Origin of the sequence: Streptomyces toyocaensis (genome assembly GCF_000725125.1) — a bacterium.
In the GTDB taxonomy this organism is placed as follows: domain Bacteria; phylum Actinomycetota; class Actinomycetes; order Streptomycetales; family Streptomycetaceae; genus Streptomyces; species Streptomyces toyocaensis.
On the sequence record NZ_JFCB01000017.1, the window covers coordinates 57,672 to 157,973 of the forward strand.

The 100,302-nt window shown below is 70.6% G+C and carries 91 protein-coding genes, 1 tRNA gene and 1 pseudogene (1 of these 93 cut by a window edge); 55 read left to right on the forward strand and 38 right to left on the reverse strand.

Features of this window, described 5'->3' with window-relative positions; genetic code table 11:
* From BU52_RS33775 to BU52_RS19105, 3 genes are all read left to right on the forward strand, one after another.
* On the forward strand, window positions 1-1,010 hold the 3' portion of the coding sequence (locus BU52_RS33775; protein ID WP_157847893.1) for a helicase-related protein. The gene continues 1,198 nt to the left of window position 1, outside the view; only the last 1,010 of its 2,208 coding nucleotides appear in the window; the start codon falls outside the window, past its left edge; it ends in the stop codon at window positions 1,008-1,010.
* Window positions 1,011-1,191: 181 nt separating this feature from the next.
* Window positions 1,192-3,321 (forward strand): AAA family ATPase, encoded by a 2,130-nt coding sequence (locus BU52_RS33780; RefSeq protein ID WP_078903326.1) that lies wholly within the window; start codon window positions 1,192-1,194, stop codon window positions 3,319-3,321.
* Window positions 3,322-3,331: 10 nt separating this feature from the next.
* On the forward strand, window positions 3,332-3,877 hold the full coding sequence (locus BU52_RS19105; RefSeq protein ID WP_157847894.1) for a hypothetical protein: 546 nt from the start codon (window positions 3,332-3,334) through the stop codon (window positions 3,875-3,877).
* A 110-nt stretch (window positions 3,878-3,987) separates the two neighbouring features.
* Here BU52_RS19105 and BU52_RS19110 read toward each other — a convergent pair.
* From BU52_RS19110 to BU52_RS19125, 3 genes and pseudogenes are all read right to left on the reverse strand, one after another.
* Window positions 3,988-5,162, reverse strand: a pseudogene (locus tag BU52_RS19110) (IS3 family transposase); the annotation flags it as partial.
* Between the two features lie 240 nt (window positions 5,163-5,402).
* Window positions 5,403-6,089, reverse strand: a complete 687-nt coding sequence (locus tag BU52_RS19120; protein ID WP_235216380.1) for a hypothetical protein — start codon at window positions 6,087-6,089, stop codon at window positions 5,403-5,405.
* 248 nt (window positions 6,090-6,337) lie between these two features.
* Window positions 6,338-6,409 (reverse strand) — tRNA-Arg (locus BU52_RS19125).
* Between the two features lie 125 nt (window positions 6,410-6,534).
* Here BU52_RS19125 and BU52_RS19130 point away from each other — a divergent pair.
* The 25 genes from BU52_RS19130 (at window position 6,535) to BU52_RS19250 (ending at window position 32,628) form a co-directional block, all read left to right on the forward strand.
* Window positions 6,535-7,017: a response regulator gene (locus BU52_RS19130; RefSeq protein WP_078903327.1), complete on the forward strand. Its 483-nt coding sequence runs from the start codon at window positions 6,535-6,537 to the stop codon at window positions 7,015-7,017.
* Between the two features lie 89 nt (window positions 7,018-7,106).
* Entirely contained in the window at window positions 7,107-8,165 is a 1,059-nt protein-coding gene (gene nrtL, locus BU52_RS19135; protein WP_037935929.1) for an ArgS-related anticodon-binding protein NrtL, read from the forward strand.
* 20 nt (window positions 8,166-8,185) lie between these two features.
* Window positions 8,186-9,577 carry a diaminopimelate decarboxylase gene (gene lysA / locus BU52_RS19140; protein WP_037935931.1) on the forward strand — a complete coding sequence of 464 codons (1,392 nt, stop codon included), beginning with the start codon at window positions 8,186-8,188 and terminating at the stop codon, window positions 9,575-9,577.
* Window positions 9,578-9,820: 243 nt separating this feature from the next.
* Entirely contained in the window at window positions 9,821-11,113 is a 1,293-nt protein-coding gene (locus BU52_RS19145; RefSeq protein WP_037935933.1) for a homoserine dehydrogenase, read from the forward strand.
* 6 nt (window positions 11,114-11,119) lie between these two features.
* Complete coding sequence (gene thrC / locus BU52_RS19150) at window positions 11,120-12,178, forward strand: threonine synthase (protein ID WP_037935934.1); 1,059 nt, start codon at window positions 11,120-11,122, stop codon at window positions 12,176-12,178.
* Window positions 12,179-12,577: 399 nt separating this feature from the next.
* A complete protein-coding gene (gene thrB, locus BU52_RS19155; protein WP_037935935.1) occupies window positions 12,578-13,495 on the forward strand; it encodes a homoserine kinase in 918 nt (305 codons plus the stop codon).
* Window positions 13,496-13,915: 420 nt separating this feature from the next.
* Window positions 13,916-15,994, forward strand: coding sequence for a transcription termination factor Rho (rho, locus tag BU52_RS19160; RefSeq protein ID WP_037935936.1), 2,079 nt, complete (start codon window positions 13,916-13,918; stop codon window positions 15,992-15,994).
* Between the two features lie 234 nt (window positions 15,995-16,228).
* On the forward strand, window positions 16,229-17,368 hold the full coding sequence (locus tag BU52_RS19165) for an LCP family protein (RefSeq protein WP_037935938.1): 1,140 nt from the start codon (window positions 16,229-16,231) through the stop codon (window positions 17,366-17,368).
* Window positions 17,369-17,506: 138 nt separating this feature from the next.
* Window positions 17,507-17,728, forward strand: coding sequence for a 50S ribosomal protein L31 (gene rpmE / locus BU52_RS19170; protein ID WP_037935939.1), 222 nt, complete (start codon window positions 17,507-17,509; stop codon window positions 17,726-17,728).
* A gap of 105 nt (window positions 17,729-17,833) precedes the next feature.
* The gene (gene prfA / locus BU52_RS19175) at window positions 17,834-18,901 is read left to right on the forward strand and encodes a peptide chain release factor 1 (protein ID WP_037935942.1); all 1,068 of its coding nucleotides are present in this window, start codon (window positions 17,834-17,836) and stop codon (window positions 18,899-18,901) included.
* A 27-nt stretch (window positions 18,902-18,928) separates the two neighbouring features.
* The gene (gene prmC / locus BU52_RS19180; protein WP_037935943.1) at window positions 18,929-19,774 is read left to right on the forward strand and encodes a peptide chain release factor N(5)-glutamine methyltransferase; all 846 of its coding nucleotides are present in this window, start codon (window positions 18,929-18,931) and stop codon (window positions 19,772-19,774) included.
* 53 nt (window positions 19,775-19,827) lie between these two features.
* The gene (locus BU52_RS19185; protein WP_037935945.1) at window positions 19,828-20,475 is read left to right on the forward strand and encodes an L-threonylcarbamoyladenylate synthase; all 648 of its coding nucleotides are present in this window, start codon (window positions 19,828-19,830) and stop codon (window positions 20,473-20,475) included.
* The gene (locus BU52_RS19190; protein WP_037935947.1) at window positions 20,472-21,149 is read left to right on the forward strand and encodes an arsenate reductase/protein-tyrosine-phosphatase family protein; all 678 of its coding nucleotides are present in this window, start codon (window positions 20,472-20,474) and stop codon (window positions 21,147-21,149) included. The genes BU52_RS19185 and BU52_RS19190 overlap by 4 nt, the downstream gene beginning before the upstream one ends.
* 118 nt (window positions 21,150-21,267) lie before the next feature.
* Window positions 21,268-22,506 (forward strand): serine hydroxymethyltransferase, encoded by a 1,239-nt coding sequence (locus tag BU52_RS19195; RefSeq protein WP_037935948.1) that lies wholly within the window; start codon window positions 21,268-21,270, stop codon window positions 22,504-22,506.
* A gap of 138 nt (window positions 22,507-22,644) precedes the next feature.
* Window positions 22,645-23,976 carry an MraY family glycosyltransferase gene (locus BU52_RS19200; RefSeq protein WP_037935950.1) on the forward strand — a complete coding sequence of 444 codons (1,332 nt, stop codon included), beginning with the start codon at window positions 22,645-22,647 and terminating at the stop codon, window positions 23,974-23,976.
* 311 nt (window positions 23,977-24,287) lie between these two features.
* A complete protein-coding gene (locus tag BU52_RS19205) occupies window positions 24,288-24,725 on the forward strand; it encodes a hypothetical protein (protein ID WP_037935951.1) in 438 nt (145 codons plus the stop codon).
* A 210-nt stretch (window positions 24,726-24,935) separates the two neighbouring features.
* Window positions 24,936-25,775 carry a F0F1 ATP synthase subunit A gene (gene atpB, locus BU52_RS19210; RefSeq protein ID WP_051858389.1) on the forward strand — a complete coding sequence of 280 codons (840 nt, stop codon included), beginning with the start codon at window positions 24,936-24,938 and terminating at the stop codon, window positions 25,773-25,775.
* A 72-nt stretch (window positions 25,776-25,847) separates the two neighbouring features.
* Entirely contained in the window at window positions 25,848-26,069 is a 222-nt protein-coding gene (gene atpE, locus BU52_RS19215; RefSeq protein WP_037935955.1) for an ATP synthase F0 subunit C, read from the forward strand.
* A 41-nt stretch (window positions 26,070-26,110) separates the two neighbouring features.
* Window positions 26,111-26,662 (forward strand): F0F1 ATP synthase subunit B, encoded by a 552-nt coding sequence (locus BU52_RS19220; protein WP_037935956.1) that lies wholly within the window; start codon window positions 26,111-26,113, stop codon window positions 26,660-26,662.
* Window positions 26,659-27,474, forward strand: a complete 816-nt coding sequence (locus BU52_RS19225; protein ID WP_037935958.1) for a F0F1 ATP synthase subunit delta — start codon at window positions 26,659-26,661, stop codon at window positions 27,472-27,474. Before BU52_RS19220 ends, BU52_RS19225 begins: the two co-directional genes overlap by 4 nt.
* Window positions 27,475-27,599: 125 nt before the next feature.
* Entirely contained in the window at window positions 27,600-29,189 is a 1,590-nt protein-coding gene (gene atpA, locus BU52_RS19230) for a F0F1 ATP synthase subunit alpha (protein ID WP_037935959.1), read from the forward strand.
* Between the two features lie 21 nt (window positions 29,190-29,210).
* On the forward strand, window positions 29,211-30,128 hold the full coding sequence (locus BU52_RS19235) for a F0F1 ATP synthase subunit gamma (RefSeq protein ID WP_037935961.1): 918 nt from the start codon (window positions 29,211-29,213) through the stop codon (window positions 30,126-30,128).
* Window positions 30,128-31,564 carry a F0F1 ATP synthase subunit beta gene (gene atpD, locus BU52_RS19240; protein ID WP_037935963.1) on the forward strand — a complete coding sequence of 479 codons (1,437 nt, stop codon included), beginning with the start codon at window positions 30,128-30,130 and terminating at the stop codon, window positions 31,562-31,564. Before BU52_RS19235 ends, atpD begins: the two co-directional genes overlap by 1 nt.
* 108 nt (window positions 31,565-31,672) lie before the next feature.
* Window positions 31,673-32,050, forward strand: a complete 378-nt coding sequence (locus BU52_RS19245; RefSeq protein ID WP_037935965.1) for a F0F1 ATP synthase subunit epsilon — start codon at window positions 31,673-31,675, stop codon at window positions 32,048-32,050.
* A gap of 128 nt (window positions 32,051-32,178) precedes the next feature.
* Window positions 32,179-32,628: a DUF2550 domain-containing protein gene (locus BU52_RS19250; protein ID WP_037935967.1), complete on the forward strand. Its 450-nt coding sequence runs from the start codon at window positions 32,179-32,181 to the stop codon at window positions 32,626-32,628.
* A gap of 13 nt (window positions 32,629-32,641) precedes the next feature.
* Here BU52_RS19250 and BU52_RS19255 read toward each other — a convergent pair whose 3' ends face one another.
* The 3 genes from BU52_RS19255 to BU52_RS19265 all read right to left on the reverse strand — a co-directional run bounded on the left by BU52_RS19255 (window position 32,642) and on the right by BU52_RS19265 (window position 36,437).
* Window positions 32,642-34,468: a glycoside hydrolase family 18 chitinase gene (locus tag BU52_RS19255; RefSeq protein WP_037935969.1), complete on the reverse strand. Its 1,827-nt coding sequence runs from the start codon at window positions 34,466-34,468 to the stop codon at window positions 32,642-32,644.
* A 137-nt stretch (window positions 34,469-34,605) separates the two neighbouring features.
* A complete protein-coding gene (locus BU52_RS19260; RefSeq protein WP_037935970.1) occupies window positions 34,606-35,247 on the reverse strand; it encodes a response regulator in 642 nt (213 codons plus the stop codon).
* Window positions 35,247-36,437, reverse strand: a complete 1,191-nt coding sequence (locus BU52_RS19265; RefSeq protein WP_037935972.1) for a sensor histidine kinase — start codon at window positions 36,435-36,437, stop codon at window positions 35,247-35,249. The genes BU52_RS19260 and BU52_RS19265 overlap by 1 nt, the downstream gene beginning before the upstream one ends.
* A 153-nt stretch (window positions 36,438-36,590) precedes the next feature.
* Here BU52_RS19265 and BU52_RS19270 point away from each other — a divergent pair, with 153 nt between their 5' ends.
* Both BU52_RS19270 and BU52_RS19275 read left to right on the forward strand, forming a co-directional pair.
* A complete protein-coding gene (locus BU52_RS19270) occupies window positions 36,591-37,172 on the forward strand; it encodes a hypothetical protein (protein WP_037935974.1) in 582 nt (193 codons plus the stop codon).
* Window positions 37,169-37,351 carry a DUF5708 family protein gene (locus BU52_RS19275; protein WP_037935976.1) on the forward strand — a complete coding sequence of 61 codons (183 nt, stop codon included), beginning with the start codon at window positions 37,169-37,171 and terminating at the stop codon, window positions 37,349-37,351. Before BU52_RS19270 ends, BU52_RS19275 begins: the two co-directional genes overlap by 4 nt.
* A gap of 3 nt (window positions 37,352-37,354) precedes the next feature.
* On the opposite strand, the gene BU52_RS19280 is transcribed toward BU52_RS19275, so the two are convergent.
* From BU52_RS19280 to BU52_RS19290, 3 genes are read right to left on the reverse strand one after another with little or no spacing between them, the layout of a single operon-like run.
* On the reverse strand, window positions 37,355-37,927 hold the full coding sequence (locus tag BU52_RS19280; protein ID WP_037935977.1) for a cob(I)yrinic acid a,c-diamide adenosyltransferase: 573 nt from the start codon (window positions 37,925-37,927) through the stop codon (window positions 37,355-37,357).
* A 13-nt stretch (window positions 37,928-37,940) separates the two neighbouring features.
* On the reverse strand, window positions 37,941-38,690 hold the full coding sequence (locus BU52_RS19285; RefSeq protein ID WP_037935979.1) for an ABC transporter permease: 750 nt from the start codon (window positions 38,688-38,690) through the stop codon (window positions 37,941-37,943).
* Window positions 38,691-38,703: 13 nt separating this feature from the next.
* Window positions 38,704-39,486 carry an ABC transporter ATP-binding protein gene (locus BU52_RS19290; RefSeq protein WP_037935980.1) on the reverse strand — a complete coding sequence of 261 codons (783 nt, stop codon included), beginning with the start codon at window positions 39,484-39,486 and terminating at the stop codon, window positions 38,704-38,706.
* A 90-nt stretch (window positions 39,487-39,576) separates the two neighbouring features.
* Here BU52_RS19290 and BU52_RS19295 point away from each other — a divergent pair, with 90 nt between their 5' ends.
* The 4 genes from BU52_RS19295 (at window position 39,577) to BU52_RS19310 (ending at window position 44,451) form a co-directional block, all read left to right on the forward strand.
* Complete coding sequence (locus tag BU52_RS19295; protein WP_037935982.1) at window positions 39,577-40,218, forward strand: TetR/AcrR family transcriptional regulator; 642 nt, start codon at window positions 39,577-39,579, stop codon at window positions 40,216-40,218.
* Between the two features lie 125 nt (window positions 40,219-40,343).
* Window positions 40,344-41,192, forward strand: coding sequence for a 3-hydroxyacyl-CoA dehydrogenase family protein (locus BU52_RS19300; protein ID WP_037935984.1), 849 nt, complete (start codon window positions 40,344-40,346; stop codon window positions 41,190-41,192).
* A gap of 156 nt (window positions 41,193-41,348) precedes the next feature.
* Complete coding sequence (locus BU52_RS19305) at window positions 41,349-41,672, forward strand: STAS domain-containing protein (RefSeq protein WP_024884536.1); 324 nt, start codon at window positions 41,349-41,351, stop codon at window positions 41,670-41,672.
* A gap of 259 nt (window positions 41,673-41,931) precedes the next feature.
* Complete coding sequence (locus BU52_RS19310; protein ID WP_037935986.1) at window positions 41,932-44,451, forward strand: ATPase AAA; 2,520 nt, start codon at window positions 41,932-41,934, stop codon at window positions 44,449-44,451.
* A 70-nt stretch (window positions 44,452-44,521) separates the two neighbouring features.
* On the opposite strand, the gene nucS is transcribed toward BU52_RS19310, so the two are convergent.
* Window positions 44,522-45,193 (reverse strand): endonuclease NucS, encoded by a 672-nt coding sequence (nucS, locus tag BU52_RS19315; RefSeq protein ID WP_037935987.1) that lies wholly within the window; start codon window positions 45,191-45,193, stop codon window positions 44,522-44,524.
* 288 nt (window positions 45,194-45,481) lie between these two features.
* Between nucS and BU52_RS19320 the strand changes: the two genes are divergently transcribed.
* A complete protein-coding gene (locus BU52_RS19320) occupies window positions 45,482-45,874 on the forward strand; it encodes an SCO5389 family protein (protein ID WP_037935988.1) in 393 nt (130 codons plus the stop codon).
* An 82-nt stretch (window positions 45,875-45,956) separates the two neighbouring features.
* Here the strand turns inward: BU52_RS19320 and BU52_RS19325 are convergent, their stop codons facing one another.
* Window positions 45,957-46,985 (reverse strand): LLM class flavin-dependent oxidoreductase, encoded by a 1,029-nt coding sequence (locus BU52_RS19325; RefSeq protein WP_037935989.1) that lies wholly within the window; start codon window positions 46,983-46,985, stop codon window positions 45,957-45,959.
* Between the two features lie 241 nt (window positions 46,986-47,226).
* Between BU52_RS19325 and BU52_RS19330 the strand changes: the two genes are divergently transcribed.
* Entirely contained in the window at window positions 47,227-47,559 is a 333-nt protein-coding gene (locus BU52_RS19330) for a hypothetical protein (protein ID WP_037935990.1), read from the forward strand.
* 7 nt (window positions 47,560-47,566) lie between these two features.
* Here BU52_RS19330 and BU52_RS19335 read toward each other — a convergent pair whose 3' ends face one another.
* The 7 genes from BU52_RS19335 to mce all read right to left on the reverse strand — a co-directional run bounded on the left by BU52_RS19335 (window position 47,567) and on the right by mce (window position 57,299).
* Complete coding sequence (locus BU52_RS19335) at window positions 47,567-48,460, reverse strand: ABC transporter permease subunit (RefSeq protein WP_037935991.1); 894 nt, start codon at window positions 48,458-48,460, stop codon at window positions 47,567-47,569.
* Complete coding sequence (locus BU52_RS19340; protein WP_037935992.1) at window positions 48,457-49,692, reverse strand: ABC transporter ATP-binding protein; 1,236 nt, start codon at window positions 49,690-49,692, stop codon at window positions 48,457-48,459. The genes BU52_RS19335 and BU52_RS19340 overlap by 4 nt, the downstream gene beginning before the upstream one ends.
* Window positions 49,693-49,812: 120 nt before the next feature.
* A complete protein-coding gene (locus BU52_RS19345; protein ID WP_037935993.1) occupies window positions 49,813-50,586 on the reverse strand; it encodes an ABC transporter permease in 774 nt (257 codons plus the stop codon).
* Between the two features lie 2 nt (window positions 50,587-50,588).
* On the reverse strand, window positions 50,589-51,542 hold the full coding sequence (locus BU52_RS19350) for an ABC transporter ATP-binding protein (protein ID WP_037935995.1): 954 nt from the start codon (window positions 51,540-51,542) through the stop codon (window positions 50,589-50,591).
* Window positions 51,543-51,625: 83 nt separating this feature from the next.
* On the reverse strand, window positions 51,626-52,564 hold the full coding sequence (locus tag BU52_RS19355; protein ID WP_037935996.1) for a coiled-coil domain-containing protein: 939 nt from the start codon (window positions 52,562-52,564) through the stop codon (window positions 51,626-51,628).
* Window positions 52,565-52,747: 183 nt separating this feature from the next.
* Complete coding sequence (scy, locus tag BU52_RS19360) at window positions 52,748-56,629, reverse strand: polarized growth protein Scy (protein WP_037935997.1); 3,882 nt, start codon at window positions 56,627-56,629, stop codon at window positions 52,748-52,750.
* A 229-nt stretch (window positions 56,630-56,858) separates the two neighbouring features.
* Window positions 56,859-57,299: a methylmalonyl-CoA epimerase gene (mce, locus tag BU52_RS19365; RefSeq protein WP_037935999.1), complete on the reverse strand. Its 441-nt coding sequence runs from the start codon at window positions 57,297-57,299 to the stop codon at window positions 56,859-56,861.
* A gap of 147 nt (window positions 57,300-57,446) precedes the next feature.
* On the opposite strand from mce, the gene BU52_RS19370 reads away from it, so the two are divergent.
* A complete protein-coding gene (locus tag BU52_RS19370) occupies window positions 57,447-58,670 on the forward strand; it encodes an acetyl-CoA C-acetyltransferase (RefSeq protein WP_078903329.1) in 1,224 nt (407 codons plus the stop codon).
* 52 nt (window positions 58,671-58,722) lie between these two features.
* The gene (gene meaB, locus BU52_RS19375) at window positions 58,723-59,679 is read left to right on the forward strand and encodes a methylmalonyl Co-A mutase-associated GTPase MeaB (RefSeq protein WP_037936003.1); all 957 of its coding nucleotides are present in this window, start codon (window positions 58,723-58,725) and stop codon (window positions 59,677-59,679) included.
* A 135-nt stretch (window positions 59,680-59,814) separates the two neighbouring features.
* Here the strand turns inward: meaB and BU52_RS19380 are convergent, their stop codons facing one another.
* On the reverse strand, window positions 59,815-60,414 hold the full coding sequence (locus BU52_RS19380) for a PepSY domain-containing protein (RefSeq protein ID WP_037936005.1): 600 nt from the start codon (window positions 60,412-60,414) through the stop codon (window positions 59,815-59,817).
* Window positions 60,415-60,534: 120 nt separating this feature from the next.
* Here BU52_RS19380 and BU52_RS19385 point away from each other — a divergent pair, with 120 nt between their 5' ends.
* Window positions 60,535-61,251 (forward strand): response regulator transcription factor, encoded by a 717-nt coding sequence (locus tag BU52_RS19385; RefSeq protein ID WP_051858391.1) that lies wholly within the window; start codon window positions 60,535-60,537, stop codon window positions 61,249-61,251.
* A complete protein-coding gene (locus tag BU52_RS19390) occupies window positions 61,248-62,708 on the forward strand; it encodes a sensor histidine kinase (protein ID WP_037936008.1) in 1,461 nt (486 codons plus the stop codon). Before BU52_RS19385 ends, BU52_RS19390 begins: the two co-directional genes overlap by 4 nt.
* A gap of 6 nt (window positions 62,709-62,714) precedes the next feature.
* Here the strand turns inward: BU52_RS19390 and BU52_RS19395 are convergent, their stop codons facing one another.
* From BU52_RS19395 to BU52_RS19410, 4 genes are all read right to left on the reverse strand, one after another.
* A complete protein-coding gene (locus tag BU52_RS19395) occupies window positions 62,715-63,191 on the reverse strand; it encodes a MarR family winged helix-turn-helix transcriptional regulator (RefSeq protein WP_037936009.1) in 477 nt (158 codons plus the stop codon).
* Between the two features lie 97 nt (window positions 63,192-63,288).
* Window positions 63,289-64,089, reverse strand: a complete 801-nt coding sequence (locus tag BU52_RS19400; RefSeq protein WP_037936010.1) for an AIM24 family protein — start codon at window positions 64,087-64,089, stop codon at window positions 63,289-63,291.
* Complete coding sequence (locus tag BU52_RS19405; RefSeq protein WP_037936012.1) at window positions 64,086-64,736, reverse strand: AIM24 family protein; 651 nt, start codon at window positions 64,734-64,736, stop codon at window positions 64,086-64,088. Before BU52_RS19405 ends, BU52_RS19400 begins: the two co-directional genes overlap by 4 nt.
* Window position 64,737: 1 nt before the next feature.
* Entirely contained in the window at window positions 64,738-65,370 is a 633-nt protein-coding gene (locus tag BU52_RS19410; RefSeq protein WP_037936013.1) for an AIM24 family protein, read from the reverse strand.
* 197 nt (window positions 65,371-65,567) lie between these two features.
* Between BU52_RS19410 and BU52_RS19415 the strand changes: the two genes are divergently transcribed.
* The 6 genes from BU52_RS19415 to BU52_RS19440 all read left to right on the forward strand — a co-directional run bounded on the left by BU52_RS19415 (window position 65,568) and on the right by BU52_RS19440 (window position 69,893).
* Window positions 65,568-65,912, forward strand: coding sequence for a DUF3817 domain-containing protein (locus tag BU52_RS19415; protein ID WP_037936015.1), 345 nt, complete (start codon window positions 65,568-65,570; stop codon window positions 65,910-65,912).
* Entirely contained in the window at window positions 65,909-66,211 is a 303-nt protein-coding gene (locus tag BU52_RS19420; protein WP_037936017.1) for an MTH1187 family thiamine-binding protein, read from the forward strand. The genes BU52_RS19415 and BU52_RS19420 overlap by 4 nt, the downstream gene beginning before the upstream one ends.
* Window positions 66,212-66,279: 68 nt before the next feature.
* On the forward strand, window positions 66,280-66,789 hold the full coding sequence (locus BU52_RS19425; RefSeq protein ID WP_037936018.1) for a MarR family winged helix-turn-helix transcriptional regulator: 510 nt from the start codon (window positions 66,280-66,282) through the stop codon (window positions 66,787-66,789).
* A gap of 134 nt (window positions 66,790-66,923) precedes the next feature.
* A complete protein-coding gene (locus tag BU52_RS19430) occupies window positions 66,924-67,658 on the forward strand; it encodes a hypothetical protein (protein ID WP_051858393.1) in 735 nt (244 codons plus the stop codon).
* 113 nt (window positions 67,659-67,771) lie between these two features.
* Window positions 67,772-68,110, forward strand: coding sequence for a DUF3817 domain-containing protein (locus BU52_RS19435; protein ID WP_037936020.1), 339 nt, complete (start codon window positions 67,772-67,774; stop codon window positions 68,108-68,110).
* A gap of 82 nt (window positions 68,111-68,192) precedes the next feature.
* Window positions 68,193-69,893, forward strand: coding sequence for an acyl-CoA mutase large subunit family protein (locus BU52_RS19440; RefSeq protein WP_037936022.1), 1,701 nt, complete (start codon window positions 68,193-68,195; stop codon window positions 69,891-69,893).
* 97 nt (window positions 69,894-69,990) lie between these two features.
* Here BU52_RS19440 and BU52_RS19445 read toward each other — a convergent pair whose 3' ends face one another.
* The 5 genes from BU52_RS19445 to BU52_RS19465 form a co-directional block, all read right to left on the reverse strand.
* Window positions 69,991-71,028: a YeiH family protein gene (locus BU52_RS19445; protein ID WP_037936024.1), complete on the reverse strand. Its 1,038-nt coding sequence runs from the start codon at window positions 71,026-71,028 to the stop codon at window positions 69,991-69,993.
* Window positions 71,028-71,618, reverse strand: coding sequence for a cysteine dioxygenase family protein (locus BU52_RS19450; RefSeq protein ID WP_037936025.1), 591 nt, complete (start codon window positions 71,616-71,618; stop codon window positions 71,028-71,030). The genes BU52_RS19445 and BU52_RS19450 overlap by 1 nt, the downstream gene beginning before the upstream one ends.
* Window positions 71,619-71,710: 92 nt before the next feature.
* On the reverse strand, window positions 71,711-72,616 hold the full coding sequence (locus BU52_RS19455) for a LysR family transcriptional regulator (RefSeq protein ID WP_037936027.1): 906 nt from the start codon (window positions 72,614-72,616) through the stop codon (window positions 71,711-71,713).
* Window positions 72,617-72,676: 60 nt separating this feature from the next.
* On the reverse strand, window positions 72,677-73,489 hold the full coding sequence (locus BU52_RS19460; protein WP_037936029.1) for an SAM-dependent methyltransferase: 813 nt from the start codon (window positions 73,487-73,489) through the stop codon (window positions 72,677-72,679).
* Window positions 73,490-73,635: 146 nt separating this feature from the next.
* Window positions 73,636-74,262: a TetR/AcrR family transcriptional regulator gene (locus BU52_RS19465; RefSeq protein WP_037936031.1), complete on the reverse strand. Its 627-nt coding sequence runs from the start codon at window positions 74,260-74,262 to the stop codon at window positions 73,636-73,638.
* A 239-nt stretch (window positions 74,263-74,501) separates the two neighbouring features.
* On the opposite strand from BU52_RS19465, the gene BU52_RS19470 reads away from it, so the two are divergent.
* The 4 genes from BU52_RS19470 (at window position 74,502) to BU52_RS19485 (ending at window position 78,808) form a co-directional block, all read left to right on the forward strand.
* Window positions 74,502-75,479 carry a tetratricopeptide repeat protein gene (locus BU52_RS19470; RefSeq protein ID WP_037936033.1) on the forward strand — a complete coding sequence of 326 codons (978 nt, stop codon included), beginning with the start codon at window positions 74,502-74,504 and terminating at the stop codon, window positions 75,477-75,479.
* A 652-nt stretch (window positions 75,480-76,131) separates the two neighbouring features.
* Entirely contained in the window at window positions 76,132-76,764 is a 633-nt protein-coding gene (locus tag BU52_RS19475) for a DUF6230 family protein (RefSeq protein WP_037936037.1), read from the forward strand.
* 117 nt (window positions 76,765-76,881) lie between these two features.
* On the forward strand, window positions 76,882-77,484 hold the full coding sequence (locus BU52_RS19480; RefSeq protein WP_037936039.1) for a DUF6114 domain-containing protein: 603 nt from the start codon (window positions 76,882-76,884) through the stop codon (window positions 77,482-77,484).
* On the forward strand, window positions 77,474-78,808 hold the full coding sequence (locus tag BU52_RS19485) for a hypothetical protein (protein WP_037936040.1): 1,335 nt from the start codon (window positions 77,474-77,476) through the stop codon (window positions 78,806-78,808). Before BU52_RS19480 ends, BU52_RS19485 begins: the two co-directional genes overlap by 11 nt.
* A 90-nt stretch (window positions 78,809-78,898) precedes the next feature.
* On the opposite strand, the gene pyk is transcribed toward BU52_RS19485, so the two are convergent.
* The 3 genes from pyk to pta all read right to left on the reverse strand — a co-directional run bounded on the left by pyk (window position 78,899) and on the right by pta (window position 83,716).
* Window positions 78,899-80,326, reverse strand: coding sequence for a pyruvate kinase (gene pyk / locus BU52_RS19490; protein WP_037936042.1), 1,428 nt, complete (start codon window positions 80,324-80,326; stop codon window positions 78,899-78,901).
* A 73-nt stretch (window positions 80,327-80,399) separates the two neighbouring features.
* Window positions 80,400-81,611, reverse strand: a complete 1,212-nt coding sequence (locus BU52_RS19495; RefSeq protein ID WP_037936043.1) for an acetate kinase — start codon at window positions 81,609-81,611, stop codon at window positions 80,400-80,402.
* Window positions 81,608-83,716 carry a phosphate acetyltransferase gene (pta, locus tag BU52_RS19500; RefSeq protein ID WP_037936044.1) on the reverse strand — a complete coding sequence of 703 codons (2,109 nt, stop codon included), beginning with the start codon at window positions 83,714-83,716 and terminating at the stop codon, window positions 81,608-81,610. Before pta ends, BU52_RS19495 begins: the two co-directional genes overlap by 4 nt.
* Before the next feature lie 201 nt (window positions 83,717-83,917).
* Between pta and BU52_RS19505 the strand changes: the two genes are divergently transcribed.
* A complete protein-coding gene (locus BU52_RS19505) occupies window positions 83,918-84,943 on the forward strand; it encodes an ATP-dependent 6-phosphofructokinase (RefSeq protein ID WP_037936045.1) in 1,026 nt (341 codons plus the stop codon).
* On the opposite strand, the gene BU52_RS19510 is transcribed toward BU52_RS19505, so the two are convergent.
* From BU52_RS19510 to BU52_RS19530, 5 genes are all read right to left on the reverse strand, one after another.
* The gene (locus BU52_RS19510) at window positions 84,940-85,671 is read right to left on the reverse strand and encodes a hypothetical protein (protein WP_037936046.1); all 732 of its coding nucleotides are present in this window, start codon (window positions 85,669-85,671) and stop codon (window positions 84,940-84,942) included. The genes BU52_RS19505 and BU52_RS19510 overlap by 4 nt on opposite strands.
* Window positions 85,672-86,214: 543 nt before the next feature.
* Window positions 86,215-86,631: a YeeE/YedE thiosulfate transporter family protein gene (locus BU52_RS19515; RefSeq protein ID WP_037936048.1), complete on the reverse strand. Its 417-nt coding sequence runs from the start codon at window positions 86,629-86,631 to the stop codon at window positions 86,215-86,217.
* Entirely contained in the window at window positions 86,631-87,287 is a 657-nt protein-coding gene (locus BU52_RS19520; RefSeq protein ID WP_037936050.1) for a YeeE/YedE family protein, read from the reverse strand. The genes BU52_RS19515 and BU52_RS19520 overlap by 1 nt, the downstream gene beginning before the upstream one ends.
* Window positions 87,288-88,886: 1,599 nt before the next feature.
* A complete protein-coding gene (locus BU52_RS19525) occupies window positions 88,887-89,570 on the reverse strand; it encodes a response regulator (RefSeq protein WP_037936051.1) in 684 nt (227 codons plus the stop codon).
* A complete protein-coding gene (locus BU52_RS19530) occupies window positions 89,567-91,201 on the reverse strand; it encodes a sensor histidine kinase (RefSeq protein ID WP_037936052.1) in 1,635 nt (544 codons plus the stop codon). Before BU52_RS19530 ends, BU52_RS19525 begins: the two co-directional genes overlap by 4 nt.
* 157 nt (window positions 91,202-91,358) lie before the next feature.
* Here BU52_RS19530 and BU52_RS19535 point away from each other — a divergent pair, with 157 nt between their 5' ends.
* From BU52_RS19535 to BU52_RS19550, 4 genes are all read left to right on the forward strand, one after another.
* A complete protein-coding gene (locus BU52_RS19535; RefSeq protein ID WP_037936053.1) occupies window positions 91,359-92,756 on the forward strand; it encodes a cation:dicarboxylate symporter family transporter in 1,398 nt (465 codons plus the stop codon).
* A gap of 230 nt (window positions 92,757-92,986) precedes the next feature.
* Window positions 92,987-93,415 (forward strand): MerR family transcriptional regulator, encoded by a 429-nt coding sequence (locus tag BU52_RS19540; RefSeq protein ID WP_037936054.1) that lies wholly within the window; start codon window positions 92,987-92,989, stop codon window positions 93,413-93,415.
* On the forward strand, window positions 93,412-93,735 hold the full coding sequence (gene trxA / locus BU52_RS19545) for a thioredoxin (RefSeq protein WP_407702049.1): 324 nt from the start codon (window positions 93,412-93,414) through the stop codon (window positions 93,733-93,735). The genes BU52_RS19540 and trxA overlap by 4 nt, the downstream gene beginning before the upstream one ends.
* Window positions 93,736-93,867: 132 nt before the next feature.
* Entirely contained in the window at window positions 93,868-96,147 is a 2,280-nt protein-coding gene (locus BU52_RS19550; RefSeq protein ID WP_078903334.1) for a HelD family protein, read from the forward strand.
* Between the two features lie 15 nt (window positions 96,148-96,162).
* Here the strand turns inward: BU52_RS19550 and glgB are convergent, their stop codons facing one another.
* Together glgB and BU52_RS19560 are read right to left on the reverse strand one after the other, a co-directional pair.
* The gene (gene glgB, locus BU52_RS19555) at window positions 96,163-98,694 is read right to left on the reverse strand and encodes a 1,4-alpha-glucan branching enzyme (RefSeq protein WP_078903335.1); all 2,532 of its coding nucleotides are present in this window, start codon (window positions 98,692-98,694) and stop codon (window positions 96,163-96,165) included.
* Between the two features lie 33 nt (window positions 98,695-98,727).
* The gene (locus tag BU52_RS19560; protein ID WP_037936058.1) at window positions 98,728-100,173 is read right to left on the reverse strand and encodes a maltokinase N-terminal cap-like domain-containing protein; all 1,446 of its coding nucleotides are present in this window, start codon (window positions 100,171-100,173) and stop codon (window positions 98,728-98,730) included.
* Window positions 100,174-100,302: the final 129 nt, after the last annotated feature.

Here is a 100,302-nt window from a genome sequence, read left to right on the forward strand (position 1 = left end):
GGCAATTGGCCCGTCATCGTGGCCGGATCATGGTCATCGGGGATGAGATGCACTCGCTGGGCACACCAGCGCGCCTAAATGCGCTGCCCCCAAATCCCACGTTAACCCTGGGGCTCTCTGCGACGCCCAAGCGGCACGGCGACGACGAGGGTACGCATGCTCTCCTAAGCTACTTCGGCGATCCTGTGGCTTCGATCAGTATCAAGCAGGCGATCTATCAGTACAACGCACTCGTACCTTATGACTACTTGCCGTTTCGGATCGAGCTGACTGAGGACGAGGCCAAGCGTTATCGGCAGATTTCGCAACGGATCGCGGCTGCGTTCGCCAAGGGGGATGAGCTAGCGGCAGAGGCTCAAATCCGAGCGCGCACCAGGCTAACTCAGCACGCCACTGGAAAGCACGACCGACTTCGTCAGCTGATGGCGAGCGGCTTGAAAGGCCAAACGCACCAGATTATCTATGTTGCCGAAGGGAAGAATCCTGAGACTGACTTCCCTGCGCTCAAGAAGACCGAGAAGATGCTTCGCAAGGAATTCGGGATGCGGATCGAGTGCTATTACGGTGAGACAGACAGGAATCGTCGTGAGGTCCTTCAGGAGCGCCTGGCCAGTGGGGACATTCAGGCTCTATTGGCTATGAAATGCCTAGACGAGGGAGTTGACATCCCATCCGCGCGTATTGGGGTCATCACCGCGTCGACCCAGAACCCTCGGCAATTCGTGCAGCGTCGTGGGCGACTTTTGCGGCGTGACCCGAATAACCCGAAGTCGCACGCTGTTATCTATGACTTCATCGTAATGCCGCCTCGACCTGCCGGCGAGCCATCTGATTCAGAGAAGCGCCTCATTGCGGGGGAGCTGTCTCGAGCCGCTGAACTTGCCGAGGCGGCACGAAACCGCGAGGCGCTTCTGACAATTATCGAGTGGGCATATGAATACGGTCTACGTCCCGTTGATCAGCCCTGGATGAGTATGACTGAGGACGACGAAATGGAGGAATGGGCCTGATGAACCCACTTGAAGAGCAAATGCAGAAAATGGCGAGCGAGTTGAGTTCTGAGGCTAAGGAGGTGGTCAATTACGTTGTTACTGCGGAACATAGGCGAAGGTTCTCTGATGACCGTAGTGACCTACCCGACGAATTTGCTAACCGTGCTCTTCAGATGGCGAAGGCTAAGGAGGGCCGCAAGTGAAGTTCGTGACCTTGGTAATGCGTAATTGGCGGTCCTTCCACGGCGACCACCGAGTTGAGTTCTCTATCGACCCGCGTAAGCCTGTAACTCTAATTCTAGGGCCTAATGGTGCTGGCAAGACAGCCCTTCTCAATGCGTTCACCTGGGCTCTGTACGGTGAGTTCACTGACGGGTTCGCAAGTCCAAGCAAATTGGTCAACGTCGACGCTGTAGAGATGGATCCATCTGCCGAGACCTGGGTAGAACTTACTCTGGTCCACGAGAAAGATGAGTTCCGTATCCGCAGGGTAACCGATGCGCACAGGCAGGCCGCTGGCGAATATGACCTAACAGTTACCAAAAACGGTGAGCGTGCGGTTGAAGACGACATTTATCGGATTCTCCCTAAAGCACTCAAAGACCTGTTCTTCTTTCCTGCCGAGACGTTCAGTACTGCGAACGTATTGGAGGGGAGCAGGCCTGGCGAGGGATCTTCTCTAAACATCGGCCAGGCGATCAGATCTCTGCTGGCTGGCGACATCTACGACCGGGCGATCGAGGATCTGCGTAAGGCGATAGAGAGTGAGGCACTCAAACCGCCTAAAAACTATAGTGACAACACCGTCGAGGAAGCTCGGCGGAGGTACGCGCAGGCTCAGGAGGAGCTCAATTCTGCTGAGGAGCGTCGTGATGCCCTTCCAGGGCTGCTTGCGGATGCCAGGGACAAAGCGAGTAAAGCGAAAAAGGACGCTGAGAGGTACAACCCGGAGGAGATCAAAAAATGGGAGCGTGAGTACGAACAGCGAACGGCGCGCGTGCGGCAAGCGGAATCCGCAACCCAACGAGCGTACGAGCTCTACCTCGACCTGGCCCGCAAGGCGCATCTCCATTTTTCTCAGAGCGCAGTGTACTCCGCCATCTCGCAGCTTGACCTAGCTGAAAAGGCCGGCTTGATGCCTCCGCGTATTCACGAGTCGGTGCTCGACAAGACGTTGAACGACTGCCGCTGCACGCTGTGTGGCGAGCCACTCTCGAAGGAAGCGAACGAGCGCATCAAGAGGCTGCGTGCGCACGTCGGCGACGCGCGGATTGCTGTCCGCGGCATGGAGACTCGCTCTCTGCTTGTGCGGCATACCACCCAGAAAGACATGGCGGTCGCGAACCTTCGCGACGAGATTGCCTCTCTCGCGTCAGATCTTGGAGTCGCCGGCCCACAGCAGGGTGCCGACATGAGAATGCTCCAGGCAGTGCTGCGGACGTGCCTCGATATGGCTGAACGGCTGCTTGGCAACGCGACACGTGAACTCATGGAATTCACCGAAACCCAGGATGTGGAACGCCCCCCAGCAGGCCAGAGCCCTGTTGAGATCGCCATGGTGAGGCAGAAGAGCGTAGATATACTCGCTGCCGAGTCCAAGGGCATTGAAGCCGAAATCGAGGCGCTATCATCCAAAGTCGGAGAGTTGCTGTCGGACTACACTAAGAAGTCCTCGAAATCTGAGGGGCACAAGCGCAAGACAGCCGCCATTGAGATCCTTCGTGAGGTCAAGAAATTCTTCGATACAGCCCGTAAGGGTCTGAACAGATTTGGTCGAGAAGATTTCGAGAAGGCAATCAATGCGACCTACTCGGATCTAATTGCCAAGCCGTATCAAATCCACGTCGGCGAGGATTTTGGCATTACGGTGCGTTTTCCAGGAAAAGATGAGGAGATTCCGCTTTCTCAGTCGGAGAAGGTGTTGGTCTTGATTGCTTTCCTGGGTGCCATCGCAAGGCTGGCTCCGCTTTACGAAGAGATCGCACGGAATCGGCAACAACTCAAGCGTACGGGGAGCGTCGATACATCGCGGAGTCATGGCTTCCCAGTCGTCCTCGACTCGCCGACAAGTCCATTGGATGATGAGTACGAGGCCGACGTGGTGAATGCGCTGCCCAGGTTGCTGCCTCAAGTCGTCGTGTTGGTTTCAGCGAAATCCGTTGCTGTATGGGAAGGGATCGCTGGTAGCGTGGGAAGCGCCAACATCATGGAATTGACTTCGCGTAGCTCCAGCAACCGAACGGTCCAATGGAACGGAAAGGACCACATTTACAGCGCTCAAGACGAAGGTGTGGCGCATGCTAGAACACGGATGACCAATATCAGTTAAAGGACGAGATATGGCAAACGTCAACATCTATCCGGATCATAGGGATATCCTCGATTCGCTTGTCACGTCGGGCAAAGCGAAATCCGCCGCGGCAGGTACTAAGACTGGCCCATTCAAGGAGATGCGGGACGCGTACGTATTTGCTGCAACGCTGGCGATGGCGCTAAATCAGCCTACGGCCGCAGAGGAAATGCCGACCTCTAAGAGAGGGGTGCTTCCTATCCAGGACCGAGTGTTTTTCGGTGCAGATGGCGCTACCGAGATCACCGCTGCGGTGGTTCTGACAAGCGCCGCTCCTGACCAAACCATCGATTATTCTCTGAGATCACAAATGGATCTGCTGGCCAGTGAGAACATGGCGGAACAGCTGGCACTGCTCGATCGCTACGCGCACGCAGGGTTCGACTGGCTGCGAAAGCACTCGCAGGACGAAAGCAGCATCCGCGACCTTGTCATGACGGCTATCGACACAGTCGAGTGTACAGAGAGAGAAGTTGGAGATGGCTCACAGGTCCAAGATCCACTACTGGGTCTGCTTGATATGATTATCGAGTGATTGGTCGGCGCGAGCCCTCAAGGCAGTGGTGTGATGGTGTGTTAGTGGGATAGGGGAGCGGCGAAGCGTGTTTGGGACTGCTGCATGATCGGGTGACAGCGGGTTTCTGCAGCCAGAGCTGCGGGTGGGGTCATGATGGTCTCGTACTCGACGGGGGTCAAACGGGCCAGCCGTCTCTGGCGTCGGCGCCGGTGGTAGATGCGCTCGATCCAGGTGACGATCGCGATCCGCAAGTCCTGGCGGGTGGCCCAAACTTGGCGGTCGAGGACGTTCTTTTGCAGCACTGCGAAGAAGCTCTCCATCGCCGCGTTGTCGCCGGCCGCACCGACCCGGCCCATCGAGCCGACCATGTTGTGCCGGGCGAGAACGGACACGAACTTCCGTGAGCGGAATTGTGAGCCGCGATCCGAATGCATAATGCACCCGGCCACCTGGCCACGGCGGGCGACGGCGGATTCCAGCGCGTTCACCGCGAGGCTGGATTTCATCCGGGCGTCGATGGAGTAGCCCACGATGCGGCCGGAGTACATGTCCTTGACCGCGCACAGGTACAGCTTGCCCTCGCCGGTGGGGTGCTTGGTGATGTCGGTGAGCCACAGCCGGTTCGGCCCGTCGGCGGCGAACTTGCGCCGTACCCGGTCGTCGTGGACAGGCGGCCCGGCTTTGGCGTTCTTGCCGCGAGCTCTTCGCTTGCCGAGGGCGCTCCACCATCCGTTGTCCCGGCAGATTCGCCAGGCGGTCCGCTCGGCCATCGCCTCGCCGGCGGCGCGGGCCTCGTCGAGTAGGAAGCGGTGGCCGAACTCGGGATCGTCGCGGTGAGCGTCGAACAGGGCGTTGGCCCGATAGGCCTCGGCCAGTTCGGCATCGGTGACCGGCCGGTCCAGCCACCGGTAGTAGGGCTGGCGGGCCAACTTGAGCACCCGGCACGTCACCGCCACCGGCACCCAGTGAGGCGCAGCGGCGGCGGCCAGCTCGCGGACGAGCGGGTACATCGTCTTGCTGGCAGGTTCGCCTGCGACAGATACGCTGCAGCCCTCCTGAGCACCTCGTTCTCCTGCTCCAGCAGCCGGATCCGTTTGCGTGCCTCGCGCAGCTCGGCCGACTCACTCGACGCCGCTGCCGGCCTGGCGCCCTCGTCGATGTCGGCACGGCGCAGCCACTTCGACAGCGTGATCGGGTGGACGCCGAAGTCGGCGGCGATCTGTTCCAGCGTGACGCCGGGCTCGCGGTTGCGCGCGACCCGCACGACGTTCTCGCGGAACTCCTTCGGATACGGCTTGGGCACTGCAACCTCCTTCCAGGCCGCTTCTCAGCAACCCAGGTCAGGTGTCACCCAACCCTGCAGCAGTCCCCCGGCAACAGCGTGGAGGTCCTGCTGACCCGTTACGCGAAGTGCCTCGACGGACGGCAGGATGTCGCCAACCGGCGTATCGAGGACCTCTTGCGTGAGTACGACTGACTGCCCTTGACCGTGTCCGAGGCCCCTGGTGTTCTTCCCAGGGGCCTCATCGTTTGCGCGGTGCGGTTAAGCAGGCCTGGCGGCCGGGGCCTGTTCGGAGGAGAGCAGGCGTTCAAGGTGTTTCCGCTCGCCGTCGAGCGCAGTGAGCATCTGGATGTGGGTTCGTTCGAAGTCGGGCTCAACCTCGACGCCGAGGTCATGTCGCAAGGTGACCCGCAGCAAGTACACGCCATCGGACAGCGGTCCACTGAACCAGGCCTTCGCGCGACTGTATGCCTCGTCCAGGTTGGGACTGCTAGGCAACTGCTTGACCACGGAGTACCCGACTCCGAGCGCCCTGTTAAGGGTCGAGGCGGTTTCGAGAACATCCTTGGGCAGGGCCATCTGTGCCTGAGAATATTCCTCTGACCAGGCCTCTTTAGCGGCGTCGAGGATTGTCGGCTCGACATCCTCGTCGCGTTCGGCTGCTCGGACTGCGTCTCGGGCGGCGACCCGGTAAGCGCGAGCCGTGGTATTCAGGCGGGCATAGAGCTCACGTCTGGCTTGCTGCGCTTGGTCTTGGCGGTCTTCCGCCCGCTCACGATCGGCACGCTCGTTCTGCTCTCGGCTCGCGCGCTGGCTGAGCACTGCCCCGCCCAGAGTTCCGCCCAGTGTTCCTCCGACGCCGATGAGCGCGACGGCAAGAGTGGTCACATCCACGAGATCCCCCAACTCGTCCATTCGTCTGCCCGGCCGGCGGCTGGTGGCGACCACAGCTCAGCTTCGTCGGCCTCATACCCACCCGCGGTGCAGCTGTAGGCCAGGACGACGATAACGAGGGGGCAGGCCTGCTCGGCTCCGACGAGGGTCACCACCTGCGGGGATGCTCCAAGATCCCGTCCACGCCTCGTCCACAGACTCCGACATACGGCCGCTCCGGGCGACACACACCTGCACATACGCGAAGACCCCGGCCTCAGCGTTTCCGCTGGTGACGGGGTCTTTGGGCACCTCATACAGGGTGCCCCCGGCAGGATTCGAACCTGCGCACACGGCTCCGGAGGCCGTTGCTCTATCCCCTGAGCTACGGGGGCGTGTCGGTCGCGGTGATCGCGGCGACGGGTAGAACACTACCAGTTCCCGGGGGGTGCTCAGGAACCCGTTTTCGCAGTCGGCGCGGTCGGTCCGGGGGGCCGGGCCTCGCTCGTGCGGGGTGGAAGTGGGGAAACGCCGGACGCGGTGGCCGGGTCCGACCTACTCTCGAGTTGTGCCAGGCGCCTCGGGCCGGGTTCTTGTTGTCGACGACAACAAGGTCATCCGGCAGCTGATCAGGGTCAACCTCGAGCTGGAGGGCATCGAGGTCGTGACCGCGGCCGATGGTGCCGAATGTCTGGAAGTCGTCCATGAGGTGCGGCCCGACCTCGTCACGCTCGATGTCGTCATGCCGCGCCTGGACGGGCTGCGGACCGCCGGCCGGCTGCGTGCCGATCCGCGCACGCGTGACATTCCGCTCGCCATCGTCAGTGCCTGTACGCAGTACGAGGTCGAGAGCGGGCTCGACGTCGGTGTCGACGCCTTCCTCGCCAAGCCCTTCGATCCTCAGGAACTCGTCAGGATCGTCCGAGAGTTGATCGACGATCCTGTCGGGCGGCCGTGCGGGTCCGGGGACGCCGAGCCGGCCGCCGGGCACGCCGGAGGGTGAGTGCGGCGGGTGCCCACGGGCGTCCACATCCCGGGATCGCGGCGTAACACGTTCGCATACCCACCCCCCTCCTCCCCTACGCTTGTCCCGTGACCCCCGTCGAGCTCTCCCGCACCGTGCTGCACGCGGTGCGCCGTGCTGTCGACGAGGGGGAGCTGCGGGTGGCGGCCCTGCCCGAGCGGGTGCTGGTCGCGCCCCCGGGACCCGGGGGGTGCGGGGACTACGCCACCAACGTCGCCCTTCAGCTCGCCCGCCCGGCCGGGCTGCCGGCGCAGAAGGTCGCCGACGTCCTGCGGCCGTATCTGTTGAGTGCCGGGGGAATCGGTGACGTCGTCGTCACCGGGCCCGGGTTCCTCAACATCAGTCTGCGGGGCACCGCCCCCGTCGACCTGGTGCGCGAGGTGCTGCGGCGCGGGCTCCGGTACGGGCACGGTGACGCCCTCGCCGGCCGGGTCGTGCGGCTGAACGCGGCGCGCGAGGTGCGGGCCGTCGTCCAGATCGATGCCGTGGCACGCCTTCTCCGGTCGCAGGGGGCCCTCGTGCACGCCGGGTGCGCGGGCCCGCTCGACGCCGCGTGGGAGAGCGTGCTGGGGGTGCGCGTCGACGGCGTCCCGGACCCCGTCACGCCCATCCACGACGACACAGCCGCCGCGATCGACGTCCGCCCCGTCCCCGCCCCCGCCGACCCCCTCCCCCTCGGCAGGGACGCCGCCCGCTGGGCGCTGCTGCATCCCGCGCCGCACGACCGGCCGCGCCTCGGTGACGAGCACCTGGTGCAGCGGGAGAGTAATCCGCTGTTCCGCGTCCGCTACGCCCATGCCCGCAGCCGGAGCCTCGTGCGCAATGCCGCCGATCTCGGGTTCGGGGGCGAGCCCGGCCCCGTGGAGGCGCAGGCGCTGCTGCAGGCCCTCGCCGACCACCCCCGTGTCCTCCTGGGTGCCGCCACCCACCGCGCGCCCGACCGGCTCGCCCGGCATCTCGTCACCGTCGCCGATGCCCTGCTGCCCCTGCTGCCCGCCGTGCTGCCCCTCGGTGACGAGAAACCCTCGGCCGCCCACCGTGCCCGGCTCGCCCTCGCCGAAGCCGCCGGGACGGTGCTGGCCGGTGGCCTGTCCCTGCTCGGCATCGACGCACCCGACCACCTCTGAGAGAGCCCAGAGAGACCATCATGAGCCGTTCCGCACACCCCGCAGGGCCCCGTCACGCCGACGTCCTCCCCGAGGGGCACTACTCCGCACCGCCCTCCGATCTGAACGCGCTCGACCCCAAGGTGTGGTCCGAGACCGTCACGCGGAACGAGGACGGCGTGCTCACCGTCGGCGGGATCGACGTCAAGCGGCTCGCCGAGGAGTTCGGCACCCCCGCCTACTTCCTCGACGAGGACGACTTCCGGGCCCGTGCGCGGGCCTGGCGCACCGCCTTCGGGGAGGACGCCGACGTGTTCTACGCCGGCAAGGCCTTCCTGTCCCGGGCGGTCGTGCGGTGGCTGGACGAGGAGGGGCTGAACCTCGACGTCTGCTCGGGCGGGGAGCTGGCCACCGCCCTGTCCGCCGGGATGCCGGCCGAGCGCATCGCCTTCCACGGCAACAACAAGTCCACGGGCGAGATCCGGCGGGCCGTCGAGGCCGGGGTCGGGCGGATCGTGCTCGACTCGTTCCAGGAGATCGTGCGGGTCGCGCACATCGCGCAGGAGCTCGGCATGCGGCAGCGGGTGCAGATCCGCATCACGGTCGGTGTCGAGGCGCACACCCACGAGTTCATCGCCACCGCCCACGAGGACCAGAAGTTCGGCATCCCGCTGGCCGGCGGGCAGGCCGCCGAGGCGGTGCGGCGGGCCCTGCGGCTGGACGGCATCGAGCTCATCGGGATCCACTCGCACATCGGCTCGCAGATCTTCGACATGTCGGGGTTCGAGGTCGCCGCGCACCGGGTGGTCGGGCTGCTCAGGGAGATCCGTGACGAGCACGGGGTCGAGCTGCCCGAGATCGACCTCGGCGGCGGGCTGGGGATCGCGTACACCAGTGACGACGACCCGCGGGAGCCGCACGAGATCGCCAAGGCGCTGACCGAGATCGTCACCCGGGAGTGCGAGGCCGCCCGGCTCCGCACGCCGCGTATCTCCGTCGAGCCGGGGCGCGCCATCGTCGGGCCGACGGCGTTCACGCTGTACGAGGTCGGCACGGTCAAGCCGCTGGACGGGCTGCGGACGTACGTCTCCGTCGACGGCGGGATGTCGGACAACATCCGCACCGCGCTGTACGACGCCGAGTACAGCGTCTCCCTGGTCTCCCGCAGCTCCGACGCCGAGCCGGTGCTGTGCCGGGTCGTCGGCAAGCACTGCGAGAGCGGGGACATCGTGGTGAAGGACGCATTCCTGCCGGGCGACCTGGCACCGGGTGACCTCCTCGCCGTACCGGCGACCGGGGCGTACTGCCGGTCCATGGCCAGCAACTACAACCATGTCCTGCGCCCCCCGGTCGTCGCCGTCCGCGGCGGCGAGGCGCGGGTGATCGTCCGGCGGGAGACGGAGGAGGACCTGCTCCGGCTCGACGTCGGGTAGTCCGGCCCGGTCCTGCGAGTGGTCCGGTCCTGGCAAGTGGTCCGGCCCGGTCCTGCGAGTGGTCCGGCCCAGTCCGTCGCGCGGCGGCGAACGGCCGTCCGGCGGGGGACCGGCCGGGAAGATCTTCGGTCCCACGGGCCGGGCAAATGAAATAGACGTCTCACGATCCGGACAAAGGGCAGAAACTCCCGTCCGGTGAGTGAGACTGGTGCAACCTAGACGGTATTCAGGAAACGAGGTCGGATGATGCGTACGCGTCCGCTGAAGGTGGCGCTGCTGGGCTGTGGAGTGGTCGGCTCAGAGGTGGCGCGCATCATGACGACGCACGCCGACGACCTCGCCGCGCGCATCGGAGCCCCGGTGGAGCTCGCCGGGGTCGCCGTGCGGCGGCCCGACAAGGTGCGTGAGGGGATCGACCCCGCCCTGGTCACCACCGACGCCACCGCGCTCGTCAAACGCGGCGACCTCGACATCGTCGTGGAGGTCATCGGCGGCATCGAGCCCGCCCGTACGCTCATCACCACCGCCTTCGAGCACGGCGCCTCGGTCGTCTCCGCGAACAAGGCGCTGCTGGCCCAGGACGGCGCCGCGCTGCACGCCCTCGCCGAGGAGCACGGCAAGGACCTCTACTACGAGGCCGCCGTCGCCGGCGCCATCCCGCTGATCCGCCCGCTGCGCGAGTCCCTCGCCGGTGACAAGGTCAACCGGGTCCTCGGCATCGTCAACGGCACCACCAACTTCATCCTCGACAAGATGGACACCACGGGCGCCGGCTACCAGGAGGCGCTCGACGAGGCCACCGCGCTCGGGTACGCCGAGGCCGACCCGACCGCCGACGTCGAGGGCTTCGACGCGGCCGCCAAGGCCGCCATCCTCGCCGGGATCGCCTTCCACACGCGCGTGCGCCTCGACGACGTCCACCGCGAGGGGATGACCGAGGTCACCGCCGCCGACTTCGCCTCCGCCAAGGAGATGGGCTGCACCATCAAGCTGCTCGCCATCTGCGAGCGGGCCGAGGACGGTGCGTCGGTCACCGCGCGGGTGCATCCGGCGATGATTCCGCTCAGCCACCCGCTGGCCTCCGTCCGCGGCGCGTACAACGCCGTGTTCGTCGAGTCGGACGCCGCCGGGCAGCTGATGTTCTACGGTCCGGGCGCGGGCGGCGCGCCGACCGCCTCCGCCGTGCTCGGGGACCTGGTCGCCGTGGGGCGCAACCGGGTCGGCGGGACCACCGGGCCCGGCGAGTCCGCGTACGCCGCGCTGCCCGTCTCGTCCATGGGCGAGGTCGTCACGCGCTACCACATCAGCCTCGACGTGGCCGACAAACCGGGTGTCCTCGCCCAGGTCGCGACCGTGTTCGCGGAGCACGGGGTCTCGATCGACACGGTCCGGCAGTCCGGAAAGGACGGCGAGGCGTCGCTCGTCGTCGTCACGCACCGTGCGTCCGACGCCGCCCTCGGCGGGACCGTCGAGGCGTTGCGCAAGCTCGACACCGTGCGTGGTGTCGCCAGCATCATGCGGGTTGAAGGAGAGTAACCAGCAATGACCCACCAGTGGCGCGGAATCATCGAGGAGTACCGGGACCGGCTGCCGGTATCCGACAGCACGCCGGTCGTGACACTCCGTGAGGGCGGTACGCCGCTCGTGCCCGCGCAGGTGCTCTCCGAGCGCACGGGCTGCGAGGTGCACCTCAAGGTCGAGGGCGCGAACCCCACCGGGTCCTTCAAGGACCGCGGCATGACCATGGCCATCTCGAGGGCGAAGGAGGAGGGGGCCAAGGCCGTCATCTGCGCCTCCACCGGCAACACGTCCGCGAGCGCCGCCGCGTACGCCGTGCGGGCGGGCATGGTCTCCGCCGTCCTCGTGCCGCAGGGCAAGATCGCGCTCGGCAAGATGGGCCAGGCGCTCGTCCACGGGGCGAAGATCCTCCAGGTCGACGGCAACTTCGACGACTGCCTGACGCTCGCCCGCGCGCTGAGCGACAACTACCCCGTGGCGCTGGTCAATTCGGTCAATCCGGTGCGTATCGAGGGGCAGAAGACCGCGGCGTTCGAGATCGTGGACATGCTGGGCGAGGCGCCCGACATCCACGTCCTGCCGGTGGGCAACGCGGGCAACATCACCGCGTACTGGAGGGGCTACAAGGAGTACGCCGCCGACGGTGTCAGCACCCGGACGCCGCGCATGTGGGGGTTCCAGGCCTCCGGCAGCGCGCCGATCGTGCGCGGCGAGGTGGTCAAGGACCCGTCGACCATCGCCACCGCCATCCGGATCGGCAACCCGGCCTCCTGGGACTTCGCGCTCGCCGCGCGGGACGAGTCCGGCGGCGCCATCGACGAGGTGACGGACCGTGAGATCCTGCGCGCCTACCGGCTGTTGGCCTCGCAGGAGGGCGTCTTCGTCGAGCCCGCCTCCGCCGCTTCGGTGGCCGGTCTGCTGAAGGCCGCCGAGCAGGGCAAGGTCGACCCGGGGCAGACGATCGTGTGCACGGTCACCGGCAACGGTCTGAAGGACCCCGACTGGGCCGTCGCGGGCGCGCCGCAGCCGGACACCGTTCCCGTCGACGCGGCGACCGCCGCCCAGCGGCTCGGCCTCGCCTAGCCAGAGGGCGCCCAGCGGTCGCCCAGAGGTCACCTGGAGGGCGTCCGGCACCCCTGGACCGAACGCCCTTACGCCCGCCGGCCTCCGCACGGCGGGCGTAAGGGCGCTTCGGCCCGGGAACGTCCTCTACGAGGGGTGCACGGGGGGCTCGCGACACGCATCGTGCGCCTCCCGTGCGCCCTATGTCGCCACTGAACCTTCCTTCGATAGGCTGTACTGAACCCGCCCGCCGCATATGCCGCGGTCGTGCGTCGTCCCCACGGTCCGGAAAGCGGCCGGGGACGACCCGGAAAGCGGTCGGCCACCCCGGCCGGCGGCGGCCCCAGGGTTCTCGTACGTCATCGAATGTCCATCGAATGTCATTCGGCAGTCACGCAGCTCAAGGAGAGTCTTCGAGCGATGGCCGGTCCAGCCTTCCGCGCCGCCGCCGTCCGGGTGCGCGTCCCCGCCACCAGCGCCAACCTCGGCCCGGGCTTCGACGCCCTCGGCCTCGCGCTGGGGCTGTACGACGACGTGGTCGTCCGGGTGGCCGACTCCGGGCTGCACGTCGACATCGCGGGTGAGGGCAGCGAGACCCTCCCGCGGGACGAGCGCCATCTCCTCGTACGCTCCCTGCGCACCGCCTTCGACCTGCTCGGCGGTCAGCCGCGCGGCCTCGAGATCGTCTGCGCCAACCGCATCCCGCACGGCCGGGGCCTCGGCTCCTCCTCGGCCGCCATCTGCGCCGGGATCGTCGCCGCCCGCGCCGTGACGATAGGGGCCGACGCCAAGCTCGACGACACCGCGCTGCTCGAACTGGCCACCGAGATCGAGGGCCACCCCGACAACGTCGCGGCCTGTCTGCTGGGCGGGTTCACCCTGTCCTGGATGGAGGGCGGCGCCGCCCGGGCCATCCGCATGGAACCCGCCGAATCCATCGTTCCGGTGGTTTTCGTGCCCGGGAAGCCGGTCCTCACCGAGACCGCGCGCGGACTGCTCCCGCGCACCGTGCCGCACGTCGACGCCGCCGCCAACGCGGGCCGGGCCGCCCTGCTCGTCGAGGCGCTGACCCGGCGCCCCGAGCTGCTGCTGCCCGCCACCGAGGACCGTCTGCACCAGGAGTACCGCGCCCCGGCCATGCCCGAGAGCGCCGCCCTGGTGGAGCGGCTGCGCGGGGACGGCATCCCCGCGGTGATCTCCGGCGCCGGACCCACGGTCATGGCGCTGGTGGACGCGGGCACGGCCGACAAGGTCGAAGCACTGGCCGGCGCCGACTGGGCCGCCAACCGGCTCGGTCTCGACGTGCAGGGCGCGAGCGTGCTTCCGCTCGCCACCTGACACACGGTTGCCGGATTTCGAGAGGGGGAATGTTTGTTGGATCCGGTAGTGTTAACCTCAAGTCTGCACCCGACCCCACCATGGCGAGGTGCCTCGTGTCCCCGTCCGGGACAGACATTCTTCCGGGAGCCCCCCAAGCCGCACTGTGTCCACTGCTACGTATGCGGGCAGTACGTCGTACGCGGACGCTGAACGGCCCGACGGTGGGGCTACCCCCTCTGGGGGATCTCCGGAACCGGTGCGACCACGCCACGTGACACTGGGTGCCACGGCTCGGGGAAGCGCCATCACCAGATATCTCTTCCGCCGCTCAGGCGGACAACCGCCCCGGCACGGTTCACACAGCAAGGACCGATGCCGGACAGCACAACCGGTCGCCGAGCCAGACAGGCCGACGTCCGCTCCAGGGAAGGACCCTTCGTGAGCGACACCACCGATCTGATGGGCGCACGTGTCGAGGAGACCGCTGCCGCGCCCGCCACGGACGCTTCCGCGCCTGCCTCCGGTGCCGGCTCCCGGCGGCGCCGCGGTACCGGCCTCGAGGGCATGGTGCTGGCCGAGCTGCAACAGGTCGCATCCGGCCTCGGCATCAGGGGTACCGCGCGCATGCGCAAGAGCCAGCTGATCGAGGTCATCAAGGAGGCGCAGGCCACCGGTGGAGGTGCCCCCTCCGGGGGAGCTGCCCCGGCCAAGGCCGAGTCCGCCACCGAGACCAAGCCCAAGCGCCGCGCCACCTCCCGGACCCGCACGGGTGACACCGCCGAGAAGGGCGACGCCAAGGCCGAGCAGGCCCCCGCCGACAAGGCCGCGGCCCAGCAGCAGATCGAGATCCCCGGCCAGCCCTCCCCGAAGGCCTCGGCCGAGCAGGCCGAGGAGGCCGCCCCCGCCGAGCGGCGCCGCCGTCGCGCCACCGCGGAGGCCGGCGCTCCCGCCGCCGCGACCGAGACGATCACCGCCGAGGCGAAGACCGACTCCAAGGCCGAGACCCCGGCCCAGCAGCAGTCGCAGCAGGGCGAGGGCAAGTCCGACCAGGAGGGCGGCGAGGGCCGCCGCCGCGACCGCCGTGAGCGCGGCCGCGACCGTGACCGCGGCGACCGCGGTGGCGACCGTGGTGACCGCGGCGACCGCGGTGACCGCGGTGACCGTGGTGGTGACCGCGGTGACCGTCGCGGCAAGGGTGACGACCAGCAGCAGAACCAGGGCGGCGGCCGTCAGCAGAACCAGCAGGGTGGCGGAGGCCGTCAGGACGACGGTTACGACGACGACGGAGGCGGCCGCCGTGGCCGTCGCGGCCGCTACCGTGACCGCCGTGGCCGCCGTGGCCGCGACGAGGTGCAGGAGCCGCAGCTCGCCGAGGACGACGTCCTGATCCCGGTCGCGGGCATCCTGGACATCCTCGACAACTACGCCTTCATCCGGACCTCCGGCTACCTGCCCGGCCCGAACGACGTGTACGTCTCCCTCGCCCAGGTCCGCAAGAACGGCCTGCGCAAGGGCGACCACGTCACCGGCGCGGTCCGCCAGCCCAAGGAGGGCGAGCGCCGCGAGAAGTTCAACGCGCTGGTCCGCCTCGACTCCGTCAACGGCATGGCGCCCGAACACGGCCGTGGCCGCCCGGAGTTCAACAAGCTGACCCCGCTGTACCCGCAGGACCGCCTCCGCCTGGAGACGGACCCGGGCGTGCTCACCACCCGCATCATCGACCTGGTGTCGCCCATCGGCAAGGGACAGCGCGGCCTGATCGTGGCCCCGCCGAAGACCGGCAAGACCATGATCATGCAGGCGATCGCCAACGCGATCACGCACAACAACCCCGAGTGCCACCTGATGGTCGTCCTCGTCGACGAGCGTCCCGAAGAGGTCACCGACATGCAGCGGTCGGTCAAGGGCGAGGTCATCTCCTCGACCTTCGACCGCCCGGCCGAGGACCACACCACGGTCGCCGAGCTCGCCATCGAGCGCGCCAAGCGCCTGGTGGAGCTGGGCCACGACGTCGTCGTCCTGCTCGACTCGATCACGCGTCTGGGCCGTGCGTACAACCTCGCCGCCCCGGCCTCCGGCCGCATCCTGTCCGGTGGTGTCGACTCGACCGCCCTGTACCCGCCGAAGCGCTTCTTCGGTGCGGCCCGCAACATCGAGGACGGCGGCTCGCTGACCATCCTCGCCACCGCCCTGGTGGACACCGGGTCCCGCATGGACGAGGTGATCTTCGAGGAGTTCAAGGGCACCGGCAACGCGGAGCTCAAGCTCGACCGGAAGCTCGCCGACAAGCGCATCTTCCCCGCGGTGGACGTCGACGCGTCCGGTACCCGCAAGGAGGAGATCCTGCTCGCCAGCGACGAGCTCGCCATCGTCTGGAAGCTGCGCCGGGTGCTGCACGCCCTCGACCAGCAGCAGGCGGTCGAGCTGCTCCTCGACAAGATGAAGCAGACGAAGTCGAACGCCGAGTTCCTGATGCAGATCCAGAAGACGACGCCGACGCCGGGCAACGGCGACTGAGGTCCCGCCTCCGGCAGACTCCGCGAAGGGCCGCTTCCGTCACGGAAGCGGCCCTTCGCGCGTGCCGGCGCAGATGGGGCAGGAGCGGGACCTTCGCCACCAGGGCACCGTGCAACCCTCTGCCGGATTTCCCCGTCTCTCCCGACGGCGGGACCATGGTGACGTACGGGCCGTGACGGCCATGTCTGCCGGCAAGCGCAGGGGGTAACCGACCGGAGATGAGCTGAGGAGCACATGGCTGCCGAGAGCACACCGGGCCCCGGGACACCGGGGGAGTCCGGTACCACGGGGACGCGCCACCCGGTCGAGGGGCGCCGCCGCGCACCGGGCGGCAAGCGGCACAAGGGCCTGAGGGTCATGGCCTGGACCGCGGCGGGCATCGTCGTGCTGGGCGGCACCGGCGCCGGATACCTGTACGTCAAGCTCAACGGCAACATCGACAGCGTCGACCTCGACCAGGCCCTCGGCACCGACCGGCCGGAGAAGGCGGACAACGGCTCGGAGAACATCCTCGTCCTCGGCTCCGACACCCGCGCCGACGGCAACAAGAAACTCGGCGGCGGCGCCGACGACGGCAGCGCCCGCTCCGACACCGCGATGATCGTGCACGTCCACGAGGGCCACCAGAAGGCCGACGTCGTCTCCCTTCCGCGCGACACCCTCATCGACCGCCCCGAGTGCACCGACACCGAGGGCGGCACCCACCCGGCCGCGAAGGGCGTGATGTTCAACTCCGCCTACTCCACGGGCGGGGCGGCCTGCGCGGTGAAGACCGTCGAGTCGATCACCGACCTGCGCATGGACCACTACCTGGAGATCGACTTCACCGGTTTCCAGAAGCTGATCGACGAGCTCGGCGGCGTCGAGGTCACCACCGGCGAGGACATCGAGGACCCCGACAGCCACCTCGACCTCCCGGCCGGCACCCACCGCCTCGACGGGGAACAGGCCCTCGGTCTGGTCCGCACCCGGCACGGCGTCGGTGACGGCTCCGACCTCGGCCGCATCCAGCTCCAGCAGGCGTTCGTCAGGGCCCTGCTGCGGCAGGTGAAGGAGGTCGGCGTCTTCACCAGCCCGAAGAAGCTGTACAGCCTCGCCGACAGCGCCACCAAGGCCGTCACCACCGACTCCGGCCTCGGCTCGGTGAACTCGCTGATGTCCTTCGCGAGCGGTCTGAAGGGCATCGGCCCCGACGACATGCACATGATCACCATGCCGGTCCGGTACGACCCGGCCGACGGCAACCGCCTCCTCCCCCTGAAGGACAAGGCCCAGCTGGTGTGGGACGCCCTCAGGAGAGACGAGCCGATCCCCCGGAGCGCCACGAAGGACACGGCCACGGGAGAGGCGAGGGGCGTGGTCGACGCCGGCTAGGGGTGCGGGGAACAAAAGACGGCAACCCCCGGTTTTGGGTGATGGCCCCAGTCCTGGCAGACTGGTACGTCGGCCCCGGTTCACGCTCCCGCACCCCGCGGCAGCGACCCGGTGCCCTCCCGAACCTAGGAGACACCCTTGAAGCGCGACATCCACCCCGAGTACGTCGAGACGCAGGTCAGCTGCACCTGCGGCGCGTCGTTCACCACCCGCAGCACGATCTCCGGCGGCGCCGTCCGCGCCGAGGTCTGCTCCGAGTGCCACCCGTTCTACACGGGCAAGCAGAAGATCCTCGACACCGGTGGCCGTGTGGCCCGCTTCGAGGCCCGCTTCGGCAAGGCCGCCGGCTCCAAGAAGTAGCGAGCCCCATTCCGCCGGTCCACGGCCGCGCCCCCGCCCGGGGCTGGCCGGGACCGGCGTTTTTGGTCGTCCGCCCCTTCACCCACGCAATCGCAGGAGCCCAAGATGTTCGAGGCCGTCGAGGAACTCGTCGCCGAGCACGCCGACCTGGAGAAGAAGCTCGCCGACCCGTCGGTCCACGCCGACCAGGCGAACGCGCGCAAGCTGAACAAGCGCTACGCCGAGCTCACCCCGATCGTCGCCACGTACCGCTCCTGGAAGCAGACGGGCGACGACATCGGGACCGCGCGCGAACTGGCCGCCGACGACCCCGACTTCGCCGCCGAGGTCAAGGACCTGGAGCAGCAGCGCGAGGAGCTCACCGAGAAGCTCCGCCTGCTTCTCGTGCCGCGCGACCCCAGCGACGACAAGGACGTCATCCTCGAGATCAAGGCGGGCGCGGGCGGCGACGAGTCCGCCCTGTTCGCCGGCGACCTGCTGCGCATGTACCTGCGCTACGCCGAGCGCGTCGGGTGGAAGACCGAGATCATCGACGCCACCGAGTCCGAGCTGGGCGGTTACAAGGACGTCCAGGTCGCCGTGAAGGCCCGCGGGCAGATCGAGCCCGGCCAGGGCGTGTGGGCGCGGCTGAAGTACGAGGGCGGCGTGCACCGCGTGCAGCGCGTGCCGGCCACCGAGTCCCAGGGACGCATCCACACCTCCGCGGCGGGCGTCCTGGTGACCCCGGAGGCGGAGGAGGTCGACGTCGAGATCAACCCGAACGACCTGCGCATCGACGTCTACCGGTCCTCCGGGCCCGGCGGGCAGTCCGTCAACACCACCGACTCCGCCGTGCGCATCACGCACCTCCCGACCGGAGTCGTCGCCTCTTGCCAGAACGAGAAGAGCCAGCTGCAGAACAAGGAGCAGGCACTGCGTATCCTGCGCTCCAGGCTGCTGGCCATGGCGCAGGAGGAGGCGGAGCGGGAGGCCGCCGACGCCCGGCGCAGCCAGGTCCGCACCGTCGACCGCTCCGAGAAGATCCGTACGTACAACTTCCCGGAGAACCGCATCTCGGACCACCGCGTCGGCTTCAAGGCCTACAACCTGGACCAGGTCCTGGACGGCGACCTCGCCGCGGTGATCCAGGCCTGCGTCGACGCGGACTCGGCCGCCAAGCTCGCCGCCGCGTAAGCCCCCGAAAGACAGCACGGAGGACCAGTGAACCTGCTGCTCGCCGAGGTGGCCCAGGCCACCCAGCGGCTCGCCGACGCGGGCGTGCCCTCGCCGCGCACCGACGCGGAGGAGCTCGCCGCGTTCGTGCACGGCGTCAAGCGCGGCGAGCTGCACAGCGTGAAGGACTCCGACTTCGACGCCCGGTACTGGGAGGTCATCGCCCGCCGCGAGGCCCGCGAACCGCTCCAGCACATCACCGGGCGGGCGTACTTCCGCTACCTGGAGCTCCAGGTCGGCCCCGGGGTGTTCGTCCCGCGGCCCGAGACCGAGTCGGTGGTCGGCTGGGCGATAGACGCCGTCCGCGCGATGGACGTCGTCGAGCCGTGCATCGTCGACCTGTGCACCGGCTCGGGCGCCATCGCGCTCGCCCTCGCGCAGGAGGTCCCGCGCTCCCGCGTGTACGCCGTGGAGCTGTCCGAGGACGCCCTGCGCTGGACCCGCAAGAACATGGAGGGGTCCAGGGTCGAACTGCGCCAGGGAGACGCCCTGGCGGCCTTCCCGGACCTCGACGGCCAGGTCGACCTGGTCGTCTCCAACCCGCCGTACATCCCGCTCACCGAATGGGAGTACGTCGCACCGGAGGCCCGCGACTACGACCCCGAGCTGGCGCTGTTCTCCGGCGAGGACGGCCTCGAGCTGATCCGCGGCCTGGAGCGCACCGCGCACCGGCTGCTGCGTCCCGGCGGGGTGGTCGTCGTCGAGCACGCCGACACACAGGGCGGCCAGGTGCCGTGGATCTTCGCCGAGGACCGCGGCTGGACCGACGCGGCCGACCACCCCGACCTGAACAACCGCCCGCGGTTCGCCACCGCCCGCAAGGCTCTGCCGTGAGCGTCCCGCATACTTCATCCCCCCAGCAGCACGTGTACGAGGAGGCCCGCCACATGGCTCGGCGATACGACACCAACGACGCGACCGACCGCGCGACCGGTCTGCGCGAGGCCGCGTCCGCCGTCCGCCGGGGCGAGCTCGTGGTGCTGCCGACGGACACGGTGTACGGCATCGGCGCCGACGCGTTCACCTCGGAGGCCGTCGCCGACCTGCTCCAGGCCAAGGGCCGGGGCCGCAACATGCCCACGCCCGTCCTCATCGGCTCCCCGAACACCCTGCACGGCCTGGTCACGGACTTCTCCGAGAAGGCCTGGGAACTGGTCGACGCCTTCTGGCCCGGCGCGCTGACGCTGGTCGCCAGGCACCAGCCGTCCCTCCAGTGGGACCTCGGGGACACCCGCGGCACGGTGGCCGTGCGGATGCCGCTGCACCCGGTCGCGATCGAGCTGCTCACCGAGGTCGGCCCGATGGCCGTGTCCTCGGCCAACCTGACCGGTCACCCGGCACCCGAGGACTGCGACGCCGCGCAGCAGATGCTCGGCGACTCCGTCTCCGTGTACCTGGACGGCGGGCCCACCCCGGGCAACGTGCCCTCCTCCATCGTCGACGTCACGGGGGCCGTGCCGGTGCTGCTGCGCGAGGGCGCGATCCCGCCGGACGAGCTGCGCAAGGTGGTACCCGACCTCGAGGTGGCGAATTGACGGCCCCTGAGGCGGGGCGTGGCATAGGCAACGGGGAATCCAGCGCGGAGATCACGACGACCTTCGGGTTTCCGCGCGACACCTTCCGCATCCTCCACGTCAGTACCGGAAACGTGTGCCGCTCGCCCATCACCGAGCGGCTGACCCGGCATTTCGTGAGCCAGCGGCTGGGCGTCCTCGGCGGCGGTCTCATCGTGGAGAGCGCGGGCACGTGGGGGCACGAGGGCGCGGCGATGGAGGCGCACGCGGAGACCGTGCTGGCGGAGTTCGGCGCGGACGCGTCCGGGTTCGTGGGGCGGGAGCTGCTGGACGAGCACGTGATCCGGGCGGACCTGGTGCTGACGGCCACGCGCGACCACCGGGCGCAGGTCATCTCCATGGGGCATTCGGCCGGCTTGCGGACCTTCACGCTGAAGGAGTTCACCCGGCTGGTCGACGCCATCGACCCGGCGACGCTGCCGCCGCTGGACGAGGGGCTGGTGATGCGTGCCCGGGCGCTGGTGCGCGCCGCCGCGGCGCTGCGCGGGTGGCTGCTGGCGCCCACGGCCGAGGCGGACGAGGTGTACGACCCGTACGGGGCGCCGCTGACGTTCTTCCGGTCCATCGGGGACGAGATACACCAGGCGCTGGATCCCGTGGTGACCGCGCTGACCGGGGTTCCCACGCGGGCGTAGGCGGGCTGCCGGGGCCGCTGTGCCCGGCCCCGGGGGGCGCAGCAACGCGGGCGTCGCCGGGCGGTCCGGCCTACATTGGGCGTACGTCAGTGTCGACGTCGACGTCCGGGAGCGGATCATGACGGTCAGCCATGCCCTCGAGGCCGATGTCCTGCGGCGGCAGGATCCCGAGCTCGCCGACGTGCTGCTCGGGGAGCGGGAGCGGCAGTCGACCACGCTGCAGCTCATCGCCGCGGAGAACTTCACGTCGCCGGCCGTGCTGGCCGCCCTCGGCTCACCGCTCGCCAACAAGTACGCCGAGGGCTACCCGGGCAACCGGCACCACGGCGGCTGCGAGTTCGCCGACGCCGCCGAGCGTCTCGCCGTGGAGCGGGCGAAGGCGCTGTTCGGCGCGGAACACGCCAACGTCCAGGCGCACTCCGGCTCCTCGGCCGTGCTCGCCGCGTACGCCGCCCTGCTGCGTCCCGGGGACACCGTCCTCGCCCTCGGGCTGCCCCACGGCGGTCACCTCACCCACGGCTCGCCCGCCAACTTCTCCGGCCGCTGGTTCGACTTCGTCGGCTACGGCGTGGACGCGGAGAGCGGCCTGATCGACCACGAGCAGGTCCGCACCCTCGCCCGCACGCGCCGCCCCAAGGCGATCGTGTGCGGTTCCATCTCCTATCCCCGCCACATCGACTACGCCTTCTTCCGCGAGGTCGCCGACGAGGCCGGTGCCCATCTCATCGCGGACGCAGCGCACCCCATGGGGCTGGTCGCCGGGGGAGTGGCGCCCAGTCCCGTGCCGTACGCGGACATCGTGTGCGCGACGACGCACAAGGTGCTGCGGGGTCCGCGCGGCGGGATGATCCTCTGCGGCGGCGAGCTGGCCGAGCGCGTCGACCGGGCCGTGTTCCCTTTCACGCAGGGCGGTGCCCAGATGCACACCGTCGCCGCCAAGGCGGTCGCGTTCGGGGAAGCGGCGACCCCGGCCTTCGCCGCGTACGCACACCAGGTGGTCGCCAACGCCCGGGCGCTGGCCGCCGCGCTGGCCGCGGAAGGGCTGCTCGTCACCACCGGCGGCACGGACACCCATCTGATCACCGCCGACACGGCCCCGCTCGGGGTCGACGGGCGCACCGCGCGGGGCCGGCTGGCGGCGGCGGGCATCGTCCTCGACTGCTGTGCGCTTCCGCACGGCGACGGCCGCGGGCTGCGGCTGGGCACGGCGGCGGTGACGACGCAGGGCATGGGTTCCCGGGAGATGACGTACGTCGGAGGGCTCCTCGCGAGCGTGCTGCGCGGCGGTACGGAGGCCGCGCGGGCCCGCGAGGACGTGCGGGAACTGGTGGCGGCGTTCCCGCCGTACCCGCGCTGACACGGCCCCGGCCGGGGTGGGCGCACACGACGCACAGCCACGCGTGCAACCATCGTCGCTACCCGGAAGTCCCCACTCGTATGCGCGCCTCGCTAGGGTGTGGGGCTGTGATGGCCAGCGAGACCTGTGGGGAAGCCCGTGCGTGAATACCTGCTGACGCTCTGCATCACGGCCGCGGTGACGTACCTGCTGACAGGGCCGGTACGGAAGTTCGCGATCGTGGCCGGGGCGATGCCGGAGATCCGGGCGCGTGACGTGCACCGGGAACCCACTCCGCGGCTCGGCGGTATCGCGATGTTCTTCGGGCTGTGCGCGGGACTGCTGGTCGCCGATCACCTCACCAACCTCAACCAGCTCTTCGAGAAGTCCAACGAGCCGCGGGCGCTGCTCTCCGGGGCGGCGCTGATCTGGCTGATCGGTGTGCTGGACGACAAGTTCGAGATCGACGCCCTGATCAAGCTGGGCGGCCAGATGATCGCCGCCGGTGTGATGGTCATGCAGGGTCTGACGATCCTGTGGCTGCCCATCCCGGGCGTCGGCTCGGTCGCGCTCACCCAGTGGCAGGGCACGCTGCTCACGGTGGCGCTGGTCGTGATCACCATCAACGCGGTCAACTTCGTGGACGGCCTGGACGGTCTCGCGGCCGGCATGGTGTGCATCGCGGCGGCGGCGTTCTTCCTGTACGCCTACCGCATCTGGTACTCGTACGGCATCGAGGCGGCCGCTCCGGCGACGCTGTTCTCGGCGATCCTGATGGGCATGTGCCTGGGCTTCCTGCCGCACAACATGCACCCCGCGCGGATCTTCATGGGCGACTCCGGCTCCATGCTCATCGGCCTGGTGCTCGCCGCCGGCGCGATCTCCGTCACCGGGCAGGTCGACCCGGACGCGTTGAAGCTGTTCGCCGGTTCGGAGAAGGAGGCGGTGCACCAGACGGTGCCCGTCTACATCCCGCTGCTGCTGCCGCTGACCATCATCGCCGTGCCGGCCGCCGACCTGATCCTGGCCATCGTGCGGCGCACCTGGCGCGGCCAGTCGCCGTTCGCGGCGGACCGGGGCCATCTGCACCACCGGCTGCTGGAGATCGGCCACTCCCACAGCAGGGCGGTGCTGATCATGTATTTCTGGTCGGCGCTGATCGCCTTCGGCGCGCTCACCTACTCCGTGAACTCGGCGTCGATGTGGATCGTGCTGAGTGTGGTGATCCTCTCGACGATCGGCCTCGTCCTGCTCCTGCTGCCCCGCTTCACCCCGCGCACCCCGCGCTGGGCGGAGGCCGTGGTGCCCCCGCGGTACCGCCGCCGCCGGGCCTCGGCCGCCGTCCGTGACGCGTCGGCCGCGGAGACGGGCGAGTCCTCCGGGGACGCACCGGTGGAGCGCACCCCGGTGGCCGCGGGCGTCTCCGGCGTCAACGGAGCGACCGCCGTCGGCTCCCGCGCACGCCTGGCCGACCGGTCACGGTCAAGGTAAGAATCCGACTAGAGCATTGCCAAGTCGTGGGGCCCCGATGGGACGGTGTTGGGGGTGCGAAGGGTCTCATACCAGACATATCGGCTTGGTTCTCGCTCAGACGCGCGGAATCACTCTCATGTGTGACGGTGGGCACATCGGGCAGGTAAAGACTGCATCAAATAGTTTGTGATACCGTTCACGAGAACCCCGGATAGAGCCGAAGGACCGCAGTGCGACGGTCCATTGGTGCGAGGAATCGACACTCGGCCCGGGGGTCTACGCTCGTCCATGACGACACCCTGCCCCCTGTGAAAAGCGGAGTTGCCGCCATGCCGTCCAATGACGTCCGGATCCTGGCCCAGGCCGCCGTGCCCACGGCTGCCGCCGGCGGTGTCGCCGCCGTCGTCAGCGCGCTGGTCGCCGGTGGCAAGGGCGCGATCGGGGCGCTCGTCGCGACCGTGGTGGTGATCCTCTTCATGGGGATCGGTCTCTATGTACTGCAGCGCACCGCCAAATCGCTTCCGCACCTGTTCCAGGCCATGGGGCTGATGCTGTACGCGGCGCAGATCCTGTTGCTGTTCGTCTTTGTCGCCGTGTTCCGGGACACGACGTTGTTCCACCCCAAGGCCTTCGCTCTCACGCTCGTCGGCACCACGCTCGTGTGGATCGCCGCACAGACGCGCGCCCACATGAAATCCAAGATCCTCTACGTCGAGCCCGAGTCGACGACGGGCAACAGGCCCGGAAACTCGGGGCATTCGTCGTGAGGGGTAGGCCCGGGATAAAGAGGCTTGGGAACTCCTGCTATCGTCCGGTGCCAACTGCGGCATCGCGGGCGCGGGCATCCGAGCTGACGCCTGTTCAATCGCGAGGCGAGATGCCCCCCAGCCGCCCCCACATCCGTAACACCAGTCCCGTGCCGAACCGCGGCCGAGCGCCGCGCCGACACCACGAGGTTGCCGTACCTATGCGCCACGATGAAGGAGCCCGCGGTGAGTGCTGACCCGACGCAGGTGCTCGCCTTCGAGACCGACTGCCACCTCTTCGACGGATGTGGCTTCCCGGCTCCGGGCCTGCACTCGTTCCTCTTCGAGCCGCTCTGGGGCAACGCAGACGGCAACGGCATGTACTTCAACAAGCCGATGCTGCTCGCGCTGCTCGGTTCGATCGTCGTGGTGGGCTTCTTCTGGGCCGCTTTCGCCAGGCCGAAGATCGTCCCCGGCAAGCTCCAGATGATCGCCGAGGCCGGTTACGACTTCGTCCGCCGCGGCATCGTCTACGAGACGATCGGCAAGAAGGAGGGCGAGAAGTACGTTCCGCTCGCCGTCGCCCTCTTCTTCTTCATCTGGATGATGAACCTCTGGTCGATCATCCCGGTGGCGCAGTTCCCGGTGACGTCGATCATCGCCTACCCGATGGTCCTGGCGCTCATCGTCTACATCACCTGGGTCGCCCTGACGTTCAAGAGGCACGGGTTCGTCGGCTTCTTCAAGAACGTGACGGGCTACGACAAGACGCTCGGCCCGGTGCTGCCCCTCTCGATGACCATCGAGTTCTTCTCGAACCTGCTGGTCCGCCCGTTCACGCACGCCGTCCGGCTCTTCGCGAACATGTTCGCCGGCCACACGCTGCTGCTGCTCTTCACGATCGCCGCCTGGTACATGCTGAACGGCATCGGCATCGCCTACTCCGGCGTCTCGTTCGTGATGGTCATCATCATGACCGCCTTCGAGCTCTTCATCCAGGCGGTCCAGGCGTACGTGTTCGTGCTTCTGACCTGCAGCTACATCCAGGGCGCGCTCGCCGAACACCACTGAGCCCCCAGCCCCGCTCCCGCAATCGTCCGGTGGCCAACCCCCACCGGTCCGTAAAGAGAAGGAAGAACTGGCATGTCTACCCTTGCTGCTGTCACCGGTGACCTCGGTTCCGTCGGTTACGGTCTCGCGGCCATCGGCCCCGGCGTCGGTATCGGCATCATCTTCGGTAACGGCACCCAGGCTCTCGCCCGTCAGCCCGAGGCGGCCGGCCTGATCCGCGCCAACCAGATCCTGGGCTTCGCCTTCTGTGAGGCGCTCGCCCTGATCGGTCTCGTCATGCCGTTCGTCTACTAAGACGAGCCCGACGACCGACCCTTTCGACGAAAGGCACTGATGTGAACTCCGCCCTGGTTTTCCTGGCGGCTGAGGGTGAGAAGGAGAATCCCCTCATTCCGCCGTGGCCGGAAGTTGTCATCGGCCTCATCGCTTTCGTCATCGTCTTCGGGTTCCTCGCCAAGAAGCTCCTCCCGACCATCAACAAGGTCCTGGAAGAGCGTCGCGAGGCCATCGAAGGCGGTATCGAGAAGGCCGAGGCCGCGCAGACCGAGGCCCAGAGCGTCCTGGAGCAGTACAAGGCCCAGCTCGCCGAGGCCCGGCACGAGGCCGCGCGTCTGCGCCAGGAGGCGCAGGAGCAGGGTGCCGCGCTCATCGCCGAGATGCGGGCCGAGGGCCAGCGGCAGCGCGAGGAGATCGTCGCCGCCGGTCACGCGCAGATCGAGGCCGACCGCAAGGCCGCCGCGTCCGCGCTGCGCCAGGACGTCGGCAAGCTCGCCACCGACCTGGCCGGCAAGCTCGTCGGCGAGTCCCTCGAGGACCACGCCCGGCAGAGCCGCGTGATCGACCGCTTCCTCGACGAGCTCGACCAGAAGGCCGAGGCCGCACGATGAACGGAGCGAGCCGCGAGGCCCTGGCAGCCGCACGTGAGCGTCTCGACGCGCTGACGGACTCCACGTCCGTGGACGCCGGCTCGCTCGCCGGTGAGCTGGCCGCCGTCACCGCGCTGCTCGACCGCGAGGTGTCGCTGCGTCGGGTCCTCACCGACCCGGCGCAGGCCGGTGAGGCTAAGGCCGACCTGGCCCGGCGCCTGCTCGGCTCGCAGGTCAGCGGCCCCGCCGCGGACCTGGTGTCCGGCATGGTGCGCTCCCGGTGGTCGCAGTCCCGCGACCTGGTGGACGCGCTGGAGGAGCTGGCGGACGTCGCCGACCTCACCGCCGCCCAAAGGGCGGGCGCGCTCGACGACGTCGAGGACGAGGTGTTCCGGTTCGCCCGGATCGTCTCCTCGAGCACCGAGCTGCGTGCCGCGCTGACCAACCGGAGCGCTCCCGCCTCCTCCAAGGGTGAGCTGCTGCGCAGCCTGCTCGGGGGCAGGGCGAACGCGGCCACCGAGCGTCTGGTGACGCGTCTTGTGACCGCGCCGCGGGGACGTAGCCTGGAGTCGGGACTGGAGTCCCTGTCCAAGCTCGCCGCCGAGCGCCGGGACCGCATGGTGGCCGTCGTCACCTCCGCGGTGCCGCTGAGCGACCAGCAGAAGCAGCGCCTGGGCGACGTCCTCGCGAAGCTCTACGGCCGCCGGATGCACCTCAACCTCGACGTCGACCCCGCGGTCGTCGGCGGGATCCGGGTGCGGGTCGGTGACGAGGTCATCAACGGCTCCCTGGCGGACCGGCTCGAGGACGCGAGCCGCCGGCTGGCGGGCTAGCAGCACATTCTGAATAGGCAGTACGTACTTACGGCCCTGGTTGGGCCGTGCAGAGGATTCCTGGGGGTCGCCCCCAGACCCCCCAAGTGAAACTTCGGGCCCAACAAGGAGAGCAGGGAACTCAGATGGCGGAGCTCACGATCCGGCCGGAGGAGATCCGGGACGCGCTGGAGAACTTTGTCCAGTCGTACAAGCCGGACGCGGCCTCGCGCGAGGAGGTCGGTACGGTCACCCTTGCCGGCGACGGCATCGCGAAGGTCGAAGGTCTTCCCTCGGCCATGGCCAACGAGCTGCTGAAGTTCGAGGACGGCACCCTCGGCCTCGCCCTCAACCTGGAGGAGCGCGAGATCGGTGCCATCGTCCTCGGTGAGTTCAGCGGCATCGAAGAGGGCCAGCCGGTCACCCGCACCGGCGAGGTCCTGTCCGTCGCCGTGGGCGAGGGCTACCTCGGCCGTGTGGTCGACCCGCTCGGCAACCCGATCGACGGCCTCGGCGAGATCGAGACCGAGGGCCGCCGCGCCCTCGAACTGCAGGCCCCCACGGTCATGCAGCGCAAGTCGGTGCACGAGCCGATGGAGACGGGTTACAAGGCCGTCGACGCCATGACCCCGATCGGCCGTGGTCAGCGCCAGCTGATCATCGGCGACCGCCAGACCGGCAAGACCGCCCTGGCCGTCGACACGATCATCAACCAGCGCGACAACTGGCGCTCCGGCGACCCGAAGAAGCAGGTCCGCTGCATCTACGTCGCCATCGGCCAGAAGGGCTCCACCATCGCGTCGGTCCGCCGCGCGCTGGAGGAGAACGGCGCGCTGGAGTACACGACCATCGTCGCCGCCCCGGCGTCCGACCCGGCCGGCTTCAAGTACCTGGCGCCGTACACCGGCTCGGCCATCGGCCAGCAGTGGATGTACCAGGGCAAGCACGTCCTGATCGTCTTCGACGACCTGTCGAAGCAGGCCGACGCCTACCGCGCCGTGTCGCTGCTGCTGCGCCGCCCGCCGGGCCGTGAGGCCTACCCGGGCGACGTCTTCTACCTGCACTCCCGTCTGCTGGAGCGCTGCGCCAAGCTCTCCGACGAGATGGGCGCCGGCTCGATGACCGGTCTGCCGATCGTCGAGACCAAGGCCAACGACGTCTCGGCGTTCATCCCGACCAACGTCATCTCCATCACCGACGGCCAGTGCTTCCTGGAGTCGGACCTGTTCAACGCCGGTCAGCGCCCCGCGCTGAACGTCGGTATCTCCGTCTCCCGAGTCGGTGGTTCCGCGCAGCACAAGGCGATGCGACAGGTCTCCGGCCGTCTGCGCGTGGACCTCGCCCAGTTCCGTGAGCTGGAGGCGTTCGCCGCCTTCGGTTCCGACCTGGACGCCGCGTCGAAGGCGCAGCTGGAGCGCGGTCAGCGCATGGTCGAGCTGCTGAAGCAGAACCAGTACGAGCCGATGGCCACCGAGGACCAGGTCGTCTCCATCTGGTCCGGCACCACGGGCCGCATGGACGAGGTGCCGGTCGCCGACATCCGCCGCTTCGAGAAGGAGCTGCTCGAGTACCTGCACCGCAAGGAGCAGGGCCTCATGACCTCCATCCGCGAGGGCGCCAAGATGTCCGACGACACGATCCAGGCGATCGCCGACGCCGTGGCGGAGTTCAAGAAGCAGTTCGAGACCAGCGACGGCAAGCTGCTCGGCGAGGACGCCCCGTCCGCCGCCAAGTGACGTAAGGAAGGGACCTGACTCATGGGAGCCCAGCTCCGGGTCTACAAGCGTCGCATCCGATCCGTCACCGCGACCAAGAAGATCACCAAGGCGATGGAGATGATCGCCGCCTCGCGCGTCGTCAAGGCGCAGCGCAAGGTGGCGGCCTCCACGCCGTACGCGCGGGAGCTCACCCGCGCGGTCTCGGCGGTCGGAACCGGGTCGAACACCAAGCACCCGCTCACCACGGAGGCGGAGAACCCGACCCGCACCGCTGTCCTGCTCCTCACGAGCGACCGCGGTCTGGCCGGCGCCTTCAACTCCAACGCCATCAAGGCGGCGGAGCAACTGACCGAGCGCCTGGAGCGCGAGGGCAAGCAGGTCGACACGTACATCGTCGGCCGGCGCGGTGTCGCCCACTACAACTTCCGCGAGCGCAAGGTCGCGGAGATGTTCACGGGCTTCACCGACGAGCCGACGTACGCGGACGCCAAGAAGGTCGCGGCTCCGCTGATCGAGGCCATCCAGAACGAGACGGGCGAGGGCGGCGTGGACGAGCTCCACATCGTCTACACCGAGTTCGTCTCGATGATGACGCAGACGGCGCTCGCCGACCGTCTGCTGCCGCTGAGCCTCGACGAGGTCGCGCGGGAGGCGTCGCCGAAGGGCGAGATCCTCCCGCTCTACGACTTCGAGCCGTCGGCGGAGGACGTCCTCGACGCCCTGCTGCCGCGGTACGTCGAGAGCCGTGTCTACAACGCGCTGCTCCAGTCCGCCGCATCGAAGCACGCCGCCACGCGGCGCGCGATGAAGTCGGCCACGGACAACGCCGGTGAGCTGATCGAGACGCTCACCCGGCTTGCCAACCAGGCCCGCCAGGCCGAAATCACCCAGGAAATCAGCGAGATCGTCGGTGGCGCGAGCGCCCTGGCCGACGCGACCGCGGGGAGTGACCGCTAATGACCACCACTGTTGAGACCGCGACGGCCACGGGCCGCGTCGCCCGGGTCATCGGCCCGGTCGTCGACGTGGAGTTCCCCGTCGACGCGATGCCGGAGATCTACAACGCGCTGCACGTCCAGGTCGCCGACCCGGCGAACGCGGGCGAGAAGAAGACGCTGACCCTGGAGGTCGCCCAGCACCTGGGTGACGGCCTGGTCCGCGCCATCTCCATGCAGCCCACCGACGGCCTGGTCCGCCAGGCCGCGGTGACCGACACGGGCGCGGGCATCACCGTCCCGGTCGGCGACTTCACCAAGGGCAAGGTGTTCAACACCCTCGGCGAGGTGCTGAACGTCGACGAGTCCTACGACGGCGAGCGCTGGTCCATCCACCGCCAGGCCCCGGCGTTCGACCAGCTCGAGTCGAAGACCGAGATGTTCGAGACCGGCCTGAAGGTCGTCGACCTGCTGACCCCGTACGTCAAGGGCGGCAAGATCGGTCTGTTCGGTGGCGCCGGCGTCGGCAAGACCGTGCTGATCCAGGAAATGATCATGCGTGTCGCCAACCTCCACGAGGGCGTCTCCGTCTTCGCGGGCGTCGGCGAGCGCACCCGTGAGGGCAACGACCTCATCGCGGAGATGGAGGAGTCCGGCGTCCTCGACAAGACCGCGCTGGTCTTCGGGCAGATGGACGAGCCCCCGGGCACCCGTCTGCGCGTCGCCCTGGCCGGTCTGACGATGGCGGAGTACTTCCGCGACGTCCAGAAGCAGGACGTGCTGTTCTTCATCGACAACATCTTCCGCTTCACCCAGGCCGGTTCCGAGGTCTCCACGCTGCTCGGCCGCATGCCGTCCGCGGTGGGTTACCAGCCGAACCTGGCGGACGAGATGGGTCAGCTCCAGGAGCGGATCACCTCGACCCGCGGTCACTCGATCACCTCGATGCAGGCGATCTACGTCCCCGCGGACGACCTGACCGACCCGGCGCCGGCCACCACCTTCGCCCACCTCGACGCGACGACGGTGCTCTCCCGTCCGATCTCGGAGAAGGGCATCTACCCGGCCGTGGACCCGCTGGACTCGACGTCCCGGATCCTGGACCCGCGCTACATCGCGCAGGACCACTACAACGCGGCCATGCGCGTGAAGAACATCCTGCAGAAGTACAAGGACCTGCAGGACATCATCGCGATCCTCGGTATCGACGAGCTCGGCGAGGAGGACAAGCTCGTCGTCCACCGTGCCCGTCGCGTGGAGCGCTTCCTGTCCCAGAACACCCACGCCGCCAAGCAGTTCACCGGCGTGGACGGTTCGGACGTGCCGCTGGACGAGTCGATCGCCGCGTTCAACGCGATCTGCGACGGTGAGTACGACCACTTCCCGGAGCAGGCGTTCTTCATGTGCGGTGGCATCGAGGACCTGAAGAAGAACGCGAAGGAGCTGGGCGTCTCCTGAGCCTGATGCTCGTCGAGGGGGCGGGCGCGTCCCGCCCCCTCGTCCACGCCCCTTAGACTTGTAACCAACACCCGGCACAACCGCCGGGTGGTGACCCGAGGAGCCACCTTGGCTGCTGAGCTGCACGTCGCGCTGGTCGCGGCCGACCGAGAGGTCTGGTCCGGCGAGGCCACCCTGGTCGTCGCGCGCACCACGTCCGGCGACATCGGCGTCATGCCCGGTCACCAGCCGCTGCTCGGTGTGCTGGAGTCGGGCCCGGTGACCATCCGTACGCGCGAGGGCGGGACGGTCGTCGCCGCGGTGCACGGCGGTTTCATCTCGTTCGCGGACGACAAGCTGTCGCTGCTGGCCGAGATCGCCGAGCTGTCGGACGAGATCGACGTCCAGAGCGCCGAGCAGGAGCTCGCCCGCGCGAAGGCGGAGGACGACACCGAGGCCGAGCGCCGCGCGGATGTCCGTCTGCGGGCGGCGACGGCGGGGCGCTGATCCCAGCACGGTGAGATGACGTCACTCAGCCGCGGCCGGCACCGGAGCGATCCGGAGCCGGTCGCGGCTGAGGCAGATCTGGATGATTTTTCCGTTCCGTTACCTAGGAGACGAGGAGGTCGGTGCCGATGGTCCTCGCTCTGACTGTGTGCGGAATCGTCGTGGCCCTCGTGGTGGTGGGCCTCTTCGTCTTCGGCCTGCGCCGCCGCCTCATCCAGCGGTCCGGCGGAACGTTCGACTGCAGCCTGCGCTGGGACGCGCCCGAGGCCTCCGGTGACTCCGGCGGCAAGGGCTGGGCGTACGGGGTGGCGCGGTACAACGGCGACCGGGTCGAGTGGTTCCGGGTGTTCTCCTACGCTCCCCGCCCGCGCCGTGTTCTGGAGCGCTCCGCGATCGAGGTGGCCGGCCGTCGCGTCCCCGAGGGCGAGGAGGAGCTGGCGCTGCTGTCCGACTCGGTGATCCTCGCCTGTCTGCACCGGGGCGCGCGCCTGGAACTCGCCATGAGCGAAGACGCGCTGACCGGTTTTCTCGCGTGGCTCGAAGCAGCCCCGCCCGGTCAGCGCGTCAATGTCGCTTAGTGGTGCCTGGTAGTTACTTCAGGCCGCCGTCGATGGCGGTCACCAGTTCTCCGTTCGCGGTGTCACCGCTGAACTCCCAGAAGAAGGCGCCGCCGAGGCCCTGGCTCTTGGCCCAGGCCATCTTGGAGTTGATGGTGGCCGGGGTGTCGTAGGACCACCAGTTGGTGCCGCAGTGGGCGTACGCCGTGCCCGCGATGGTGCCGGTGGCGGGGCAGGAGTTCTTGAGGATCTTGTAGTCCTCGATGCCCGCCTCGTAGGTGCCGGGCGCCGGGCCGGTGGCCGTGCCGCCGGGGGCGGACTGGGTGACGCCGGTCCAGCCGCGGCCGTAGAAGCCGATGCCGAGCAGCAGCTTGCTCGCCGGGACGCCCTTCGCCCGCAGCTTGGAGATCGCGGCGGCCGAGGTGAAGCCCTCCTTCGGGATGCCGGTGTACGAGGTCAGCGGCGAGTGGGGGTTGGTGGGTCCGGCCTTGTCCCAGGCGCCGAAGTAGTCGTACGTCATCACGTTGTACCAGTCGAGGTACTGGGCGGCGCCGCCGTAGTCGGCCGCGTCGATCTTGCCGCCGTCCGAGCCGTCCGCGGTGATGGCCGCGGTGATCAGGTAGTCCTTGCCGAACTCGGTGCGCAGGGCCTGCGAGAGGTTCCTGAAGGCCGCCGGGCCGCTGGTGTCACAGGTCAGACCGCAGGCGTTCGGGTACTCCCAGTCGATGTCGATGCCGTCGAAGACGTCGGCCCAGCGCGGGTCCTCCACCACGGCCTTGCACGACTTGGCGAACGCGGCCGGGTTCTGAGCGGCCTGGCCGAAGCCGCCGGAGTAGGTCCAGCCGCCGAACGAGTACAGCACCTTGATGTGCGGGTACTTCGCCTTGAGCTGGCGCAGCTGGTTGAAGTTGCCGCGCAGCGGCTGGTCCCAGGCGTCGGCGGTACCGCTGACGGACTGGTCGGCGGTGTAGGCCTTGTCGGTGGCGGCGTAGGCGTCGTCGAGCACGCACTGGCCGTTCTTGACGTTGCCGAACGCGTAGTTGATGTGGGTGATCTTGGCGGCCGAACCGGACGTCACCAGGTTCTTGACGTGGTAGTTGCGGCCGTAGACGCCCCACTCGGTGAAGTAGCCGAGCTTGACCTTGTCGCCGGTGGGCGGCGGTTCCTCGGTCTGGCCGGTGGTGCGGACCTTCACCGCGCCGCTGACCGGGCCGGTCTGGTCGGCGGTGTCACGGGCCTGCACGGTGTAGGAGTAGTCGGTGCCCTTGCTGAGGCCGGTGTCCGTGTGGGAGGTACCGGTCACGGTGGCGACCTTGGTGCCGTCGCGCAGGACGTCGTAGTTCTTGACGCCCTTGTCGTCGGTGGCCGCCGGCCAGGACAGTTTCACCGAGGTGTCGGTGATGTCCGAGGCGGTCGGGGTGCCGGGGGCGGACGGGGCCGCGTCACCGGGGACCTCCGTGCCGCCGTCGCAGCTGCCGCCGTTGAGCTTGCAGCCGGTGGGGGAGCCGGAGCCGCTGCCGTTGAAGCCGAAGCTGACCGACGCCCCGGGGGCGAGGGTGCCGTTCCAGCTGAGGTTCTTGGCGGTCCAGTGGTCACCGGAGTTGGTGACCGTGGCGTCCCAGGCCGAGGTGGCCTTCGTGCCGGAGGGGAAGTCCCACTCGACGGTCCAGGAGCTGATCGTCGTGGTGCCGGTGTTCTTCACCGTCCACTTGCCCTCGAAACCGGAGCCCCAGTCCTGCGTCTTGGCGTAGGTGGCGGTCGCCGAGGTGGCGGCCTGAGCGGGGCTCGCGAGGCCGACGAGGCCGGCGACGGGGAGCAGCAGGGTGGCGAATCCCGCCGCGGCTTTGTGTCTGAAGCGCATGCTGCGCCTCCTTATGGGGAGAAGCCGTTGTGGACGTGACTGAGCCATCACATCCGCAGTGCCGCGAGAATAGAAAGGTCTGGACCACGGGTCAATAGGTCTGGACCAGTTGGCCTCGATGTCCCCGAGCCGTCCGGCTAGATCCCGAACTCCTGAGCCAGCACGGCCGCTTGCACCCGGCTGCGCAGCTCCAGCTTCCCCAACAGGCGGCTGACGTGCGTCTTCACCGTGGCCTCGGCCATGTCGAGCCGCTTCGCGATGTCGGCGTTGGACAGCCCCTCGCCGAGGCACGACAGGACCTCGCGCTCACGCCGCGTCAGGGAGCCCAGCGCCGCCGGGTCACCCGCCGCCGGCCGCGCGGGCCTCGCGGCGAACTCGGCGATCAGCCGCCGTGTGACGGCCGGGGCGACGATGCCCTCGCCGCCCGCCACCGTGCGCACCGCCGTGATGAGGTCCCTCGCCTCCGTGTTCTTCAGCAGGAACCCGGCGGCACCGGCCCGCAGCGCCCCGAACACGTACTCGTCGAGGTCGAACGTGGTCAGTACCAGCACGTCGGCGAGACCTTCCCCGACCACCTGCCGGGTCGCCGACACCCCGTCAAGACGGGGCATCTGTACGTCCATCAGCACCAGGTCGGGCCGGAGTTCACGGGCGAGCGCCACCGCCCGTTCGCCGTCCGCGGCCTCGCCCACGACCTCGATGTCGGGCGCGCTGCCCAGGATCAGGACCAGGCCCGCGCGGACGGCGGACTGGTCCTCGGCGACCAGGACGCGGATCATCAGGTGTCTCCTTGCACGATGTCGGTGACCGGGAGGGTGGCGCGCACCACCCACAGCTTGCCCTCCGGGCCGCTCTCCGGCCCGGCCTCGAACGTGCCGTCCAGCAGGGCGGCCCGCTCCCGCATCCCGACGAGACCGGCCCCCGACCCCGGTGCGCGCGGGGTGTCCCGGTCGCCGAACGGGCTGGTCACCTTCAGGACCAGGGCGTCGTCCGGCCGGCGCAGCCACACGATGACCCTGCCAGGCGCGGCATGCTTGAGCGCGTTCGTCAGCGACTCCTGGACCATCCTGTACGCGGCCAGTTCGACCGGCGCGGGGACGGCGCCGTACTCGGCGTCCAGGGCGACGTCGAGACCGTTGGCGCGGGCCCCCTCGACCAGGGCGCCGAGGCCGTCGAGCGTGGGGGTCGCCGCCGGTTCGCGGTCGTCGGCGCCGTCGCGCAGGATGCCGATGAGCCGTCGCATCTCGGACAGTCCCTGGACGCTGTTCTCCCGGATCACGGTGAGCGCCTCCCGGGACGTCGCGGGGCTGTCGAGACTGAGGGCGGCCGTGGAGTGGATGGCGATCGCGGAGAGGTGGTTGGCGACCATGTCGTGCAACTCCCTTGCCATGCGGGCCCGTTCCGCGGTCACCGCCTGGACACGGTCCATCTCCGCGAGAAGGGCGGTCTGTTCGGCCCGCAGCCGGGCGGCCTCGGCCGCGTCGCGGTGGTTGCGCACGATGAGGCCGGTCGACGCCGGCGTGAACGTCACGGCACCGATGACCAGGCCGATGAGCAGGGCCTCCGGCACCCGCCACACCGCGTAGGGCACCAGGGTCGCCGCGATGGTGAGCAGTCCGGTGATCCGCGGCAGCAGCCGGGCGGTGGCGGGTGTCCCGTACAGGACGGCCGCGTACATCAGGTCGGTGTACATCACGATCGTGGCGATGCTGCCCTGCGTCACCGTGTCCGCCGCCAGGGCCAGCGTGCCGGTCAGCAGGGCGGTGCGCGGTGCGGTGCGGCGCAGCAGTTCGCAGCCGGCGATCACGGCCAGCGGCACCAGGAGCGGCCCGCGGCCGTCGAGGAGCACCAGCGGGTCGTCGGCCTTCCGCACGCCCAGACCGAAGGCCCACAGCAGCAGCCCGCCGACGAGTCCGGCGAGGGCGACGAGGACGTCGAAGCGGGGAGGGCGGGGCGGTCGTACGGCCATGGCACCATCCAACACGGTGCGCGCACCCGGGCGCCTGATCCCCACGGACGGTCCAGGACTGCATCTTTCGATGTACCGCGGGTTCATCGGCGGCGACGACGCCTCCGGCCGGTCCGGACGGGAGCCTGGAAGGGTGACCGAGAGGAGCGAACCGTGATCGTCGCCTTGATCGCCGCCTGCGAGATCGGCTTCTGGGTGCTGCTGGCCGCCGGACTGGCCTGCCGCTATCCGCTGAGGATGCCGCGCACCGGACTGGTCCTGCTGCTGTGCGAGCCGCTGCTCGAGGTCGTCCTGCTGGTCGCCACCGCGCTGGACCTGAAGAACGGCGCGGAGCCGAACTGGACCCACGGGCTGGCCGCGCTGTACATCGGCTACACGGTGGGCCACGGCCATCGCACCGTGAAGTGGCTCGACGGCCACGCCGCCCACCGGCTGGGCGGCGCGCCCCGGCCGCCCGGCCCGCCGCGGTACGGCATGGCCCGGGCACGGCACGAGACCAGGGTCTGGCTGGGCACGCTGACGGCCGCCGTCGTGGCGACCGTGCTGCTCCAGCTCGCCATCCAGTACGTCGGCGACGCGAGCCGCGTCTCGTCGCTGGAGGACTGGCGCTTCACGGCCTGGCGGGTGGCCGGCATCCACGGACTGGTGGCGCTGGCCTACTGGATCTGGCCGAAGAGGGCCCCGGCGGGGGCGCGGGGCGCCGGCGCCGCCGGCCGGGAGCGGGCCAGCCGATGACGGGGGCGTGGCGGAACCTGCTCGCGGGCACGGTCACGCTGGTGGTGGGCCTGTTCCTGTGGCGGTTCGCCGGGGGAGCCGACCTGCCGGTGGTCACCCCCGCCAAGGCCGGCGTGGTGCTGATGTGCGTCGGCGGCGCCGAGATCCTGCTGGGCCTGTACCGGGCCGCGCGCCGGTAGCGCTCAGCGCTCCCCGCCGGGCACCCACAGCACGTCGCCGGTCTCCTTGTTCGCGATGCGGGCCAGGATGAACAGGAGGTCGGAGAGGCGGTTGAGGTAGGTGGCGGTGAGGGGGTTCATGGTCTCGCCGTGCGCCTCCATGGCGGCCCAGGTGGAGCGCTCGGCCCGGCGTACGACCGTGCAGGCCTGATGGAGGAGGGCCGCACCGGCCGTACCGCCGGGCAGGATGAAGGAGCGGAGCTTCTCCAACTCCTCGTTGAAGCGGTCGCAGTCCGCCTCCAGCCGGTCGATGTAGAACTGCTCGACCCGCAGCGGCGGGTACTCCGGGTTCTCCACCACCGGCGTCGACAGGTCCGCGCCCACGTCGAACAGGTCGTTCTGCACGCGGGTGAGGACCTGGACGACCTCCTCGTGGAGACCGCCCAGCGCGATCGCGGTGCCGATCACCGCGTTCGCCTCGTTGGCGTCGGCGTAGGCGGAGATCCGCAGATCGGTCTTGGCGACCCGGGACATGTCACCGAGAGCGGTGGTGCCCTTGTCGCCGGTCCTCGTGTAGATGCGCGTCAGGTTGACCATGGGGTCAGCCTAGTTACGCTCCGGCCGTTCGGAACACGCGTGTGCCCACTGTCACGGCGAGCAGTGCGAAGGCGACGGCCACCAGCGTGCCGTACAGCATGTGGGCCGTCGCGTAGGCGCCGGCGTACGCGTCCCGCACCGCGTCCACCAGATAACGGAACGGCATCAGGTGCGACAGCACGTCGAGCCAGGCGGGCCCGAGGGTCATGGGGAGCATGAGACCCGACAGCAGCATGGACGGCATGGTCAGCGCGTTGACCACCGGCCCGAATCCGTGCGGGGTGTCGATCTTCATGGCCAGGGCGTAGGACAGCGCGGCCAGGGACACGGTCAGCAGGGCGACGAAGGCGAAGCCGATCAGCACGCCGGCGAGGGGCGCCCGCAACCCCATCACCAGCGCGGCCAGGACCAGCAGCACCGCCTGGAAGACGAACACGGTGGCGTCCCGCAGGACCCGGCCCAGCAGCAGGGCGAGGCGGCTGACGGGCGTGACCCGCATCCGCTCGAGTACCCCCTGCCCCTTCTCGAGGATGATCGTGAAGCCTGCGAACGAGGCGCCGAACAGGCCGAGTTGCAGGAGCAGCCCCGGGACCAGCACCTGCCAGGAGCTGGCCTGCCCGCCGAGCGGCAGATCGGTCAGTAGCGGACCGAAGAACAACAGGTACAGCAGTGGCATCAGCACGCCGAACAGCAGGGCGAAGCGGGACCGCAGGGACTGGCGCAGATAACGCCCGTAGATGAGCGCGGTGTCGTGGAGCAGCATGGGTGTCGGTGTCCTATACGGCTACGGGGGCGGCGTCGGCCGGGGAGGCGCTGCGCCCGGTGATGGCGAGGAAGGTGTCCTGGAGCGAGGCGTCGGTCGAGCCGCCGTACCGCAGTTTCAGGGCGCTCGGTGTGCCCTCGGCGACGACCACGCCCCCGTCGACGACGACCAGCCGGTCCGCGAGCGCGTCCGCCTCGTCGAGGTAGTGGGTGGTCAGGAACACGGTGGTGCCGTGCCCGTCGCGCAGCCGCCGCACGAGGCGCCAGAGGTCGGCGCGGCTGCCGGGATCGAGACCGGTCGTCGGCTCGTCCAGGAACAGCACGGCGGGGCGGTGGGTGAGCGCCATGGCGATGTCCAGGCGGCGCCGCTGGCCGCCGGAGAGCGCGGCGCACTTGCGGTCGAGCAGTTCCGTCAGGCCCAGGTCGTCGGCCAGCTCCTCGGCGCGCTCGGCGGCCCGGGTCCTGGTGAGCCGGTAGAGCCGTCCCTGGGTGACCAGTTCCTCCCGCACGGTGATCTGCGGGTCGACGCCGCCGGACTGCGCCACGTAGCCGCAGGCCCGGCGTACTCCGTCCGGCTCGGTGGCCAGGTCGTGGCCGGCGACGGTGGCCGCGCCGCCGGTCGGTGCGAGCAGGGTGGTCAGCATCCGCAGGGTGGTGGTCTTGCCGGCGCCGTTGGGGCCGAGGAAGCCGAGGATCTCCCCTTCGCGGACCGTGAGGTCGATGCCGCGCACCGCGTCCACCGGGCCGCGCTTCGTCTGGAAGGTACGGGCCAGTCCGGCCGTACTGATGATTGCCATGCCCCCAGAAAAACAGAGTCACTGAAATTTTTCAATGCCTCCAAAATTGCGCCGAGCCCAACGAGCACCGGCCCGCCTACGATGAGGGGCATGGCAGAAGGGCTCAGGGAGCGGAAGAAGCGCGAGACCAGACAGCGGATCTCGGACATCGCCACCGGGCTGTTCCTGGAGCACGGCTTCGTGACGGTGACCATCGCCGAGGTGGCGGAGGCCGCGGACGTCTCCGTGAACACCGTCTACAACTACTTCCCGACCAAGGAGGACCTCTTCCTCGACCGCAGCAAGGGCGTCGTCGACCGGCTCTCGCGCTGGGTGCGCGGCCGGGGTGTCGGCGAGTCCGCGGCCGACGCGGTGCTGCGCGAACTCCGGGAGGAGGTCGAGGCCGTCTCGCCCCGGGTCGGCCTGATGGAGGGTTACGACCGCTTCATGCGGGTCATCCACGACGCTCCGCCCCTGCGCTCGCGGCTGTGGGCGATCCAGCAGGAGGTCCAGGACGACCTGGAGCAGACCCTGCGGGAGGAGACCGGCGCACCGGACGACGACCCCCTGCCGACCCTGATCGCCGGCCAGCTCAACTGGGTCCACCACACGGTGATGGGGGTCATCGGACGCGCCATGATCGCCGGCCGCGACCGCCACGAGGTGTCCCGCGAGACCCTGGCCCTGCTGGACGAGATGGAGGGCCTGTTGAGCCCGAAGGTGCTCAAGTACGCCGTCCGGGGCGCTCCCTGACCCGCTCCGGTGTGATGTCCGTCATGTGAGACGTGACGCGCGTTACTTACCGGTCACACGGCGCCCCGCGAACGCTAATGTCCGCTTCTGGAGAACAAGACAGCGCGTATCCAGGGAGTCGCACAGTGGCACGCAAGCTCGCCGTCATCGGGGCCGGTCTCATGGGGTCCGGCATCGCCCAGGTGTCCGCACAGGCGGGCTGGGAGGTCGTCCTGCGCGACGTCACCGACGAGGCGCTGACGCGGGGCACCGACGGGATCAAGGCGTCGTACGACAAGTTCGTGAGCAAGGGGAAGCTGGAGGCGGAGGACGCCGGGGCCGCCCTCGCGCGGATCACCACGACCACCGACCTGGACGCCTGTGCGGACGCGGACGTCGTGGTCGAGGCCGTGTTCGAGAAGCTCGAGGTCAAGCACGAGATCTTCCGCGCGCTCGACAAGATCGTGCGCGAGGACGCCGTACTCGCCTCCAACACCTCCGCCATCCCGATCACCAAGATCGCGGCCGTGACGGAGCGCCCGGAGCGGGTCGTCGGCACCCACTTCTTCTCGCCGGTGCCGATGATGCAGCTGTGCGAGCTGGTCCGCGGCTACAAGACGAGCGACGAAACCCTCGCCCGGGCGCGGGAGTTCGCCGAGTCGGTCGGCAAGACCTGCATCGTCGTCAACCGCGACGTCGCCGGCTTCGTCACCACCCGCCTCATCTGCGCCCTCGTCGTCGAGGCCGCCAAGCTCCACGAGTCGGGCGTGGCGAGCGCCGAGGACATCGACCTGGCCTGCAAGCTGGGCTTCGGTCACGCCATGGGACCGCTGGCCACCGCCGACCTCACCGGCGTGGACATCCTGCTCCACGCCACGAGCAACATCTACACCGAGTCCCAGGACGAGAAGTTCGCCGCGCCCGAGCTGATGCGCCGGATGGTTGACGCCGGTGACATCGGCCGCAAGAGCGGGCAGGGCTTCTACGAGCACTGATCACCGCTCACTCGCCCCGGCGCGCATCACACGCCGGGGTGAATTCGGTATCGGTTCGCTTACAGCCAGCAACCTCTGCGGGCGCCACGCAGTCAGAGCTTGCATCACCGGCCGTCAGGAAAACACGGAGCACGAGACGCATCACGGGGAGCGCATATGCACATCAGGGGCGACCACGCCGAGCTGGTCGTCGGGGGCCGCCTCGACGTCCGCAGCGCGGCGGACGCCCGTACGGTCCTGCACTCGGCCGTCGACGACGGAGCCGGCGACCTGGTGCTGGACCTGTCCGAACTGGACTCCTGGGACGCCACCGGACTCGGCGTGATCATGGGAGCCCACCGACGGGCCGGCCGGTGCGGCCGGCGCCTGGTGCTGCGCGACGTACCGCCGCAGATGCAGCGACTGCTGGTGGCCACCCGGCTGCACCGGATCCTCGCGATCGAGGGGGGCATCGGGGTGGACACGCTGCCCCGCGTGTGAGCCCGTACAGGTGTGCGGTGGACGATCCGTGGAACCCGGGCCGGCCTCGGCAAGCCGTGCGACGCGTGCACAATCCTCACGAGACCGTGACGTCTCGGACGGCGCGGTACCCCGGACTGTCGTGGATACTGAGCGAAGGTTTAGGGTTCGGCTGCCCGCTGCATGCAACCCTCGAGCGGGCCCGGACCAGAAGCGACAGCGCGGTGTGCAGCGAGGCCGGGGAGGGCTTCAGCCACGACGCTTTTGGGGGCTAGGACCTATGGACCCGAACACCACGGGACCCGAGGAGTACGGCCACGACGGTGACACGGGTGCGCCGCGTCAGCGTCCTCCCCGGGAGTCCCTCACATCCGACTTCGGACATCACGCGCCCGCGCTCGCCCGCACGGTGCAGCTCGTCTCCGGCGACTTCCTGCTGACCGTCAATCCGGTCGACGGCAGCGAGATCGAGCCCTGCCCGCCCGCCGAACGGCCGGCCCGCCCCGCGAAGCTGACGGAGGCCGAGCGCGCCGAGGTCGGGCGCGCGGCGAGACCGCCCGTCCCGCCGGGCCCGGCGCGGCCCGCGCTGCCGCTGCTGGCGCGTCAGGACGAGCGCGAGACGCTGGTCCGCCTGCTCGCCCGCGGCCGCTCCGTGCGCGTCACCGGCCCCGCCGGCTCCGGGCGCACCCGGCTCCTCGACGTCGTCGCCGAGGACTGCGCGGACCTCGCCCCCGACGGCGTGGTCCGGCTGAACGGCCTGCGCCGCTCCGCCGACGATCTGCTCCACGACCTGTTCTACGCCGTTCACAACGCCCCGCTGCACCGCCCGGAGCGTGCCGAACTGGTCGAGTGCGTCCGCGGGATCGGTGCCGTCGTCGTCCTGGACGACCTGGAGTTCGGCGGCGCCGCCCTCGACGAGCTGCTGGACGCCACTCCCGAGTGCGCGTTCCTGTTCGCCGCCGCCCCGGACGTGCCCGAGCCCTCCGCCGACGCCGGCATCGAGGAGGTCGCCCTTCCCGGTCTCGACCGCGCGGCCGGACTCGACCTGATCGAACACGCCGTCGGCCGCCGCCTCACCGAGGACGAGTCGAACTGGGCCGGCGACCTCTGGTTCGAGTCCGAGGGCCTGCCGCTGCGGTTCGTCCAGGCAGGCGCCCTGCTCCGGCAGCGCGACCGGCTGCGGGCCGGCGCCGGCGCCGTCGACGAGTTCGGCGTCTTCGAGGACGTACGGCCCGACGAGGTGCCCTCCGACCCCGCCGACGGCGACGAGGTGCCGCTGCCCTCGCTCGGCGAGGCCGCCGCGCCCGCCCCGCTGCTCGCCTCCCGGCTCAGCGCGTCCGCCCGCGCCACGCTGCGGTTCGCCGTCGCGCTCGGCGGCGAGGTGCCGCACCAGGCGCATCTGCCCGCCCTCGTGGGCGACACCCACGCCGACGCCGCCCTCGGCGAGCTGGTCGCCTGCGGTCTGGTCTCCCCGGCCGGCTCCCGCTACCGGCTCGCCGCCGGGGTGCCGGCCCAGCTCGAGGCCGCCGGGTACGCCGACGAGGCCGAGGCCCAGGTCCGCGCCGCCGCCCAGCACTACGCCTGGTGGGCGGGGCACCCCTCGGTCACCCCGGCACGGGTGTGCGCCGAGGCCGACGCGGTGCTCGCCGCGCTCGCCGTGCTGTCGCCGCTCACCTCGGCCACCACGGAGGGCGAGCCCAGCACCGCCGTGCAGCTCGCCCGCACCGCCGCGCCCGCGTTCGCCGCCGGACTGCACTGGAGCGCCTGGGAGAAGGCGCTGCGGGCGGGTACGGAGGCCGCCCGGCTCGCCGGGGACGTGGGTGAACAGGCCTACTTCCACCACGAGCTCGGCGTCCACGCGCTGTGTGCCGGACAGCTCGACCGGTCGCGCGCCGAACTGGAGGCGTCCATCGGGCTGCGCGGTGCCCTGGCCGACAAGCGCGGCGCCGTCGCGGGGCGCAGGGCGCTGGCCCTGGTCGCCGACCGTTCCGGGATCCCGCTCTCCCTCATGGCGACCATGGGGGACGACCTGCCCGAGGTGCACCACGAGGAGTCGGCCTCGCCGCCGCGCGGGGTGCCGACGGCCTTCCCTCAGCTGCAGCCGCCCACCGACACCGCCCTGGTCGTCAGCCGCACGGTGCCGTCCCCGCCCCCGTCTCCGGCCAGGGCGGGCGGCGGTCTCAGGGGCCTGGCCCGGCGCAATCTGGTGGCGGCTGGCGCGGGCGCGCTGCTCGTCGCCGTGCTGGGCACGGTGGTCACCCTGGGCGCGACGTCCGAGAACGACGCCGGAACGCCGTCGGAGAACGTCGGCGTCAATCCGTCCGCGAGCCAGGGCATCGACGACGGGAGCCTCGGCGCCGAGCCGGCGGCCGGGGACGAGGGCGACACCGGTGAGGCCACCAGCAGGCCGACCGACCCCGGTCCGGACGGCACGCTGGGCACCTCGGACGACCCGACGCCGACGGCCGGCGAGTCGGCCGAGCCGTCGGCCGGGCCGAGCGGGACGACGAAGCCGGACGACCCGACGAGGACACCGTCGACGTCGCCGACCTCCAGTCCCACGAAGTCGACCAAGCCGCCCACCACCACGTCGCCGGCCCCCAGCGACCCGGACCCGGAGCCGACCGGCACCGAGACCACGCCGGAGCCGACCGAGACCGTGACCACGCCGCCGGAGGAACCGTCCACCAGCGACTCGGCCAGCGGCCCGGCCGCGTCCACCCCCGTGCAGACGAGCACCTCCGCCGGCGCCCCGCAGAGCAGCGCGGGCACGCCCAGCGGCTCGCAGCCGGTGATCTGACCGGTCGCCGTCACGCCCGAGGGCCGGGTTCCCGCCCGGAACCCGGCCCTCGGTCCGTCGTGGCGACCGCTCAGAACAGACGCAGTTTGTCGTCCTCGATGCCCCGCAGCGCGTTGTAGTCGAGCACCTGGCAGCCGATGCCCCGGTCGGTCGCGAGGACCCGGGCCTGCGGCTTGATCTCCTGCGCGGCGAAGACGCCGCGCACGGGGGCGAGATGGGGATCGCGGTTCAGCAGCTCCAGGTAGCGCGTGAGCTGTTCCACGCCGTCGATCTCGCCGCGCCGCTTGATCTCCACCGCGACGGTCCGCCCCTCGGCGTCCCGGCACAGGATGTCGACCGGGCCGATCGCGGTCATGTACTCGCGGCGGATGAGGGTGTATCCCTCGCCGAGTGTGTCGATGCGGTCGGCGAGCAGCTCCTGGAGGTGCGCTTCCACGCCGTCCTTGATCAGGCCCGGATCGACGCCCAGTTCGTGCGAGGAGTCGTGCAGGACTTCCTCCATCGTGATGATGAGCTTCTCGCCCGCCTTGTTGACGACGGTCCAGACGCCCTCCTCCTCGCCGGTGCCCTCCTTCAGCGTGCAGGGGGGCGACATCCAGTTCAGGGGCTTGTAGGCCCGGTCGTCGGCGTGGATCGAGACGCTGCCGTCGGCCTTGACCAGGATCAGACGGGGTGCCGACGGCAGGTGCGCGGTGAGCCGTCCGGCGTAGTCCACGGAGCAGCGGGCAATGACGAGACGCATGGTCGGCAACGCTACTCGACCGGCCGGGGTCGACGCGATCCGCCCTCACAGCCACCCCGTGCGACCCATGGGGCGCGTCCCGAATCTCCTGGAAAACGCGTGTTCGGCGATGGCTGATTACCGGCCCACAGGAAGTTCCCCATCCGCGCATTCTCCTGGTGCGGTCACGGTCCGTTGCTTACGGTAGTGAACGGGAGGTCGCGAACCGTGTACGCAGCGTGCCCGATTTCGCGCACTCCTTTATCTGTCAGGCAACCCCTGCTCGTTGGGGGTGCGAGAGGAGAACCCATGTCGCTCGACGTCTCACCGGCCCTACTCGAGAAGGCCGAGCGAGGCGAGGTCGACGATGCAGAATTCGTCGACTGCGTCCGGACCTCCCTGCCCTACGCATGGGAGATGGTCAGCTCCCTGGTGGCCCAGCTGAAGGTGGACGGCGGACCCTTCGCCGACAACCAGACGCCCCCGCCGGACGAGCAGGCACGCGGTCAGCTGCTGCGTGCGCTCGCGAGTGACGCGATACGCGGCGCGCTGCAGCGGCACTTCGGTGTACGGCTCGCCTTCCAGAACTGCCACCGGGTGGCCGTGTTCCCGCTTGACTCCTCGGTCGACGAGACGCTGGCCCGCTTCACCTCGGTGCGCAACCAGCTGCTCAACCAGTCGCCGGAACTGCGCGACTGCTGACGCGCCATCGTCAGCTTGCCGCTCCGTACGCGGGAGGTGCGTTCTGTACCGGGGCGGCAAGCCGTACGTGGACCCGGCTCGCTCAGGCGAGTTGGGGGAGTACCTCGGCCCCGAGCCGCCGTACGTTCTCCTCCGTCGCCGCGAGGTCGCCGGAACCCTCGACGAGCAGCGCGAAGCGGGAGATGCCGGTCCGCTCGCTGGTCGCGGCGAGCCGGTCGGCGCACAGCCGGGGCGTGCCCACCGGGTGCAGCCCGCAGAGCAGCTCGGTGTACGCCAGCGGGTCGCGCATCTGCCGCGGTCGCCCGTCGACCGTGACATGAGCCTCCAGCCCCTGCCTCAGCCAGCCCGGCATCGCCTTCAGCAGGATCTCCGCCGCGTCCGTGCGCCGGTCCGCGATCTGGCAGACGCCCGCCGAGACGTGGGCCGCGCCGTGGATCTCCCGGGCCGGCCGGCCGCACGCGCGCGCGTGCTCGCGCCACAGAGCGACCATCTCGGCCTTCTCCTCGTCCCCGACGTGCATACCGAGCAGCATCGGCAGTCCGCGCTCGGCGGCCAGCCGTACGCTCGCCGGGGAGGTGCAGGCGACGACGACCTCCGGGCCCTCGGTCTCGGTCAGGGACTCCGACGGGCGCGGGACGACGGGCACCTCACGGAAGCGGTACCGCTCGCCGTCGGCACCGACGGACGCCTCGCGCAGCCAGCGCACCAGCAGATCGAGTGATTCCGGGAATGCCTTCTCGTACGCCTCAAGTCCGCCCCCGAACACCTCCAGGTCGACCCACGGCCCGCCGCGCCCGAGGCCCAGGGAGAACCGGCCGCCGCTCGTGACGTGCAGCAGGGCCGCCTGTTCGCCGAGGGCGACCGGGTGGGTGGTGGGCAGCACACTGACCGCCGTCCCGACCCGCAGCCTGCGGGTGCGGCCGAGCAGCAACGCGGCCAGGGTGACGGCGGAGGGGCAGGTGCCGTAGGGCACGAAGTGGTGCTCGGCCAGCCAGACCGTGTCGAGCCCCGCCTCCTCGGCCACTTCGGCCGAGCGGACCGCGCGGTGCAGCGCCTCTCCCTCGCCCTGCCCGGGGAACCGGGCGGCCAACACGAAACTTCCAACGCGCATCGCTTTCCTGCTTCCTTGGCTCCGACGCGGAGCTCCCCCGCAGGGCATAACCGCCCGACACGTGCCGAGGACACGGGCGGGCGAGCGATTTTGCGGATTGTCTGCAGAATGCGACGTCGTGGAGGGGCGTCGCGCCGCCACGGAGGGGACTTGTGGCGATTGGTGCCGTACGCGTACCCCTGCCCGTGCCGCGTAGGCTGGACGCGGCCCCAGCATCCTGTATAGCCCCGTGAGGTGTCCTGTGTCCCCGCGTCGCAACCGACCCAAGGGAGCCGGTTCGTCCGGCCGGAGCGCCGAGGACGACCGTTCCGGCCGCTACGGCGGCTGGCAGTCCACGGAGACCTGGCAGGACGAGGAGTGGAACGTACGGCACGTGGCGGGCGCCAGCGCCCGGGGCAAGGCCTACCGCTGCCCCGGCTGCGACCAGTTGATCCCGGACGGGGTGCCGCACGTGGTGGCCTGGCCGGAGCACGCGGGGGTCGACGACCGCCGGCACTGGCACAAGGCGTGCTGGAACGCGAAGGACCGCCGCACCACGCGGGTGCGGCGGTCCCGTGACGCGCCGAGGTTCTGAGGCGCCGCTACACGTCGCGCTTCTCCAGCAGGGCGAAGGCGCCGCCGAGCGCCGCCCCCGTGGCGACCAGCATGATCCACAGCGGGTCCCAGCCGGACGGGCCGGAGTCGGAGAGGGAGTTGGCGTAGAAGATGCTCATCTGGTTCGGGATGGAGTACTCGAACAGCGCCTGCTGCACGTCCTCGAGCGAGGACGAGAACATGAACAGCGCGATCACCAGCGGGGCGAGCACGGCACCGATCATGATGGTGATGGCACCCGCCGAGTGCCGGATGACCGACCCGATCGCCAGCGACAGCGTGCCGAGCAGCGCCAGGTAGAGCGAGACGCCGACCGTGCCCTTCAGCCACTCCTCGCCGGAGGGGTCCTTGGCGTTGTACTCCTCCAGCAGCGCCACGTGCAGGAAGCCGATGAGCGTGGCGCACACCAGCGTCACCACGAAGGCGAGCCCGAAGAACACCAGGGCCTTCGCCGCCAGCACCCGCCCGCGCGAGGGACAGGCCACCATCGTGGTGCGGATCATGCCCGTGCCGTACTCCGAGGCGGTGGTCAGCACGCCCAGCGTGATGACGCACATGCCGCCCAGCAGCAGTCCGAAGAAGCCGAGGGACAGCGGGCTCTCGCCGCCCAGGTCGGGGTCGGAGCTCGCGACCACCATGCCGGTCAGCGCGCCGATGCCGACGACCAGCGCGACGAACACGCCGAGCGTCCACATCGTGGAGCGCACGGACTTGATCTTCGTCCACTCGGAGGCGAGGGCGTGCCCGAGGTGGGTGCGCACCACGGGGATCGGCGAGGTGTATCCGGCACCCGCCGGGCCGGGGGCGGGACGGGCGGCACCGGGCGCCGCCCGCCAGTCGGGTGCGGCGCTCTGCGGCATCGGGGGCGGGGGCGTGCTCATCGGGCGTCCTCGGGCTTGGTCAGGTCGGCGGACGGGGCGGACGGGGGCGGGGCGGCCGGAGCCGGACCCGCGGGGGCCTGCGGGGCGGGCTGCGCGTACGGGTTGGGGGCCTGGGCGCCCGGGGCCGCTCCGGGGACGCCCGGAGCGCCGTAGGGGCCCGCGGGAGCCTGCGACGGCGTGCCCTGCGGCGTGAAGGGCTGCCCGCCCTGCTGTGGCGGCGGAGGCGCGTACCAGCCGGGCTGGCCCTGACCCGGAACCGGCACCGGCGGCTGCGCGCCGGGCGGCAACGGCTGCTGGAGCCCGGCCTTCTGGTCGGTGGTCGAGCGGTAGTCGACGGCGCCCTGCGTCATCCGCATGTACGCCTCCTCCAGCGAGGCCTGGTGCGGCGACAGTTCCCACAGCCGTACGTCGCTGTCGTGGGCGATGTCGCTGATGCGCGGCAGCGGCAGTCCCGTCACCCGCAGCGCGCCGTCCTGCTCGGGCAGCACATGACCGCCGGCCTCGGTGATCGCGACGGACAGCTTCTCCCGCTGCTGCGGCTCGCTGTCCGGCGTGCGCACCCGCGCGAAGTCGGCGGAGTTGGCGGAGATGAAGTCCGTCACGCTCATGTCGGCCATCAGCTGTCCGCGGCCGATGACGATGAGATGGTCGGCGGTCAGCGCCATCTCGCTCATCAGGTGGGAGGAGACGAAGACCGTACGGCCCTCCGCGGCCAGCGACTTCATCAGGTTGCGCACCCAGAGGATGCCCTCGGGGTCGAGGCCGTTGACGGGCTCGTCGAACAGCAGCACCTGGGGGTCGCCGAGCAGCGCGGCGGCGATGCCGAGCCGCTGGCCCATACCCAGGGAGAAGCCCTTCGACCGCCGGCGCGCCACGTCGTGCAGCCCCACGACGCCCAGGACCTCGTCCACCCGGCGGGCCGGGATGCCCGACAACTGGGCGAGGCTCAGCAGGTGGTTGCGGGCGGACCGGCCGCCGTGCACCGCCTTGGCGTCCAGCAGCGCGCCGACCTGACGGGGGGCGTTCGGCAGCTTGCGGTACGGATAGCCGCCGATCGTGACCTGGCCCGCGGTGGGGTTGTCCAGGCCGAGGATCATCCGCATCGTCGTCGACTTGCCGGAGCCGTTGGGGCCCAGGAATCCGGTGACGGCGCCGGGACGCACCTGGAAGGAAAGGTTGTACACAGCGGTCTTGTCGCCGTACCGCTTGGTCAGGCCGACTGCCTCGATCATGCTCCGCACCCATCGAAAGGTTCAGGACAGCAGGGCGCACGCCCCCGTAAGGGTTAGGAGGATATCGGGGCGCTGACGGTTCCGCCCAAGGCCGGGTGGAAACCGGCCCCGGGCCGGGGCTCACTGCGCGTCGCGCCGCTTCAGCAGCACGTAGCCGCCGAGGATCGCGGCGGCCACCCACAGCGCCATGATGCCCAGGCCGCCCCAGGGCCCGTAGGGGGTGTCGTCGTCGAGGGGCGGGACCACCTGCATGATCCTGCTGCCGGCCTGGTCGGGCAGGAACCGGCCGACCTTCTTCGTCGCGTCGACGTTGCCGAGGATGTTGGAGATCAGGAAGAAGAACGGCATCAGGATGCCCAGCGACAGCATGGGGGAGCGCAGCATCGCGGCGACGCCCATGGAGAACAGCGCGATGAGCGTCATGTAGAGGCCGCCGCCGATGACCGCGCGCAGCACCCCCTCGTCGCCGAGGGACGCCTTGTGCTCGCCGAGCATGGCCTGGCCAAGGAAGAAGGCGGCGAAGCTGGTGGCCATGGAGACGACGAGGGCCAGCGCGGTGGCGACGGCGAGCTTGCTGAACAGGAAGGTGCCGCGCTTCGGCACGGCCGCCAGCGAGGCGCGGATCATGCCGGTGCTGTACTCGTTCGACACCACCAGCACCCCGAACACGATCATCGCGAGCTGACCGAGACTCATCCCGGCGAAGCTGATGAACGTCGGGTCGAAGGAGAGCCTGTCCCGCGTGCTCATCGAGTCGAACTCGCTCCTCGACAGCGCCGAGATCAGCATGCCGAGCGCGATGGTGACGACCACCGCCAGCGAGAGCGTCCACACGGTGGACGCCACCGACCGGATCTTGGTCCACTCCGACCGGACGACCTGCGTTGCCGCCATGCTCAGCCCCTCTTCCAGCCGTCGCCCCACTGCTGCGGGGGCCCGGGCGGGCCGGTGTGCGCGTGGTACTCCACCGACTCCGCGGTCAACTGCATGAACGCCTCCTCCAGCGACGCCTGCTGCGGGCTCAGCTCGTGCAGCACCAGCCGGTGGCGGGCCGCCAGCTCCCCGACGTACTCCGCCTTGGAGCCGTCCACCTCCAGGGCGCCGTCACCGCTCTCCACCGCGGTGATCCCGCCCTGGTGCAGCACGTCGAGCAGCCGCTCCCGCTGCGGGCTGCGTACCCGGACCCAGGAGCGGGAGTTGCGCTCGATGAACTCGGCCATCGAGGTGTCGGCGAGCAGCCGCCCCTGGCCGATGACCACCAGGTGGTCGGCGGTCAGTGCCATCTCGCTCATCAGGTGGGAGGAGACGAAGACCGTGCGGCCCTGCGCGGCGAGCGACTTCATCAGCGTGCGGATCCAGTGGATGCCCTCGGGGTCGAGACCGTTGACCGGCTCGTCGAACATCAGGATGCGCGGGTCGCCGAGCAACGCCGCCGCGATGCCGAGCCGCTGGCCCATGCCGAGCGAGAACCCCTTGGCCTTCTTCCGCGCCACCGCCGTCAGGCCGACCGCGTCCAGCACCTCGTGCACCCGCCGTGTCGGGATGCCGTTGCTCTGCGCGAGGCACAGCAGGTGGTGGTAGGCGCTGCGGCCCGGGTGCGCGCCCTTGGCCTCCAGCAGCGCGCCGATGTACGTCAGCGGGTCCTTGAGCCGGTCGTAGTGCGTGCCGTCGATCCGCACGTCCCCGGCGGTGGGGTGGTCCAGGCCGAGGATCATCCGCATGGTGGTCGACTTGCCGGCGCCGTTCGGACCGAGGAACCCCGTGACGATGCCCGGTCTGACGGTGAAGGTCAGATCGTCGACCGCCACCTTCTCGCCGTACCGCTTCGTCAGCCCCTCGAGCTCGATCATGCGGCCACGCTAGAACGGGACGGAGCCCTCTGCCACCTCAGTGACAGAGGGCTCCGTGCCTGCTCGGTCCTCGCTCCGGGGCGTTACCGGGACTGCTGGGCCGGGACCCCGCGGGAGATCGGCTCGTCCTCGGTGGCCGGCGAGCCGGTCGCGGCCACCGCCGCACCCGTGAGGGTCGCCAGCATCTCGCGCACGTTCGTCAGCTGGGCGTTGATGGAGTCACGGCGGTTGGTCAGCGCCGCGAGCTCACGCTCGGATTCCGAACGGATGCGGTCGGCCTTGGCGTTGGCGTCCGCCACGATGTCCTCGGCCTGGCGCTGCGCGGTCTCCACCGTCTGGCGGGCACGGCGCTCGGCGTCGGTGCGCAGCTTCTCGGCCTCCAGGCGCAGCTGCTCCGCGCGGTGCTCGATCTCCGCGAGACGCTTCTCGGCCTTGGCCTGACGGGAGGCGAGGTCGCGCTCGGACTGCTCGCGCCGCTTGGCGAGGTTCGTCTCGAAGTCGGCGGCGGCCTGCGCGGCCTTGGCGCGGGTCTCCTCGAAGAGGGCGTCCGCCTCCTCCCGCTTGGACTGCGCGTCCTTCTGCGCCTCGGAACGCATCTGGGACGCCTCGCCCTTGGCCTTCTCGACGATCCGGACGCCCTCGTCCTCCGCCTTGGCCTTGCGCTCGGCGGCGTACGACTCGGCGTCGTTGCGCACCTGCTGGGCGGCCGACTCGGCGAGCTCGCGGTGCTGCTCCGCCGCGCGCCGGGCCTCCTCGCGCAGATCCTTGGCCTCCTCCTCGGCGAGGCGGAGGATCTTCTCCACACGCGCGCCGAGACCCGCGTACGACGGCTCGGCGTCGTTGACCTGGGCCTGGGCGTTCTGCGTCTCGAGGTGGAGCTCCTCGATGCGCTTTTCCAGAGCGGTGATGCGGGCGAGAGCGCTGTCACGGTCGGAGACGAGCTTGGAGATACGTTCGTCCACCTGAGCGCGGTCGTACCCACGCCGCACAAGCTCGAAGCCGTAGGGGGAAGTGTCGCTCATGGGGTTCCTGTCGAATGAGACCGGTGAGGTGATAGGTGGAATCCTAGGGGCCGAAGCGCTGTGTCATCGAGCGGATGCACGTTTGATACGGAGATTGACACCCCTTTTGGGTGGCTCGCCGCCGGAAGGCTTGCCAAAGCGATGGTCAAAGGCCTCACCGTACAAGCGATTTGGTCCGTTTTGCTAGCTATCCGATGACTTGCCACCCGTACGGGTAGCACCCGCCGCGGCTCCCGCCTTGACCCCGTTGTCCTTGGTGGCCGCCGGGGCCTCGAAGGACTCCAGCGCCTCGAGCACATCCTGCACCCGGGAGATCTCCGCGTTGATGTCCTCGCGGCGCCGCACCAGCACCTCCAGCTCGCGCTTGCCCTCCTCGACCGTGCGCCGCGCCTCGCGGACCGCCTCGGCCTTCAGCTCCTCGGCCTCCCTGACGAGCGTGGCCTTCTTCTGCTCCGCCTCCTTCAGCAGCCCCTCGGCCTTCTTCACGGCGGCGATGCGCACCTTGCCCGCCTCGGAGTTGGCCTCCGAGACGATCTCCTTGGCCTTCGCCTCCGCCTTGGCGAGCTGCTCCTCGGCGGCCTTGATGAGCGCGTCGCAGCGGTCGCCCGTGGACTTCATCGTCTCCGCCGCCTCACGGCGGGCCCGCTCGTGCAGCTCCTCGATCTCGCCGGTGAGGCGGTCGCGCAGCTCCTGCGCGCGCTCCCTGATCTGGGTCGCGTCCCGGCGCGCACCCACCAGCAGCTCGTCCGCGTCCGTACGGGCCTTCTCCACCAGCGAGTTGCCCTCGACGGTCGCCTCGGACACCAGTCGCTCGGCCTCGCTGCGGGCCGCGCCGACCATCGTGTCCGCCTGCGACTCCGCGTCCGCCGTCGTCTTCTGCGCCTGCTGCTGCGCCTCGGTGAGCAGCTTGTCCGCCTCGGCGGTGGTCTCCGTGATGAGCGTGTCGACCTGCTCGGCCGCCTCCGAGCGCCGCTTGTTGGCCTCCTTGCGGGCCTCGTCCAGCGTCCGCTCGGCCTCCTCGCGCGCGGTGGACACCAGCCGTTCGGCCTCCGACTCCGCGCCGGACCTGACCCGTTCGGCGTCCTGACGGATCCGCTCCGCGTGCGCCTGCGCCGCCCCGACCGCCTCCGCGGCCTCGGCCCGCAGCCGCTCCGCGTCGCCGGTCGCGTCCGCGATCAGCTTCTCCGCCTTGGCGACCGACTCCGAGCGCACCCGCTCGGCCTCGGCGACCGTCTCCGTGCGCAGCCGGTCGGTGTCCGCGAGGGTGTCCTCGGTGAGCCGCTCGGCCTCGCTGCGGGCCTCGGTGATGAGCGTGTCCGCCTGCGTCGCCGCGTCCGAACGGATCCGGTTGGCGTCCTCCCGGGCGTCCGCCCGGGTGCGCGCCGCGGCCTGCTCCGCCTCGGCGATGGTGTCCGACGCCTCCGTACGCACGCGCTGGGCGTGTTCGGACACCTCCGCGCGGGTCCGCTCCGCCTCCGTGATCGCCTCGGACACGGTGCGCTCGGCCAGCGCCCTGGCCGCCTCCGTCTCCTCCTGCGCCTCGCGCCGCAGCCGGCCCGCGTCCTCGCTCGCCCGCTCCCGCTCCGCGTAGGCGTCGGTGCGGACCCGGTCCGCCTCCTCCTCGGCCTCGCGGCGCGTCCGCTCCGCCGCGTGCTCGGCGGCGCTGCGCAGCCCGGCGATCTCCTCCTGCGCCTGCTCGTGCAGTCCGGCGACGGAGTCCCGGACCTGCTGGGCGTGCTGCTCGGCCGCCGACACCGTCTCCGTGGCGCGCCGGTCCGCCTCCTCGACCAGCCGCACGGCCTCGGCCTGCGCCTCCTCCACGCGCGTGCGCGCGGACGACAGCAGCTCCTCGCTCTGCCCGCGGGCCCGTTCACGCTCCTGGTCGGCCTCCTGCCGGGCCGCACCGAGGAGTTCCTCGGCCTCGCGGCGGCGCCGGGCCGCCTCCTCCTGCGCGGCGGCCAGCGTCTGGGACGCCTCCGTACCGATCCGCTCGGCGGCGGCCCGCGCCTCCGCACGCATCCGGTCGGCGCTGTCCTGCGCCTCGGACGTCAGCCGCTCCGCCTCGGCCGCGGCCTCCGACCGCAGCCGCACGGCGACGGACTCGCCCTCCGCGCGGGACGCCGACGCGTCCGCCGCCGCCTCGTCCCGCAGCCGCTCGGCCTCCGCCTCCGCCTGCTGCTGGAGCGTACGGATCCGCTCCGCGGCCTCCGCGCGCAGCCGCTCGCTCTCCTCGGCCGCCTCCCGGCGGATCCGGGCGGCCTCCTCGCGGGCGTCGCTCAGCGCCTGCTCGGCGGCGGCGAGCCGCTCCTCGGCCTCCGCGTGCAGCCGCGACAGTTCCCCGGCGGCCTCCGTGCGGCGGGCCTCGACGGCCCGCTCGGTCTCCTCGCGCAGCTCGCGCGCGGCCCGCTCGGCGTCCTCCCGGAGCGCGTCGGCCTGCTCGACGGCCTCCGCGCGGTGCCGCTCGGCCTCCTTGCGGGTGCGCTCCAGCGTCTCCTCGGCCTGCCGGCGCAGCGTCGTGGCGCGCTCGATGGCCTCGGTGCGGACCTTCTCGCTGTCCGTCTGCGCGGTGGAGCGCAGCTCGTCGGCGTCGGCCTTCGCCTTGGCGAGCAGCTCCTCGGCGGACTTCGCCGCCTCCTCGATCTGCGCCACGGCCTCCTTGCGGGCCTCCGCGCGGATCTTCTCGCCCTCGGCGACCGCGTCGGCGCGCAGCTGCTCGGCCTCGCCGCGCAGCCGGCGCGCCTCCTCCTGCAGCTCGACCGTCTTGGCGCGGTACTCCTTGGTGTCGTCCTTCGCCGCGCCCTTGAGCTGCTCGGCGATGTCGTGCGCCTCCGCGCGCAGCCGGTCGGCCTCGGCCTCGGCCTCCCCGCGGATCCGCTCGGCCTCCTCGGCCGCCGCTCTGGTGGTCCGCTTGGCCTCCTCGGACGCCTTGTTGAGCACGTCCTCGGCGGTCCTGGCCGCCTTGGACAGCTGCGTGGCGGACTCCTCGGCGGTGAGCGTGCGGGCCTTCTCCGCGGCCTCGGCGACGATCTTCTCGGCCTCCGCGCGGGCGTCGGCGACCAGCTGCTCGGCGTCCGCCCTGGTGGACTCCGCCTCCTTGGTGGCCTCGCTGACCAGCCGCGCCACCTGCTCCTTGGCGGTGCGCGTACGGGTCTCGTTGGCGGACTCGGCGGAGGCGATGGCCTTGGCGGCGGCCTCCTTCGCCTCGGCGAGCACCTTCTCCGCCTCGGTGCGCGCCTCGCGCAGCGAGGTCTCCGCCTCCGCCATGCGCCGCTCCGCGGCCCTGGCGAGCTCCTGGGCCTCGCGGCGCGCCGCCTCCGACTCGGTTGCCGTGGACGTCCGCAGCTGCTCGGCGTGATCGGTGGCCTCCTGGGCCTGCGTGGACGCCGCGTTCAGCAGCCGCTCGGCGTCGGCGCGGGCCCGGCGCAGCAACTGCTCGGCCTCCGCCCGGGCCGACTCGGCCTCGGTCTGCAGCCGCTGGCGGGCCTCGGACGTCAGACGCTCCGCCTCGGCGCGGGCGGTGGCCAGGGCCTGCTCCCGCTCCGCGCGGGTCTCCTCCATGAGCCGGCGAGCCTGCTCCTCGGTGCGGGCCCGCAACTGCTCCGCCCACGCCACGTTCTCGTTGACGTGCGACTCGACGGTCTGCCTGCGCTCCGCCAGCTCCTGGTCGAGCTGCTGGCGCCGCGTCACCGCCTCCTGGTGCAGCTCGGCCTGGAGCCGGGCCGCCTGCTCCGCGTGCTCCTGGAGGATCCGCTGGGTCTGCGCCCGGGCCTGGCTCAGCTCCCGCTCGGCGTCCGCGCGGAGCTGGTCGGCCTGCATCTGCGCGTTGCGGAGCATCTGCTCGGCCTGATAGCCGATGTCACCGCCGTCGTACGCGGGCCGGGACATGATGGTGCGCCGCGCCTCGTGCAGCTTGGCGCGCAGCACCTCGACCTGGTAGCCGAGGTCCTCGGCGTGCTGGATCGCCTTTTCCCGCTCGGTCTTCAGCCGCTTCATCTCGGCTTCGAACCGAGAGAGGTGGTCGACGTCAGCCGCCGGCTCTCGCTCCTGGCTCTCGTAGCCCCGCACTGCGCGGTCCCATCCGTCCCCTGGTCGCAAGTCTGGCCGGGCTCCGTCCATCCGCCGAACGGGGCCCCCGGGGAATGGTGTCAGATCAACGGCGGAGCATGGGCTGCTGCCCCGCGCTCGCCCCCCGAAACCCGGACCCCGGCGGTCCCGCCGCCCAAGACGACAGGACCCGGTCACCACGGATCGAGCGGCGACCAGGCCCAACCCTACCGGCCCTTATGTACGTGGGTCAGTGCTCGGAGGACTCAACTGGGGCCGAAGTGACCAGTTCTGTCAGTACGCCGTGGCAGTCCTTGGGGTGCAGGAAGGTGATCCGTGACCCCATGGAGCCGCGCCGGGGCTCTTCGTACAGAACGCGTACGCCCTTCTCCTTGATGCCGGCCGCCTCCGCGTCCACATCCGCCGTACCGAAAGCGATGTGGTGGACGCCCTCGCCGTTCTTCGCCAGCCACTTGGCGACGGTGGAGTCCTCCCGCGTCGGCTCGAGCAGCTGCAGGTAGGAGGCGCCGCCGTCCGAGGTCTCGTTGATCTTGAGCATGGCCTCGCGCACGCCCTGCTCCTCGTTGACCTCGGAGTGGAACACCTCGAAGCCGTAGGTGGCCCGGTAGAACTCCACGGTCTTGTCCAGGTCGAAACAGGCGATCCCGATGTGGTCGATTCGCGTCAGCATGGAATCAGTGCAGCGCTCCCGCGGTGGTTACGCAACGTGCGCGCGATCACACCGAATGGCCGGTGACGGGGTCCACCGCACGTCAGTACATTCGAAGTAAACCCTCGTTCACTCCTCGGCTGTGCAGCCGGAAGGGGACCGCAGCTCATGACTTCTGCATCATCTGCATCATCCGCAACGAACGGCACGACGTCCGTCATCGTCGCGGGCGCCCGCACCCCGATGGGTCGGCTGCTCGGTTCGCTGAAGTCGTTCTCCGGGGCCGACCTCGGCGGCTTCGCGATCAAGGCCGCCCTCGACCGTGCGGGGATCGGCGGCGACCAGGTCCAGTACGTGATCATGGGGCAGGTGCTCCAGGCCGGGGCGGGGCAGATCCCGGCGCGCCAGGCCGCCGTGAAGGCCGGCATCCCGATGAACGTCCCGGCGCTCACCATCAACAAGGTGTGCCTCTCCGGGCTCGACGCCATCGCGCTCGCGGACCAGCTCATCCGGGCCGGCGAGTTCGACGTGATCGTCGCCGGCGGCCAGGAGTCCATGACGAACGCTCCGCACCTGCTGCCGAAGTCCCGCGAGGGCTTCAAGTACGGCGCGGTGCAGATGCTCGACGCCATGGCGCACGACGGCCTGACCGACTCCTTCGAGAACATCGCCATGGGCGAGTCCACCGAGAAGCACAACACCCGCCTCGGCATCGCCCGCCCGGAGCAGGACGAGATCGCGGCCCTGTCCCACCAGCGCGCCGCCGCGGCCCAGAAGAACGGCATCTACGAGGCCGAGATCACCCCGGTCGAGATCCCGCAGCGCAAGGGCGACCCGGTCCTGTTCAGCAAGGACGAGGGCATCCGGGGCGACACCACCGCCGAGTCCCTCGGCAAGCTGCGCCCGGCGTTCGCCAAGGACGGCACGATCACCGCCGGCTCCTCGTCGCAGATCTCGGACGGTGCGGCGGCCGTGGTCGTGATGAGCAAGGCCAAGGCGCAGGAGCTGGGCCTGGAGTGGATCGCCGAGATCGGCGCCCACGGCAACGTGGCCGGCCCCGACAACTCCCTCCAGTCGCAGCCGTCCAACGCGATCCGGCACGCGCTGAAGAAGGAGGGCCTGGAGGTCTCCGACCTCGACCTCATCGAGATCAACGAGGCCTTCGCCGCGGTCGCCGTCCAGTCAATGAAGGATCTGGGCGTTTCCACCGAAAAGGTGAACGTCAACGGCGGCGCCATTGCCCTCGGTCACCCGATCGGGATGTCCGGCGCCCGGCTCGTGCTCCACCTGGCGCTCGAGCTGAAGCGGCGCGGCGGCGGTGTCGGCGCGGCGGCGCTGTGCGGCGGCGGTGGCCAGGGTGACGCGCTGATCGTGCGGGTACCCAAGGCCTGAGCCCGGATCTGTCCGCACCTTTGCAAGATCTTCTCTCGTGAACGGAGCTGTGATGCAGGACGTCTCCTCGCTGGTCGCCCAGGCCAGGGAAGGCAGGCCACGGGCCGTGGCCCGGCTGATCTCCCTGGTGGAGGGGGCGTCCCCGCAGCTCAGGGAGGTCATGGCGGCCTTGGCGCCGCTGACCGGGAACGCGTACGTGGTCGGCCTGACCGGCTCCCCGGGCGTCGGCAAGTCCACCTCGACCTCGGCTCTGGTGACCGCGTACCGCAAACAGGGCAAGCGGGTCGGCGTCCTGGCCGTCGACCCGTCCTCCCCCTTTTCCGGCGGCGCCCTGCTCGGTGACCGCGTCCGGATGTCGGAGCACGCCTCCGACCCGGGCGTCTACATCCGCTCCATGGCCACGCGCGGCCACCTGGGCGGCCTCGCCTGGGCCGCGCCGCAGGCCATCCGCGTCCTGGACGCGGCCGGCTGCGACGTGATCCTGGTGGAGACGGTGGGCGTCGGCCAGTCGGAGGTGGAGATCGCCTCCCAGGCCGACACCTCCGTGGTGCTGCTGGCCCCCGGCATGGGCGACGGCATCCAGGCCGCCAAGGCCGGGATCCTGGAGATCGGCGACGTCTACGTCGTCAACAAGGCCGACCGCGACGGCGCCGACGCCACCGCCCGCGAGCTGAACCACATGCTCGGCCTCGGTGAATCCCGCGCCCCGGGCGACTGGCGTCCCCCGATCGTCAAGACGGTCGCCGCCCGCGCGGAGGGCGTCGACGAGGTCGTCGAGGCGCTGGAGAAGCACCGCGCCTGGATGGAGGAGCACGGGGTCCTGACGGAACGCCGCCTGGCCCGCGCCTCCCGGGAGGTCGAGACCATCGCGGTCACGGCCCTGAGGGAACGCATCGGCGACCTCCACGGCGACCGCCGCCTCGGGGCGCTGGCGGAACGCATCATCGCGGGCGACCTGGACCCGTACCGCGCGGCGGACGAACTGGTGGAGGGCCTGACCCAGGGCTGACCCTTCGCAGCCCGTCCGGCGCTTGAGGACGAGGCCCGTTCAGGGCCGAAAGGGGGTCTGGGGGCGCAGCCCCAGGGACGGGACGGGACGGGGACGGGGCGGCGGGGGCGAAAACTCCCTCGCCCGCACCCACGTTCAGTCGTCGTCCCGGTCAGCGGTGACCTTGCCGCTGCCCGGGTCGACCCGCCACTCCCGCTCGCCCCCGCCGGAGGCACGAGTCTCGGCCTCCCACCCCTTGTCACCGTCGTCCTCGAGGTCCACCGAGACCACCGTCCCCTTGGCGGCCGCCGCCTTCGCGGCCTCCTGAGCCGTCACCGACGTCCCCTTCAGCGCGTCCCGGACCTCACCGGTGTCGTCCTCGTCGTCCTCCGAGGCGCCCAGCACCGTGCCGCTGCCCGGGTCCACCCGCACGCTGTGCCGGCCGTCCCCGCGGCCGAGGACCTCGACCTCCCAGTCCCCGTCGTCGTCCAGCTCGGCGGACACCGCCGTACCCGGCGTGTGCTTCAGCGCGGCGGCGACGGCGTCGGCGGCGGTCACATCACCCGACGGACGACGGTCGTCCCGGCCGTCGCCACGGTCGTCGTCCCGCCCGTCGTCGTCCCCCGCCCGCTTCTCGGTCCGCTCCACCGACGCCGGCGCGCCGTCGCCGTCCCCCGAGACCGCGATGGCCGTCGCCGTGCCCCCACCGACCAGAGCCGCGGCCGTGACGACGGCGATCACGATGTTGCGCTTCATGTGAGTTCCTCCCGAGTCGCTGTGTTCCGCGCTGTGCGGCACCAATCTCGCCGACCGACGCTGAGAGGAAGCTGAAACCGCCTGAAGCGATCTTCAGCTTCGCTTCGCGACCCTTGACCCATGCGCCCGCCCGTCGCCCACCACCACCCTGCCGGAGGCGCTCCGCGCCGCCCCTTCCGATTCTTGATCGTCGAGGACGAGAAACGCCTCGCCGTCTCCCTCGCCAGGGGCCTCGCCGCCGAGGGTTACGCCGTGGACGTCGTCCACGACGGCCGGGAGGGCCTGCACCGGGCCACGGAGGGCGCGTACGACCTGCTGATCCTCGACATCATGCTGCCCGGCCTCAACGGCTACCGGATCTGCGCCGCCCTGCGCGCCGCCGGACACGACGTGCCGATCCTGATGCTCACCGCCAAGGACGGCGAGTACGACGAGGCCGAGGGCCTGGACACCGGCGCCGACGACTACCTCACCAAGCCGTTCTCGTACGTCGTCCTCGTCGCCCGGATCAAGGCGCTGCTGCGCCGCCGGGCCACCGGCGCCTCCCCGGTCCATGTGCATGGCGACCTCAAGGTCGACACCGCCGCCCGCCGGGTCCACCTCGGGGAGGAGGAGGTGACCCTCACGGCCAAGGAGTTCTCGGTCCTGGAGCAGCTCGTGCTGCGGGCGGGCGAGGTGGTGTCCAAGGCCGACATCCTGGAGCACGTCTGGGACTTCGCCTACGAGGGCGACCCCAACATCGTCGAGGTCTACGTCAGCGCCCTGCGCCGCAAGCTGCGCGCCGGACTCATCCGCACCGTGCGGGGTGCCGGCTACCGCCTGGAGACGGCGTCGTGAGCCGGCTGTTCGGTTCGGTCCGTGCCCGGGCGACGCTCGGGGCCACCCTCGTCGTCGCGGTGGCCCTGGTCGCGGCCGGCACCGCGGTCCTGCTGTCCCTGCGCTCCAACCTGATCGGGGAGGCGGGCACCCAGGCGGAGCGCTCAGCGCGGGCGGTCGCCTCCGAACTCGCCGCCCGGACGCCGTACGACAGGCTCTCCGGGCTGGACGGCGACGACCGCCCGGTGCAGATCGTGGACGAGGACGGCACGCTGGTCGCGGTCTCCGAGGACCTGGAACGGATCACCGGCACGGCGACCGGCGAGGTGAAGCCACGGCCGTCGGCACCCGCCGGCGACGGCGATGACGGCGCGGACGACTCCCGCGGTGACGACTCGGCCGACTCGGGTGATTCCGACGACTCCGACGACGCGTCCCTCTCGCCCGGAGAGATCGGCGACGAGACCACCTTCAGCAACGGCTCCGCGACGATCGACGGCGACACCGAGGACTACCGCTTCGCCGCCGTGGACGTGGAGACCGCGGACCGGGGCCGCCTCACCGTCCACGCGGGCGCCCCGCTCGCCGCCGAGCACAGCGCGGTGAGCACCACCCTGACCGGGATGCTCATCGGCCTGCCGCTGCTGCTCGGCGTCGTCGCCGGCGTGACCTGGCTGGTCACCGGGCGTGCCCTGCGTCCGGTGGAGGGCATCCGGCGGGAGATGGCCGCGATCACCGCCTCCGAGGACCTGGCCCGCCGCGTGCCCGAACCGGCGACGCACGACGAGATCGCCCGCCTCGCCCGTACCACCAACGCCACGCTCGCCGCGCTGGAGACGTCCGTGGAGCGGCAGCGGCGGTTCGTGGCGGACGCCTCGCACGAACTGCGCAGCCCCATCGCCTCGCTGCGCACCCAGCTGGAGGTGGCCGCGGCCCATCCCGGGCTGCTCGACCTGGACGGTGCCGTCGAGGACACCGTGCGGCTCCAGCACCTCGCCGCCGATCTGCTGCTGCTCGCCCGGCTGGACGCGGGGGAGCGGCCCGCCGACGCCCGGGTGGACCTCGCCGCGCTGGCCCGCGAGGAGGCGGCGGAGCGTCCCGGTGTGACGGTGGACGCGGAACCGGCGGAGGTGACCGGGTCGCGCGGTCAGCTCGGGCGCGTGCTCGCCAACCTGCTGGACAACGCGGGGCGGCACGCCCGCGAGCGGGTCACCGTGACCGTGCGGCGGGAGGGTGCATGGGCGGTGCTCGGGGTGGCCGACGACGGGGAGGGGGTGGCCGAGGCCGACCGGGAGCGGATCTTCGAGCGGTTCGTGCGGCTGGACGCCGCCCGCAGCCGCGACGACGGTGGTGCCGGGCTGGGACTGGCGATCGCCAGGGACGTCGCCGTACGGCACGGCGGGACGCTCACGACGGGTGCGGCTCCGGCCGGCGGAGCCCTGTTCGAACTCCGCCTGCCGCTCGCCCGCTCGGGCTGAGGGCCGTCAGGGACGTCCCCGCTGCCCCCGCAGGTGCTCGGCGATGGGTTTGAGGGCCTTGTCGAGCTCGGTGAGCGCCTCGGGGGAGAGCAGGTCGATGAAGTGCCGGCGCACGGACGCCACGTGATGCGGCGCGACCTTCAGCATGGTCTCCATGCCGTGCTCGGTGAGTACCGCGTACAGCCCGCGGCGGTCGGACTCGCAGTGCTCCCGCCGGACCAGGTCCGCGTTCTCCATGCGGGTGATCTGGTGCGAGAGGCGGCTCTTGGACTGCATGGTGGCGGAGGCGAGGTCGCTCATCCGCATCCGCCGGTCGTCCGACTCGGACAGGTTCACCAGGATCTCGTAGTCGTTCATTGTCAGGCCGAACGGCTGCAGATCCTTCTCGAGCTGGTAGGTCAACAGCTTGTTGACCTCCAGGTGGGTGCGCCAGGCGCACTGCTCCGCATTGGTCAGCCAGCGGGTGGCCGTCTCGGTCTCCATGAATGAAGTCTACCTAAGGAAGTTGAAAGGCGAACTATTGAGGCTTCCGTGTGACATCACGCGCAGGCGTTCGATGTCACACCCTGCACACTACCGCTCACAGCCCGAAGCGACGCTGGAGGTCTCCCAGCTGTCCGGGAAGGCGCGGTGCCCCACCCGTCTGCCCCTGCCCGCCCGGGACGCCGCCCCCGGGCACCCCGGGCTCGTGCGGAGCGACCCCCGTGGCCTGCTCCGCCATCAGCGTCTCGGAGGACTGCAGCAGTACCGTGCCCGCCCCCACGAACTCGAACTGGTGCTCCTCGCCTGACGCCCCGCCCAGGCCCGTCATCGCACGTAGACCGCCCATCAGGCCGGTCATGTACCCGTGGTCGTAGTGGTGGCACGGGGACGGGCAGTCCGCCCAGCCGACCAGCGCCTGCGGGTCCACGCGGATCGGCGGCTCCATGAACACCACCGGACCGTTTGATGCGGCGACGAACTTCCCGGTTCCGATCAGCGTCAAAAAACCCGGCACGATCGATTGTTTCAGCGACAGACTTGGCTGAAAAGCTAGCAAGTTGCCCGAGCGAATGGTCAGGTTGCCGTCTTCCAGATCGTACGAATTCACGTCGAAGGCCCGGTCGGCGAGGAGCATCTTGCCCGAGCCCTCCGCCACCACCCAGTCGCTTGCGTGCAGAGGCGAATGGAACGACGTACGGACAAGTCGGTCGAGTCGCCCGTGCCCGATGCCGTTGAACTCGATCGATCCGTAGTAGGCGATCATCTTCCCCTTCTGCATGAACCACTGGGTGCCCTTGAGCTCCACGCAGAAGGTGTAGTGATCGACGTTGTCGTCGGACGGCAGGGTCACCGGGTCGTGGACCACGGGCCCGGCGCCCGGCGTTGCGTACGTGCTCAAAGCTTCTCCTCCGACGCCTGGACGTACACGGCACCGCTGCCGCTCAGCTCCAACTGGAAGGCCTCGCCGGAGCCCCGGCCCACCATGTCCCGCCAGCCGAGGGCGGTCGACAGCTTGTTGCGGACGTCACCGTGATGGGCGACGTAGGCCTGCGGGTCGACGTGCACCGGCCGCTGCGGGGTGATCGGGACCTCGATCACCCCTCCGTGCGCCATCACGGCGACGGAGCCGTGCCCCTTCAGCGAGGTGGTGAACAGCCCCTGCCCGGAGACCTGCCCCCGGACCATGCCCATCACCCCGCCCTGGGAGCCGAGGAACACCGTGCCCCGCTCCAGCGTGCCCTCGAAGGCGAGCAGCCGGTCGGCCTCGACGTACAGCGTGTCCCCGGCGAGGTCGATCACCTGGATGTGATGGCCGCCGTGCCCGAACAGGACGGTGCCGCTGCCCTCGACGGTCATCAGGGGCGTGTCCTCGTCGGCCACGCGCCGGCCGATCATCGAGACCAGCCCGCCCTGGCCGCCGCTCAGGTTGGGGGTGAAGCTCACCTCTCCCCGGTACGCGAGCATCGCGCCGCGCTGGCTGAACAGCCGCTGACCGGGCGTCACGGCCGCCTCGACCATCTTCGCGTTGATCTCCCGGAAGGCCATGTCAGACGTCCCCCGCGATCGTGTTGCGCTCACTGGGCTGGACGTAGACCACCCCGTCGCCCTCGAACCGGATCTGGAAGGCCTCGCCGCCGCCCTCTCCCATCAGCGTGCGGAAGGTCACACCCGACTGGAAGGACTGCCGCAGGTCCCCCTGGTGGGCCACATAGGCGCCCGGGTCGACCGTCAGCGGGTACTGCGGGCTGACCCGGAGCAGCACGGCCGGCCCGTCCGACAGGAGCGCCGCCTGGCCGTGCCCCTCGACCGTGGTCGTGAACAGCCCGTTGCCCTGCGAGGCACCGCGCAGGCCCGTGAACGTGGTCCCGGTGCGCAGCCCTCCGTCCGTCGCCAGCAGATTGCTGGACTCCACGTACAGCTTGTCGCCCCGCAGCCCCACCAGATTGATCTCCGAGGCCCGGTCCGCGAAAAAGCAGGTCCCGTGCCCCTTCACCTCCATCAGCGTCATCTGCTCACCCGTGAGCCGCCGGGTCACCATCCCCCGCAGGCCCTCACCGCCACCGCTGAGCTTCCTGAAGGCCATCTCGCCGTCGTACGCGACCATGGAGCCGTTCTTCGCCTTCACGGCATCCCCGGTCATGTCGACGGCGAGCACCTTGCTGCTCTGAAGTCGGAACATCGCCACGGTTGCGACGGTAGCGGCACTTTTGCCCCCGCCGACAGATGCTCGGGGCGGAGTCGGACCCCGACCGGACCCTGGGCGGACCCCCTCGCGTGGTCGCGGGCGGGATTTGCCACAATGGACGCGCGCTTGTGCGCGTGTTCACAAGCTGTCCGACCCGTCGACGCCGACGTCTCTCCCACCGAAGGTGACCCGTGGACATCAAGACCGCCTCCGCCCTCCGCCGCCTCCGCCTGGTCTCGGGCCCCGAAGCGATCTCGTTCCTGCTGCTGCTCGTCTGCTCGGTCCTGAAGCGGACCACGGACTTCAACGCCGTCCCGGTGATGGGCGCCGTCCACGGCTTCCTCTTCGTCCTGTACGTGCTCTTCTGGGCCGACGCCTGGAACCGTGCCAAGTGGTCGCTGGGCACCGCCGCCTTCTACTTCCTGATGTCGGTCCTGCCCACCGGCGGCTTCTTCGCCGAACGCCGGCTCAAGCGGGAGGCCGAGGACGCGGTGATCGCCTCCCGCGCCCGCACCGAAGGTGTCGTGAACGCATGATCGTCGCCTTCTCCGTGACGCCGCTCGGTGTCGGCGAGGACGTGGGGGACTACGTCGCCGACGCCGTGCGGGTGGTCCGCGAGTCCGGGCTGCCGAACCGCACCGACGCCATGTTCACCTCGGTCGAGGGCGACTGGGACGAGGTGATGGACGTGGTGAGGCGCGCCGTGGCCGCCGTGGAGGCGCGCGCCCCGCGCGTCTCCCTGGTGCTCAAGGCGGACATCCGCCCGGGTGTGGCGGACGGTCTCACGTCGAAGGTCGAGACCGTCGAACGTCACCTGGCGCAGCGCGACGGCTGACGCCTGACGGCGGACCGATGGGCGAGACAGGGCTGACCGACATATGACCGGCCGGTAGGGTCTGGGGCGTGCCGAAGCCGCTCAGTCTCTCGTTCGACCCCATCGCCCGCGCCGACGAGCTGTGGAAGCAGCGCTGGGGAAACGTGCCGTCGATGGCCGCGATCACCTCGATCATGCGGGCGCACCAGATCCTGCTGGCCGAGGTCGACGCGGTGGTCAAACCGTACGGGCTCACGTTCGCGCGGTACGAGGCCCTGGTGCTGCTGACCTTCTCCAAGTCCGGCGAGCTGCCGATGTCCAAGATCGGCGAGCGGCTGATGGTGCACCCCACGTCGGTGACGAACACCGTCGACCGCCTGGTGCGCTCGGGCCTGGTCGCCAAGCGCCCCAACCCCAACGACGGCCGCGGCACCCTCGCGACCATCACCGGCAAGGGCCGCGAGGTGGTCGAGGCCGCCACTCGCGACCTGATGGCGATGGACTTCGGCCTGGGCGCCTACGACGCCGAGGAGTGCGCCGAACTCTTCGCCATCCTCCGCCCCCTGCGCCTGGCGGCGGGGGACTTCGCGGAGGAGTGAGGTCCGCGGCGGAAGCGGCAGCCCCGGGACACGTGCGTGGACGTTCACGGGACATGACGGCACCGTGGGTCCCCGGGCCCCGGGTCTGGTCGGGACGCGGCCGCTCACAGGCGGTGTGCCATGAACGGGCAGTGATGGTGAAGATCGAACGGACTGACTCGCGTACGTGGCCGGATGCGCACCTCAAGGAGCTCTTCAGTGAAGGCTTCCCGGAGTTCATCACTGCTGACCGGCTGGTGAAGGAGTACATAGGCAGGGTCGGAGAGTGGTTCGCCGATGTGAACCTCATGCTGGTGGATGACCGCGATGTGCCAGTGGCCTCGGGCTGGGGCGTCCCGATCCGCTGGGACGGGCTGCCGAAGTCTCTCCCCACGGGGTATACCCAGGCTCTGGTCCGCGCCGTCGAGGGCCGTGAACAAGGCATCGAACCCAACACCCTCGTGATCTGCGGGGCGATCGTCACCCCGTCGCTGAAGGCACGCGGACTGGCGGGGGAGACCCTCAAGGCGCTCCGTCGGACAGCGGGACAAGCCGGATGGGACCGGGTCGTAGCCCCGGTCCGCCCGACGATGAAGGCCCGGTATCCGTTGACGCCGATCGAGAACTTCATGCGGTGGAGCCGCGAGGACGGCATGGCTCTTGACCCCTGGATTCGAACCCACCAGCGCCTTGGCGCCACGATACTGGCGGCCGCTCCGGCGTCGCAGACCATGACCGGCACGGTTGCCGAGTGGGAGCACTGGACCGGAATGACCTTCCCCGAGTCGGGTGACTACGTGATCCCTGACGGACTCAGCGTCCTGCGGATCGACCGCTCGGCCGATGAGGGCGTCTATCAGGAGCCCAACGTCTGGATGCAGCACAGCTGAACCGGGCCGCCGCGCTTCTCTCCTCAGGCGCGGGGACGACGCCTCCGTCGGCGCGAACGGTTCAGCGTGACCCGGGCCAAGATCTCCCGGAACGGCCCGTTACGCTCGTGTCCATGAAGAAGAGCGTGCTGACCCGCTACCGGGTCATGGCCTACGTCACCGGTGTCCTCCTCGTCGCGTTGACCTTCGGCATGATCGGGAAGTACGCGTTCGAGCTGGATGCCGCCGAAGACTTCACCCAGGTGGTCAGCATCGCGCACGGCTGGCTCTACGTCCTGTACCTGATCTTCGCCTTCGATCTCGGTTCCAAGGCGAAGTGGCCGGTCAAGAAGCAGCTGTGGGTCCTGCTGGCCGGCACTGTTCCCACCGCCGCGTTCTTCGTGGAGCGCCGGATCAGCCGCGAGCTGGACGCGAAGAGCATGGGCGACGCCCCCGCGGTGGCCAAGGCGTAGCGTTTCGCGTCACCGCCGTACGGAGCAGCGTGCGGCGGTCTGCCATCGACATTTACTTGGACGTCCTAGTAAATTCGAAGGTATGGACGCTGACGTCATCGAGGAGGGCCGCCGACGCTGGCAGGCCCGGTACGACGCCGCGCGCAAGCGCGACGCAGACTTCACCACGCTCTCCGGCGATCCCGTGGAGCCGGTGTACGGTCCCCGGCCCGGGGACACCTATGAGGGGTTCGAGCGGATCGGCTGGCCGGGTGAGTACCCCTTCACCCGCGGTCTGTATCCGACCGGCTACCGGGGGCGGACGTGGACCATCCGGCAGTTCGCCGGGTTCGGGAACGCCGAGCAGACCAACGAGCGGTACAAGATGATCCTCGGCAACGGAGGGGGCGGCCTCTCCGTCGCCTTCGACATGCCGACGCTCATGGGCCGCGACTCCGACGACCCGCGCTCGCTGGGCGAGGTCGGCCACTGCGGCGTGGCGATCGACTCGGCGGCCGACATGGAGGTGCTGTTCCGGGACATCCCGCTCGGTGACGTCACCACGTCGATGACGATCAGCGGGCCCGCCGTGCCCGTCTTCTGCATGTACCTCGTCGCCGCCGAGCGCCAGGGCGTCGACCCCGCCGTGCTCAACGGCACGCTGCAGACGGACATCTTCAAGGAGTACATCGCGCAGAAGGAGTGGCTCTTCCAGCCGGAGCCCCATCTGCGCCTCATCGGCGACCTGATGGAGCACTGCGCGGCCGGCATCCCCGCCTACAAGCCGCTGTCGGTGTCCGGCTACCACATCCGCGAGGCCGGTGCCACGGCCGCGCAGGAGCTGGCGTACACGCTCGCGGACGGCTTCGGGTACGTCGAGCTGGGACTCAGCCGCGGCCTCGACGTCGACGTCTTCGCCCCCGGCCTCTCCTTCTTCTTCGACGCGCACGTCGACTTCTTCGAGGAGATCGCCAAGTTCCGCGCCGCGCGGCGCATCTGGGCGCGCTGGATGCGGGACGTGTACGGCGCGAAGAGCGACAAGGCGCAGTGGCTGCGGTTCCACACCCAGACCGCCGGTGTCTCGCTGACCGCGCAGCAGCCGTACAACAACGTCGTACGGACCGCGGTCGAGGCGCTGGCCGCCGTGCTCGGCGGGACCAACTCCCTCCACACCAACGCCCTCGACGAGACCCTCGCGCTCCCCAGCGAGCAGGCCGCCGAGATCGCCCTGCGCACGCAGCAGGTGCTGATGGAGGAGACCGGCGTCGGCAACGTCGCGGACCCGCTGGGCGGTTCCTGGTACGTCGAGCAGCTCACGGACCGGATCGAGGCGGACGCCGAGAAGATCTTCGAGCAGATCAAGGAGCGGGGTCTGCGCGCCCACCCGGACGGGCAGCACCCGATCGGGCCGATCACCTCCGGCATCCTGCGCGGCATCGAGGACGGCTGGTTCACCGGCGAGATCGCCGAGTCGGCGTTCCGCTACCAGCAGGCGCTGGAGAAGGGCGACAAGCGGGTCGTGGGCGTCAACGTCCACACCGGGTCGGTCACCGGCGACCTGGAGATCCTGCGGGTCAGCCACGAGGTGGAGCGCGAGCAGGTCCGGCTCCTGGGCGAGCGCAAGTCGGCCCGCGACGACGGACGGGTGCGCGGCGCGCTCGACGCCATGGTCGCGGCGGCACGCTCCGGCGCCAACATGATCGAGCCGATGCTCGACGCCGTACGCGCGGAGGCGACGCTCGGCGAGATCTGCGGCGTCCTGCGCGACGAGTGGGGCGTGTACACGGAGCCCGCCGGCTTCTGAGCCCCGGCTCCCGGCCGGACGGGTACGGTCACCCGGCAGGCACGGTGTCCACGGACACGGTGCCTGCCGGACGTGTGTGCGGGGCGCGGCGCCGGGGTCAGCCGGACGTCAGCAGCACCCCGGCGTACGACAGTCCCGCGACGACCACCCACGCGCACAGGCCGAGGACGGCGACGCGGGTGCCGGTGCGGGTCAGGGCGCGCAGGTCGACCGCGCTGCCCAGGCCGAACAGGGCGGCGGCGAGCAGGAGTTCCTGGGCGACGTGGGCGGCGTCCAGGGCCGGCGCGGGCAGCAGGCCCGTGCTGCGCAGCGCCACGGCGGCGAGGAAGCCGACGACGAAGAGGGGGACCAGCGGCACCCGGGCCGCGCCCGCCCCGCGCCCCCTGCGGCGCCGGACGCCCAGGGCGACCGCGGCGACGATCGGGGCGAGCAGCGCCACCCGCATCAGCTTCACCAGCACCGCCTCACCGAGCGCCGCACCGCCCGCGGTCTGCGCGGTGGCGACCACCTGCCCGACGTCGTGCACGCTCGCTCCCGCCCAGCGCCCGAACTCCGCGTCGCTCAGCCCGAGGACGCCCTGCAGCAGCGGCAGTACCGCGATGGCGAGCGTGCCGCAGAGGGTGACCAGGGCGACCGAGGTGGCCGCGTCCCGTTCGTCGCTGCCCCGGGCCTCGCCCACCGCGCCGATCGCCGACGCCCCGCACACCGCGTACCCGGCGGCGATCAGCAGGGGCTGGTCGCCGGGCAGCCCGAGGCGTCTGCCGAGCCACCAGGTGCCCAGCAGGGTGACCGTCACCACGCCGAGCACCATGAGGACGGTGGCCCAGCCCAGGGCGCGCACGTCGTCGAAGGCGAGCCGCAGCCCGAGGAGCACGATCCCGGCCCGCATCAGCCGCTTCCCCGCGAACGACAGCCCCGGCCGCCCGGTGGCCCGTACGACGGCCCCGAGCCGGGGCAGGTGCGCGGCCGCGATGCCGAGCACGACGGCGGCGGTGAGCATCGGCACGCCCGGCACGACCCGGTGCACGGCCCAGGCGACGGCCACCCCGAGTGCCGCGAGCGCGAGTCCGGGTCCGCGGGGGGTGGCCGGACGGTTCGCGGCGGGCGCGGCGGACCGTTCCTTCAGCAGCGCCATCAGCGGTCGGCCGGCTGGGGGTAGACGCGGCGGACGCTGGTGCCGGAGCGGGATATGTCGGCGCCGTAGACGTGCAGGGACACCGCCGTGCCGGGGCCGCCGTTCCAGACCCGGTGGATGTCCCCGGGCGGGGCGAAGCCGCATACCTCGCCGCGCTCGTTGACCACGTCGGCGGTGGCGACCAGCCGTGGGCCGGCGTCCGGGCCGGTGGCCGGCAGCAGCCGGTACCGCCGCTCGTGCTCCCGGCCCTCGTGGACGCCGGTGGTGCACCAGGCGATGTGGTCGTGCACGGAGGTGCCCTGGCCGGGCAGCCAGACCAGGGCGACGAGGGAGAAGCTGCCGTCGTGCTCGGCGTGCAGCAGGTGCTGCCGGTAGCGCTCCGGGTCGCTCTCGCGCTGCTCGGGGGTGAGCAGGTCGGGGGCGCCCAGGTGCGGGGCCAGGCACTCGCCGACGAGGTGGGCCGTGGGGTCGGGCGGCAGTCCGCGTCCGACGGTGCCCCGGATGTCGGCGATCAGGGCGGCGAGGCGTGCGGTGGGGCGCGGGACCGTGAAGGCGCCCGGAAGGCTCGTGGCACTGGGGGCGGAAGGCATACCGGGAGCGTCCGGCAGGCGGACGCATTACGTCCAACGCGAGTTTCTTCGCCTTTCCCAAGCGCCGCTTATGGATCGGGGTGCCCGGGGGATCAGCAGCCGTCCTTGGCGGCGGCGACCGCCTTCAAGCGGTCCAGGACGCGTGCCGTCGCCGGGATGCGCAGGTGCTCGGGGAGGACGTAGGCGGAGATCTTGCGCCGTGAGACGGGACGGAGCGGCCGGCCGGCGACCTTCGGGTGGCGCATGAAGTTCAGGACGAGCGACGGGAGCATGGCCACCCCCAGCCCCTCCGCGACCAGGCTCTGCACGGCGAGGTTGTCGTCGGTCATGAAGGCGACGTCGGGGACGAACCCCTCCTCCGCGCACTCGTGGAGCAGGTTCGCCCGGCAGCGCGGGCAGCCGGCGATCCAGCGCTCCCCGGCCAGGTCGGTGAGCCGGACCGCGCGCCGCCGGGCCAGCGGGTGCCCGGCCGGCAGCAGCACGGTCAGCTGGTCCTCCAGGAGCGGTATCTCCACCGGCCCCTCCGGCACCTGTTCGTGCAGTCCGGGATAGGTGAACGCCAGCGCTATGTCGCACTCGCCCCGGGTGAGCCGCCGCAGCGACTCGGGCGGTTCGTTCTCCAGCAGGTCGACGCGCAGGGCGGGGTGGTCGACCGTCAGCCGGGCCAGGGTCTCGGGCACGAGGGTGGAGTTGGCGCTGGGGAACGCGCACAGCCTGACCCGTCCGGCGCGCAGCCGCGTGAGGGCGTTCATCTGCTCCTGGGCGGCGGACATGGCGTCGAGGATGGCGGAGGTGTGCCGGGCCAGTGCCTCACCGGCCTCGGTGAGCCGCAGCCCGCGGCCCACCCGGACGAACAGGGCGGAGCCGGTGTCCCGTTCCAGGGCCTTCATCTGCTGTGTGATCGCCGGCTGGGTGTAGCCGAGGACACGCGCGGCGGCCGAGTAGGAGCCGGTCCTGACCACCTCGTGGAACGTCTTGATGTGCCGGGAATCGAACACCGGGGCATCATAAGCAGCTTTTGGGGGGCCGCCGCCGCCCGGCCGCGCGGGCCGTGTCCCTCACGGCTTGCGGGCCACCGCCCCGTACAGCGAGATCACGGCGTTCTCGTCGGTGCTCTCCCCGTCGGCGAGCTCGGGACGCCAGTCGGTCACCTGCACGAGACCGGGCTCGACGAGCTCCAGTCCCTCGAAGAAACGCGCGATCTCCGCCCGCGTGCGGGGTGCGAGGGTGACGCCGCCCGCCTGGTACATCGCCACCCCGCGGCCGACCGCCTCCGGGTCGAAGTCGGCGGTGAGCTGGGACAGCACCAGGAAGCTGCCGGGAGGAAGGGCGTCGACGAGGCGCGCCACCAGGGCGTAGGGGTCGTCCTCGTCGCCGAGGAAGTGCGTCAGCGCCACGAGGGACAGGGCCACCGGCCGGGTGAGGTCCAGGCTCTCGCGGGCCTGCCGCAGGATGCGCTCCGGCTCGCGCACGTCGGCCTGCACGTAGGCGGTGACGCCCTCGGGGGTGCTGCGCAGCAGCGCCTCCGCGTGCTTCAGGACGATGGGGTCGTTGTCGGTGTAGACGACGCGGGACTCCGGCGCGACCCGCTGGGCCAGCTGGTGCAGATTGGGTTCGGTGGGGATGCCCGTGCCGATGTCCAGGTACTGCCTCACGCCCGCCCTGCCGGCCAGCCACCGGGTGACGCGCTGCATGAACCAGCGGTTGGTACGGGCGACGTGCTGGGCCGTGCCGTCGAGGCTCATGATCCGGCGGCCCAGGTCCTCGTCGACGGGGTAGTTGTCCTTGCCGCCGAGGAACCAGTCGTAGACCCGGGCCGGATGCGGCCTGGAGGTGTCGATCCGTGCGGCGAGGGGTTCGGTCCCGGTCATGTGCGCCTCCCCGGCCGCTCGGTGTCCTCTGTGTCCCGTGGGAATGATCATGTGTCCCGGTGGGAATGATCACGATCCTCGCAGGGCGCCGGGTCCGGCGACAGGCGACTACCGGCCGACCGTGGCCGGTTCACTGCCGTTGGTCCTCACCCGGGACGGGGGGCGGCGGCCAGGCCCGACAGCAGGACGCGGGTGAAGCCGTGCACCCACTCCTCGTCGGCCGGCTCCGCGCTGACCAGCGTGCGGTGCACCACCGCGCCGGCCACCATGTCGAAGATCAGGTCGACCGTGCGGGCCGCCTCACCGGCGTCGGGCTCCGGCGGCAGCTCACCCCGTTCCTGGGCGCGGGCCCGGCCCGCGAGGACGAGACGCTTCTGCCGGTCGACGATCGAGGCGCGGATGCGCTCCCGCAGGGCCTCGTCCCTCGTCGACTCCGCGACCACGGCCATCAGCCCGCTCCTGGCCTCCGGGCGGGCCAGGATCGCGGCGAACTGGAGCACCACACCCTCGATGTCGGCGGCCAGGGAGCCGCGGTCGGGCAGGCTCAGTTCGTCGAACAGCTCCGCGACCGCGTCCACGACCAGTTCGTTCTTGCCCGCCCAGCGCCGGTAGAGGGTCGTCTTGGCGACCCCGGCACGGACCGCCACGTCCCCCAACGTGAGCCTGGACCAGCCGAGTTCGACCAGAGCCTGACGCGTCGCGGCCAGGATCGCGGCGTTCGCCGCGGCGCTGCGCGGGCGCCCGGTGCGACTGGCGGGGGTGCGGCTCTGCATGGCACGACGATAACCGGGGGATACCGGGCGGTCGGTGGTGAGAGAGATCACGGGGGCGGGGTCCCGCGCGGGCCCCGATCGGAGTTACGCTACGGCTCGTAGCGAAAGCACCCGTGACCCGGCGTGCCCGAGCGACGACCACCGGCGCGGGGTGGGGACCCCGGCGCCAACACCACACGTACGCCTGGGTTTCCCGGGTGCTTTTCACACACGCGCGCAGTACGGGGGAGGATAGGCGCATGCAGCCACGGAACATGTCCATGAGCGGAGTCGTCGACCTCGCCGCGGTGAAGGCGGCCCAGGAGGCCAAGGCGAAGGCGGAGCAGGCGCGCGCCGAAACGGCCCGGCAGGGCGGCGGGGGCGCCGTCTCCCCGGCCGATCTCGTCATCGACGTCGACGAGGCCGGCTTCGAGCGCGACGTCCTGCAGCGGTCCACCGAGGTCCCGGTCGTCATCGACTTCTGGGCCGAGTGGTGCGAGCCCTGCAAGCAGCTGAGCCCCGTCCTGGAGCGGCTCACCGTCGAGTACAACGGGCGCATCCTCCTCGCCAAGATCGACGTCGACGCCAACCAGATGCTGATGCAGCAGTTCGGGATCCAGGGGATCCCGGCCGTCTTCGCGGTGGTGGCCGGGCAGGCGCTGCCGCTCTTCCAGGGAGCCGCGGGCGAGGCCCAGATCCGGCAGACCCTGGACCAGCTCGTGCAGGTCGGCGAGCAGCGCTTCGGCCTGACCGGTCTCACCGTCGACCCCGACGCGGAGCCGGGCGGGGTGGCCGCGGCCGCCCCGGCGGAGGCCGCCGGCCCCTACGACGCCCTGCTGGAGGCCGCCGTGCGGGCCCTGGACAGCGGCGATCTCCCCGGTGCCGTCCAGGCGTACAAGAACGTGCTCGCGGACGACCCGGGCAACCCGGAGGCCACCCTGGGTCTCGCCCAGGCCGAACTGCTCCAGCGGGTGCAGGGCGCCGACCCGCAGCAGGTGCGCAAGGAGGCCGCCGAGAAGCCGGGGGACGCCGCCGCGCAGATCGCCGCCGCCGACCTGGACCTGGTGGGCGGTCACGTCGAGGACGCCTTCGGCCGGCTCATCGAGACGGTGGGGCGCACCGCGGGCGACGACCGCGACGCCGTACGGGTGCGGCTGCTCGAGCTGTTCGAGGTGGTCGGCGCCGACGATCCGCGTGTGATCGCGGCGCGCCGGGCGCTGGCACGGGCCCTGTTCTGACCGGACCCGTAACCGGTTCGGACCGGTTCGCCGGTCGGCCCCGGTCCGCGGGGCCCGTGTGACGGATTGGCTCACGGAGGCCGGTGCGGCCGCGCTTTACCAAATCTTGGTAATCGCGGCCGCTGTTACTGCGAGTAAGTCGCAGGCGTTGATCTGTCGGGTTCTGTCCACTGATCAACAGTTTTGTACGGCACCTTCGGTGCACCGAGCGTCGCTGAGCGGGACCGGCGGGCCGGTGCACGGTTACCCCGCCGTTACTAGCGAGTAACGAACCCCCTTGTGCGGGCGGCGAGAATGCACCACGATCGGCCACGCTCGGTCCATTACCCGTACCCCGACAGCCGGTCGGGACGCGGGAACTCCTGGGTCCCCACCGAGCAGAACCGGCGGCAGTGACGCCGGTTCTAGGACAGGGGGGTCTTCGTCCGTCCGGCGAAGCCTGTCCAGCAGGGTTGTGCGTGATGCGTGTCAGGCGCGACCAGTGGTTGTCGCTCGGGGGTGATCGCCGGTGATTCGGGCGCGTGTTTCCGCGCCGCCGAGTGCGGGCGCTCTCCTTCCCGAGGACGTAGCACTTCTCCCATCCCTGCCCGGCTGAGCCGCCGTCTCCGGCGGTGAGTCAGGTCAGGAGATGTACGTCCGAGAAGGAGGAAATATGGAGTCCCAGGTGCGTGGCGGGACCAGATGGAAGCGGTTCGCTGTGGTCATGGTGCCCAGCGTCGCCGCCACGGCGTGCATAGGTGTCGCCCTCGCGCAGGGCGCCCTCGCGGCGTCGTTCAGCGTGTCGGGCCAGTCGTTCAAGGTCACCACGGACGAGCTGGTCGGTACGGGCTTCTCGCAGTACGGCGCCCTTGACGAGGGGTACACCCTCTCCGGCCAGAAGACGGTTCACCCCGTCGCGGTCTCGGCGTTCAAGTCGGCGAGCATCAAGAACATGTGTCAGTCGGTCGTCACCCCGAACATTCCGGTGCTCGGGAACGTCAGCCTGATGCTGCGTGCGGGTCAGAGCGAGCCGGTCGAGGCCAAGAACCTCTACATCGACGTCGCCGACTTGAACGCCGATGCGACGTTCACGAACATCGACATCGGTGTGGCCGCCAAGGACGCCGGCAAGGGTCCTGGCATGAAGGGCGGCGGCGAGCAGGCCAACCCCTACGGGTTCGCCCAGCAGGCCGAGAAGGCCGTCCTGAAGGACGTGAAGCAGACGGCGTGGGCGACCACCGCCGGAACCTTCAAGCTCAGCGGTCTGAAGATGTCGCTGTCGACGGGTGTCAAGGAGTGCTACTAAGCACTCGCTGACGGGCGGGGGAGCCGGTGGCGCCCCCGCCCGTCCACCTTCCCGCCGCGCCTTCACGCGCGGCGCACATCACCACCACAGCAAAGCCGTACCAGGGAGCTGTTTTCCATGAGCGCCGAGACTCCTGCCGCCTCCGGCCAGTTCACCCGCCGCAGGCAGCAGTTCCGCGCCTGGCGGGGCGAACGGCCGTTCTGGGCCGGGCTGTTCGTCATGCTCGGCGGACTCCCCATCGCCTACTTCCCGTACGCGAACCTCCAGATAGGACACCTGACGCTGGCGATGGCGACCACCGCGGGCGCCGGGTCCCTGATCATCGGTGTCCTGCTCGTCGTCCTCGGCGTCAGCCTCTGGTTCCAGAAGCACGTCCGGGTCTTCGCGGGTGTCGCGGCGATCCTGCTGGCGCTCGTGTCCATCCCCGTGTCCAACATCGGCGGCTTCCTGATCGGCTTCCTCCTCTCCCTGGTGGGCGGAGCGATGGCCGTGTCGTGGGCGCCGGGCGCACCGCCCGCGCAGGAGCCGCCGGCGGACGGGAACGGCCATGACGGCACACCGGAGGGCGTGACCGCCGACACCACCGCCCTGGAACCCGTCGAGGGCACCGCGGCGACGGGCGATGCGGGTCCCTCCCAGGGCCACGAGGTCCTGGGGGAGAACGATCTGTCAGGAACGAGCCCGGCGAACGGGGCGAACGGGAGGCACAGTGCCGGCTGACGAGGTGACCCACGGGACTGAGGTGGACACGTCCCGTGTGAGAACCGGGCCGCGCCACGCGGCACCGAAGAAGCCGCTGTTCACCAGGTTCCACGTGCCGGCCGGGAAGGCGATCGCCATCGCGGCGATGCCGACCGCCGTCCTCATGGGAATGGGCTTCACCCCGACGCTCGCCCAGGCCGACGACCAGCCGTCGTCGAAGAACCTCACGGCCGACGAGTTCAAGGAGTGCCTGGAGGCCGTCGAGGACGCGGAGAAGGGGGGCGCCACCGCGTCACCCACGCCGTCCGCCACGGCGAGCGGGAGCGCCGCCCCGGACGAGGAGTCCTCGGCGGAGCCGACCCCGTCGGCCCCCGCGCAGGAGGCCCCGGACACGGGTACGGACGAGGCGACGGACCCTTCGCCGGATTCAGGTTCCGACGACGCGTCCGAGCCCGCGCCGACCCCCTCCGCGACCGCGGACGCACAGGCCGCCGAGGAGCAGACCGAGCCCGCGCCGGCTCCTTCGGAGACCGACCGCAATCTGCTCGAGGAGATCGGGGACGGCCTCAAGGACGTCTTCACCCCCGGGGAGGGCGAGGAGGAGGCGGCCCCGAGCCCCACCCCGACCGCCTCCGCCCCGGCCGCGGAGGAGACCGCAGCCGAGGAGACGGCCGGCGCCGCGGAGGAGACCGCCGGGAAGGCGGCCACCGAGGCGGCGAAGGACATCGCTCAGGACGCCGCGGGCACGGCGTCGCCTGCGGCCGGTGCCACCGAGGAGGCGGCGGAGGAGCCCGCCGCCGAGGTGACAGCGACTCCCGGGGCCACCGCCTCGCCGAGCCCCTCCGAGACGTCCGGCGTCGACCTGGAGGACTGCCCGGTCGCCACGGACGCCGAGGGCGGGGTCGACAACAACGTCCCGCTGCCCGACGAGCCGTGGTTCCTGAACGCCAGCTCGCTGCTGCTGAAGGGCGCCGACTACAAGGGCATCGTCGAGGTACGGACGGCGAGCGGCACCACCAAGAAGGTGCTGAAGTACGTCATATCCGACGGGACCGACATCGGTGACCTGCACCAGACGGTCAAGGACGAGCAGTCCGGCAAGACCTACCACGTGCAGGCCGCCAAGGGGTCGACGTCGACCATCCGCGACGGCGACACCGTGATGTACACCGAGAGCATCTCCGGCAACCTGCTCGGACTGATCCCGATCACGTTCGACCCGGAGCACCCGCCGCCGCTCAACATCCCGCTGATCTACTTCACCAACGTGAAGGTGCAGCAGGCCGGCCAGTTCGGCGGCACGCTGCACGTGCCCGGGCTGCACCAGTACGTCACCGACTGAGCGCGCGCCGGACCCTCACGGGAGCCGCACGCACCGAGGGCGCCCCCTGTCCGCAGGGGGCGCCCTCGGTGCGTGTCACGCGCCGTGCGGTCAGGCGGCCGCGCCGCCCAGGTGGTGGACGCGGACCATGTTCGTGGTGCCGGGGACGCCGGGGGGCGAACCGGCCGTGATGATCACGGTGTCGCCCTCGTTGAAGCGGTGCAGCTTCACCAGCTCCTGCTCCACCAGCTCGACCATCTCGTCGGTGCTGTTCACGAACGGCACGACGTGCGGCTCCACGCCCCAGCTGAGCGCCAGCTGGTTGCGGGTCGACTCGTCCGTGGTGAACGCCAGGATCGGCTGCGCGACGCGGTAGCGGCACAGCCGCCGGGCCGTGTCGCCGGACTGGGTGAAGGCCACCAGGCCCTTGCCGCCGAGGAAGTCGGCGATCTCGCAGGCGGCGCGGGCCACCGAACCGCCCTGGGTGCGCGGCTTCTTGCCCGGCACCAGCGGCTGGAGGCCCTTGGACAGCAGCTCCTGCTCGGCCGCCTGGACGATCTTCGACATCGTCCGCACGGTCTCGACCGGGTACGCGCCCACGCTCGACTCCGCCGAGAGCATCACCGCGTCGGCGCCGTCCAGGATCGCGTTGGCCACGTCGGAGGCCTCGGCGCGGGTCGGCCGCGAGTTGGTGATCATCGACTCCATCATCTGGGTCGCCACGATCACCGGCTTGGCGTTGCGCCGGCACAGCTCGATCAGGCGCTTCTGGACCATGGGGACCTTCTCGAGCGGGTACTCGACGGCGAGGTCGCCGCGGGCGACCATCACACCGTCGAACGCCATCACGACGTCCTCCATGTTCTCCACCGCCTGCGGCTTCTCCACCTTGGCGATGACCGGGACCCGGCGGCCCTCCTCGTCCATCACGCGGTGCACGTCGGCGACGTCCTTGGCGTCCCGGACGAAGGACAGCGCGACCAGGTCGCAGCCCATCCGCAGGGCGAACCGCAGGTCCTCGACGTCCTTCTCGGACAGCGCGGGCACGTTCACGGCCGTGCCGGGCAGGTTGATGCCCTTGTGGTCGGAGATGACACCGCCCTCGATGACGATCGACTTCACCCGCGGGCCGTCGACGTCCAGCACCTTCAGCTCGACGTTGCCGTCGTTGATCAGGATCTGGTCGCCGCGGGAGACGTCACCCGGCAGGCCCTTGTAGGTCGTCCCGCAGATCGTCTTGTCGCCCGGGACGTCCTCGGTGGTGATGGTGAACTCGTCACCGCGCACCAGCTCGACGGGACCCTCCGCGAAGGTCTCCAGGCGGATCTTCGGGCCCTGGAGGTCGGCCAGGACGCCGATGGCCCTGCCCGTCTCCTTGGCGGCGGCACGGACGCGGTCGTACCGGCCCTGGTGCTCGGCGTGCGAGCCGTGGCTGAAGTTGAAGCGGGCCACGTTCATGCCGGCTTCGATCAGGGCGACAAGCTGCTCGTGGGAGTCGACCGCGGGGCCGAGAGTACAGACGATTTTCGAACGGCGCATGGGGCGATCCTAACGGTTTGTTTCGCTCCGGAATATTCCGTCTGGCGGAAAATACAAATGAGGTTCTGCCTGCTCAGTTGTTCTTTCCGACCAGTGCGTATGTCTGCTGTGCGATCTCCATTTCCTCGTCCGTCGGTACCACCGCGACCGCGACCCGCGCGCCCTCGGGCGAGATCAGCCGCGGCCCCGTGCCGCGCGCGGCGTTGCGCTCGCCGTCGACCGCCAGCCCCAGCCCCTCCAGGCCCGCGACGGCCGCCTCCCGTACCGGAGCGGCGTTCTCGCCGACCCCGGCCGTGAAGGCCACCGCGTCCACCCGCCCGAGAACGGCGTAATAGGCACCGATGTACTTCTTCAGACGGTGAATGTAGATGTCGAACGCGAGCCTCGCCTGTTCGTCGCCCTCGTCGATCCGGCGCCGGATCTCCCGCATGTCGTTGTCCCCGCACAGTCCGACGAGACCGCTCCTCTTGTTGAGGAGGGTGTCGATCTCGTCGGCGGACATTCCGCCGACACGCATCAAATGGAAGATGACGGCCGGGTCCATGTCCCCGGACCGCGTACCCATCACCAGTCCCTCCAAGGGCGTCAGCCCCATCGAGGTGTCCACGCAGCGTCCGCCGCGCACCGCCGAGGCGGACGCCCCGTTGCCCAGGTGCAGCACGATGACGTTCACCTCCTCGGGCGTCCTGCCCAGCAGCCCCGCCGTCTTCCGGGAGACGTATGCGTGGGAGGTGCCGTGGAACCCGTAGCGGCGGACGCGGTGCTCGTCGGCGGTCCTCACGTCGATCGCGTACCGGGCGGCCGACTCCGGCATCGTGGTGTGGAAGGAGGTGTCGAACACCGCCACCTGCGGCAGGTCGGGGCGCAGCGTCATGGCCGTGCGGATGCCGGTCAGATTGGCCGGGTTGTGCAGGGGCGCCACCGGGATCAGGCGCTCGATCTCGGCGAGGACCCGGTCGTCGATCACCGTCGGCTCGGTGAAGCGCATCCCGCCGTGCACCACCCGGTGGCCGATCGCGGCCAGCTCCGGGGAGTCGAGGCCCAGCCCGTCGGCGGCCAGTTCCCCGGCCATCGCCTTCAGCGCGGCGTCGTGGTCGGTGACCTGGCCGGTCCGCTCCCGGGTCCGTCCGCCCGACGCCAGCGGGGTGTGCCGTACGAGGGAGGTCCGCTCACCGATCCGCTCGACCAGACCGGAGGCCAGCCGGCTGCTGTCGCGCATGTCCAGCAGTTGGTACTTCACCGACGAGGAGCCGGAGTTGAGGACGAGGACACGGGACGGGCTCACTGGGCGGCTGCCTTCTCGCTCGGGACCGGGGACTGGGCCGGGGACTGGGCCTGGATCGCCGTGATGGCGACGGTGTTGACGATGTCCTGCACCAGGGCGCCCCGGGACAGGTCGTTGACCGGCTTGCGCAGACCCTGGAGCACCGGGCCGACGGCGATGGCGCCGGCCGAGCGCTGCACGGCCTTGTAGGTGTTGTTGCCGGTGTTCAGGTCGGGGAAGATCAGCACGGTCGCCTGCCCGGCCACCTCGGAACCCGGCAGCTTGGTCGCCGCGACCGACGGCTCCACGGCCGCGTCGTACTGGATCGGCCCCTCGATCCGCAGATCGGGCCGGCGGGAGCGCACCAGCTCGGTGGCGGTGCGCACCTTGTCGACGTCGGCGCCGGAGCCCGACGTGCCCGTCGAGTACGACAGCATCGCGATCCGCGGCTCCACCCCGAACCGGGCGGCGGTGACCGCCGACTGCACGGCGATGTCCGCGAGTTGCTCGGCGTCCGGGTCGGGGTTGACCGCGCAGTCGCCGTAGACGAGCACCTTGTCGGCCAGGCACATGAAGAAGACCGAGGAGACGATCCCCGCGTCCGGACGGGTCTTGATGATCTCGAACGCCGGCCGGATGGTCGCGGCCGTGGAGTGCACCGAGCCGGACACCATGCCGTCGGCGAGGCCCTCCTGCACCATCAGCGTGCCGAAGTAGTTCACGTCGGAGACGACGTCGTAGGCCAGCTCCACGGTGACGCCCCGGTGGGCGCGCAGGGCCGCGTACTGCTCGGCGAAGGCGTCCCGCAGCTCCGACGTGGCCGGGTCGATCAGCTGGGTGCCGCCGAGGTCGACCCCCAGGTCGGCGGCCCTCTTGCGGATCTGGTCCACGTCACCGAGCAGGGTCAGCTCGCACACGCCCCGGCGCAGCAGCACCTCCGCCGCGTGCAGCACCCGCTCCTCGGTGCCCTCGGGGAGCACCACCCGGCGCAGGTCGGAACGGGCCTGTTCGAGCAGCTTGTGCTCGAACATCATCGGCGTGACGCGGTCACTGCTGGGCGCGGAGACCCGCTGGGTGAGCTCCGCGGTGTCGGCGTACCGCTCGAAGAGGCCGAGCGCCCGTTCCGCCTTGCGCGGGGTGGCCGCGTTCAGCTTCCCCTCCAGGGAGAAGAGCTGCTCCGCGGTGGGGAAGCTGTTGTTCGGCACCGAGAGCACCGGCGTGCCGGGCGCGAGGCGGTCGGCGAGGGTGAGGATGCGCTCGCCGGGCACCTCGTCCAGGGTCAGCAGCACCCCGGCTATCGGCGGGGTGCCGGCGCTGTGCGCGGCCAGCGAGCCGATGACCAGGTCGGCGCGGTCGCCCGGCGTGACGACGAGGCAGCCCGGGGTCAGAGCGGCGAGGAGGTTCGGCAGCATGGCGCCGCCGAACACGAAGTCCAGGGCGTCGCGGGCGAGCCCCGAGTCGTCGCCGAGCACCACCTTCGCGCCGAGGGCGTGGACGATCTGGGAGACGGTCGGGGCGGAGAGCGCGGGCTCGTCGGGCAGCACGTAGCAGGGCACGGGCAGCCGGGTGGCGAGCCGCTCGGCGATCTCCTCCCGCTCCTCGACCGCGACCCGGTTGACCACCATCGCGAGCACGTCGCAGCCCAGGGTGTCGTAGGCGCGGTAGGCGTTGCGGGTCTCCGCGCGCACCGACTCGGCGGTCTGCCTGCGGCCGCCCACGACCGGGATCACCGAGGCGCCGAACTCGTTGGCGAGCCGGGCGTTCAGGGCCAGCTCGTCGGGGAACTGGGTGTCGGCGTAGTCGGTGCCGAGGACCAGCACGACGTCGTAGTCGCGGGTCACCAGGTGGAACCGGTCGACGAGCGTGGACACCAGTTCGTCCGTGCCCTGCTCGGCCCGGAGCGCGGACGCCTCCGCGTAGTCCATGCCGTACACGGTCGCGGGGTCCTGCGTGAGCCGGTAGCGGGCCCGCAGCAGCTCGAAGAGGCGGTCCGGCCCGTCGTGCACCAGGGGACGGAACACGCCCACCCGGTCGACCTGCCGGGTGAGGAGCTCCATGACCCCGAGTTCGACGACCTGGCGGCCGTCGCCGCGGTCGATACCGGTCACGTACACGCTGCGGGTCACGCGCGCTCTCCGTTTCGTCGGGGGCCGCAAGAGGCATCGTCGGGCCACAAAAATCGCCCACCCAGGTGAGCGGATCCCTCTTGACAATACCTCCGGCGCTGGCTAGGACGCCCGTGCGTACGACGTCGGCGCCGCCCCGGGGGGCATGAAACAATCGGAGCTGGCTCACCGGTATCGACAGCGACCAGGAGACACAGCGAGATGCGTATAGGAGTCCTCACCGCAGGCGGCGACTGCCCTGGGCTGAACGCAGTGATCCGGTCGGTCGTGCACCGCGCGGTCGACAACTACGGCGACGAGGTCATCGGCTTCGAGGACGGCTACTCGGGCCTGCTCGACGGCCGCTACCGCACCCTCGACCTCAACGCGGTCAGCGGCATCCTGGCCCGCGGCGGCACCATCCTCGGCTCGTCCCGGCTGGAGCGCGACCGCCTGCGCGAGGCCTGCGAGAACGCCTCGGACATGATCCACGACTTCGGCATCGACGCGCTGATCCCGATCGGCGGCGAGGGCACGCTCACCGCGGCGCACATGCTGTCCGACGCGGGTCTGCCCGTGGTCGGCGTCCCGAAGACGATCGACAACGACATCTCCTCCACCGACCGCACCTTCGGCTTCGACACCGCCGTGGGCGTCGCCACCGAGGCGATGGACCGGCTGAAGACCACCGCCGAGTCCCACCAGCGGGTGATGGTCGTCGAGGTCATGGGCCGGCACGCGGGCTGGATCGCCCTGGAGTCCGGCATGGCCGCCGGCGCCCACGGCATCTGCCTGCCCGAGCGTCCCTTCGACCCCGCCCAGTTGGTGAAGATGGTCGAGGAACGCTTCGCCCGCGGCAAGAAGTTCGCGGTCATCTGCGTCGCCGAGGGCGCCCACCCGGCCGACGGCACCATGGACTACGGCAAGGGCGAGATCGACAAGTTCGGCCACGAGCGCTTCCAGGGCATCGGAACGGCCCTGGCGTACGAGCTGGAGCGCCGTCTCGGCAAGGAGGCCAAGCCGGTCATCCTCGGCCATGTCCAGCGCGGTGGCGTACCGACCGCGTACGACCGCGTCCTCGCCACCCGCTTCGGCTGGCACGCGGTGGAGGCCGCGCACCGGGGCGAGTTCGGCAAGATGACCTCGCTGCGCGGCACGGACATCATGATGGTGCCGCTGGCGGACGCGGTCACCGAACTGAAGACCGTCCCCAAGGACCGGATGGACGAGGCGGAGTCGGTCTTCTAGGCACGCCCCCAGCGGCCCGCGTCCTCGACCGCCGTCCAGAAGTGCTCGACGATGCGGTCGAGGAACTCCCGGCCGCTGTCGCCCGCGTCGCCGTGGCCGCCGCCCCAGCTGAGGGTGGCGGCCATGTGGTCCCGGTAGTCCCGGTGCAGCCGGTGCAGCGCCCCCTCCAACTGCCGCCGGTCCAGCGGGGCGACCATCGACACCGGCCGCACGTACGCCTGCCAGCGCGTCGTCGCCGCACCGCGCAGCAACTCCGCGAGCCGGGCCTCCCGTCCGGTGACGGCGATGACGTCGGCCAGGGACAGGGCGAGCATCCGGGCCAGGGCGGCCGACTGCCGCTCGGTGCCGTGCCACTGGCCCGTCTCCTCCATCCGCAGGTACGCCTGCAGTTCGTGGCCGACCGTGCGGGCGACGTCCTCGGGTGCCAGGCCGCGCGCGACCCGGTGCTCGCGCAGGGTGCGCGGACGCCCGATGAGCTCACCGGGCGAGCACCACAACGCACCGGCCAGCGCGCTGAGTTCGGGATGGGAAGGGCTGGCGGACCCGCCCTCCCAGGCGGCGACGAGCGCCGGGGTGACGTACGGCAGCCCGTACGAGGCGCGCAGGGTGTGGGCGACATGCTCCGGCCCCAGGCCCAGGGCGGCCCGCAGCCGGCGCGCGGCGGGGGCGTTGAACGGCGGGGGCGGACGACGGTCGCTGCGAGGGAAGGGTCGGTGCACGGCCCACAAGCTAGGCCCGTTCACCGGGGATGACTACGGTCCGTCCGGCCAGGATCACCCATCGTGGGGCGGTGCGGCTACCGGCGGGTCGGGCGCTTCGGCGCGGAGGGGCGGTCCGGTGCGCTCCGGCGTACCGGACCGCGAACAGCAAGCTCAGCGGGCATATGCGTGATCCCCCTCGGCCGTATCCGGGTCGACGGCTGGGTGACCCGCACGCACGAGGTTCGCACGTCCGCTCGACCCGAGGGCCTTCGACCGCGGCTGCCCACGCGGCTCGAATCCACCGCCCACGCGTCGCCCACCGTGTACTCCGAGTCTGCCGGCACGGTCGTGCGACCCACCCGGTGAAGGACCTGTCGAACCGACATGCGCACACCACGGCACTTCTGGAAGGCGTCCGCTGTCGTCGCGGCCGGCCTGTCCGGGGCACTCGTCCTGCAGGTCTGACGGGACAGGCGAACAGCGGCTCCCACGCCGGAGATACGCCGGGACCGGTGGCTCAGCCCCGCGCGGTTGTCTGTACCGGCGGGGAGGGCCGACGGACGTTTCTGGTCAGAGGCCGCAGGAGCCGCGGTCGAGGTGGAAGTAGCGGGCGTTGGCCCAGCGGCACATGCGGATACCGACGGTGACGCCGACGATGGTGACCAGGGCGGGCAGGTATCCGCTCGCGACTTGGACGATCGGGATTGCCGGGCACCCTCCGGAGATCGCCCAGCCCGTACCGAACAGCACCGCGCCGGGGATCACGCCGGCGTGTATGCGCCCCGGGGTGCGGCGGACCCGCAGCAGGGCGAATGCGCACACGATGATCACGACCGCGCCGGCGAAGGAGAGGAGCATGCGCAGGTCCTGGAAGGTGAACATGCGGTTCAGCTCGGTGTAGTCGCCGAAGCCGATGTTGGAGACGGTATAGCCGAGAGTGAGGCCGGTGATGATGTTGGCCAGCAGAATCGCACCCCGGGTACGCATCAGATCACCTTCCACAGCAGGAACGACACCGCGACGGCGGTGCCGAAGAACACGGCGGTCGCCACCAGGCTGACCGGGCGCAGACGTCCGCAGCCGTTGAGTCCGTGGCCGGAGCTGCACCCACCGGCCAGCCGAGTGCCGAAGCCGACCAGCACGCCTCCGACGAACAGCAGGACGACCATGGTGGTCGAATTCGCGGTGACCACGTTCCGAAATCCCGGGCCCATGTCGAAGCGGAGGTGGAAGCGCCCGGAGGTGAGAGCGGCGATCAGTCCGCCGAGGAAGATCGACACCAGCAGGGCAGCCTGGGTGGCCAGCGGGGCGGGGCCCGGGCTCGTGACCGAGGCGTCCTCACCCACCGTCGCTTCGGCGTCCGTTTCGAGCGGCTGCGACGTCCCGGACGTGGCCGGCGGCACGGTGGGCGCGGCGGGGCTGGTGCCGAAGTGCTCCGCCGTGGCTGCGGCGAGAGCATCAGCGAGGGCACGCTCGTCGGTGAACTCCTCGTCCATCCGCTCCAGGCGGCGCTCCCTGCGCCAGTGCAACACGCGGTCCCACGCGGACGACACCCCGAAGGACCGGTCCGTGACGAGGGCGTAGTTGATGGTGATCAGAGCGAGCCCGGCAGCGCCGGCCCACCAGGGCCAGTAGTCACTCATGCGGGGCCTCCCATCCATTCGGTGAATCGAGCCCACCAGCCGCGCTTCGAGCCGGGCCTCTGCCCCGCGCGTCGAGACGGGCGGTCTGGGGACTGTGCAGACGGTGGCGGTGAGGACGGTCTGTGATGCGAGACCGGAATCGTCGGAGACGCTGCCCCGAACTGAGCCATGGTCTCCGGTGCCGCGGCCACAGCTTCTGACGGCTCTGATGGCCAAGCCGGTGCCGGCTGCGACCAGGACGCATTCTGCGGCGGCCAGGGATTGTGGTGTGGTGGAGGGGCCTGCTGAGATCCCAGGTGCGGGTCGCCGGCACCGCGCCGGTCCTGGCCGGTGGCCGCGTCTTCAAGCTGTCGCGCGCGGGCTCCGTTGGGCAGCAGGCTGATCGGCACACGCTCACCGGTGAGTGACACCTGATAGCGCGCACAGCCAAGCCACTGATCCTCGCTGTCGCAGTAGTAGTCGCGCCACCCTTGCAAACTCGCCCTGAGCAAGGGAAAGAGAGGGCATCCTGCGGCGTGCGAGCAACTCACGTCGCTCCCTTCTGACCGGCGCACACCACCCATTCCGTGAGGGCGGTTGCCGTTCTCGGTCTCTTGCCCTCGCCGCGCCCCGGCCGACGATTCAAATAAGACGCGGCGACGGTCTGTCACAATACGGATCAGTGCCTTCCATCCCTTCGACCGGGCGAGATGGAATCACTGTTTCGGGGTCCCGAGCAAACTCGGGGCGCATTCCGACTGTGACCACTTGACATCATGGAGTGAGATAGGCCACACGCAACTTATGCCCTATGTCTCGCATCACTGGATATTCGCGGCCGAGGTCGAGGCCCGCTTTGAGCGTGACGCGCCCTCATGGACGGTCCGCCTGGTGGCGCGAGTCAGTTGTTCGTGGAAACGATGCGGATATGGTGTTGGTTGTGTCGGCATGGTGAATTCAACTGTGACGAAACTGTTGATATTAATGGTCGCCAATAACGGGGCTGCTGAAGGGGAATCATGTGCCGACGCGCTGTCTGCCAGTCATGCCGGAAGGTGACGTATGAGGGCTGCGGGAGACACGTGGAGCAAGTGCTCGACGGCGTGCCGGCGCCTCAGCGGTGCATGTGTGAGTCGGCGGAGCCCAAGCCTGTGCGCACAGGGGAGCCGATGACGCGAACGGGGTCGGAACCGGCCGGACGCGGCGGGACGGTGCGACGCGCACATATCCCTCGACGCCCGGACAGTTCACCGGGTCGATCGAAGGACGGCTGGTGGACCCGGCTCATCGCGTGGTTGAAAAGCCCAGCATGAAGCAAGGAGAGGCAGAGCGCTGTGTTCGCGCGGGGCCGCCCCCAGCGCCTCGTGAGGGTCGGTGCGTGTGGGGAGGCCGGCGCCCCGTCGCACTGTGGCAGGTCCGGGCCCCGTCGGTGACGCCCGGCCGCGCCTCGAATCGGGTGTCGCCCAGTGCCGGCCGGAGGGCTTCTTCGACGGCTTGGTCTCGGCGCTCGACTTCCTCAAACCCTTGCCTGCGGTCGCCGGCGGCCTGCCACCGAACGACGCCCTTCCTGCCGGGCGGGCTCGCCCAAGGAGGCCGGACAGGCCCGTCGGGCGGCACGGCTCACCGGCCCCGACCCCACCGGTACACCAGTTCCGGCCGCCCCACCTGCCCGTACACCGGTGCCCGCCCGGCCCTCCCCGCCTCCACCAGATGCTCCAGGTACCGCCGCGCCGTGATCCGGGAGATCCCCACCGCCTCGGCCACCCCCGCCGCGGTGAGTCCGTCCTCCGCCTCCCGCAGGGCCTCCGTCACCCGTTCCAGCGTCGGTGCGCTCAGCCCCTTCGGGAGGGCGGCCGGTGCGGGCGCGCGCAGGGCGGCCAGCGCCCGGTCCACCTCCTCCTGGCCGCCGGCCTCGCCCACGGCCGCGTGGAACTCGGCGTACCGCACCAGACGGTCCCGCAGTGTCGCGAAGGTGAACGGCTTGAGCACGTACTGCACGACGCCGAGCGACACCCCCTCACGCACGACCGCGAGGTCCCGCGCGGACGTCACCGCGATCACGTCGGCGTGATGACCGGCCGCCCGCAGCGAACGCGCCAGCTGGAGGCCGTGCACGTCGGGCAGGTGCAGATCGAGGAGGAGCAGGTCGACGGGCGTGCTTTCCAGTGCCCGGCGCGCCTCCGCCCCGGTGCGCGCCTTGCCCACGGCGACGAACCCCGGCACCCGCCCGACGTACATCACATGCGCGTCGGCGGCGACCGGGTCGTCCTCGACCACCAGCACTCTGATGGGCTCCCCGGTCATCCGGCGCCCCCCGGGCCCTGAACGACCGCCGCTTCCCGGAGCGGCAGTCGCACCTCGAACACCGCGCCGCTCCCGTCCGCCGAGGCCACCGACAGGTGTCCGCCGTGCCGCGTCACCGCCTGCCGCACGAGGGCCAGGCCCAGCCCCCTCCCGCCGGGACCGGACGGCTTGGTCGTGAAGCCGCGGCGGAAGACCGCCTCCGTGTGGTCCGGGTCCACGCCCGGGCCGGTGTCGGACACCCGCAGGACCAGTTCCGAGGGGCTCTCGGTCAGCGCCGTCACCGTCACCCGGGGCCGCACCCCGCCCTGCGCCGCGTCCACGGCGTTGTCGATCAGGTTGCCGAGGATGGTGACCAGGTCCCGGGCGGGCAGGGTGTCCGGGAGGAGGCCGTCGTCCAGGCGGCTGTCGTCCGACACCACCAGTTCCACGCCCCGCTCGTTGGCCTGGGCGGTCTTGCCGAGGAGCAGCGCCGCGAGGACCGGCTCGCTCACCGCCGCCACCACCTGGTCGGTGAGCGCCTGCGCCAGCTCCAGCTCGGCCGTCGCGAAGTCCACCGCCTCCTCCGCCCGGCCCAGCTCGATCAGCGAGACCACGGTGTGCAGCCGGTTCGCCGCCTCGTGCGCCTGCGACCGGAGCGCCTGGGTGAAGCCGCGCTCGGAGTCCAGCTCGCCCATCAGCGACTGGAGCTCGGTCACGTCCCGCAGGGTCACCACCGAGCCGCGCCGCTGGCCGCCGGTGACCGGCGAGGTGTTCACCACCAGCACCCGGTCCGCCGTCAGGTGCACCTCGTCCACCCGGGGTTCCGAGGCGAGCAGCGCGCCCGTCAGCGGCGCCGGAAGACCCAGCTCCGCGACCGGTCTGCCCACCACGTCCTCCTCCTGGTCCACTCCCAGCAGCTCCCGGCCGCCGTCGTTGATCAGCGCCACCCGGTACTGCCCGTCCAGCATCAGCAGCCCCTCGCGCACGGCGTGCAGCGCGGCCTGATGGTAGTCGTGCATGTGACTGAGCTCGGTCGCGTTCATGCCGTGGGTGTGACGGCGCAGCCGGGCGTTGATGACGTAGGTGCCGATCGCGCCCAGTCCGAGCGCGCCGGACGCGACGGAGAGCAGCGCGGTGAGCTGTCCCCGGGCGCGCTGGCTGATCTCCTCGACCCGTATGCCCGCGCTGACCAGGCCGACGATCCGGTCGCCGTCCCGGATCGGGGTGACCGCCCGGACCGACGGCCCGAGGGTACCGGTGTAGGTCTCGGAGAAGGTACGGCCCCGCAGCGCCGGCGCCGTGTGGCCCTGGAACACCAGGCCGATCTGGTCCGGGTCGGGGTGGGTCCAGCGGATGCCCCGCGTGTCCATGATCGTGACGAAGTCCACGTCGGTGTCGCGCACCACCGCCAGCGCGTACGGCTGGAGCCGCGCCGAGGGGTCGGGCGTGCGGACCGCCTCCCGCACGGACGGGGAGTCGGCGACCGAACGGGCCACCGCGGTGGCCTGGCGTCCCGCCGCCTCCTCGGCCTGGCTGCGGTCGCCGACGTAGGTGAACAGCGCGTACCCCGCCACGACGACCGTGATGAGCACGGCCTGCATGGCGAACAGCTGACCCGCGAGGCTGCGGGGCCGCGGGAGGGGGATGCGCATGCCGCCAGTCTGCCTCCGGGGTCCACGGTGAACTAAATGAACGGAAGGGTGACCGCGCTCACAAGGCGCGACATAGTCACGGCGTTCCCCCAACATCCATCCCCCGGACGTGAGCCGCACGCCGGTGATGCCGACGACGTCGTCAAGGAGGGCCGCCGTGACCAGCACATCCGCTCCGGCACCTGCCGCACCCGCAGCCAAGCGGGACCGCACGCACTATCTCTACATCGCGGTGATCATCGCGGTCGCCCTCGGCATCGCCGTCGGTCTGATCGCACCCGACTTCGCGGTCGAGCTGAAGCCGATCGGCACCGGGTTCGTGAACCTGATCAAGATGATGATCTCGCCGATCATCTTCTGCACCATCGTGCTGGGCATCGGCTCCGTGCGGAAGGCCGCCAAGGTCGGAGCCGTCGGCGGTATCGCCCTGGGCTACTTCATGGTCATGTCGGTCGTGGCCCTCGCCATCGGTCTGATCGTGGGCAACATCCTGGACCCGGGCACGGGTCTGGCGATCACCGACGCGGTCAAGGAGACCGGCCACGCACAGGTCGACGCGGAGGCCAAGGACACCACCGAGTTCCTGCTCGGCGTCATCCCGGCCACCATCGTCTCCGCCTTCACCTCCGGCGAGGTGCTGCAGACCCTGCTGGTCGCCCTGCTCTGCGGCTTCGCCCTGCAGGCCATGGGCAACGCGGGCCAGCCGATCCTGCGCGGCATCGAGCACATCCAGCGGCTGGTCTTCCGGGTCCTGGCCATGATCATGTGGGCCGCCCCGATCGGCGCGTTCGGCGCCATGGCCGCGGTCACCGGCTCGGCGGGCCTGGACGCCCTGAAGAGCCTCGCGGTGCTGATGCTCGGTTTCTACGTCACCTGTGTGCTGTTCATCTTCGTGGTGCTCGGCGCGATGCTGCGGATCGTCGCGGGCCTGAACATCTGGACGCTCTTCCGCTACCTGGGCCGTGAGTTCCTGCTGATCCTGTCCACCTCCTCCTCCGAGTCGGCGCTGCCCCGTCTCATCGCCAAGATGGAGCACCTGGGCGTCAGCAAGCCGGTGGTCGGCATCACGGTCCCGACCGGCTACTCGTTCAACCTCGACGGCACCATGATCTACATGACCATGGCCTCGCTGTTCATCGCCGACGCCATGGGTACGCCGATGTCGATCGGCGAGCAGATCCCGCTGCTGCTGTTCCTGCTGGTCGCCTCCAAGGGCGCCGCCGGTGTCACCGGCGCGGGCCTGGCCACGCTGGCCGGTGGTCTGCAGTCCCACAAGCCCGCACTGGTGGACGGCATCGGCCTCATCGTCGGCATCGACCGCTTCATGAGCGAGGCCCGCGCCCTGACCAACTTCGCGGGCAACGCGGTCGCCACCGTGCTCGTCGGCACCTGGACCAAGGAGATCGACAAGGAGCGGGTCGCCGAGGTCCTCGCCGGCCGTGCCCCCTTCGACGAGAAGACGCTGCTGGACGACCACGACAGCGCGGACGACTCCGGCCCGTCCCCCGCCGAGCTGCCCGGCAGGGGCGGCGAGAAGGAGCTGGCCAAGGCCTGACGGCCGACGCCGCACACCCCCACGGACCCGGGCGGCTGGGACACTCCCCCCGTTGCTCAGCCGCCCGGTCGCAGGAGGCCCGCCGCCCGTATGCGGGCCTCCGCAGCCGCCGAGCGGCCGGACTCCCTCCCCGTGAGCCCGGCCGCTCGGCTTCTTCCGTCAGGACCGCCCTTGCCTCGACGTCGCTGTCCCTTGCCTTGACGCCGACGTCAGGGCTTACGTTCGTCCCCATGCGAATCGGCGAGCTGGCCGCACGGGCCGGGACCACCACGCGGACGCTGCGGTACTACGAGTCCCGTGGGCTGCTCCCCGCGCGGCGGACCACCAACGGATACCGGACCTACGACGAGGGCGACCTGAAGCTGTTGCGGCAGATCCGCACGCTCCAGGACTTCGGGTTCGACCTGGAGGAGACCCGGCCCTTCGTGGAGTGTCTGCGGGCCGGCCATCCCGAGGGCGACGCGTGCCCCGCCTCGCTCCAGGTCTACCGGCGCAAGCTGGACGAGCTGGACGCGCTCATCGGTGAGCTGCGGGCGGTGCGGGCGCAGGTGGGCGAGCAGCTGGCGCGGGCGGAGTCGGCGCGTGACCGGCTGGCCGCCGGGGCCGCGGCTGAGGAAGGTCCGGAGCCGCTGTGCGAACTGGGAGGGAAACCGTGGTGAGAGGTGTGCCCGAGGTGACCGACGAGGACTTCGCGTCGGAGGTGATCGGAGCGGAGCTGCCGGTGCTCGTGGAGTTCACGGCCGACTGGTGTCCGCCCTGCCGGCAGATGGCGCCGGTGCTGAGCGCACTGGCCGCGGAGGAGGAGGGCAGGCTGAAGGTCGTCCAGCTCGATGTGGACGCCAATCCCGGCACGACCAACGCGTACAAGGTGCTGTCGATGCCGACCTTCATGGTGTTCCGTGACGGGCAGCCCGTGCGGTCGATGGTGGGGGCCAGGCCCAAAAGGAGGCTCCGCGAGGAGCTGGAAGACGTGCTCTGACCTGCACGGAGAGTGCGAGGCGAGACAAGGAAACCCCCGCGGCAATTGCGCCCGGGGGTTTCCTTTGCGTATATTCATGGGTTCGCGACTTCGCAAGGGAGAAGGCGCGGTGAAGTTCAGTGAGCACAGTATATCCGGGCGGGAGCGGAATTGTCAAACACCGAATTTCCGGACGCTGAATTCCGGCAGGAACAGGAATTCATCGACGGACTGTACGCACGGGTGGACGTCCTGCGCGGCGACGCCGAGGCGGGCGTCACGGACGCGCTCGCCCAGGGCCACACCCCCCGGCAGGCCAGGCTGGAGCGGGACATCCTCGTCGCCGAGCGCTCCGGGCTGCTCGCCGCGCTGAACGCGGTGGACGGCTCCCTCTGCTTCGGCCGGATCGACCTCGCCTCCGGGGCCACCCACCACATCGGCCGGATCGGCCTGCGCGCCGACGACGCCGAACGCACGCCCGTCCTCATCGACTGGCGCGCCGACGTGGCCCGCCCCTTCTACCTGGCCACCGGCCACACCACGATGGGCCTCAGGCGCCGCCGGCACATCGCCACCGAGGGCCGCCGGGTCACCGCCCTGCACGACGAGATCCTCGACCTCGGCGACGAGACCCGCACCGGTCACGAGGACCCCGCCGGCGACGCCGTACTGCTCGCCGCGCTCGACTCCGCGCGCACCGGCCGCATGGGCGACATCGTGCGCACCATCCAGGCGGACCAGGACCGCATCATCCGCGCCCCGCACCGCGGGGTCATGGTCGTCGAGGGCGGACCCGGCACCGGCAAGACCGCCGTCGCCCTGCACCGCGCCGCGTTCCTCCTCTACGAGCACCGCGAGCTGCTGGCCCGCCGTGCCGTCCTGATCGTCGGCCCCAACCCGGCGTTCCTCGGCTACATCGGCGAGGTGCTCCCCAGCCTCGGCGAGACCGGCGTGCTCCTGGCCACCGTCGGTGAGCTGTTCCCCGGCGTGCGGACCACCCGGACGGACACCCCCGAGGCCGCGGCCGCCAAGGGCCGCGCGGAGATGGCCGACGTCCTCGCCGACGTGGTGCGCGAGCGGCAGGCGCTGCCCGACCCGGTGATCACGATCGAGCACGACCGCGAGATCCTCATGCTGGACGACGGCCTGGTGAACGTCGCCCGCGAGCGCACCCGCGCCACCGGGCTGCCGCACAACGTGGCCCGCGAGCACTTCGAGGGCCACATCCTCAACGCGCTCACCGACATGGTCGCCGAGCGCATCGGCACCGACCCCTACGACGGCGGCAACCTGCTCGACCCGAGCGACATCACCCAGATCCGCGACGAGCTCGCCGAGAACCCCGAGGTCTGGTCCGCCATCGACCGGCTGTGGCCCCGGATCACCCCGCAGCGCCTGGTCGCCGACTTCCTCGCCGCGCCCGAGGGTCATCTGTCCGGCGAGGACGCCGCCGCGGTCCGCCGCCCGGTCACCCGGCACTGGACCGTCTCCGACGTGCCCCTGCTCGACGAGGCCGCCGAACTCCTCGGCGAGGACGACCGCCTCGCCCGCGCACGGGCCGAACGCGAGCGGCAGACGCAGATCGCCTTCGCGCAGGGCGTCCTGGACGTCTCGTACGCCTCCCGCACCTACGAGTTCGAGGACAAGGAGGACGACGACCCGGACTCCTCCGAGGTGCTGTCCGCGCACGACATCATCGACGCCGAGCGCTTCGCCGAACGGCACGAGGAGGACGACCACCGCAGCGCCGCGGAGCGCGCCGCCGCCGACCGCACCTGGGCGTTCGGGCACATCGTCGTCGACGAGGCGCAGGAGCTGTCCCCGATGGCCTGGCGGCTGCTCATGCGGCGCAGCCCCACCCGCTCGATGACCCTCGTCGGCGACCCGGCGCAGACGTCGGAGGCGGGCGGAGTCGGGTCCTGGGCGGACATCCTCACCCCCTATGTCGAGGACCGCTGGGAACACAACCGGCTCGGCGTCAACTACCGCACGCCCGCGGAGATCATGGAGGTCGCCGCCGCCGTGGTCCGCGCCGCGCACCCCGGTTTCGAGCCGCCCGGCTCGGTGCGTTCCACCGGGGTGCGCCCCTGGGCCCGCGCCACCGGCGATCTGCCCGGCGCCGCTGCCGAGGCCGTCGCGGACCTCACTCCCGCCGAGGGCCGCCTCGCCGTCATCGCCCCGCGCGAGCTGCACCGCGCCCTGGCCGCCCGGCTGGACGGGGTCACGGCCGGCGGCGAACCCGATCTGACGCACGACGTCGTGCTGCTCGACCCGCGCCAGGCCAAGGGACTGGAGTTCGACTCGGTCCTCGTGGTGGAACCGGGCCGCTACGGCACCAGCGATCTGTACGTGGCGCTCACCCGCGCCACCCAGCGGCTCGGCATCCTGCACACCGAGCCGCTGCCGGAGCCGCTGGCCGAGGCCCTGCGGTAGGTCACGGACCCGGTCTCAGGCCGGGCGCAGCCACACCGTCGACAGGGGCGGCAGGGTCAGCCGGATGCTCGCCGGGTGGCCGTGCCAGCCCCGCGGCTCCGGCTTGACCGGGTCGGGGTTCGTGACGTCACCGCCGCCGTAGCGGCCGGCGTCGGTGTTCAGGACCTCGTGCCAGGCGGGCACGTCGTCGGGGACCCCGATCCGGTAGTCCTGCCGGACCACGGGCGCGAAGTGGCTCACCGCGAGCAGCGGGGAGCCGTCGGAGTCGTACCGCAGGAAGGCGAAGACGTTGTCCTCGGCGGCGTCCCCGGTCACCCACCGGAAGCCGGACGGCTCGGTGTCGCCCCGCCACAGCGCCGGGGTCCCGCGGTACACGGTGTTGAGGTCCCGCACCAGGTCGCGCACCCCGCGGTGGTCGGCCTCCGCGCCGTAGTGCGGGTCCAGCAGCCACCAGTCGGGGCCGTGCACCTCCGACCACTCGGCGCCCTGCGCGAACTCCTGTCCCATGAAGAGGAGCTGCTTGCCCGGGTGGGCCCACATGAAGCCCAGGTAGGCGCGGAGACCGGCGCGCTGCTGCCACCAGTCGCCGGGCATCTTCGACACCAGCGACCGCTTGCCGTGCACCACCTCGTCGTGCGAGATCGGCAGCACGTAGTTCTCGCTGTAGGCGTACACCATCGAGAACGTCATCTCGCCGTGGTGGTAACGGCGGTGGACCGGCTCGTGGCTCATGTACGCGAGCGAGTCGTGCATCCAGCCCATGTTCCACTTCAGCCCGAACCCCAGCCCGCCGAAGCCACTCGGGCCCTTGTGGTGGGTGGCCCGGGTGACGCCGTCCCAGGCCGTGGACTCCTCCGCGATGGTCACGACCCCCGGCACCCTGCGGTACACGGTCGCGTTCATCTCCTGCAGGAACGCCACCGCGTCCAGGTTCTCCCGGCCGCCGTGCTCGTTCGGCGTCCACTGGCCCGGCTCGCGCGAGTAGTCGAGGTAGAGCATGGAGGCGACCGCGTCCACCCGCAGGCCGTCGATGTGGAACTCCTCGCACCAGTACAGCGCGTTGGCCACCAGGAAGTTGCGCACCTCCCGCCGCCCGAAGTCGAACTCCAGGGTGCCCCAGTCCGGGTGCGCGGCCCGCAGCGGGTCCTCGTGCTCGTACAGCGGCCGGCCGTCGAACTCGGCGAGCGCCCACTCGTCGCGCGGGAAGTGCGCGGGCACCCAGTCCATCAGCACGCCGATCCCGGCCCGGTGCAGGGCGTCGACCAGGTACCGGAAGTCGTCGGGGGAGCCGAGCCGGGCCGTGGGCGCGTAGAACCCCGTGACCTGGTAACCCCAGGAGCCGCCGAACGGGTGCTCGGCGACCGGCATCAGCTCGACGTGGGTGAAGCCGAGGTCCTTGACGTACGCGGGGAGCTGCTCGGCCAGCTGACGGTACGTCAGCCCGGGTCGCCAGGACGGCAGGTGCACCTCGTACACGGAGAACGGCGCCCGGTGCGCGGGCACCTCCGCCCGCCGCTCCAGCCACGAGGCGTCGCCCCACTCGTACGCCGAGGACGTGACGACGGACGACGTCGCCGGCGGCACCTCCGTACGGCGGGCCATCGGGTCGGCGCGCATCGTCTTCGAGCCGTCGGGGCGGGTGATCTCGAACTTGTACAGCTCGCCCTCGCCGATCCCCGGCACGAACAGCTCCCACACCCCGGTGCCGCCCAGCGACCGCATGGGGAAACCGGTGGCGTCCCAGAAGTTGAAGGAGCCCGCCACCCGCACACCGCGCGCGTTCGGCGCCCACACCGAGAACCGGGTGCCGGTGACGCCCTGGTGCGTCATCGGGTGCGCGCCCAGCACCGTCCACAGCTCCTCGTGCCGGCCCTCGCCGATCAGATGCAGGTCGAGCTCGCCGAGCGTGGGCAGGAAGCGGTACGCGTCCTCGGTCTCCACAACCGTGTCCTCGTACGTCACGAGCAGCCGGTACGCCGGGACCTCGCGCAGCGGGAGCAGACCCGAGAAGAACCCGTCACCGTCGTCGTGCAGGTCCACGGTCAGGCCCCCGGAGAGGACGGTCACCGCCCGGGCGTACGGCCTGAGCGCCCGGAAGACGACCCCGCCGGGCACCGGATGCGCGCCGAGCACGGAGTGCGGGGCGTGGTGCGTACCGCTCAGCAGCCGCTCCCGGTCGCCGGCGTCCACGGCGGGGGAGACGGCGATCTCCGTCTCGGGCGGGGCGGGCTGCGGGGCGGCCGTCCCCGGCACGACCGTCCTCTTCGCCGGGGCCTTCTTCGCGGCCTTCTTCACCGCCTTCTTCAGCGGGCTCCCGGACGCCTTCTCCGACGCCTTCTTCGTGGCCTTCCTCACCGTCGCCTTCTCGGCCGCCGCCTTCTTGGCCGTGGCCTTCGCCGCCCCGGCGGCGGTCTTCTTCGCCGGGGCCTTCTTCGCAGTGTCCTTCTTCACGGCTGCCTTCTTCCGCGCGGGCGCCGGTGGCTCGGTGCGCCGCTGCTCGGCCGGCTGCTCCGGATGCGAACCGCTGGACTCGGGGCGGGGGGTCACGGGCGAAGCCTCCTGGAACGAAGGTCGGACGGGTCAGGTCAGGTCGGACGTGGCGAGCCGCCGTACGGCGGCCATCGGCACGGGGAGCCAGTCGGGGCGGTGCCGGGCCTCGTAGACCGCCTCGTAGACCGCCTTGTCGGTCTCGTACGCGCGCAGCAGCACCGGCTCCGTGCGGGGGTCCCGGCCCCCGGCCTCCGCGTACCCGGAGCAGTACGCCGCCCGGCAGTGCTCGGCCCACTCCGGCTGCGGCGGGTCCACCGAACGCGCCGCGTAGTCGAAGGAGCGCAGCATCCCGGCCACGTCCCGCATCGTCGGCTGCGGCATCCGCCGCTCGGCCAGCGGCCGGGCCGGCTCCCCCTCGAAGTCGATCAGCGACCACTCACCGCCACCGCCGAAGGCGTGCGAGGTGTCCCCGGCCGGGGACCGCAGGCACTGCCCGAGGTGCAGGTCACCGTGGATCCGCTGGGCGGTCCAGGTGCGGCCGCCGGCGGCCAGGTCGTCCAGCGCCGTGTACGCGGAGCGCAGTCCGTCCGCGTACGGCCGCAGCGCGGGCACCGCGTGCACGGCGGCCTCGAGCCGCTCCGCCATGCCGTCCACGAGGTGGCGCAGCTGGGAGTGGCCCAGGGTGACCGTCGGCAGCGCGCGGGCCAGCGCGGTGTGCACCTCGGCTGTCGCCCGCCCGAGGGCCCGCGCCTCGGCGAGGAAGTCCTCGCCCTTGGCCAGCTCCCGCAGCGCCAGCTCCCAGCCGTCCGTCGCGCCCTGCACGAACGGCTGCAGCACTCCCAGGACGTACGGTTCGGCCGGGGGCGGGCCGGGCGTATCCCCGGGGTCCGCCACCAGCCAGGCCGTCGGCGGGGGCACCCGGGAGCAGCCCTCGCGTGCCAGCGCCAGCGGCAGCTCCAGATCGGGATTGATCCCGGGTACGACCCGGCGCAACAGCTTCAGAATGAACGTATCTCCGTAGACGACCGACGAGTTCGACTGCTCGGCGGTCATCAGGCGCGGCACCAGGCCGGACCGGATCTCCTGGCGCGGGTCCCGCTCGAAGCGAAGCCCGCCGATCCGGGCCTGGGCGCGCAGGGCCTCCAGGAGCAGTTCGGCGGGCCGGGTGTCGTGCAGCGCCTCGTAGACCGTCCGTCCGGCCAGGGGGCCCTGCGTCACATGACCGATCAGCGCGGGCGCCAGCCGGGGCGGCAGCGCCTCGCGCACGCCTATGAGCAACTGGTAGCAGTCGCCGGGCTGCTCCTGCCCGCCGTGGCCGGGCTGGAGCGGCTGGTGGGCGCGCACCAGCAGGTGGTACAGGCCCAGCTTCGCGGTGGGCGGCAGCAGTTCCGTGGCCGCGACCAGGGCGAACCCGGTGACCGGGCGGCCCTTGCCCGCGAACCAGCGCTGCCGCGGCAGCCATTCCCTGAGCAACGGGTCCAGGGACGCAAGGAGCCCGGGCGGTGTCGTGACGGTACGTGTGACGGCTTCCGACATGGCGTCGCGTCCTTTCCCCTCTTTCGGCGCGCCACGGCGGGCGCCGCCGGTGGGCGGGGTGTTACTGATGCGTGCCCAGGGCGGGCCGGTGAAAACCGCCCCGCCCCGGGTTCTAGGCGGCGTCCTTGC

Bases quoted from the DNA above. Each gene is read 5' to 3' on its own strand.
- BU52_RS19105 (WP_157847894.1), top strand. From the start codon at position 3,332: ATGGCAAACGTCAACATCTATCCGGATCATAGGGATATCCTCGATTCG.
- lysA (WP_037935931.1), top strand. From the start codon at position 8,186: ATGAGCCGTTCCGCACACCCCGCAGGGCCCCGTCACGCCGACGTCCTC.
- BU52_RS19145 (WP_037935933.1), top strand. From the start codon at position 9,821: ATGATGCGTACGCGTCCGCTGAAGGTGGCGCTGCTGGGCTGTGGAGTG.
- thrC (WP_037935934.1), top strand. From the start codon at position 11,120: ATGACCCACCAGTGGCGCGGAATCATCGAGGAGTACCGGGACCGGCTG.
- thrB (WP_037935935.1), top strand. From the start codon at position 12,578: ATGGCCGGTCCAGCCTTCCGCGCCGCCGCCGTCCGGGTGCGCGTCCCC.
- BU52_RS19165 (WP_037935938.1), top strand. From the start codon at position 16,229: ATGGCTGCCGAGAGCACACCGGGCCCCGGGACACCGGGGGAGTCCGGT.
- prfA (WP_037935942.1), top strand. From the start codon at position 17,834: ATGTTCGAGGCCGTCGAGGAACTCGTCGCCGAGCACGCCGACCTGGAG.
- BU52_RS19185 (WP_037935945.1), top strand. From the start codon at position 19,828: ATGGCTCGGCGATACGACACCAACGACGCGACCGACCGCGCGACCGGT.
- BU52_RS19195 (WP_037935948.1), top strand. From the start codon at position 21,268: ATGACGGTCAGCCATGCCCTCGAGGCCGATGTCCTGCGGCGGCAGGAT.
- BU52_RS19205 (WP_037935951.1), top strand. From the start codon at position 24,288: ATGCCGTCCAATGACGTCCGGATCCTGGCCCAGGCCGCCGTGCCCACG.
- atpB (WP_051858389.1), top strand. From the start codon at position 24,936: ATGAAGGAGCCCGCGGTGAGTGCTGACCCGACGCAGGTGCTCGCCTTC.
- atpE (WP_037935955.1), top strand. From the start codon at position 25,848: ATGTCTACCCTTGCTGCTGTCACCGGTGACCTCGGTTCCGTCGGTTAC.
- BU52_RS19225 (WP_037935958.1), top strand. From the start codon at position 26,659: ATGAACGGAGCGAGCCGCGAGGCCCTGGCAGCCGCACGTGAGCGTCTC.
- atpA (WP_037935959.1), top strand. From the start codon at position 27,600: ATGGCGGAGCTCACGATCCGGCCGGAGGAGATCCGGGACGCGCTGGAG.
- BU52_RS19235 (WP_037935961.1), top strand. From the start codon at position 29,211: ATGGGAGCCCAGCTCCGGGTCTACAAGCGTCGCATCCGATCCGTCACC.
- atpD (WP_037935963.1), top strand. From the start codon at position 30,128: ATGACCACCACTGTTGAGACCGCGACGGCCACGGGCCGCGTCGCCCGG.
- BU52_RS19250 (WP_037935967.1), top strand. From the start codon at position 32,179: ATGGTCCTCGCTCTGACTGTGTGCGGAATCGTCGTGGCCCTCGTGGTG.
- BU52_RS19255 (WP_037935969.1), bottom strand. From the start codon at position 34,468: ATGCGCTTCAGACACAAAGCCGCGGCGGGATTCGCCACCCTGCTGCTC.
- BU52_RS19260 (WP_037935970.1), bottom strand. From the start codon at position 35,247: ATGATCCGCGTCCTGGTCGCCGAGGACCAGTCCGCCGTCCGCGCGGGC.
- BU52_RS19265 (WP_037935972.1), bottom strand. From the start codon at position 36,437: ATGGCCGTACGACCGCCCCGCCCTCCCCGCTTCGACGTCCTCGTCGCC.
- BU52_RS19275 (WP_037935976.1), top strand. From the start codon at position 37,169: ATGACGGGGGCGTGGCGGAACCTGCTCGCGGGCACGGTCACGCTGGTG.
- BU52_RS19280 (WP_037935977.1), bottom strand. From the start codon at position 37,927: ATGGTCAACCTGACGCGCATCTACACGAGGACCGGCGACAAGGGCACC.
- BU52_RS19285 (WP_037935979.1), bottom strand. From the start codon at position 38,690: ATGCTGCTCCACGACACCGCGCTCATCTACGGGCGTTATCTGCGCCAG.
- BU52_RS19290 (WP_037935980.1), bottom strand. From the start codon at position 39,486: ATGGCAATCATCAGTACGGCCGGACTGGCCCGTACCTTCCAGACGAAG.
- BU52_RS19295 (WP_037935982.1), top strand. From the start codon at position 39,577: ATGGCAGAAGGGCTCAGGGAGCGGAAGAAGCGCGAGACCAGACAGCGG.
- BU52_RS19305 (WP_024884536.1), top strand. From the start codon at position 41,349: ATGCACATCAGGGGCGACCACGCCGAGCTGGTCGTCGGGGGCCGCCTC.
- BU52_RS19310 (WP_037935986.1), top strand. From the start codon at position 41,932: ATGGACCCGAACACCACGGGACCCGAGGAGTACGGCCACGACGGTGAC.
- nucS (WP_037935987.1), bottom strand. From the start codon at position 45,193: ATGCGTCTCGTCATTGCCCGCTGCTCCGTGGACTACGCCGGACGGCTC.
- BU52_RS19320 (WP_037935988.1), top strand. From the start codon at position 45,482: ATGTCGCTCGACGTCTCACCGGCCCTACTCGAGAAGGCCGAGCGAGGC.
- BU52_RS19325 (WP_037935989.1), bottom strand. From the start codon at position 46,985: ATGCGCGTTGGAAGTTTCGTGTTGGCCGCCCGGTTCCCCGGGCAGGGC.
- BU52_RS19335 (WP_037935991.1), bottom strand. From the start codon at position 48,460: ATGAGCACGCCCCCGCCCCCGATGCCGCAGAGCGCCGCACCCGACTGG.
- BU52_RS19340 (WP_037935992.1), bottom strand. From the start codon at position 49,692: ATGATCGAGGCAGTCGGCCTGACCAAGCGGTACGGCGACAAGACCGCT.
- BU52_RS19345 (WP_037935993.1), bottom strand. From the start codon at position 50,586: ATGGCGGCAACGCAGGTCGTCCGGTCGGAGTGGACCAAGATCCGGTCG.
- BU52_RS19350 (WP_037935995.1), bottom strand. From the start codon at position 51,542: ATGATCGAGCTCGAGGGGCTGACGAAGCGGTACGGCGAGAAGGTGGCG.
- BU52_RS19355 (WP_037935996.1), bottom strand. From the start codon at position 52,564: ATGAGCGACACTTCCCCCTACGGCTTCGAGCTTGTGCGGCGTGGGTAC.
- mce (WP_037935999.1), bottom strand. From the start codon at position 57,299: ATGCTGACGCGAATCGACCACATCGGGATCGCCTGTTTCGACCTGGAC.
- BU52_RS19370 (WP_078903329.1), top strand. From the start codon at position 57,447: ATGACTTCTGCATCATCTGCATCATCCGCAACGAACGGCACGACGTCC.
- meaB (WP_037936003.1), top strand. From the start codon at position 58,723: ATGCAGGACGTCTCCTCGCTGGTCGCCCAGGCCAGGGAAGGCAGGCCA.
- BU52_RS19380 (WP_037936005.1), bottom strand. From the start codon at position 60,414: ATGAAGCGCAACATCGTGATCGCCGTCGTCACGGCCGCGGCTCTGGTC.
- BU52_RS19385 (WP_051858391.1), top strand. From the start codon at position 60,535: ATGCGCCCGCCCGTCGCCCACCACCACCCTGCCGGAGGCGCTCCGCGC.
- BU52_RS19395 (WP_037936009.1), bottom strand. From the start codon at position 63,191: ATGGAGACCGAGACGGCCACCCGCTGGCTGACCAATGCGGAGCAGTGC.
- BU52_RS19405 (WP_037936012.1), bottom strand. From the start codon at position 64,736: ATGGCCTTCCGGGAGATCAACGCGAAGATGGTCGAGGCGGCCGTGACG.
- BU52_RS19410 (WP_037936013.1), bottom strand. From the start codon at position 65,370: ATGTTCCGACTTCAGAGCAGCAAGGTGCTCGCCGTCGACATGACCGGG.
- BU52_RS19420 (WP_037936017.1), top strand. From the start codon at position 65,909: ATGATCGTCGCCTTCTCCGTGACGCCGCTCGGTGTCGGCGAGGACGTG.
- BU52_RS19430 (WP_051858393.1), top strand. From the start codon at position 66,924: ATGGTGAAGATCGAACGGACTGACTCGCGTACGTGGCCGGATGCGCAC.
- BU52_RS19435 (WP_037936020.1), top strand. From the start codon at position 67,772: ATGAAGAAGAGCGTGCTGACCCGCTACCGGGTCATGGCCTACGTCACC.
- BU52_RS19440 (WP_037936022.1), top strand. From the start codon at position 68,193: ATGGACGCTGACGTCATCGAGGAGGGCCGCCGACGCTGGCAGGCCCGG.
- BU52_RS19445 (WP_037936024.1), bottom strand. From the start codon at position 71,028: ATGGCGCTGCTGAAGGAACGGTCCGCCGCGCCCGCCGCGAACCGTCCG.
- BU52_RS19450 (WP_037936025.1), bottom strand. From the start codon at position 71,618: ATGCCTTCCGCCCCCAGTGCCACGAGCCTTCCGGGCGCCTTCACGGTC.
- BU52_RS19460 (WP_037936029.1), bottom strand. From the start codon at position 73,489: ATGACCGGGACCGAACCCCTCGCCGCACGGATCGACACCTCCAGGCCG.
- BU52_RS19465 (WP_037936031.1), bottom strand. From the start codon at position 74,262: ATGCAGAGCCGCACCCCCGCCAGTCGCACCGGGCGCCCGCGCAGCGCC.
- BU52_RS19470 (WP_037936033.1), top strand. From the start codon at position 74,502: ATGCAGCCACGGAACATGTCCATGAGCGGAGTCGTCGACCTCGCCGCG.
- BU52_RS19475 (WP_037936037.1), top strand. From the start codon at position 76,132: ATGGAGTCCCAGGTGCGTGGCGGGACCAGATGGAAGCGGTTCGCTGTG.
- BU52_RS19480 (WP_037936039.1), top strand. From the start codon at position 76,882: ATGAGCGCCGAGACTCCTGCCGCCTCCGGCCAGTTCACCCGCCGCAGG.
- pyk (WP_037936042.1), bottom strand. From the start codon at position 80,326: ATGCGCCGTTCGAAAATCGTCTGTACTCTCGGCCCCGCGGTCGACTCC.
- BU52_RS19505 (WP_037936045.1), top strand. From the start codon at position 83,918: ATGCGTATAGGAGTCCTCACCGCAGGCGGCGACTGCCCTGGGCTGAAC.
- BU52_RS19515 (WP_037936048.1), bottom strand. From the start codon at position 86,631: ATGCGTACCCGGGGTGCGATTCTGCTGGCCAACATCATCACCGGCCTC.
- BU52_RS19520 (WP_037936050.1), bottom strand. From the start codon at position 87,287: ATGAGTGACTACTGGCCCTGGTGGGCCGGCGCTGCCGGGCTCGCTCTG.
- BU52_RS19525 (WP_037936051.1), bottom strand. From the start codon at position 89,570: ATGACCGGGGAGCCCATCAGAGTGCTGGTGGTCGAGGACGACCCGGTC.
- BU52_RS19530 (WP_037936052.1), bottom strand. From the start codon at position 91,201: ATGCGCATCCCCCTCCCGCGGCCCCGCAGCCTCGCGGGTCAGCTGTTC.
- BU52_RS19540 (WP_037936054.1), top strand. From the start codon at position 92,987: ATGCGAATCGGCGAGCTGGCCGCACGGGCCGGGACCACCACGCGGACG.
- BU52_RS19560 (WP_037936058.1), bottom strand. From the start codon at position 100,173: ATGTCGGAAGCCGTCACACGTACCGTCACGACACCGCCCGGGCTCCTT.